The 115,343-nt window shown below is 64.6% G+C and carries 99 protein-coding genes and 1 tRNA gene (1 of these 100 running past the window's edge); 56 read left to right on the forward strand and 44 right to left on the reverse strand.

Features of this window, described 5'->3' with window-relative positions; all coding sequences use genetic code 11:
• Together FJU11_RS04790 and FJU11_RS04795 are read right to left on the reverse strand one after the other, a co-directional pair.
• Positions 1-418: FAD-binding oxidoreductase (locus tag FJU11_RS04790; protein WP_235890819.1), on the reverse strand; the 418-nt coding region annotated here is incomplete at its 3' end.
• A 287-nt stretch (positions 419-705) separates the two neighbouring features.
• Entirely contained in the window at positions 706-2,400 is a 1,695-nt protein-coding gene (locus FJU11_RS04795; RefSeq protein ID WP_141165895.1) for a glycine/sarcosine N-methyltransferase, read from the reverse strand.
• Between the two features lie 467 nt (positions 2,401-2,867).
• On the opposite strand from FJU11_RS04795, the gene FJU11_RS04800 reads away from it, so the two are divergent.
• The gene (locus FJU11_RS04800; protein WP_210242840.1) at positions 2,868-3,404 is read left to right on the forward strand and encodes an AraC family ligand binding domain-containing protein; all 537 of its coding nucleotides are present in this window, start codon (positions 2,868-2,870) and stop codon (positions 3,402-3,404) included.
• 37 nt (positions 3,405-3,441) lie between these two features.
• Here the strand turns inward: FJU11_RS04800 and FJU11_RS04805 are convergent, their stop codons facing one another.
• Positions 3,442-5,421, reverse strand: a complete 1,980-nt coding sequence (locus FJU11_RS04805; protein WP_141165896.1) for an LTA synthase family protein — start codon at positions 5,419-5,421, stop codon at positions 3,442-3,444.
• A 363-nt stretch (positions 5,422-5,784) separates the two neighbouring features.
• On the opposite strand from FJU11_RS04805, the gene FJU11_RS04810 reads away from it, so the two are divergent.
• Both FJU11_RS04810 and FJU11_RS04815 read left to right on the forward strand, forming a co-directional pair.
• Positions 5,785-6,582: a glycoside hydrolase family 25 protein gene (locus tag FJU11_RS04810; RefSeq protein WP_141165897.1), complete on the forward strand. Its 798-nt coding sequence runs from the start codon at positions 5,785-5,787 to the stop codon at positions 6,580-6,582.
• 71 nt (positions 6,583-6,653) lie between these two features.
• Complete coding sequence (locus FJU11_RS04815; protein ID WP_141165898.1) at positions 6,654-7,850, forward strand: lytic murein transglycosylase; 1,197 nt, start codon at positions 6,654-6,656, stop codon at positions 7,848-7,850.
• Between the two features lie 389 nt (positions 7,851-8,239).
• Here the strand turns inward: FJU11_RS04815 and FJU11_RS04820 are convergent, their stop codons facing one another.
• The gene (locus FJU11_RS04820; protein WP_181408047.1) at positions 8,240-8,755 is read right to left on the reverse strand and encodes a DUF3833 family protein; all 516 of its coding nucleotides are present in this window, start codon (positions 8,753-8,755) and stop codon (positions 8,240-8,242) included.
• A gap of 345 nt (positions 8,756-9,100) precedes the next feature.
• On the opposite strand from FJU11_RS04820, the gene FJU11_RS04825 reads away from it, so the two are divergent.
• The 9 genes from FJU11_RS04825 (at position 9,101) to FJU11_RS04865 (ending at position 18,883) form a co-directional block, all read left to right on the forward strand.
• Positions 9,101-9,979: a helix-turn-helix domain-containing protein gene (locus FJU11_RS04825; protein WP_141165900.1), complete on the forward strand. Its 879-nt coding sequence runs from the start codon at positions 9,101-9,103 to the stop codon at positions 9,977-9,979.
• Between the two features lie 246 nt (positions 9,980-10,225).
• Positions 10,226-11,323: an ABC transporter substrate-binding protein gene (locus FJU11_RS04830; protein ID WP_141165901.1), complete on the forward strand. Its 1,098-nt coding sequence runs from the start codon at positions 10,226-10,228 to the stop codon at positions 11,321-11,323.
• Positions 11,324-11,397: 74 nt separating this feature from the next.
• The gene (locus FJU11_RS04835; RefSeq protein ID WP_141165902.1) at positions 11,398-12,216 is read left to right on the forward strand and encodes an ATP-binding cassette domain-containing protein; all 819 of its coding nucleotides are present in this window, start codon (positions 11,398-11,400) and stop codon (positions 12,214-12,216) included.
• The gene (locus tag FJU11_RS04840; protein ID WP_141165903.1) at positions 12,213-13,472 is read left to right on the forward strand and encodes a sugar ABC transporter permease; all 1,260 of its coding nucleotides are present in this window, start codon (positions 12,213-12,215) and stop codon (positions 13,470-13,472) included. The genes FJU11_RS04835 and FJU11_RS04840 overlap by 4 nt, the downstream gene beginning before the upstream one ends.
• A 52-nt stretch (positions 13,473-13,524) precedes the next feature.
• Positions 13,525-14,253, forward strand: coding sequence for an SDR family oxidoreductase (locus FJU11_RS04845; protein WP_141165904.1), 729 nt, complete (start codon positions 13,525-13,527; stop codon positions 14,251-14,253).
• A 122-nt stretch (positions 14,254-14,375) separates the two neighbouring features.
• Positions 14,376-15,635, forward strand: coding sequence for a GGDEF domain-containing protein (locus tag FJU11_RS04850; protein ID WP_141165905.1), 1,260 nt, complete (start codon positions 14,376-14,378; stop codon positions 15,633-15,635).
• 342 nt (positions 15,636-15,977) lie between these two features.
• Positions 15,978-16,883, forward strand: coding sequence for an aldose 1-epimerase (locus FJU11_RS04855; RefSeq protein WP_141166027.1), 906 nt, complete (start codon positions 15,978-15,980; stop codon positions 16,881-16,883).
• Positions 16,880-18,094, forward strand: a complete 1,215-nt coding sequence (gene dgoD, locus FJU11_RS04860) for a galactonate dehydratase (RefSeq protein ID WP_141165906.1) — start codon at positions 16,880-16,882, stop codon at positions 18,092-18,094. Before FJU11_RS04855 ends, dgoD begins: the two co-directional genes overlap by 4 nt.
• Before the next feature lie 9 nt (positions 18,095-18,103).
• On the forward strand, positions 18,104-18,883 hold the full coding sequence (locus FJU11_RS04865; RefSeq protein WP_141165907.1) for an SDR family oxidoreductase: 780 nt from the start codon (positions 18,104-18,106) through the stop codon (positions 18,881-18,883).
• A gap of 39 nt (positions 18,884-18,922) precedes the next feature.
• Here the strand turns inward: FJU11_RS04865 and FJU11_RS04870 are convergent, their stop codons facing one another.
• The 3 genes from FJU11_RS04870 to FJU11_RS18440 form a co-directional block, all read right to left on the reverse strand.
• On the reverse strand, positions 18,923-19,942 hold the full coding sequence (locus FJU11_RS04870; RefSeq protein WP_141165908.1) for an ABC transporter permease: 1,020 nt from the start codon (positions 19,940-19,942) through the stop codon (positions 18,923-18,925).
• On the reverse strand, positions 19,939-21,462 hold the full coding sequence (locus FJU11_RS04875) for a sugar ABC transporter ATP-binding protein (RefSeq protein WP_210242841.1): 1,524 nt from the start codon (positions 21,460-21,462) through the stop codon (positions 19,939-19,941). The genes FJU11_RS04870 and FJU11_RS04875 overlap by 4 nt, the downstream gene beginning before the upstream one ends.
• Before the next feature lie 76 nt (positions 21,463-21,538).
• Positions 21,539-22,528, reverse strand: coding sequence for a substrate-binding domain-containing protein (locus FJU11_RS18440; protein ID WP_141165910.1), 990 nt, complete (start codon positions 22,526-22,528; stop codon positions 21,539-21,541).
• A 268-nt stretch (positions 22,529-22,796) separates the two neighbouring features.
• On the opposite strand from FJU11_RS18440, the gene FJU11_RS04885 reads away from it, so the two are divergent.
• Positions 22,797-23,543 (forward strand): FadR/GntR family transcriptional regulator, encoded by a 747-nt coding sequence (locus tag FJU11_RS04885; RefSeq protein ID WP_141165911.1) that lies wholly within the window; start codon positions 22,797-22,799, stop codon positions 23,541-23,543.
• 40 nt (positions 23,544-23,583) lie between these two features.
• Here FJU11_RS04885 and FJU11_RS04890 read toward each other — a convergent pair.
• Positions 23,584-23,660, reverse strand: a tRNA-Ile gene (locus FJU11_RS04890).
• A gap of 166 nt (positions 23,661-23,826) precedes the next feature.
• On the opposite strand from FJU11_RS04890, the gene FJU11_RS04895 reads away from it, so the two are divergent.
• Entirely contained in the window at positions 23,827-24,567 is a 741-nt protein-coding gene (locus FJU11_RS04895; protein ID WP_141165912.1) for an SIMPL domain-containing protein, read from the forward strand.
• A gap of 55 nt (positions 24,568-24,622) precedes the next feature.
• On the opposite strand, the gene FJU11_RS04900 is transcribed toward FJU11_RS04895, so the two are convergent.
• The 4 genes from FJU11_RS04900 to dnaG all read right to left on the reverse strand — a co-directional run bounded on the left by FJU11_RS04900 (position 24,623) and on the right by dnaG (position 30,945).
• Entirely contained in the window at positions 24,623-25,045 is a 423-nt protein-coding gene (locus FJU11_RS04900) for a secondary thiamine-phosphate synthase enzyme YjbQ (RefSeq protein ID WP_141165913.1), read from the reverse strand.
• A 304-nt stretch (positions 25,046-25,349) separates the two neighbouring features.
• Positions 25,350-27,392, reverse strand: a complete 2,043-nt coding sequence (gene rpoD / locus FJU11_RS04905; protein WP_141165914.1) for an RNA polymerase sigma factor RpoD — start codon at positions 27,390-27,392, stop codon at positions 25,350-25,352.
• A 453-nt stretch (positions 27,393-27,845) separates the two neighbouring features.
• The gene (locus FJU11_RS04910) at positions 27,846-28,865 is read right to left on the reverse strand and encodes a mechanosensitive ion channel family protein (protein WP_235890820.1); all 1,020 of its coding nucleotides are present in this window, start codon (positions 28,863-28,865) and stop codon (positions 27,846-27,848) included.
• Positions 28,866-28,974: 109 nt separating this feature from the next.
• Entirely contained in the window at positions 28,975-30,945 is a 1,971-nt protein-coding gene (dnaG, locus tag FJU11_RS04915) for a DNA primase (RefSeq protein ID WP_141165916.1), read from the reverse strand.
• A gap of 405 nt (positions 30,946-31,350) precedes the next feature.
• Between dnaG and FJU11_RS18890 the strand changes: the two genes are divergently transcribed.
• A complete protein-coding gene (locus FJU11_RS18890; protein WP_456320049.1) occupies positions 31,351-31,437 on the forward strand; it encodes a small membrane protein YohP in 87 nt (28 codons plus the stop codon).
• A gap of 46 nt (positions 31,438-31,483) precedes the next feature.
• Here FJU11_RS18890 and FJU11_RS04920 read toward each other — a convergent pair whose 3' ends face one another.
• Positions 31,484-31,933 carry a GatB/YqeY domain-containing protein gene (locus FJU11_RS04920; RefSeq protein WP_141166028.1) on the reverse strand — a complete coding sequence of 150 codons (450 nt, stop codon included), beginning with the start codon at positions 31,931-31,933 and terminating at the stop codon, positions 31,484-31,486.
• Positions 31,934-32,212: 279 nt separating this feature from the next.
• On the opposite strand from FJU11_RS04920, the gene carA reads away from it, so the two are divergent.
• Positions 32,213-33,454: a glutamine-hydrolyzing carbamoyl-phosphate synthase small subunit gene (carA, locus tag FJU11_RS04925; RefSeq protein WP_235890821.1), complete on the forward strand. Its 1,242-nt coding sequence runs from the start codon at positions 32,213-32,215 to the stop codon at positions 33,452-33,454.
• A 37-nt stretch (positions 33,455-33,491) separates the two neighbouring features.
• Here the strand turns inward: carA and FJU11_RS04930 are convergent, their stop codons facing one another.
• A complete protein-coding gene (locus FJU11_RS04930) occupies positions 33,492-34,877 on the reverse strand; it encodes an MATE family efflux transporter (protein ID WP_141165917.1) in 1,386 nt (461 codons plus the stop codon).
• Positions 34,878-35,215: 338 nt separating this feature from the next.
• Positions 35,216-35,608: a hypothetical protein gene (locus FJU11_RS04935; protein WP_141165918.1), complete on the reverse strand. Its 393-nt coding sequence runs from the start codon at positions 35,606-35,608 to the stop codon at positions 35,216-35,218.
• A 332-nt stretch (positions 35,609-35,940) separates the two neighbouring features.
• Here FJU11_RS04935 and carB point away from each other — a divergent pair, with 332 nt between their 5' ends.
• Complete coding sequence (gene carB / locus FJU11_RS04940) at positions 35,941-39,438, forward strand: carbamoyl-phosphate synthase large subunit (protein ID WP_141165919.1); 3,498 nt, start codon at positions 35,941-35,943, stop codon at positions 39,436-39,438.
• A gap of 230 nt (positions 39,439-39,668) precedes the next feature.
• Entirely contained in the window at positions 39,669-40,313 is a 645-nt protein-coding gene (locus FJU11_RS04945) for a hypothetical protein (protein ID WP_407946665.1), read from the forward strand.
• A 20-nt stretch (positions 40,314-40,333) separates the two neighbouring features.
• Here FJU11_RS04945 and FJU11_RS04950 read toward each other — a convergent pair whose 3' ends face one another.
• The 3 genes from FJU11_RS04950 to FJU11_RS04960 all read right to left on the reverse strand — a co-directional run bounded on the left by FJU11_RS04950 (position 40,334) and on the right by FJU11_RS04960 (position 43,059).
• Positions 40,334-41,548: a CynX/NimT family MFS transporter gene (locus FJU11_RS04950; RefSeq protein WP_235890823.1), complete on the reverse strand. Its 1,215-nt coding sequence runs from the start codon at positions 41,546-41,548 to the stop codon at positions 40,334-40,336.
• Between the two features lie 73 nt (positions 41,549-41,621).
• A complete protein-coding gene (locus FJU11_RS04955) occupies positions 41,622-42,323 on the reverse strand; it encodes a hypothetical protein (RefSeq protein WP_141165921.1) in 702 nt (233 codons plus the stop codon).
• A gap of 82 nt (positions 42,324-42,405) precedes the next feature.
• Positions 42,406-43,059, reverse strand: a complete 654-nt coding sequence (locus FJU11_RS04960; RefSeq protein WP_141165922.1) for a HupE/UreJ family protein — start codon at positions 43,057-43,059, stop codon at positions 42,406-42,408.
• 228 nt (positions 43,060-43,287) lie between these two features.
• Between FJU11_RS04960 and greA the strand changes: the two genes are divergently transcribed.
• Positions 43,288-43,764, forward strand: a complete 477-nt coding sequence (greA, locus tag FJU11_RS04965) for a transcription elongation factor GreA (RefSeq protein WP_141166031.1) — start codon at positions 43,288-43,290, stop codon at positions 43,762-43,764.
• Entirely contained in the window at positions 43,755-44,831 is a 1,077-nt protein-coding gene (locus tag FJU11_RS04970) for a glycosyltransferase family 4 protein (protein WP_141165923.1), read from the forward strand. Before greA ends, FJU11_RS04970 begins: the two co-directional genes overlap by 10 nt.
• On the opposite strand, the gene FJU11_RS04975 is transcribed toward FJU11_RS04970, so the two are convergent.
• Genes FJU11_RS04975 through FJU11_RS04985 form a run of 3 tightly spaced genes read right to left on the reverse strand, consistent with a single transcriptional unit; the run spans position 44,816 to position 47,391 of the window.
• Entirely contained in the window at positions 44,816-45,802 is a 987-nt protein-coding gene (locus FJU11_RS04975) for a Stealth CR1 domain-containing protein (RefSeq protein WP_181408048.1), read from the reverse strand. The genes FJU11_RS04970 and FJU11_RS04975 overlap by 16 nt on opposite strands.
• A gap of 19 nt (positions 45,803-45,821) precedes the next feature.
• The gene (locus tag FJU11_RS04980) at positions 45,822-46,877 is read right to left on the reverse strand and encodes a glycosyltransferase family 2 protein (RefSeq protein WP_141165925.1); all 1,056 of its coding nucleotides are present in this window, start codon (positions 46,875-46,877) and stop codon (positions 45,822-45,824) included.
• 40 nt (positions 46,878-46,917) lie between these two features.
• Positions 46,918-47,391, reverse strand: a complete 474-nt coding sequence (locus FJU11_RS04985; RefSeq protein WP_141165926.1) for an Lrp/AsnC family transcriptional regulator — start codon at positions 47,389-47,391, stop codon at positions 46,918-46,920.
• Positions 47,392-47,697: 306 nt separating this feature from the next.
• Here FJU11_RS04985 and trxB point away from each other — a divergent pair, with 306 nt between their 5' ends.
• From trxB to FJU11_RS05005, 4 genes are all read left to right on the forward strand, one after another.
• Positions 47,698-48,672 carry a thioredoxin-disulfide reductase gene (gene trxB, locus FJU11_RS04990; RefSeq protein ID WP_141165927.1) on the forward strand — a complete coding sequence of 325 codons (975 nt, stop codon included), beginning with the start codon at positions 47,698-47,700 and terminating at the stop codon, positions 48,670-48,672.
• A 64-nt stretch (positions 48,673-48,736) separates the two neighbouring features.
• Positions 48,737-49,636, forward strand: coding sequence for a LysR family transcriptional regulator (locus FJU11_RS04995; protein WP_141165928.1), 900 nt, complete (start codon positions 48,737-48,739; stop codon positions 49,634-49,636).
• A 331-nt stretch (positions 49,637-49,967) separates the two neighbouring features.
• The gene (locus tag FJU11_RS05000) at positions 49,968-51,083 is read left to right on the forward strand and encodes an esterase-like activity of phytase family protein (RefSeq protein WP_181408049.1); all 1,116 of its coding nucleotides are present in this window, start codon (positions 49,968-49,970) and stop codon (positions 51,081-51,083) included.
• Positions 51,084-51,221: 138 nt separating this feature from the next.
• Positions 51,222-52,736 carry an ATP-binding protein gene (locus FJU11_RS05005; RefSeq protein WP_141165930.1) on the forward strand — a complete coding sequence of 505 codons (1,515 nt, stop codon included), beginning with the start codon at positions 51,222-51,224 and terminating at the stop codon, positions 52,734-52,736.
• 3 nt (positions 52,737-52,739) lie between these two features.
• Here FJU11_RS05005 and FJU11_RS05010 read toward each other — a convergent pair whose 3' ends face one another.
• Complete coding sequence (locus FJU11_RS05010; protein ID WP_181408050.1) at positions 52,740-53,462, reverse strand: IclR family transcriptional regulator; 723 nt, start codon at positions 53,460-53,462, stop codon at positions 52,740-52,742.
• 67 nt (positions 53,463-53,529) lie between these two features.
• Here FJU11_RS05010 and FJU11_RS05015 point away from each other — a divergent pair, with 67 nt between their 5' ends.
• The 9 genes from FJU11_RS05015 (at position 53,530) to FJU11_RS05055 (ending at position 63,197) form a co-directional block, all read left to right on the forward strand.
• A complete protein-coding gene (locus tag FJU11_RS05015) occupies positions 53,530-53,871 on the forward strand; it encodes a carboxymuconolactone decarboxylase family protein (protein WP_141165932.1) in 342 nt (113 codons plus the stop codon).
• A 43-nt stretch (positions 53,872-53,914) separates the two neighbouring features.
• Positions 53,915-55,288, forward strand: a complete 1,374-nt coding sequence (purB, locus tag FJU11_RS05020) for an adenylosuccinate lyase (RefSeq protein WP_141165933.1) — start codon at positions 53,915-53,917, stop codon at positions 55,286-55,288.
• 85 nt (positions 55,289-55,373) lie between these two features.
• Positions 55,374-56,327 carry a tripartite tricarboxylate transporter substrate binding protein gene (locus FJU11_RS05025; protein ID WP_181408051.1) on the forward strand — a complete coding sequence of 318 codons (954 nt, stop codon included), beginning with the start codon at positions 55,374-55,376 and terminating at the stop codon, positions 56,325-56,327.
• A gap of 127 nt (positions 56,328-56,454) precedes the next feature.
• The gene (locus tag FJU11_RS05030; RefSeq protein ID WP_141165935.1) at positions 56,455-56,913 is read left to right on the forward strand and encodes a tripartite tricarboxylate transporter TctB family protein; all 459 of its coding nucleotides are present in this window, start codon (positions 56,455-56,457) and stop codon (positions 56,911-56,913) included.
• A gap of 13 nt (positions 56,914-56,926) precedes the next feature.
• Complete coding sequence (locus FJU11_RS05035) at positions 56,927-58,447, forward strand: tripartite tricarboxylate transporter permease (RefSeq protein WP_141165936.1); 1,521 nt, start codon at positions 56,927-56,929, stop codon at positions 58,445-58,447.
• The gene (gene sseA / locus FJU11_RS05040) at positions 58,444-59,298 is read left to right on the forward strand and encodes a 3-mercaptopyruvate sulfurtransferase (protein ID WP_141165937.1); all 855 of its coding nucleotides are present in this window, start codon (positions 58,444-58,446) and stop codon (positions 59,296-59,298) included. The genes FJU11_RS05035 and sseA overlap by 4 nt, the downstream gene beginning before the upstream one ends.
• Entirely contained in the window at positions 59,295-60,695 is a 1,401-nt protein-coding gene (locus FJU11_RS05045; protein ID WP_181408052.1) for an MmgE/PrpD family protein, read from the forward strand. The genes sseA and FJU11_RS05045 overlap by 4 nt, the downstream gene beginning before the upstream one ends.
• Positions 60,692-62,131, forward strand: coding sequence for an FAD-binding oxidoreductase (locus FJU11_RS05050; protein ID WP_141165939.1), 1,440 nt, complete (start codon positions 60,692-60,694; stop codon positions 62,129-62,131). The genes FJU11_RS05045 and FJU11_RS05050 overlap by 4 nt, the downstream gene beginning before the upstream one ends.
• Positions 62,132-62,318: 187 nt before the next feature.
• Complete coding sequence (locus FJU11_RS05055) at positions 62,319-63,197, forward strand: MBL fold metallo-hydrolase (RefSeq protein ID WP_141165940.1); 879 nt, start codon at positions 62,319-62,321, stop codon at positions 63,195-63,197.
• A gap of 57 nt (positions 63,198-63,254) precedes the next feature.
• On the opposite strand, the gene FJU11_RS05060 is transcribed toward FJU11_RS05055, so the two are convergent.
• Positions 63,255-64,457 (reverse strand): pyridoxal phosphate-dependent aminotransferase, encoded by a 1,203-nt coding sequence (locus FJU11_RS05060; protein ID WP_141165941.1) that lies wholly within the window; start codon positions 64,455-64,457, stop codon positions 63,255-63,257.
• 474 nt (positions 64,458-64,931) lie between these two features.
• Here FJU11_RS05060 and FJU11_RS05065 point away from each other — a divergent pair, with 474 nt between their 5' ends.
• Positions 64,932-65,147 carry a cold-shock protein gene (locus FJU11_RS05065; RefSeq protein ID WP_141165942.1) on the forward strand — a complete coding sequence of 72 codons (216 nt, stop codon included), beginning with the start codon at positions 64,932-64,934 and terminating at the stop codon, positions 65,145-65,147.
• A 315-nt stretch (positions 65,148-65,462) separates the two neighbouring features.
• The gene (locus tag FJU11_RS05070) at positions 65,463-65,870 is read left to right on the forward strand and encodes a BA14K family protein (protein ID WP_141165943.1); all 408 of its coding nucleotides are present in this window, start codon (positions 65,463-65,465) and stop codon (positions 65,868-65,870) included.
• Positions 65,871-65,999: 129 nt separating this feature from the next.
• Here the strand turns inward: FJU11_RS05070 and FJU11_RS05075 are convergent, their stop codons facing one another.
• Positions 66,000-66,647, reverse strand: a complete 648-nt coding sequence (locus FJU11_RS05075; RefSeq protein ID WP_141165944.1) for an MBL fold metallo-hydrolase — start codon at positions 66,645-66,647, stop codon at positions 66,000-66,002.
• Between the two features lie 138 nt (positions 66,648-66,785).
• Positions 66,786-67,676 (reverse strand): branched-chain amino acid aminotransferase, encoded by an 891-nt coding sequence (locus FJU11_RS05080; RefSeq protein WP_141165945.1) that lies wholly within the window; start codon positions 67,674-67,676, stop codon positions 66,786-66,788.
• Positions 67,677-67,917: 241 nt separating this feature from the next.
• Here FJU11_RS05080 and FJU11_RS05085 point away from each other — a divergent pair, with 241 nt between their 5' ends.
• The 4 genes from FJU11_RS05085 (at position 67,918) to FJU11_RS05100 (ending at position 70,964) form a co-directional block, all read left to right on the forward strand.
• Positions 67,918-68,394, forward strand: a complete 477-nt coding sequence (locus tag FJU11_RS05085) for a MarR family winged helix-turn-helix transcriptional regulator (RefSeq protein ID WP_141165946.1) — start codon at positions 67,918-67,920, stop codon at positions 68,392-68,394.
• A gap of 37 nt (positions 68,395-68,431) precedes the next feature.
• Positions 68,432-69,157: a response regulator gene (locus tag FJU11_RS05090; protein WP_141165947.1), complete on the forward strand. Its 726-nt coding sequence runs from the start codon at positions 68,432-68,434 to the stop codon at positions 69,155-69,157.
• Between the two features lie 67 nt (positions 69,158-69,224).
• Entirely contained in the window at positions 69,225-70,616 is a 1,392-nt protein-coding gene (locus tag FJU11_RS05095; RefSeq protein WP_141165948.1) for an ATP-binding protein, read from the forward strand.
• A gap of 96 nt (positions 70,617-70,712) precedes the next feature.
• On the forward strand, positions 70,713-70,964 hold the full coding sequence (locus FJU11_RS05100; RefSeq protein WP_141165949.1) for a DUF2188 domain-containing protein: 252 nt from the start codon (positions 70,713-70,715) through the stop codon (positions 70,962-70,964).
• Between the two features lie 16 nt (positions 70,965-70,980).
• Here FJU11_RS05100 and FJU11_RS05105 read toward each other — a convergent pair whose 3' ends face one another.
• The 4 genes from FJU11_RS05105 to FJU11_RS05120 form a co-directional block, all read right to left on the reverse strand.
• Complete coding sequence (locus tag FJU11_RS05105) at positions 70,981-71,322, reverse strand: tRNA-binding protein (protein ID WP_141165950.1); 342 nt, start codon at positions 71,320-71,322, stop codon at positions 70,981-70,983.
• Positions 71,323-71,345: 23 nt separating this feature from the next.
• The gene (proC, locus tag FJU11_RS05110; protein ID WP_141165951.1) at positions 71,346-72,164 is read right to left on the reverse strand and encodes a pyrroline-5-carboxylate reductase; all 819 of its coding nucleotides are present in this window, start codon (positions 72,162-72,164) and stop codon (positions 71,346-71,348) included.
• Positions 72,165-72,169: 5 nt separating this feature from the next.
• The gene (locus FJU11_RS05115; protein WP_141165952.1) at positions 72,170-72,670 is read right to left on the reverse strand and encodes a type III secretion system chaperone family protein; all 501 of its coding nucleotides are present in this window, start codon (positions 72,668-72,670) and stop codon (positions 72,170-72,172) included.
• 405 nt (positions 72,671-73,075) lie between these two features.
• Entirely contained in the window at positions 73,076-73,378 is a 303-nt protein-coding gene (locus tag FJU11_RS05120; RefSeq protein WP_141165953.1) for an accessory factor UbiK family protein, read from the reverse strand.
• A gap of 182 nt (positions 73,379-73,560) precedes the next feature.
• On the opposite strand from FJU11_RS05120, the gene lgt reads away from it, so the two are divergent.
• The 6 genes from lgt to FJU11_RS05150 all read left to right on the forward strand — a co-directional run bounded on the left by lgt (position 73,561) and on the right by FJU11_RS05150 (position 79,709).
• Positions 73,561-74,418: a prolipoprotein diacylglyceryl transferase gene (lgt, locus tag FJU11_RS05125; RefSeq protein WP_181408053.1), complete on the forward strand. Its 858-nt coding sequence runs from the start codon at positions 73,561-73,563 to the stop codon at positions 74,416-74,418.
• Between the two features lie 22 nt (positions 74,419-74,440).
• Positions 74,441-75,541, forward strand: a complete 1,101-nt coding sequence (locus FJU11_RS05130; protein ID WP_141165954.1) for a class I SAM-dependent methyltransferase — start codon at positions 74,441-74,443, stop codon at positions 75,539-75,541.
• A 76-nt stretch (positions 75,542-75,617) separates the two neighbouring features.
• Positions 75,618-76,415, forward strand: coding sequence for a peptidoglycan editing factor PgeF (gene pgeF, locus FJU11_RS05135; RefSeq protein ID WP_141165955.1), 798 nt, complete (start codon positions 75,618-75,620; stop codon positions 76,413-76,415).
• Positions 76,416-76,417: 2 nt separating this feature from the next.
• Positions 76,418-77,569: a M24 family metallopeptidase gene (locus FJU11_RS05140; RefSeq protein ID WP_141165956.1), complete on the forward strand. Its 1,152-nt coding sequence runs from the start codon at positions 76,418-76,420 to the stop codon at positions 77,567-77,569.
• A gap of 549 nt (positions 77,570-78,118) precedes the next feature.
• Positions 78,119-78,586, forward strand: a complete 468-nt coding sequence (locus FJU11_RS05145) for a hypothetical protein (RefSeq protein ID WP_141165957.1) — start codon at positions 78,119-78,121, stop codon at positions 78,584-78,586.
• A gap of 190 nt (positions 78,587-78,776) precedes the next feature.
• On the forward strand, positions 78,777-79,709 hold the full coding sequence (locus FJU11_RS05150) for a ribose-phosphate pyrophosphokinase (RefSeq protein WP_141165958.1): 933 nt from the start codon (positions 78,777-78,779) through the stop codon (positions 79,707-79,709).
• A 126-nt stretch (positions 79,710-79,835) separates the two neighbouring features.
• On the opposite strand, the gene FJU11_RS05155 is transcribed toward FJU11_RS05150, so the two are convergent.
• Complete coding sequence (locus FJU11_RS05155) at positions 79,836-82,205, reverse strand: mechanosensitive ion channel domain-containing protein (protein ID WP_181408054.1); 2,370 nt, start codon at positions 82,203-82,205, stop codon at positions 79,836-79,838.
• Between the two features lie 220 nt (positions 82,206-82,425).
• Between FJU11_RS05155 and FJU11_RS05160 the strand changes: the two genes are divergently transcribed.
• Together FJU11_RS05160 and FJU11_RS05165 are read left to right on the forward strand one after the other, a co-directional pair.
• On the forward strand, positions 82,426-83,688 hold the full coding sequence (locus FJU11_RS05160; protein ID WP_141165960.1) for an aminopeptidase: 1,263 nt from the start codon (positions 82,426-82,428) through the stop codon (positions 83,686-83,688).
• Between the two features lie 851 nt (positions 83,689-84,539).
• Positions 84,540-85,904, forward strand: coding sequence for a phospholipase D-like domain-containing protein (locus FJU11_RS05165; protein WP_141165961.1), 1,365 nt, complete (start codon positions 84,540-84,542; stop codon positions 85,902-85,904).
• A gap of 30 nt (positions 85,905-85,934) precedes the next feature.
• On the opposite strand, the gene FJU11_RS05170 is transcribed toward FJU11_RS05165, so the two are convergent.
• Positions 85,935-86,231 (reverse strand): hypothetical protein, encoded by a 297-nt coding sequence (locus FJU11_RS05170; protein ID WP_141165962.1) that lies wholly within the window; start codon positions 86,229-86,231, stop codon positions 85,935-85,937.
• Between the two features lie 199 nt (positions 86,232-86,430).
• Here FJU11_RS05170 and FJU11_RS05175 point away from each other — a divergent pair, with 199 nt between their 5' ends.
• The 4 genes from FJU11_RS05175 (at position 86,431) to metH (ending at position 95,552) form a co-directional block, all read left to right on the forward strand.
• Positions 86,431-87,000 (forward strand): TetR/AcrR family transcriptional regulator, encoded by a 570-nt coding sequence (locus FJU11_RS05175; protein ID WP_141165963.1) that lies wholly within the window; start codon positions 86,431-86,433, stop codon positions 86,998-87,000.
• A gap of 71 nt (positions 87,001-87,071) precedes the next feature.
• On the forward strand, positions 87,072-88,394 hold the full coding sequence (locus FJU11_RS05180; protein ID WP_141165964.1) for an efflux RND transporter periplasmic adaptor subunit: 1,323 nt from the start codon (positions 87,072-87,074) through the stop codon (positions 88,392-88,394).
• Between the two features lie 9 nt (positions 88,395-88,403).
• Complete coding sequence (locus FJU11_RS05185; protein ID WP_141165965.1) at positions 88,404-91,571, forward strand: efflux RND transporter permease subunit; 3,168 nt, start codon at positions 88,404-88,406, stop codon at positions 91,569-91,571.
• 201 nt (positions 91,572-91,772) lie between these two features.
• A complete protein-coding gene (metH, locus tag FJU11_RS05190) occupies positions 91,773-95,552 on the forward strand; it encodes a methionine synthase (protein ID WP_141165966.1) in 3,780 nt (1,259 codons plus the stop codon).
• 341 nt (positions 95,553-95,893) lie between these two features.
• Here metH and FJU11_RS05195 read toward each other — a convergent pair whose 3' ends face one another.
• Entirely contained in the window at positions 95,894-96,763 is an 870-nt protein-coding gene (locus FJU11_RS05195) for an aldo/keto reductase family oxidoreductase (RefSeq protein WP_141165967.1), read from the reverse strand.
• Positions 96,764-96,859: 96 nt separating this feature from the next.
• Here FJU11_RS05195 and FJU11_RS05200 point away from each other — a divergent pair, with 96 nt between their 5' ends.
• The gene (locus FJU11_RS05200) at positions 96,860-97,762 is read left to right on the forward strand and encodes a LysR family transcriptional regulator (protein ID WP_141165968.1); all 903 of its coding nucleotides are present in this window, start codon (positions 96,860-96,862) and stop codon (positions 97,760-97,762) included.
• Between the two features lie 16 nt (positions 97,763-97,778).
• Here FJU11_RS05200 and pcaF read toward each other — a convergent pair whose 3' ends face one another.
• A complete protein-coding gene (gene pcaF / locus FJU11_RS05205) occupies positions 97,779-98,981 on the reverse strand; it encodes a 3-oxoadipyl-CoA thiolase (protein ID WP_141165969.1) in 1,203 nt (400 codons plus the stop codon).
• Between the two features lie 98 nt (positions 98,982-99,079).
• The gene (gene pcaD / locus FJU11_RS05210; RefSeq protein WP_141165970.1) at positions 99,080-99,886 is read right to left on the reverse strand and encodes a 3-oxoadipate enol-lactonase; all 807 of its coding nucleotides are present in this window, start codon (positions 99,884-99,886) and stop codon (positions 99,080-99,082) included.
• A 265-nt stretch (positions 99,887-100,151) separates the two neighbouring features.
• On the opposite strand from pcaD, the gene FJU11_RS05215 reads away from it, so the two are divergent.
• Genes FJU11_RS05215 through FJU11_RS05230 form a run of 4 tightly spaced genes read left to right on the forward strand, consistent with a single transcriptional unit; the run spans position 100,152 to position 103,527 of the window.
• Complete coding sequence (locus tag FJU11_RS05215) at positions 100,152-101,120, forward strand: ABC transporter substrate-binding protein (protein ID WP_141165971.1); 969 nt, start codon at positions 100,152-100,154, stop codon at positions 101,118-101,120.
• A gap of 16 nt (positions 101,121-101,136) precedes the next feature.
• The gene (locus FJU11_RS05220; RefSeq protein WP_210242842.1) at positions 101,137-101,931 is read left to right on the forward strand and encodes an ABC transporter permease; all 795 of its coding nucleotides are present in this window, start codon (positions 101,137-101,139) and stop codon (positions 101,929-101,931) included.
• A complete protein-coding gene (locus FJU11_RS05225; RefSeq protein WP_141165973.1) occupies positions 101,928-102,704 on the forward strand; it encodes an ABC transporter permease in 777 nt (258 codons plus the stop codon). Before FJU11_RS05220 ends, FJU11_RS05225 begins: the two co-directional genes overlap by 4 nt.
• Positions 102,705-102,708: 4 nt before the next feature.
• The gene (locus FJU11_RS05230; RefSeq protein ID WP_141165974.1) at positions 102,709-103,527 is read left to right on the forward strand and encodes an ABC transporter ATP-binding protein; all 819 of its coding nucleotides are present in this window, start codon (positions 102,709-102,711) and stop codon (positions 103,525-103,527) included.
• A gap of 136 nt (positions 103,528-103,663) precedes the next feature.
• On the opposite strand, the gene puhE is transcribed toward FJU11_RS05230, so the two are convergent.
• The 10 genes in view from puhE to FJU11_RS05280 are tightly spaced (at most 20 nt apart) and all read right to left on the reverse strand, a layout consistent with a single transcriptional unit that may run on beyond the window.
• A complete protein-coding gene (gene puhE / locus FJU11_RS05235) occupies positions 103,664-105,547 on the reverse strand; it encodes a putative photosynthetic complex assembly protein PuhE (protein WP_141165975.1) in 1,884 nt (627 codons plus the stop codon).
• Positions 105,548-105,562: 15 nt separating this feature from the next.
• Positions 105,563-106,669 (reverse strand): magnesium-protoporphyrin IX monomethyl ester (oxidative) cyclase, encoded by a 1,107-nt coding sequence (gene acsF, locus FJU11_RS05240; protein WP_141165976.1) that lies wholly within the window; start codon positions 106,667-106,669, stop codon positions 105,563-105,565.
• Entirely contained in the window at positions 106,666-106,968 is a 303-nt protein-coding gene (locus tag FJU11_RS05245) for a hypothetical protein (RefSeq protein WP_141165977.1), read from the reverse strand. Before FJU11_RS05245 ends, acsF begins: the two co-directional genes overlap by 4 nt.
• A gap of 3 nt (positions 106,969-106,971) precedes the next feature.
• Positions 106,972-107,445 (reverse strand): photosynthetic complex assembly protein PuhC, encoded by a 474-nt coding sequence (gene puhC, locus FJU11_RS05250; protein WP_141165978.1) that lies wholly within the window; start codon positions 107,443-107,445, stop codon positions 106,972-106,974.
• 20 nt (positions 107,446-107,465) lie between these two features.
• Positions 107,466-108,119, reverse strand: a complete 654-nt coding sequence (gene puhB, locus FJU11_RS05255) for a photosynthetic complex putative assembly protein PuhB (RefSeq protein WP_141165979.1) — start codon at positions 108,117-108,119, stop codon at positions 107,466-107,468.
• Positions 108,116-108,898 (reverse strand): photosynthetic reaction center subunit H, encoded by a 783-nt coding sequence (puhA, locus tag FJU11_RS05260; protein WP_141165980.1) that lies wholly within the window; start codon positions 108,896-108,898, stop codon positions 108,116-108,118. Before puhA ends, puhB begins: the two co-directional genes overlap by 4 nt.
• 18 nt (positions 108,899-108,916) lie before the next feature.
• The gene (locus tag FJU11_RS05265; RefSeq protein ID WP_141165981.1) at positions 108,917-110,353 is read right to left on the reverse strand and encodes a BCD family MFS transporter; all 1,437 of its coding nucleotides are present in this window, start codon (positions 110,351-110,353) and stop codon (positions 108,917-108,919) included.
• Complete coding sequence (gene bchM, locus FJU11_RS05270; protein WP_141165982.1) at positions 110,350-111,063, reverse strand: magnesium protoporphyrin IX methyltransferase; 714 nt, start codon at positions 111,061-111,063, stop codon at positions 110,350-110,352. Before bchM ends, FJU11_RS05265 begins: the two co-directional genes overlap by 4 nt.
• 1 nt (position 111,064) lies before the next feature.
• Complete coding sequence (gene bchL / locus FJU11_RS05275; protein ID WP_141165983.1) at positions 111,065-111,967, reverse strand: ferredoxin:protochlorophyllide reductase (ATP-dependent) iron-sulfur ATP-binding protein; 903 nt, start codon at positions 111,965-111,967, stop codon at positions 111,065-111,067.
• Positions 111,964-115,343, reverse strand: the 3' portion of a protein-coding gene (locus FJU11_RS05280; protein ID WP_141165984.1) for a magnesium chelatase subunit H. 355 nt of this gene lie beyond the right edge of the window; only the last 3,380 of its 3,735 coding nucleotides appear in the window; the start codon falls outside the window, past its right edge — the gene reads right to left on this strand; it ends in the stop codon at positions 111,964-111,966. The genes bchL and FJU11_RS05280 overlap by 4 nt, the downstream gene beginning before the upstream one ends.

Consider the following 115,343-nt stretch of genomic DNA (forward strand, 5'->3'; position numbering starts at 1 on the left):
TGCCCGTCGAAAGCATGTAGAGCCGCCTGCCCGGCACAAGCGCGTCGAGCACGAGCGTGCCGGTCGGCTTCTTGCGCATGAGCACCGTATCACCGGCCTTCACCTTCTGCAGGTGTTCCGTCAACGGTCCGCCCGGCACCTTGATCGAGAAGAACTCGATCTCGTCGTCCCAGAAGGGGCTAGCGATCGAATAGGCGCGAAAGACCGGCTTTTCCGCGTTCGGCAGGCCGATCATCACGAACTCGCCCGACCGAAAGCGGAACTCGGCCGGCCGCGTCATGCGAAACTTGAACAGACGGTCGGTGTAGTGCTTCACCTCCGTCACGGTTTGCGCATAGACGTTCGCGGGGATCTTCGGCGCCGGCGTGTCGTGCTTCTCCGCAAAAGCGGTATCGCTCGAAGACGCTGCGTCGTCCATGACTGGTTCCTTCCTGCTTCGTGGCGCGGAGGCGGCGCCATTCCGTGCGGTCTGCCGGACGAACGGCGACCATCATCGTTTCGCAATTGCGAAAGCCGGATGCCTGTAGATCATGTCGAAGACCGGATTTGAAGGAAAAGCGTTCGCGGATCGGGCCGATGTTCGAGCATGCTTTTCTCAAGCGGATCGGTTTTACCGGCACCGCTGCGCGCGACGGGTTCGTCACGTCGAAAAGGACGCGCCACGAAGGCGCGCCCTATCGTTCGTACCGGCGTTTGAAGTGGAGCCTACTCCGGCTTGCGGAAGAGCTGGATACCCCAGTTGAGATGGCCGGCGTCGGCCGCCTTCACCCAGTTTTCCAGTCCGACGAGCATGGTGTCGACATACTCCTTCGACGAGCCGGCGGCGATCGTCTGGTCGTATGCGGCAAGCAGGTTCTCGCGCACCTGATTGTAGTGGGCGCGCAGGTGCCGAACCATTTCCTCCTGCTCGACCATCTCGAAACCGAGCTTTTCGGCAGCCTCGCGATAGAAGCGCATCGAGCCGAGGCTGGTCAGCGAAAGGCGGGCATAGACCGGCTCAAGAACGCCTTCGGGCACGTCGTCGGCCTGCATCGGATCGGTGAAGACGAAGTAACCGTCGGGCTTCAGAACCCGGAACACTTCCGCAAGCACGGTCTCGCGCTGGTCGGAATGAAGGATCGAATCGATGCTCCACACGGCCTCGAAGCTCTCGTTGGCTTCAGGGATGTCCTCGAAGACGCCGTGGACGACGTTGATGCGCTCTTCGAAACCCTTCTCGCGGTTGCGCCTGCGATTCACGTCGTTCTGCGTCTCGGAGATATTGAGGCAGGAGGCCTTGCAGCCGTACTTCTCGACGACGCGTCGCATTGCGCCGCCATAGCCTGCACCGATATCGAGCACCCGCATACCCCGTCCGAGATTGGGCAGCTTGCCGGCCATCCGGTCGACGGTCGCGTTGCCGGCGTCACGGATGTTCGTGGTGTTTTCGTAGATGCCGACGTGAAGGTCCGTGCCGCCCCAGATCTTGCTGTAGAACGTGTCGGCGTCGCCGCCGTCGTAATAGGCTTCGGTCGTGTCGCGAACGTCGTCGTCACCCGACGAATCCTTGTCGCCGCCCCAGCGCGTGGCACCGAGCGCCGACTTCTCAGCGACGTGGCAATAGAAGTCGACGTCGCTGTCGACATAGTTCGACTGGAAGTCGCCATAGGTCTTGATACGCTGGAAGCCCGCCTCCGAAATCAGCCGCCGCACGTAATCCTTGCGGATGGGACACATGTTGAGCGTATATTTTGAGCCGTCTGGAAAGGAATATTTGAAGCGCGACAGCGTCTCGTCGATGTATTCCGGCTCGGCGGTGACCTTGTCGCCGCAATAGTAGTATCTGTGCTTCGTCCTGAAGCCCTCGTCGAGCATCGTATCGTAGTTGCGCTGGTCGAGGATGAGCACGCCGTCGTGCTTCAGCGCGGCGTAGAATTCGGCAAGCGCACGGCGACGGTCGGCTTCCGTGTGCAGGTGCGTGAAGGAATTGCCGAGGCACACGATCGCGTCGTACTTGCCGTTGATGTCGCGATTGAGCCAGCGCCAATCGGCTTGCACCGTCTTGAGAATGAGACCCCGGGACTGGCCGTTGGCGAACGCCTTGGCGATCATCGCCGCCGATCCGTCGGTGGATGTGACGTCGAACCCGGCTTGGGTCAGGTTGACGGAATGGAATCCCGTTCCGCAGGCGACGTCGATGACGGACTGCTTGCCGCGCGAACGCAGGATGTCGATGAAGAACTGCCCCTCGCTCTCCGCGCGACCTTCCCAGTTGATCAGTTCGTCCCACTTTTCGACGAAGGACATCACGTATTCCTGGCGATACCGGTCCGTTTCGCGGTCGGAAAGCGGATCGTCGGTGTAGGCCTGCTTTTCCATCGTCAGTTCGGCGTTGGTGTCCCTGATCGCTGCTTCCGACATGCGGGTCCTTCCTTCGAAAAATCGATAAACATCGTCTCACCGGCAAAACCGGCGCGGCAAAGGGCCCGAACGGCCCTTCGCGTGCTTCATCGAAACACAATTTCGGCGAGCATCGCGCACGTTCCCACGACCGTTCCCGAAGGCGGTTCACACAAACGGCGATGCTGCGGCAATCATCGGGTGGGAAAGGATTGCTCTCGTTTATCGCCGGAGATGACGGCCTCGGCACCCGTGATCGGCAAGAGGATACTTTCCATTTGCGACATTTCAAGTGCTGATCGCGACATTGCCGCAATACCATGCCCGTCGGGGTTGCACGAGGTCGATATTACTGAGCGAAAACAGTTGCTCAGGCAGCAGCACCGAAATGGCGAACGTGTCGGTATCGGCTACGTCGAGCGCGCAATTCGGAACAAAGGCGGTGCATCGAGGCTTGCAGATGCGACGCGAACGATCACGAGAATCCGATGCCCGCGACATCTTCCGATCCCCCCGGAACCATCGTGACGATGGCCTTCAAGGCTTCCGGAGGAGTTCCCAACAACCCCGCCTACCCGGCCGTCGTTGCAAGGCGTGTGCTCGACGGGACGCCGACACCGAACGACGTCGAGACGCTTCTCGTGTCGAATGGCTGGCGCGGAACGTGGGTGTGGCGCGTCTTCGACTATCACCACTTTCATCCGGACGCCTTCGAGGTGCTTGCCATCGCTACCGGCGGCGCGACGCTGATGCTCGGCGGACCGCAGGGCAAGATCGTCGACGTGACGGCCGGCGACGTCTTGTTGCTGCCGCCCGGCGTCGGCCACAAACAATGCGCCCAGGATGCGGACTTTCGCATCGTCGGGGCCTATCCGCCGGGACAGGAAGCCTATTCGACCGTGCGCGGCGACGAAGGCTACGACGACGCGACGATCGAGCAGATCGCATGTGTGCCCGTTCCTGAAACCGATCCGGTCCGCGGCGGCGCCGGCGCAATGCTCGCCGCGCTGAAGGGCGGACGGTAGACCGCGCCGGAATGCGAACGGATAGTCGCGCCCTCGGCTAACCCGGCGAGTGCACGCTGTCGGCAGACGAGGTTCGATGATAGCGCGGATTGGCCATCGGAACGTCTTCCATGGCCGGGAAGAAGCGATCCTTGGCGTAGCCCTTGCCGAACATCACGTCGTACTGAAGCCTGCGATAGTCGTCGATGATCGGCTGGAAGCGCGGCTTTTCCACCCAGTCCTGGACGCCGGTCTTTCCGTCCGGCTTGAGCAGGAGCTGGCGTTCGACGACACGGTACTGATCGCGCACCTTGCCGAGGAATCCGGTGTAGAAAGGATGCGTCATGCCGGCCGTCTGCAGGATTTCGCGTGGCATCTGCGAGGGGCTGATCGTGCCCGTGGGAATGATGCCCTTCTTGTTCGACCATACGACGAGCGGCGTGCCGTGTTCCGCCAGCATCTTTTCGGGCGGCGCCTTTCGGGGCGCGACGTTCTGCTTGAGGAAGCCGGTCTCCACGTAGACCGGCCCCATCGGCGGCAGATGATCGCCGAAGAAGACGAGGATGGTTTCGCGATCGCGGTTCTTCGCCCAGTCGACGAGATGCGCGAAGGCGGTATCGGCGTCCTTGATGCCCTGCGCGTAGCTCGCAAGCGACTGGCGTGCGGACGCGCTGATCTTCGGCGCATTCACCTTGATCGTCTCGTCGGGATAGCGGTTCGCTTCGTAGGGGCCGTGCCCCTGCAGCGTCACGATGAAGAAGAAGAAGGGATCCTTCACGCCGTTCGCTTCCTTGATGATCTCGTCGGTCAGCGCGGCGTCCGAAGCGAGCGGTCCGCGCTTGGGAAGCTTCGGCAGGTTCGTCTCCGACTTGAACAGGTCGAAATCGAAGTCCTTGTAGACGTTGCCTCGGTTCCAGAACCACGCCTGGAAGGGGTGGATGGCGCGCGTCACGTAGCCCTGACCGTTGAAGAAGCGGGCGAGCGAAGGTGTCGGCCGGCGAATGAACTGCTGGTAGGGAATGCTGCCATAGGGCAGGAACGCGTTGGAAAAGCCCGTCAGCGCCTCGAATTCGATATCCGCGGTCATGCCGCCGAACTCGGGCGAGAACATGTAGCCGGACTGCATCTTGCGGATCGTCGGCATCGGATCGGGCGAAAGCTTCACGTTCGGCAGCTTGGTAGGATCCCAGAACGATTCGCTCATCACCATGACGACGTCCGGGCGCCTTTGGACCGAAACACCGGCCGAAGGCTGCATTTTTTCCATGGCCGCCCTGGTGTAGCCCGCCGGCGCGCTCACCCGCGACATCGGCACGTTGATCGCAAACGCCATGATGAACCCGTTATGGGCGTAGTTCGCCTTCTGGTCCCACATCTTCGGGATGATGTGCATGCGATCGCGCGCCGGCGAATAGGTCCCGTAGTCGGAGACCGAATAGAAGAAGAAAAGGGCCGGCAGCGCGATCACGAGGCGTGCGGCGCGTCCCCACCAGTTCTCGCGCGGAAAGGCGTGGCGCCAGCGCGTAAGCAGCAACACGACGATCGCGATGACGAGCACGACGGCGACCGCCGCGGCGATCGCAGCCATCGGCCGCGTGTCGACGATCAGCGGACCGATGTCGGCGACCTGGCGAACGAAGAGGAAGTCCGTCGGAAAGAGCGGATCGCTCAGATAGTGCAGCTTCTCCAAGCTCGCAAAGGGCAGGATGAGCAGCACGGGCCCGATCGTGCAGACGGCCTGGAACGAACGCCCGAAGATCGCATCGAGCGCGAGCAGGATGAAACCGACGAGAAGCACCGTCGCCCACGCGCCGGCGTTGGGGTCCTGCATGAAGGCGAAAGCGGACGACATCGACCCGCGGGAAAGGCTTTCCACGAGGAAGACATAGACGATGGCGACGGCGGCGACGCATACGAGATAGCCGATGAAATGACCGATCGCCCACCCGGCCCGCGCGCTTCCGCCTCGACTATTGCCAGGCGAGCGGTCGCCCGTCCCGTCGTCCGATGCGTTCGAAGTGCGGGAAAAGATACCCATGGAACAGACTCGCTATCGTCACTGCGTTACTGGCGGCGGTCATATAAGTGTCATGAAAGCGTCACCTGCAAATAAATATTTGTGTGTGCGTCGTCGCAATCGATCATCCGGTCGAAAGCGCTCCCCGTCGGGGGAGCCCCTATCGGCATGGTTAAGGGTTGGGAAACGTCTCGCGCATAGGCTGATCTGCGAGACCGGAGGCCGCGGTTCCAAGTTCTTGCGTCCTTCCGCATCGCAATCGGTACCGCGTCGGTGCGGATCGCGGCGTCCGGTCTTCGCGACATCACGTCATGATCCCGTCTTACGGTGCCCGCCGGTGCATGGTATTCAAGGGGTTGGGGAACCGGTCGGGTGGGATCAGCCATGGGGCTTACGAGGGCAGCCGTCATCGCCGCACTGGGCGTCTTCGTGACGTCGTGCACCGCGTCCAGCTACGATCTGATGAAGACGGGATCGATTTCGGCATCGGCCATGCAGACGCCGTTCGCCGATTCCGATCCGGTCGATTTCGGCAAGATCACGCCGGCTCACTATCCCATCCACGGCGTCGACGTTTCGCGCTGGCAAGGCGACGTCGACTGGGCGAAGGCGCATCGCCACGGCGTGTCCTTCGCCTTCGTCAAGGCGACGGAGGGTGGCGATCGCCTCGATCCACGTTTCGACGACTACTGGAAGGGTGCGCGCGCCGCCGGCATCGCCGTCGCGCCCTATCACTTCTACTATTTCTGTACGTCGCCCGAACAACAGGCGCGCTGGTTCATCCAGAACGTGCCCAAGCGTTCGCTCGGCATGCCGCCCGTCCTCGACATGGAATGGAACGCGCATTCTCCGACCTGCCATCGCCGGCCGGATCCGGCGACCGTGCGTGCCGACGTGAAACGCTTTTCAGCCGTCATCGCCTCCTATTACGGCGTCAAGCCGATCATCTACACGACGGTCGACTTCCACGAGACGAACCTCGACGGCTATTTCGCCGATCTACGTTTCTGGCTGCGTTCGGTCGCCGACCATCCGGACAACGTCTATCACGGGCGCGACTGGACGTTCTGGCAATATACCGGAACCGGCATCGTGCCGGGCATCAGGGGCAAAGCCGACCTGAACGTCTTCGACGGAGACGTCGACGCCTGGAAGACGTGGCTTTCTTCGGCCACAAATTAGCGAAACAACGCCACCCGCACCGATTCACCAGACCGCCCGCCCCGCCCCTTCGAAAGGAGATCACCGTTCCCATGCATCGCAAACTGGCCTTGCTGGCGCTCACGACCTCGCTCGTCGGCGCCCCGATCCTCGCCCATGCCCAACAGGCCGCGTGCGGAGGCAGCGTTTCGAGCTTCCGCAACGGCGTCGAGCGCGAGGCGGAGGCGGACGGCGTTCCGGCCAGCGCTGCGCGTCAGGCGCTTTCGCACGCCAATATCAGCCAGCACGTCCTTTCCATGGATCGCGGCCAGAGCGTCTTCAAGCAGACCTTTCTGCAGTTCTCGCAACGCGCCGTCAGCTCCTCCCGGCTGCAGCGCGGCAAGCAGAAGCTGCAACGCTATGCGAGCACCTTTCAAAAGGCGGAACGACGCTACGGCGTACCCGGCCCGGTCATCACCGCGTTCTGGGGGCTGGAAAGCGACTACGGCGCCGTCCAGGGCGACTTCAATACGCTCGACGCGCTCTTCACGATGGCGCATGACTGCCGACGGCCGGACCTCTTTCGTCCGCAGCTCATCGCCGCCGTCGAGATGGCGGCCAAGGGCGACCTCGATCCGACCTCGACCACGGGTGCCTGGGCCGGCGAGATCGGCCAGGTGCAGATGCTGCCGAAGGACATCATCGACTACGGTATCGACGGCAACGGCAACGGCCACGTCCGCCTGAAGACGGACGAGGAAGACGTCATCATGACGGCCGCCAACTACATCAACGCGCTCGGCTGGCGGCGCAACGAACCGTGGCTGCAGGAAGTCGAGATTCCGAACAACCTGCCGTGGCAGAAGACCGGCCTGCACAAGTCCGGCATGACCGTCGCCGACTGGCAGCGCCTCGGCGTGCATGCGCGCAGCGGTTCGCTTCCGGATCCGAGGCTCTCCGCGAACCTGATCATGCCGCAGGGCCGCCACGGGCCGACCTTCCTCGCCTACCCGAACTTCAACGTCTACCTCGAGTGGAACAAGTCGTTCATCTACACGACGACGGCGGCCTATTTCGCGACGCGGCTTGCCGGTGCGCCGCCCTACGATCACTCCAATCCGTCCGACGGTCTCTCCGACGCGCAGATGAAGCAGTTGCAGCAGATCCTCAAGCGCAAGGGCTACGACGTGGGCGAGGTCGACGGTATTCTCGGTGCCGGCACGCGTGATGCGGTACGCCAGGAAGAGCAGCGCCTCGGCCTGCCCGCCGACGGATGGCCGACCCGCGAACTGCTCGCGAAGCTGCAGTAGAGCCTTTCAGGTTTATACGGAAACGCTCTGCCGACCCTGTTTGCGTCAGAACCGAGACGGATGGCGACGAGCGTACTGGTGGTACGGTCAAGCCATCCGTCGAAGCGTCATGGCGTAAACAGGGCCGGCCCGAAGGGTTCGACCGTGCCGCTCTCCCGTTCGGCGGGCAAACGAGCCACTGGCTCGTTTGCTTCTCCGCCTCACTGTCGGCGATCTTGCCCGATGAACCACATCGCGCTGCGATCGCCTTCGCGTGGGAAACCGGCACGATCGAACAGAGCGTTTCCGTATAAACCTGAAAGGCTCTAGAGATCGCGCGTTCGAAAACGAGCCCGCCGGCATTTCGCGCGTTCGAAGCGATGCCGGCGGGCTTCCATTTTCGCCGTTATTCAGTTGCGCCGGGTGATCGTCTCGTCGAGCGACGCGAGCGGAAACGCGAACTTGCGCACGACCATGCGGTTCAGCGCGACCCTTCCCCCCGGTTGAAGATAGAGCCACTGTTCGGTGTCGAGCCCGTGTTTGGTGGTGAAGCGGATATGCAGGCGGTTGCCTTCGACGTCGAGGTGGACCGGCCCGCGCGCGCTGGTGAGCGTTCCGGTAAGACGACCGTCGTCCGTCTTTTGTATACGCCAGGTCCGCGTATGGACCGGCTCGTCTCGCTCCGTGATGTGCTGGACGAGGATGAGCGTGCCGTCCGGCTCGATATGCCCAGCGCTGACGACATGGGTATGCGTCGGGTCCGAGAAATCGACTTTCAGCGTGCCCTCGCCGACCGTCTTTCCATCGAAGAAGGCGAAAGGCGAAAAGACCGGCGCGGGCGCGGCCAAGCTTGTGTGCTGAGGTGTCGAAGCGCAGCCGGCGAGCGGTGCGGCCAGCAGGAGTGCGCAAAGCAGGAAGCGTTTCATCGATGGTCTCTCCGCGTTTGGCCGCACGAGTAATGGCCTTTGCCTGAAGACCGCGACGATGATCCAGTCGTAGCGGCGATGGCACTTTTCATAAAGGGTGCGCACGACATCGTGTCTGCACATGGCCGGCACGGCAGGGCCGATCATTGCGCATGCTTTGTCCGAAGCAGCACAAATGTATCAGTTCGATGTCGAGAACGATGTAGCTGGCTCTGCTCGATATGACTAATATCCAGTATAGACAGGCATTCGATTACGAACGGGAGGACGGTTGTCGCGTTTGCTTGAAGCCATGCGCAACCGATCTGTTCGTACTCATACAGTCTTGGCGCCCGGGAGGAGACAGTGGAGCCGGATCTCGAAGTCGTTCAGATACGTTCGGGTGAATCGTTTACCGCCTGGGCCCACGGCTATCCCTACCACACCGTGCGCTGGCACTTTCATCCCGAATACGAACTGCATCTCGTCACGGAGACGACGGGTCGTTACTTCATCGGTGATTTCATCGGCGAGTTCCAGCCCGGCAACCTCGTGCTCACGGGGCCGAACCTGCCGCACAACTGGGTGAGCATGGTGCCGGAAGGCACGAGCGTAAAACGCCGCTGCGTCGTGCTGCAGTTCACCGAGCGCTTCATCGACAGCACCATCCGCGTGCTGCCGGAGCTTGCGGCCTTCGAGATGTTGCTCGCGGAAAGCCGGCACGGCGTGCTCTTCACGCCCGAGACGGCGAAGAAGGTCCAGCCGATCTTCCTCGAACTTCTGGAAGCGCAGGGAACGCGCCGCATCATGCTGTTCATGACACTGGTCGACGTCCTGGCGCGCTCGTCGGGCCGGGAACTGCTGGCGAGTTCGAACTACCTGCCGGATCCCTCCGGCTTCATGTCGGCTGCGACCAACCGGGCGCTCGCCTATATCCGCGAAAACCTGACGGAGCCGTTTACCGAGGCCGATCTCGCCGAGATCGCCGGCATGAGCCGCAGCGCCTTCTCGCGCTCCTTCCGTCGGCATACCGGTTTCTCGCTCGTTCGCTACGTCAATCGCCTGCGCATCAATCTCGCCTGCCAGTTGCTGATGAACGGCGAGGACCGGCCGATCACCGAGATCTGCTACGCGGTCGGCTTCAACAATCTGTCGAACTTCAACCGGCAGTTCCTGGCGCAGAAGGGCATGCCGCCTTCGCGCTTCCGGGCACTGCACGGGGAGAACATCATGCTCGCCGCCTGAGGGAGGAAACCGGGCGGCCCTTTTCAAAGGAAAGGAGGAGGGAGGAGACCAGAAACCATCGCCGGAACGCGATCGACGTGCGCGGAACGACCCGCGTGCGAACGGAGAAGTCGTGCGCCCGACGAAAGCATCGGCGCGCTATCTCGACCGAACCGATGGCATGCCATCGAGCCTGCGCAACCGGCGAACGAACCAGCCCGGCCGCTCCAAGCGATGCCGGATCACGACCAAACAAGGGAGTAGCCAATGCCAAATGTTGCACGCACCACCACCATCGCGGCCGCATTCGCCGTCGCACTATCGAGCGGCACCGCCGCGCTCGCCCAGGATAGCGGAAAAGATTCCAAGATCGCGAACACCACCTTCGCCTTCCTGATGCCGGACGAAGCCTCCACCCGCTACGAGCAGCACGACCATCCGGGCTTCGTCGCCGAGATGAAGAAGCTCTGCGACAGCTGCACCGTGCTCTACCAGAACGCCGACGCCGACGCCTCGCGCCAGCAGCAGCAGTTCAACTCCGTCATCTCGCAAGGGGCGAAGGCGATCGTCATCGATCCGGTGGACTCCAGCGCCGCCGCCTCGCTCGTTCGCCAGGCGCAGTCGCAAGGGGTGAAGGTCATCGCTTACGACCGGCCGATCCCCGACGTCGCCGCGGACTACTACGTCTCCTTCGACAACACCGCGATCGGCAAGATGATCGCGAAGTCGCTCGTCGATCACCTGAAGGAAAAGGGTGTGAAGACCGACGACGGCGGCGTGCTCGAGATCAACGGCTCCCCAACCGACGCTGCGGCCGGCCTCATCAAGGACGGCATCCATCAGGGCCTGAAGACCGGCGACTACAAGACGCTGTCGGAATACGACACGCCGGACTGGGCGCCGCCGAAGGCGCAGCAATGGGCGAGCGGCCAGATCACGCGCTTCGGCGACAAGATCCACGGTCTCGTGGCGGCTAACGACGGGACGGCCGGCGGCGCGATCGCCGCGTTCAAGGCCGCCGGCGTCGATCCGATCCCGCCCGTCACCGGCAACGACGCGACGCTCGCCGGGCTGCAGCGCATCATCGCCGGCATCCAGTACAACACGATCTCCAAACCGAGCGAGATCGTGGCGGCGGCTGCGGCCGACGTCGCGGTGAAGCTCGTCCAGGGCGAGAAGCCGAAGGCCGATACGACGCTCTTCAAGACGCCGACGCAGCTCTTCACGCCGACGCTCGTCACCGCCGACAATCTGAAAGCGGAGATCGTCGACAAGGAGATCAACGGCAAGCCGATCATCTCCGCCGAAGAGCTCTGCAAGGGCTACGAGGACGGCTGCAAGAAACTCGGCATATCCGTCGAATAGCGACGATAAGGCCCGTCCGCCAGTGCGCGGGCGGGCCACCCTGTCGGTAACCCGAGCGAAGAAAGCGTTCACCGATGCCCGATGTTCTGCCCCATGCCAATCCGGCCGGCGAGCTCGTGCTTGCCCTGCGCGGTATCTCCAAGAATTTCGGCGCCGTCTCGGCGCTGACCCACATCGATCTCGACGTGCATGCCGGCGAGGTCGTCGCACTCGTCGGCGACAACGGTGCCGGAAAGTCGACGCTCGTCAAGGTCCTTGCCGGCGTGCACCAGCCGAGTTCCGGTACGATCGAGTTCGCCGGCAAGCCGGTGAAGCTCACCTCGCCGAGCACCGCGCTCGATCTCGGCATCGCCACCGTCTTTCAGGACCTGGCGCTGTGCGAAAACCTCGACGTCGTCGCCAACATCTTTCTCGGTCGCGAGAAGGATCCGATGCGCCTCGACGAGGTCGGCATGGAAATCCGCGCTTGGCAGCTTCTGAACGAACTCTCGGCGCGCATCCCGAGCGTGCGCGAGCCGGTCGCCTCGCTTTCGGGCGGCCAGCGCCAGACCGTCGCGATCGCGCGTTCTCTGCTTCTCGAACCCAAGGTCATCCTTCTCGACGAGCCGACGGCAGCACTCGGCGTCGCGCAGACGGCGGAAGTGCTCGATCTCATCGAGCGGGTGCGCGAACGCGGGCTCGGCGTCGTCATGATCAGCCACAACATGGAGGACGTGCGCGCCGTCGCCGACCGCATCGTCGTCCTCCGTCTCGGCCGCAACAACGGCGTCTTCACACCGGATTCGACCAACCAGGATCTCGTCAGCGCCATCACCGGTGCGAGCGACAATTCCGTTTCCCGCCGGGCCGGCCGCCGTGCCGCGTCGACACCGGCGCAGGAGAACCACCCATGAACGACAAGGCCGAAACCATGCCGGGCGGCAAGGCGCTGCTCGATCGACAGGACGAACGCGTCAAGCACGAGGAAGGCTTTGCCGGGTCGGTAAAGGCGTTCTGGTCGCAGGTGCGATCGGGCGATCTCGGATCGCTGCCGGTCGTCGTCGGGCTCGTTATCATCTGGACGGTGTTCCAGCTTCTGAACCCCGTCTTCCTGTCCAGCAACAACCTCGCGAACCTCCTCTTCGATTCCTCGACGATCGGCGTCATCTCGCTCGGGATCGTCTGCGTGCTGATGGTCGCGCAGATCGACCTTTCGGTCGGCTCCGTCAGCGGGCTCGCTTCGGCGATCACCGGTGTGCTGTGGGTCGAAAGCGGCTGGCCGGTGTGGCTGGCGATTCTTGCCGCGTTGGCCGTCGGCACGCTGATCGGCGCGCTCTACGCCCTGCTCTTCAATTCGCTCGGCATGCCGAGCTTCGTCTCGACGCTTGCCGGTCTCCTCGCCTTCCTCGGCGCGCAGCTCTACCTGCTCGGCTCGAACGGCTCGATCAACCTGCCCTACGATTCGCCGCTCGTCTCCTTCGGCCAGCTTCTCACCATGCCGGACTGGGTCTCCTACGGACTGGCGGCTCTTGCCGGCATCGGGCTTTTCGTCACCGGCTATCGTACGGCTGCAAGACGGCGGGAGGCCGGCCTTTCGGCGGAGTCGCTCGCAAGCCTTCTCGCCAAGGCGGTCGTCGTCATCGCCGCGGTCGAGTTCGTCGTCTTCTACCTCAACCAGAGCCGCGGCGTGCCATGGCTCTTCGGCCTCTTCATCGCGCTCGTGCTTGCGATGAACTACGCGTTGCAGCGCACGAAATGGGGCCGGTCGATGCGTGCCGTCGGCGGCAATCCGGAGGCTGCTCGCCGTGCCGGTATCCCCGTCAAGCGCATCTATCTCAGCGCTTTCATGCTGTGCTCGACGCTGGCAGCACTTGGCGGCATCCTCGGTGCGGCACGCCTCGCCTCGGCAAGCCAGCAGGCGGGCACCGGCGACGTGAACCTCAACGCCATCGCCGCCGCCGTCATCGGCGGAACGAGCCTCTTCGGCGGTCGCGGCAATGCGTATTCGGCACTTCTCGGCATCATCGTCATCGAATCGATCGCGAGCGGGCTCACGCTTTTGAACCTCTCGTCCTCGCTTCGCTACATGATCACCGGTGCGGTGCTGGCGATCGCGGTGATCGTCGATTCGCTTTCGCGACGCTCGCGCGTCTCCCACGGCCGGGCCTGACGTCCGGCCGGACATCGCTCGCTGAAAACGACAAACACGGAGAATGAAGACGATGAGCGTCAGTCTCGAAGGAAAGTGCGCGGCGATCACGGGCAGCGCCTCGGGCATCGGCCTCGAAACGGCAAGACTGCTTCTGCAGGCCGGAGCGAAGGTCGCGCTCGTGGACCGCAACGAGACGCGCCTGAACGAGCTCGTCGAAGAACTCGGCGACGGCGCGCATGCGGTCGTCACCGATCTGCTCGACCGCGAAAGCGTCGCCGGCATGATGCCGCAGATCCTCGAAAAGCTCGGCCGTCTCGACATCTTCCACGCCAATGCCGGCGCCTATAATGGCGGGGATCTCGCCGAGGGTGATCCCGACGAATGGGACCTCGTCCTGAACCTCAACGTCAACGCTGCCTTCCGCTCGGTCCATGCCGTGCTTCCACACATGATCGAGCGCGGCTCCGGCGACATCATGATGACGAGTTCGATCGCGGGTATCACGCCGGTCTTGTGGGAACCGATCTATACGGCCTCGAAACACGCCGTTCAGGCTTTCGTCCACACGGTTCGCCGGCAGATGATCCGCCACGGCATCCGCGTCGGCGCGGTGCTGCCCGGGCCCGTCGTCACCGCCCTGCTCGACGACTGGCCGAAGGCGAAGATGGAGGAAGCGCTCGCCGCCGGCAGCCTGATGCAGCCGATCGAGGTCGCCGAATGCGTGGCCTTCATGCTGACACGGCCGGCCGGTGTCACGGTGCGCGATCTGGTCGTGCTGCCGACGAGCGTCGATCTGTGATTCGACGAATTCCCGCGGAGCCGAATGGTTCAAACGATCGGCATCGCGGTAAAGTTGCAGCAACGAAATTCTGATAGGTCCGGCCGAACAGCGACATTGCGCGAGCGTGACGAGGCCGTCTCATGACCATCGACCGGCGACAGCATTTCTACGGCCTCGGCCGCTTGCGCGCTTTACGGCAAAACGCACGTCTGCATTTCGAGCCCGAACTCGAAAGCACGTTCCGGTCGGTGACGGCCGGACATCGACGATCGCAGCTGATCTTCATCAGCGCCTGTATCGCCATCTTCTGCCTTGCTGCGATCCCGCTCGATTTCCTCGAGCATTCCCGTCCCGCACTCGCCGCCTCGATCCGGATCGGGCTCCTGCTTCCCGTTCAGCTTATCGGCATCTTCGCCCTGCGGTTTTGGCGCTCGGACTGGAGCGAATGCCTGGCCATGCTCATACCGATCACCGCGGCCGTGCTGACCGTCGACGCGCTCGGCTATCTGACCGAGGTCGCGCGGCCCGATGTGGCGGAGCGCTACTATCTCGCCTCCGGCTCCATCGCCTTCACGTTCAATTTCGTCGCGCCGTTGCGCTTCAGGCATGCCGTTTTGACGACCCTTGCCGTCCTGCTCGTCTACGACGTGCATCTCTTCGCCGTCTCCTCGGTCGAGATGCAGCCGACGGCCATCTTCGTCACGGTCATTGCGCTCTTCTCGCTCATCACCCGCTGGCGGCTCGAACGGGCGGAGCGCAACGAGTTCCTCGGTCGCCGCGCGCAGGCAAAGCTCAATGGCGAGCTCGTGGACCTGACGGAACGCCTGACGGAGCTCGCGAGCACCGATCCGCTCACCGGTCTCGCCAATCGTCGGCGATTGCAGGACGTATTGCGCGAAAGCTGGGAAGAGGCCGAACGAAACGGCGAATGGGTCGGCGCGGCGATCGCAGACATCGACCACTTCAAGCGTTTCAACGATGCGGTCGGCCATTTCGACGGTGACGAATGCCTGAAGACCGTCGCCAGCCGGCTGGCCGCGGTCGCCTCGCGCGCCGGCGGAACGATCGCCCGTTTCGGCGGCGAGGAATTCGCCATTCTGGCTCCCGACGCCGACCCGGACGCGATCCTGCGGTTCGGAGAGGAACTGCGCCACGCGGTCGACCAATCGGCCATTCCGCATCCGGGCCTCGGCGAAAACCGTCACGTCACCGTCTCGGTCGGCGTCAGTAGCACCATCCCCATCCGCGACATCGACGCAGGCGACGTCCTCAGGGCCGCCGACGCGGCGCTTTACGAAGCCAAACAGCGCGGCCGCGACATGGTGGTCGGACGCGAAACCACCGCGAAGACCGGGACACCGCAAGAACGCCCGACCGGCAGGAAATCTTCGGCAATTTGATCTCCGACAGGTCGCCTTCGAAAACACCCATCAAACCCCTCGGACCGCGCATGTCCGCAATCCTTTACGACGTCGCCAATTGCTGGGTGATCGGACGACGCGAGGTCGACCATCACGTGTTGAACCGAAAAGTGAGATCAGCACCGAACGCTACCATTGATCGTACCAAAAATAAAATAAATCCGATCAATTGAGCGCAGCGGCATACTGCGGCATAAGAGGAATATCGTGGAGGAGATATCCCATGAACGTCTTCTCGGACCCGGCGCCGGGGACCATCGCATCCGCTGTCGGTGATGCGCCGAATGGCAGGATCGTCATCGAGCCCGAACTGGACGCATGATGGAAACGTGGTCGATCGGCAACGGCCATCTGGAGGCACGCGCGAGCGCTCGTGGGGGGTGTCTGGTCGACGCGTATTTCGACGGCGTGCCGATCCTGCGGCCCTACCAGGGTGACGAGAAGGCGGCTGCGGATCCTTTGAAGGCGGCGAGCTTTCCGTTCCTCCCGTTCGGTAATCGGGTGGAGGGCAACCGGTTTTCCTTCGAGGCGGAGGATCACATCCTTCGAGCCAATACCGAATGGGACCCGCTCTATCTGCACGGCGACGCGTGGCTTGCGGAATGGCGGCTGGTAGAGGCGGAAGACGAGCGCATCGTGCTCGCCATCGATCGCTCTTTCGACCTTGGCGATAGCGCGCACAGCCCCTACCGATTTTACGGACGACAGGAAATCTCGGTCGAAAACGGAAGTCTGGTTCTCGCACTCGAGGTCACGAACGCGGGCGATACTACCCTTCCCTTTGGCCTTGGGCACCACTGCTTCTTTCCGCTGACCCGGATGACGACGCTGAAAGCCAACGCCACCGACTACTGGACGGAAAAGGCGGGTTTCCTGCCGGCCGCACGTGAGCCGCTACCGATAGAGCTCGACTTCAGCGCAGCTCGCCGGATACCGCGTCGCTGGCTCAACAACGGCTTCGAGGGTTGGGAAGGCACGGCGGACATCGCCTGGCCGGAGCGCGGTCTCACCGTCAGCATCGAAGCGCAGCCGGTATTCAGTCGCTACTTCCTGTTTCATTCGGACCCGGCCTTCGAGCCCGGCTTTGCCGACGACTATTTCTGTTTCGAACCCATGACCCACAGTGCGAACGGCCACAACCTGGCGGATCTCGGCGGGCTTCGCCCACTGAAGCCGGGCGAAACGCAGCGTGCATCCCTCACCATAACGCCAACGGTGCTTCGATGAGCGAACCCGCCTTCCCGCTTCCAGCCCGACCGGAAACATTCCGGATCACCGGTCTGCGCACGGTCGTCATCAACGCGGATCTGCGCAACTGGGTCTTCGTGCGCGTGGAGACAGACCAGCCCGGCCTCTACGGCTGGGGCGAGGCGACGCTCGAATGGAAGACGCGCGGCGTGGTCGGCACGATCGAGGATCTGGAGCCGATCCTGATCGGGCGCGATCCGCGCGACATCGAGGGCACGCTCCGTGCCCTGCGCAAGCACGGTTTCTGGCGTCTCGGCGCGATCGGGGAAAGCGCGATCAGCGGCATCGAACTGGCTCTGTGGGACATTTTCGGCAAGTCGGTCGGCCTGCCCGTGTGGCGCCTGCTCGGCGGGCGGGTCCGCGACCGGGTCGGCATCTATACGCACCTCGGCCTCGGTCATTCGGACAGCGTCTACGGCAGCATGGACCCCGAGAGCGTCGCCGACATGGCGAGCGAAATCGTCGAGAAGGGTTACAAGGCGCTGAAGGTGCTGGCCGTACCCTATACCCACATGAGCGTGACCGGCCGAGGGCTGGACCAGGCCGAGCAGGCAATGGGGGCGATCCGCGAACGGGTCGGCAACGACGTCGAGATCATGGTGGATTTCCACGGACGATGCGGCTCGATCGCCGCGGCCCTTGCCTATATCGACGTCCTTCGTCCCTTCCGTCCGCTCTTCATCGAGGAGCCGCTTCAGCCCGACGACGAGGAAGGGTTGATCGCGCTTTCCAGGCAATCCTCCGTCCCGCTCGCCACCGGCGAACGGCTGATCGGCAAGAGCCAGTTCGACCGCATCTTCGCGAGCCGGGCCATTGCCGTCGCCCAGCCTGACATCTGCCATACGGGCGGTCTACTCGAAACGAAGGCCATCGCCGCCATGGCCGCCAATGCGGGCATCGCCATGGCGCCGCATAATCCCCTCGGGCCGATCGCCGGCGCCGCCGCGCTGCACTTTGCCGTCTCGACACCGAACTTTCTTACGCAGGAGGAAATGGTCGGCGCGGTTGCGTGGTTCGGCGAAGTCGTCGACGGCCCGGTCTGCTTCGACGCCGGCTTCTGGCAGGTCCCGGATGCGCCGGGCCTCGGCGTCGAGGTCGACGAGACGGTCGCCGCCCGGCACCCCTACAAGCCCGAACCCTTCATCACGACGGAAGCCGCGATGGAGGACGGGACGATCGTCGACTGGTAGGGATTCGACATGACCGGACGACTGAGCGGAAAATCGATCCTGATCACAGGCGCGGCGCAGGGGATCGGCCTGGCGATGGCCCGCGCCTTCCTCGCCGAGGATGCAGCCGTCGCCCTCCTCGATTCCGACGCGGAAGAACTGCAGCACGCGCTTTCCTCGCTCGGCGGCCCTTCCGGGCGCATCTTCGCGAAGGTTGCGGACATCACGCGACCGACCGATTTCACGGATGCGATCGCCGAGGCGGAAGAGACGATCCCGCCGCTCAACGCGCTCGTGAACAATGCCGGTATCAACGTCTTCCGCGACCCGCTGGAGACGACCGACGACGACTGGCAACTCTGCCTCGACGTCGATCTGAAGGGCGCGTGGAACGGGATCCGCGCGATCCTGCCGCGGCTGATCGAACGTGGTGGCGGCGTCGTGCTCAACATCGCATCGACCCACGCCTTCACCATCATTCCGGGAAGTTTCCCCTACCCCGTCGCCAAGCACGGTCTCATCGGCCTGACGAAAGCGCTCGGCATCGAATACGCGCCGCGCGACATACGCGTGAACGCACTCGCGCCCGGCTACGTCGCCACCGAAAAGGTGATCGCCTACTGGAATTCATTTCCCGATCCGGAGGCAGCCAAGGCACGCACGCTCGCCCTGCACCCCGGTGGCCGGATCGCAACGCCCGAAGAGATCGCGCTCGCCGCGCTCTTCCTCGTCTCCGACGAGTGCCCCTTCATCAACGCGACCTGCCTGACAGCGGACGGCGGCTTGAGCATCCTGCACCATCCGGCCTGAAAGCCGGATGAAGCAAACGGAAAGCCAGTCCGCCACTATCTATGTCGGCAGCCCGACCCCGCCTCCGCCGGCGCGCTTCTGCTGGATGACGACGGCGATCACCAGCAAGGCACCCTGCGCGATATCCTGATAGAACGAATTGACGTTGAGAATGATCAGCCCGTTCTGAAGGACGCCGAGAAGGATGACGGCGAGAACGGTGCCGACGATGGTGCCGCGTCCGCCCTGGAGCGAACATCCGCCGAGGGCCGCCGCCGTGATGGACTGCAGTTCGAGCCCCTGACTGCCGGAGGTCGGCTGGCCGGAGCCCGTTCGTGCCGTCAGCAGAATGCCGGCCAGCGCCGCGACGACGCCGACGAGGACGTAGACGCCGAGCACGTAGCGATTGAGCGCGATACCGGCGAGACGAGCCGCCACCGCATTGCCGCCGACGGCATAGATGTTTCGCCCGATATCCGTGTAATGCAGCATGAGCTGGATCGCGACGGCGACGAGAATGAGGATCCAGATCAGCACCGGGATGCCGAAAACGTTGCCCCTTGCGAGAAAGACGAACACGGCATCCGTGCCCGTGTACCCTTGCGCGCGGCCGTTGGAGATGACGTTGGCGAGCCCGCGATAGGCGGCGAAGGTCGCAAGCGTCGCGATGACGGCGTTGACCCGGCCGTAGATGATGACGATGCCGTTGAAGAGCCCTGCGGCCGCACCGACGACGAGCGCGCCGACGATGCCGGCCGTCGCACTGCCGGTCGCCATGAAGATCATCGCCGAGGTGACCGAGGTCAGCCCCGCCTGCGACCCGACCGAAATATCGAGGCCGCCGATCAACATGACGACGGTCTGCACCACGGCGAGGATGCCGACGATCGCCACCGTCGTGCCGATCGTGGCGAGGTTGGAGGTATAGAAGAAGTTGCTGTTCTGGCTGCCGATGAAGGCAACCAGCAAGATCAGCGCGATCACGAGGCTTATGTTCTGCACGCCGATGGCGTTCAGAACGCGCCGTGCCCTTCCTTCTTTCGGCCGGGCATCGGCGCTTTCGTTCGTTTGCGTCGTCATGCGGCCTCTTCCTCCAGGATCGACAGGCCGAGGATATTCTCTTCGCTCGCCTCGTCGCGGCCGAGTTCGCCCGAAACGCGCCCGCGTTGCATGACGACGATGCGATCCGCGAGGCCGAGAACCTCCGGCAGTTCCGACGATATGACCAGCACCGCGGCACCTTCGGCGGCAAGCTGATCGATGATCGCGTAGATATCGGCCTTCGCGCCGACATCGACGCCGCGCGTCGGCTCGTCGAGAATGAGCAGCTTCGACCGGCGCGCGAGCCAACGGGCGAGCACGACCTTCTGCTGGTTGCCTCCCGAAAGCTTGGAGACCTCGTTGTCGAGGTTCGGCGTGCGCACGCTCAATCGGCGGGCATGGCGTGCGGCCACCTCGCGTTCCTGGCGCCTTCGAATGACGTGCCATCGGCTGAGCTGGCCGACGATGGCGAGCGAGATGTTGTCCTTGACCGACCGTTTCATGAGAAGCGCCTGCGTCTTGCGCTCCTCCGGCGCTAGGCATAGCCCGGCGCGGATCGCATCGCGCGGCGATGTCGGCTTCATTTCCTCACCGTCGACCAGAATGGTGCCGCCGGTGACCGGCAGATCGCCGATGATGGCGCGCGCGAGTTCGGTCCGGCCCGCCCCCACCAGGCCGGCAAGCACCACGACCTCGCCGGCATGGACGTCGAAGCTGACGTCGTGCACGTCGGCGCTCGTCAGATTGCGCAGGCTCAGGATCGGGCGGCCGGGTTCGTGCGAGGTATGGTGGAAGAGCGTACTGAGATCTCGACCGACCATCATGCGTACCAGTTCGCTATCGTCGGTCTCATCCGCCGGACGCTCACCGACGACGCGCCCATCGCGCAGGACGAGAACGCGTGTCGCAACGCGGAAGATTTCCTTCATCCGGTGCGAAACGTAGATGACGGCGATGCCGTCTTCGCAAAGCCGGCCGATGAGATGGAACAACGCCTCCGCCTCGTGATCGGAGAGCGAGGATGTCGGTTCGTCGAAGGCGATCACGCGCGGCTTGCCGACCAGCGCCCGCAGGATCTCGACGATTTGGCGCTGGGCGGGTGAAAGGTCTCGCCCGTAGGCGCGCGGATCGAGGAGGCCGGAAAAGCCCGCTCGCTCGATATCCGAGCGAGCCATTTCGAAGAGCCGTGCCCGGTCGACGAGGCGACCGTTGCGGGGCAACGCGCCCACATAGACGTTCTCCGCTACGCTCAGATTGCCCATGATCTCGGGCTCCTGCGCGACGACGCGGATGCCGTTCCTTCGCGCGTCCACCGGCGAAGCGAAAGACACTTCGTTACCGTCGAGCACGATCCGGCCGCTATCGGCGGCGTGCGCCGCGCTCATGATCTTGAGAAGCGTCGACTTGCCGGCGCCGTTTTCGCCCATGAGGGCAAGCACCTCGCCTGCTCTCGCCCTCAGCGTTACGGCATCGAGTGCCTGAACACCCGAAAAGCCCTTGCTGACGTTGTCGAGAACGAGGACCGCTTCGTCCGTGTCTTGCAATTGCGAGGCTGCCACGAACCCACCCTGCGACGGCGCGATCGCGGGGGATCGCGCCGTATTCGCCCTGTTGAAAGAAGACCGGGTACGCCGCCTAGCTGCAGCTGCCCATGACCGACTTCCAGTTTTCCGGCGTGACGATCGTGGTTTTGGCAACCGTCTTCTTCGGCAAGGGCTTGTCGTCACGTACGGCGTTGACGAGCGTGCGCACGGCGGCGCTGCCGACATCGCGACCGCTGATGTAGAGCGCAGCCTTGTTGCCGGTCTTCTGTCCGGCGTTCCAGTCCTTGCAGACGAGATAGCCGCCGAGTCCGACGCCGATGATCCCGTCGGCGGGAATGCCGGCATTGCTGAGCGCCGTCACGGCGCCGGTTTCGCTTTCGTCGTTGCAGCCCCAGACGACCCAGTGCTTGATGTTCGGGTGGGCGGTCACGACCGCGCCAGTCCGGTTCTGCGCATCGACGGTGGAATTGTCCGTGCCGATGTCGACGACCTTCGGCATGTCGCCGGAGATCGCTTCCTTGAAACCGGCCAGCGCACCTTCCTCACGGTTCTGGCAAGCCGAAAGACCAGGCTTGTAGGCGGCCGCGATCAGCGTTTCATCGGCCTTCCAGCCAGCCTTGGCGTAAAGCTTCCCGGCGGCGAGCCCGACCTTGTGGCCCATGTCGTTCCCGTCGAAGCCGACGAACGGAATCTCCTGGCCGTCGCCACTCTTCAGGGCATCGTCGGAGGCGAGCAGCGGAATGCCGGCTTGCTTGGCCATGTCGACGACCTGCGGTCCGATCTGCTGGTCCGGCGCAACCATGGCGATGCCGTCGACCTTCTGGCCGATCATCACGTTCATCGCGCTGATGGCGGCGTTCGAATCGGTACCGACGTCGACGATGTTCACCTTCACGTTGCCAAGCTTCTTCGCCTCTTCCTTGGCGCCCGCGGCCTCGTCGACGAAGTACTGCTGGTCGCCCTGCTTCTGGATGTAGGCGATCGTCACGGGCTTGTCGGCCGCGTGTGCACCGCCGACGGCGAGCGTCAGGCAAACGCCCGCACCCAAGGCGAAACGATAAAAGGACCGGTAAGACGGCATCGAGAACTCCTCCCTACTCGCTGCGTATGACGAAAATCATTATCATGATTTTTGCGCCGAACAAGTCGGCCTTTTTAATCATAAGATATGATCTATGCTATCGTCGCATCGATGGGTTCTCATTTCGCGTCCGGCCGATCGGCGCGTAGCGGCAAGCGCCGGACGCGATATTTATCGACACCACATACATGCGTTATATGCCTTTCATGAAGATCGTTTCGCGTAACGATCATCCGAAGACGGCTCTACGGCCGATGCTGGAGAAGCGATGCCGGACGAACTGGAAAATGGTTTGGCTCACGGCGGCGATCGGCCCGATACGAAGAACCTGCATCGCGATGTCGTCGATATCATCGCAAGGCGCGTTCTGACCGGCGAGTATCGCGAGAACGAAACGATCCCCGGCCTCGAGAATCTTGCCGAACAGCTCGGCACGAGCCGGACGACGGTGCGCGAAGCCGTGCGTGTCCTCTCGGCAAAGGGCTTCGTCGACTCGCGCCGCAGGGCGGGAACGCGGGTCAATCCGCGCTCTCAATGGAACCTCCTGGATCGCGACGTCCTCGCATGGCTGCTCGACGAGAACATCGCCCACGACATCAGCGAGGATCTGCTCGTCCTTCGCCGCATCATCGAACCGTCGGCGGCGATGCTTGCCGCGCAGAACGCCTCGGCCCGCCAGCTCGCCGAGATCGAGGACGCTTTCCATCGCATGCGCGCGAGCCTTCCGGACGACATCGACGGTTGCTGCCAGGCGGACGTCGATTTCCATATGGCGCTGCTTGCGGCCAGCGGAAACGCGTTTCTCGAACAGCTCGCCCACACCATCCGCTCGGCCCTGCTCGTCACCTTCGAACTGACGACGCGCCTTGCCCAGTCGCATTCGGAAACCCTGTGGCTTCACGAAGCTCTGGTCGAGAACGTGCGAAAGCGCGACGCGACCGCCGCCGGCGCGACGATGACCGATCTTCTTGCCAAGGCGGAGAGAGATCTGGGTTCCGGTGCTCCCGAAGCCTAAGTGCCGGCGTGAATCGCAATTCAAGGTAAACGGCGGGAATTGGTGGGCCCGGAGGGACTCGAACCCCCAACCAAGCGGTTATGAGCCGCCGGCTCTGACCAGTTGAGCTACAGGCCCACCTTGACGGGCCGGCGGGGCGATGGAACCATGCCGGCTCCGGCAGCGCCCGCTCTAGCGGAATTGAACGAAGCTCACAAGGCGCGGCGAGAAGCTGCCGCAAAGAGCCCACATTCGCCACGCATGGGAGGCGCGGGCAATGTCGAAACCAGGAGAACTTTCAGCCATGTTCATGCCGCGTACGCTCTCGGCTGCGTTCATCGTCGCCGCCGGGTTGACGGCTCTTGCCCCCTTGCCCGCGAGCGCGCAGAGCGAAAGCAGCGTCGCCAACGAGCCGGGTACCATCACCGTGACCGGCGAAGGCACCGCGAAGAAGGCGCCGGACATGGCGGTGATCACCCTGACCGTTCTGCGCCAGGGCGAGACGGCCCGCGCAGCGCTCGACGCCAACAATTCGGCCATGGGCAGCGTTCTTTCTGCGATGGAATCGGACGGCATCGCCGAGAAGGATCTTCAGACCTCCGGCTTTTCCATCAAGCCGCGCTACGCGACCGCCAAGAACAAGGACAGCAATTCCGAAAGCACGCAGATCGTCGGCTATCAGGTGACCAATACGCTGAGCGTGCGCATTCACGATCTCTCCAAGGTCGGCGACATCCTCGATCAGTCCGTCTCGCTCGGCGTCAACCAGGGCGGCAATATCCGCTTCACGAACGAGGATCCCTCCGCGCCGATGAGCGAGGCGCGCAAGAGCGCGATGAACGACGCCATCAGCAAGGCCAAGGCGCTGACGCAGGCCGCCAACGTCGAACTCGGACCGATCAAGCTGATCACCGAGGAGACGAACAGCATGCCGCCCGCCCCCATGGCGATGATGCGGGCAAAGCAGTCCGGCCCCGTGCCGATCCAATCCGGCGAGAACGAATTCCAGGTCACCGTGAACGTGACGTGGGAGATCAAGCAGTAAGGTCTCGTCGGCGTTTCCGGTCCGGATGTTCCGAAAACGCTCCATCGTGAAGCGTTCAGCTCACATGCAGGACGATTTCGCGCCGATGGGGGCGCGTGCGGTGCTCGAAGAGATAGATACCCTGCCATCGTCCGAGCAGTGGACGTGCGTTTGCGACGGGGACGGACAGGGAAACCTGCGTCAGCGCCGACTTGATATGGGCAGGCATATCGTCCGGGCCTTCCAGACGGTGGACCAGATAGCCCATCGACGCGTCGTCGGCAGGCGGAACGAGCCGGGCGAAGAACGCTTCCAGATCCGTGCGAACATCGGGATCGGCGTTTTCCTGGATAATGAGCGATGCGGAGGTATGACGGACGAACACCGTCAGCAGTCCCTCCTCCGTGCCACTGTCGCGCACGAAGCGTTCCGCCTCGGCGGTGAACTCGTAGAGCCCTTGGCCGCGCGTCTCGATGGTGATGCTCGTCGTTCGGCCCATGTCGCCTGCACTCCCAATTGCGTCCGCCAAGCCGCCCGTGTTCGATCGATGACTTTTCGCGGTTGCGCTAGCGCACGCCTGCAGGCCACGATGCAGTCGAAGCCCGCCGGGCGAAAATCACCGCCATAGGGAGAAATCGTCTTCTCGTTCGGCCTGACTGCACCGAATACGGTGCCCTTCACGACCTGCAATCCATCTTCAGCGATCGTTCGTCGGCGATGCATCCGTCGTCGGTAGCAGGCTTCCGAATGGCCAACGAAGGAGGAGCATACGCGATGCCCCTCCTTCGAAAGAAGGACGGCGACTAGCCGTCGAGGAAGGAGCGCAGCTTGCGCGAGCGGCTCGGATGCTTGAGCTTGCGCAGCGCCTTCGCCTCGATCTGGCGAATGCGCTCGCGGGTCACCGAGAACTGCTGGCCGACTTCCTCGAGCGTGTGGTCGGTGTTCATGCCGATGCCGAAGCGCATGCGCAACACGCGCTCTTCACGCGGCGTGAGCGAAGCGAGCACACGCGTCGTCGTCTCGCGCAGGTTCGCCTGGATCGCCGCGTCGATGGGAAGCGTCGCGTTCTTGTCCTCGATGAAGTCGCCGAGATGCGAGTCCTCTTCGTCGCCGACCGGCGTTTCGAGCGAGACCGGCTCCTTGGCGATCTTGAGGACCTTGCGCACCTTTTCGAGCGGCATCTGCAGCTTTTCGGCCAGTTCCTCCGGCGTCGGCTCGCGGCCGATCTCGTGCAGCATCTGGCGCGAGGTCCGAACGATCTTGTTGATCGTTTCGATCATGTGCACCGGAATACGGATCGTGCGTGCCTGGTCGGCGATCGAGCGGGTGATCGCCTGCCGGATCCACCACGTCGCGTAGGTGGAGAATTTGTAGCCGCGGCGGTACTCGAACTTGTCGACCGCCTTCATGAGGCCGATGTTGCCTTCCTGAATCAGATCCAGGAACTGCAGGCCGCGGTTCGTGTACTTCTTGGCGATAGAGATCACGAGGCGAAGGTTCGCCTCTACCATCTCCTTCTTCGCGACACGCGCCTCACGCTCGCCCTTTTGAACCATATGGACGATGCGGCGGAACTCCGAGACCGAGATGCCGGTCTCCGTCGCGAGGCTCTGGATCTCGCCGCGCAGGTCACGAATGCGGCCGTTTTCCTCGCGCGCGAACTCCTTCCAGCCCTTGCCGGAAAGATTGCCGATCGACTTCATCCAGTTCGGGTCGAGTTCGTTGCCCTGATACTGTTCGAGGAATGCAACGCGGCTGACGCCATGCGATTCGGCCAGGCGCAACAGCCGGCCCTCGTTCTGCACGAGCCGCTTGTTGATGTCGTAGAGCTGCTCGACGAGCGAATCGATGCGGTTCTGGTTCAGCGCCAGCGACTTCACCGCCTTGATCAGCTGGTCCTTCAGTTCCTTGTAGCGACGCTCCTGCGCAGGCGAGAGCGTGCCGCTCGCCGCCAGTCGCGCCTCGACCTGCTGGTCCTGAAGCTTCCTCAGCTTGCGGTAGGTCTCGGCGATCGTATCGAACGTCTCCATCACCTGCGGGCGGAGCTCGGCCTCCATCGCCGCAAGCGAAAGGTTCGATTCGTCGTCGTCCTCGTCGTCTTCCTCGCCTTCGGCGGACACGCCCTCGCCGCCGACATCGGTGACGTCGTCGCGGGACCTTCGCTCCTGGCGAGCCTGCTCCTTTTCCTCGGCAGCCTTGCGGTCGGCCTCGATCTTCTCGGGGCTCTGGAACTGGGGCGCCGCCTTGGCCTCGGGACCGGAATAGGTCGTCTCGAGATCGATGATCTCGCGAAGCAGCGTCGCGCCTTCGTTCAGTTCGTCGCGCCAGATGATGATCGCCTGGAAGGTGAGCGGCGATTCGCACAGGCCGGCGATCATCGTTTCGCGCCCGGCCTCGATGCGCTTGGCGATCGCGATCTCGCCCTCGCGGGACAAAAGCTCGACCGAGCCCATCTCGCGCAGATACATGCGGACGGGATCGTCGGTGCGGTCCGTCGGCTCTTTCTTCTTGGTCGTCGTCAGCGCGGAAGAGCCGGTCGCGGCGACCTCGGTCGACTCGCTCTCTGTCCCTTCGTTGTTGGAATTGGCGGCCTCTTCGGCCTCGTCCTCCTCGACGACGTTGATGCCCATGTCGGAAAGCATCGACATGGTATCCTCGATCTGTTCGGAGGTGACCTCCTCGGAAGGCAGCACGGCGTTGAGCTCGTCCATGGTGACGTAGCCACGCTTCTTGGCCGCCTTGATCATCTTCTTGACGGCGTCATCCGAAAGGTCGAGAAGCGCGTTGTCGCTTGCGCCCTCGCGTTCGGTTTCCGCCTCGTCGTTTTCCTTGACCTTGGTAGCCATAAGCCCGTTCAATCCTTGAAGCGTTCCAGTCTGCAGCCTCGATGCACGGCCCATCGAGCGGTAATGTGCACATTCTCCACGCGTTCATCGTAACAGCGTGTCATGAGCGGTGGACGAGTTCGAATCCCGTTTGATCAAACGTTCCGCGACCGATCCGACCTTCGAACGGTCGATCGGTCCATGCCGACGGGCCCAAGCCGCCCGATGCTGCTCTAGCGCAGAGAACCTTTGTGATTGCCGTAAACCTCTCGCTCGTCAAGCGCCGGACGGCGAAACCGTTCCCGCTCGCGTTCGAAGTTCCTGCGTTGCAAATGCGCCAGTCGTCAGCCTTTTCAAGGGCGCCCGTCCCGCACGACGCCTTCACGAAACCATTCCGATGTAAGCATTCGCCACGAAAGCGCAAGCGATAGCGGACACTTCCGTCGATTTCATACCATGATTCTCCAACCGGGTTCACGCGAAGCGATCCTGAGGCTGCTCGCGGTGCGTGTCGTCGCGCGTTCGCGCCGGTGTGCGACCCGCGGCAGCCGGCCAACCTTCGCGCTGCACGCCACGTTTGCCGTCCGCTTCCTCGGTCTGGTCGTGGAAGAGCAGAACCTGCGTGTCGAACGGCATGTCGATGCGGGCGGCATCGAGCGCCTTCTTGACGCTTTCGAGCACGCGCGCCTGGGCATGCACGACGTCGGTGCGCGTGGAATTCGTCCACCACCGTGCCCGCACCACGACCGCCGACGCCGCCAGGTCGACGACGAGAACCTCCGGCGCCGGATCGCTCTCCACCTCGCCAATTTCTGCGATCGCGGCGAGGATGACGGCGCGTGCCTCCTCGATCGAATCGCCGTAGCCGATGCCGATGTCGTATTGCGACCGGCGGATTTCATGGGCGGTATTGACCGTCACCGCGTTCGAATAGACGTCGGCGTTCGGGATGATGACCCGTCTGCGATCGTAGGTCGTGATGATCGTCGCGCGGGTCTCGATCCAGTCGACCGTGCCCTCATAGCCGTTGATGACGATCTGGTCGCCGACCTGGAACGGCTGGCGGATGAGAAGCAGCAGGCCGGCGAGCCAGTTCTGCAATATGTCCTTGAAGGCGAAGCCGAACGCGACGGACCCAATGCCGAGCCCTGCGACAAGGTCGCCCGGACGCAACGAAGGAATGACGATCGTCAGTGCGACCAGCAGGCCGAAGAGGATGACGATCCACTTCAGGAACGAGCCGAGCACCTCGCCGAGATTGATCCGTTGGCGCCGGCGCGCCCACGCATCGAAGATCCGGCCGATCGCCCAGCCGGCCGCTATGAAGAGCACAAAGATCACGATGGCGACGACGATATTGGGCAGGAGGCGCTGGAATCCGACGATCCAGTGTTCGACCTTCGTCCAGACGAAGGCGGGATCGAGATCCATCGCCTGACCCATCGTCTGCGGTGCGCCATGCCCTGCAGCGGCGTCCAACTGACGCTGTGCCACCCTTCCAACCTCCAGCGGATGCCATCTGTAGATTACCGACGCGACATAACGGCCAAACCGGCGAAAGGTTGCCGTCATTCTGGTCCGAGGACGACCCGAAGTCGAAACGCTAACGGCCGGAAAGCGTGCCGAAACCGTCGATGATCGCTTCCTGGTGTTCGAGCCGCTGCACCTCGATCTGCACTTCCTGCAAGGCGCGCATGAGGCGCGGCACGCCACCGTCGTCGCCCTCCTCCGTCGCTTGTGCGATGTCGCGTTCGAGTTCCGCCTTCTGGGTGCGCAGCGCGCGCGTGCGCTTGTGAAGGGCAAGGGCCTGCTGGAAGCCGCCGCGCGCGTCCTCGAAGGCGGCCGTCTCGGTCGCCGTCCACAGACGAGCGTTTCGAACCTGCCGGTCGATCGTGGCGATCAGTTCCGAGAAGCCTTCGAGCGCGAGCCTTTCGACGACGACCGCGCGCTCGAGCGCCGCCTCGCCACCGGCAAGGCCGAGAAGGCCGGGCCACATGCGCGAAAGGTCCCGATCGTCGAATTCGAGCGCGACGATCTCGTCGAACTCCTCTTCGAGCAGGATCGGATGGTTGACGACGGTAAGCGCCAGCACGCTTTCTCGAAGCGGCGGCAGATGCACGTGTCCACGCACGATGCCCGAGCGGGTCAGCCGTTCCGATACCGACCATCGCCGCCCGGCCAGTCCGCCGCGCTCCGCACCGTCGCGCCCGCCCCGGCGATACCCGCCGCGTTCGCCGCGCGCGGATGACCGGCCACGCTCACCGCGCGAGCCGTCGCCGGAGGTCGCGAAGAAGGCGTTCAGCCGCTCACGCATCTCCTGCGCGTAGTGTCGGCGCACGCTCTCGTCGCCGATCGTGGCCGTGACCTGGCGCATGCGCGCCTCGAGGGCGGCCCGGCGTTCGGGCGTGTCGAAGACGCCGGAGCCCGCCTCGCGCGCCCACAGCATGCCTGCGAGCGGGCGGGCGGAGGCCAGGACCCTGTCGAAGGGTTCCCGACCGCCCTCGCGCACCAGATCGTCCGGATCGCGCCCTTCCGGCAGCAGCGCGAAGCGCACCGACCTTCCGGGCTTGAGGGCCGGCAACGCGAGATCGACCGCACGGTTCGCCGCGCGCATGCCGGCCGTATCGCCGTCGAAGCAAAGGGTCGGCTGCGCGACCATGCGCCAGAGCATTTCGAGCTGTCGCTCGGTCAGCGCCGTTCCAAGCGGTGCGACGGCGTTCTCGACACCGGCCTGATGAAGCGCGATCACGTCCATGTAGCCTTCGACGGCGACGATCGTCTCGGCTCCGCCGGCACCCTGGATCGACTTTCGCGCACGGGCGAGATTGTAGAGGACGGCACCCTTGTGGAATAACTCGGTCTCGTTGGAGTTCAGGTATTTAGCCGGCGCATCGTCGTCGAGCGCACGGCCGCCGAAGGCGATCACGCGACCGCGCGAATCCTCGATCGGAAACATCACGCGGTTGCGAAAGCGGTCGTAGGAAACGGCGATATCCGGCCCGTGGACGACCAGCCCGCAGGCTTCGATCTGGTCCTGCCGGATACCCTTGCCCGCGAGATATTCCTTCAGTGCATTGCGGCTTTCCGGCGCGAAGCCCAGCCGGAACGTCGCGATCGTTCTGCCCGAGAGCCCGCGCGAGCGCAGATAGGCACGTGCCCGGGCGCCGCCGGCCGCCTGCAGCCTTTCCTCGAAGAAGGCCGCGGCCATCTCCATGACATCGACGAGCGAGCGGGTCTCGGCTTCGCGGCGCGCTTCCTCACGGCTTTGTACCGGCATTTCCACGCCAGCGAGCCCGGCGAGCTGTTCCACGGCTTGCGGAAAGGGAACGCTATCGAGTTCGCTCAGGAACTTGAAATGATCGCCCGACACGCCGCAGCCGAAGCAATAGTACCGCCCCTTGCGATCCTCGCAGTGAAAGCTCGGCGTGTTCTCGCCGTGGAAGGGACAGCACGCCCAATAGTCGCCGCGCGCGGCGTTCGTTTTGCGCCGATCCCACGTGACGCGCTGGCCGATCACATCGGAAATCGGCACGCGTTCCCGGATGTCGTCGAGGAAGGACGGAGAAAAGCGCATGAGCCAGGGACCGCCGGCAGCTTGAAGGAATGCGTGCAGACAAAGACCTTTCCGCACGCAAGGTCAATCCGAGGTGCGGGCGAAATGTTCGTCGGCGGCATCTACCGGACGGGGTCCGACCGATGCGACTTTCCGGCTTGGCCTTGAAACGACGAACGGAATGCCCATTTGAAGGCTTGTGCGGCGCATCCCGTAAGGTCGATGCGCCCTTGGCCTTCGACGCTTCTGCCCGACCACGGATGTACTGGCGCGGCTCAAGCGAGGCCATGATCTCGTACGAGACGAAGCCGTTGGGTTTTCAAGGCCCGACGGCTTTTTCGTATGCAGTATTCACGCGTTCGGGGAACCCGAAGCGCGCCGATGAATTGAGCATGGCACTTCGCGCCGCTTCAGGAGAAAGCCAGCATGCTCAAATTCATCGGTATCGTCATCCTCGTCATCTTCCTCATCGGCCTCGCCGTCGTCCTCGGCCTCTTCAAGCTCATCTTCTAGGACGTGAAGGCCGAAGGCACCGGGGCAACGGCCGGACGGGTGCCGATCAGCGCAGCAGGCCCTTCACGACGCCGGAAGCCTTGGTGAAATCCATGCGGCCCGGATAGCGCTGCTTCAGCGTATTCATGCACTTGCCCATGTCGCGCAGCCCTTGCGCGTTCGTCTCCTCGACGACGGAGCGGCAGAGTTCCTGCACCTCCTCCTCGGGCATCTGTTCGGGCATGAACTGCCGGATGACCGCGATTTCCTCGCGTTCCTGCTCGGCGAGTTCCAGTCGCGCGGCCTCTTCGTAGGCAGCGACCGATTCCTCGCGCTGGCGGATCATCTTGACCAGGATCAGCATGATCTCGTCGTCGCCGACCGGCTCCTTGCCGGACGCGCGATTGGCGAGATCGCGGTCCTTCACCGCCGCCTGGATGAGACGGATCGTCGTCAGACGCCGCGCATCCTTGGCCCTCATCGCTTCCTTGAGCGATTCTGCGAACTTCTCGCGCAATCCCATCATCGTCTCCCGGCTGGGCCCCGCGATCCTACTGTGGCCGAGCCTGCCTTTGCAATCGTAATGCCGGTTCCGTCAAGCGCCGGATCGGTTCGCCCGCGCTCGTACGCCTGCCACGCGGTCGATCGATTGACCCGCACGGGAGCGTTCAATATAGCTGGAACCGTTCCTGTCCGATCTTGAAATCCGTACGGCGGCCAATTTGGCGGCGGCACGGTTTCGCCAGCAAGATGGCGTCCGTTCGGCCATGCTTCAAGAGGAAAGCGCACGCGCATTATGGGTGAAACGATGACGCACGCCGATACCCCGTCCCCCGAAAATCACGACACCGGTTGGTCGATCGAGAAGCCGACGGCCCTTCTTGTGCTTGCGGACGGTACCGTCGTCGAAGGCAAGGGAGTGGGCGCGAGCGGCAGCGTGGCCGCCGAAGTCGTCTTCAACACCGCGCTCACCGGCTATCAGGAAATCCTGACCGACCCTTCCTATTTCGCCCAGATCGTCACCTTCACCTTTCCGCATATCGGCAATATTGGGACGAACGAGGAAGACATCGAGGATCTTTCTCCGGACGCCCGCTTCACCGCAGTCGGCGCCGTCTTCAAGGCGGACATCACCGAACCGTCGAACTATCGCTCGGTCGGGCATCTCGATGCCTGGCTCAAGGCGCGCGGCATCATCGGCCTTTCGGGCATCGACACGCGTGCGCTGACCGCGCGCATTCGCGAAACGGGCTCGCCCAACGCGGTCATCGCGCACGAGCCGTCCGGCAATTTCGACATCGAAGCGCTGAAAGCCGAGGCGAAAGGATGGCACGGGCTCGAAAAGCTCGATCTTGCGCGCTCCGTCACGGCGAAGGGTTCGTCCGCATGGAGCGAGACGCCCTGGCTGTGGGATGCCGGATACGGCACCGGCGAGGACGGCAGCGGCGCGCACATCGTGGCGATCGACTATGGCGTGAAACGCAACATCCTTCGCCTTCTTTCCGGCCTCGGCTGCCGGGTGACGGTCGTCCCGGCTTCGAGCAGCGCGCAGGACATTCTGGCGCTCGAGCCGGACGGCATCTTCCTCTCCAACGGCCCCGGCGATCCGGCCGCGACCGCGGAATATGCCGGTCCGATGCTGCGCACGCTCGTCGACAGCGGCATTCCGATGTTCGGCATCTGCCTCGGCCACCAGCTTCTCGCGCTGGCGCTCGGCGGGCGCACGGTGAAGATGCATCAGGGCCATCACGGCGCGAACCATCCCGTGAAGGATCATACGACCGGAAAGGTCGAGATCGTTTCGATGAATCACGGCTTCGCCGTCGATGCGACATCGCTGCCCGACGGCGTGGAAGAAACCCACGTCTCGCTCTTCGACGGCTCGAACTGCGGCTTGCAAGTCGTCGGAAAACCGGTCTTTTCCGTCCAGCACCATCCGGAAGCCTCGCCCGGCCCGCAGGACAGCCATTACCTGTTCCGCCGCTTCTTCAACCTGATCCGGCAGGCAAGCGGCGAGCCGACCCTCGCCGAGCGCTGAAGCCAGCCTGTCCGCGGAAGGTTGGCGCTAACCCCGATCACACGAGACCGAGCGCCTCGCGGTGCTGGAAACGCCACGTCGCGAGGATGGCGGCGGTCACCAGACCGCCGGCCAGACCCAGCCAGACACCGACGCCGCCGTAATCGAGCTTGAAGGCGAGGATGTAGGCCATCGGCATGCCGACGATCCAGTAGCTGAAAAGCGCCAGCATCATCGGTACGCGCGTGTCGCGCAGGCCGCGCAGCAGACCAGCCCCCAATACCTGCATGCAATCGGCAAGCTGGAAGCAGGCCGCGACGGCAAGGAACGGCACCGCGGCCGCGAGCACCCGCCCGGACAACGGATCGTTCTCATCGAGGAACAGGCCGATCAGCCATTTCGGCACGAGCCAGAAGAGTGCCGCACCCGCAAGCGAGACGACGACGCCGAGCGCGACGACGGCACCGGCCGCCCGCGCCAGCGCCTGTCGGTCTCCGCTGCCGTGCGCTTGGCCAACGCGCACCGTCGCGGCCTGCGAAAGGCCAAGCGGAACCATGAAGGCGATCGCGGTGATCTGCAGCACGATCCCGTGGGCGGCGAGCGCAACGGTGCCGAGCCAGCCCATCATCAGCGACGACATCGTGAAGAGGCCGACTTCGGCGATGATCGTCGTTGCGACCGGGAAGCCGAGGCGCAGCACTTCGGCGAAGACCGGCCAGTCGGCCCGCCACATGCGCGTGAAGAGCGCATAGGCCCGGTAGGCGCGCGCCTTTCCGGCGACGAGTGCGAGCAGGACGAAGATGATGGTGTTGGTTCCCAGCGAGCCGACCGCCGCCCCCCGGATGCCGAGCGCCGGCGCGCCGAGCTCGCCGAAGATGAAGGCGTAGCCGACGACGAGGTTGGCAAGCGTTCCGCCGATCATCGCCCACAGAATGATCTGTGCGCGGCCGATCGCCGTGAAGAACGCACGCAACGCCATGACCCCGAGGCCCGGAAACAGTGCCCATTCCGCAATCCGCATGTAGTCGCCCGAAAGGGCTGCAATCTGCGGCTTCTGGCCGGCCAGAAGAAGGAGCGCCTCGGTAAAGTGCAGCGGCACCACCATGACGGCACTGTAGATGAAGACCACCCACAGGCCCATGCGTACGGAACGGCGCACCAAAGTCGCGTCCCCTCGCCCATGCGCATGTGCCGCGACCGGCATGACGGCGTTCGTGAAGCCGGCACCGAAGATATAGACGATGAAGAAGACCTGCGTCGCGAGCACGCCGGCGGCGAGGTCGCTCGCGCTCAACCGGCCGAGGAGCAGGAGATCGGTCGTGTTGATCGCCATCTGTGCGAGTTGCGCACCGGCGAGCGGAATGCCGAGCGTGACCGTGGCGACGAGATGCGAATGCCAGCTCTGGTCCGGGCGGACCTGCGGCTGTGTCTCGAACTCGACCATGATCGCCGTCCCTTCGACCACCGACGGATGCCGGCTGCCCGCGGAAAATTCGTCCGCGAGCTAGCCGGAAGGAGCACCAGCGAACCGCCGGAACGAAACGGGCTTATGAAGTGGGTCTCGGTGCAAGGCAAGAGATCGGGCACGCCACGAACGTATCGCGGTGGTGCGATGCTTGGATGCCGGCCAGATACGACAAAGCCGGCGAGCATGTCGTGCGCCGGCTGAAACTCGAATATCGGTAGTTGAAGAGAGATCGACCGGGTGCGCCATGCGGAGCGAACCCGGTCGATGCATTCATCCGGTACGACGAAGTAAAGCCGCGCCTGCCGAAGCCGGTCTCACTTCGTGTAGAGCGTGATCGTGCCCGTTGCGGCATCCAGCTTGGCGGCGGCGATGCTCGAAACATCGACGTTCATGCCCTGGAGCTTCTGGCTCAGATCCTGGTTCTTCATGATCGCTGCCTGAAGCGACTGCTGCTCCTGCTCGGTCGTATTGAGCGGCGGCGTCGAGCTCGAGCCGGTCGTATGGTCGGTGTTTGCCATATCGGCCGTGGACGCGATCTGGACGTCGGCAGCCTTCGCCGTCTCGAGCTTGGTGGAGACGTCAGCCATCGACATCGTGCTGGCATCGCTGCTCGTCATGGCGTTGTCGTTGGTCTGGGCGAACGCCGGATAGGACGCGATGGTCGAGCCCATGAGGACGGCGGCGAGCAGTGCGGTGGTGCGTTTCATCGTGGTTACCTTTTGATCTTTTATCGGAACTTGCGTTCCTTCGCGTCCAGACAACCCATCCGACCGTCCAGTGTTCCCGCGGCCGCCCAAAATTTTTCCGCATGATGACGAACTTGAAAAATTAAATCCTTTACACGGGTTTGTGATTCGCCGGGATGCGTTAACCACGAGGTCCGGCTAGCAGATATTTCCGTGCGTCGCCGCCTTTCGTGCGGGGTTCCGTTCGGGCGCGGGTTTGCCTATAAGGCGCTTCTAGCCCGTAGCCCTAACTCTTTGCCGCCGGTCGACGCCTCGCGTACCGACAGCAGAGCAGCCTGCCCGATGGATGAGCCATGCCCAAACGTACCGATATCCAGTCGATCCTCGTCATCGGAGCCGGACCGATCATCATCGGCCAGGCTTGCGAGTTCGATTATTCCGGTACGCAGGCGATCAAGGCGCTGAAGGCCGAAGGCTTTCGCATCGTGCTGGTCAATTCCAATCCGGCGACCATCATGACGGATCCGGAACTGGCCGACGCGACCTATATCGAGCCGGTCACGCCCGAAGTCGTCGCCAAGATCATCGCCAAGGAGCGACCCGACGCGCTGCTTCCCACGATGGGCGGACAGACTGCGCTCAACACCGCCCTCTCGCTGCGCCGCATGGGCGTGCTCGAACGCTACGGCGTCGAGATGATCGGCGCCAACGCCGAGGCGATCGACAAGGCGGAGGACCGCGCCCTCTTCCGCGAGGCGATGGCCAAGATCGGGCTCGAGACGCCGGCCTCCATTCTCGTCAACGCGACGGAGATCAAGAATGCCGACCGTTCCGCGCACGAGGAAAAGCGCGCCGACCTCAAGGGTCGCTTTTCCGGCGACGAACTGAACGACGCGCTCGATACGCTCGAAACCGAATGGAACCTCGGCGAGGTCACGCGCAAGCAGCGCTACATGAGCCACGCCATGGGACGTGCGGCGACGGCGCTCGACGAGGTTGGCTTGCCGGCGATCGTCCGCCCCTCCTTCACGCTCGGCGGCACCGGCGGCGGCATCGCCTACAATCGCTCGCAGTTCTTCGAGATCGTCGAGCGAGGCCTCGACGCTTCCCCCACCACCGAAGTGCTGATCGAGGAATCCGTGCTCGGCTGGAAGGAGTACGAGATGGAGGTCGTCCGCGATCACGCGGACAACTGCATCATCATCTGCTCCATCGAGAACGTCGACCCGATGGGCGTTCATACGGGCGATTCGATCACCGTCGCCCCTGCCCTGACGCTGACGGACAAGGAATACCAGCTGATGCGCAGCGCCTCGATCGCGGTGCTGCGCGAGATCGGCGTGGAGACCGGCGGCTCGAACGTGCAGTTCGCCGTGAACCCGGATACCGGCCGCCTCGTCGTCATCGAGATGAACCCGCGCGTGTCGCGCTCCTCCGCGCTCGCATCCAAGGCGACGGGCTTTCCGATCGCCAAGATCGCGGCCAAGCTCGCCGTCGGCTACACGCTGGACGAGCTGGAAAACGACATTACCGGTGGCGCGACGCCGGCCGCCTTCGAGCCGTCGATCGACTACGTCGTCACCAAGATCCCGCGCTTCGCCTTTGAGAAGTTCCCCGGCTCCGAGCGCACGCTGACGACCTCGATGAAGTCCGTCGGCGAGGTCATGGCGATCGGCCGCACCTTCGCCGAAAGCCTGCAGAAGGCGCTGCGCGGGTTGGAGACGAACCTCACTGGCCTCGACGAGATCGAGGTGCCGGGCCTTTCCGGCGATCCGTCCGATGACCACAACGCGCTGCGCGCAGCGATCGGTACGCCGACGCCGGACCGCCTGCGCATGGTAGCACAGGCGATGCGCCTCGGCATGAGTGCTGCGGAAGTTCACGAAGGCTGCCACATTGACCCGTGGTTTCTGGCGCAGATCGAGGCGATCCTCGCTATGGAAGCGCGCGTTAAAGCGCACGGTCTGCCGAAGGACGCGCAGAACCTGCGCATGCTGAAAGGCATGGGCTTTTCCGACAGCCGGCTCGCCTACCTCGCCGACATGCGCGAGCGCGACGTCGCGAAGCTGCGCACCGAACTCGACGTGCATCCCGTCTACAAGCGCATCGACACCTGCGCCGCCGAGTTCGCTTCGCCGACGGCCTACATGTACTCCACCTACGAGGTGCCGTTCGCCGGAGCCACGCGCTCCGAGGCCGACGTTTCGGACCGCAAGAAGGTCGTCATCCTCGGTGGCGGGCCGAACCGCATCGGCCAGGGCATCGAGTTCGACTATTGCTGCTGCCACGCCTGCTTCGCGCTGAACGATGCGGGCTACGAATCGATCATGATCAATTGCAACCCGGAAACGGTGTCGACCGACTACGACACCTCCGACCGGCTTTACTTCGATCCGCTGACGGCCGAGGACGTGCTCGAAATCCTGCGCGTCGAGAAGGAAAAGGGCACGCTTCACGGCGTTATCGTGCAGTTCGGCGGCCAGACGCCGCTGAAGCTCGCCGAGGCGCTTGAAGCCGCCGGCATTCCGATCCTCGGTACGGCACCGGACATGATCGACCTCGCCGAGGACCGCGACCGTTTCCAGCGGCTGCTGACGAAGCTCGACCTTCGCCAGCCGAAGAACGGCATCGCCTATTCCGTCGAGCAGGCCCGGCTCGTCGCCGGCGAGCTCGGCTTCCCGCTCGTGGTGCGGCCCTCCTACGTGCTCGGCGGACGGGCGATGCAGATCATCCACGACGAGACGGCGCTTTCCAACTACCTGCTCGGCACCGTGCCGGAACTCGTGCCCGAGGAGATCAAGGCGCGCTATCCGAACGACAAGACGGGCCAGATCAACACGCTGCTTGGCAAGAACCCGCTGCTTTTCGACGGCTATCTTGCGAACGCCATCGAGGTCGACGTCGACTGCATCTGCGACGGCACGGACGTCCACGTCGCCGGCATCATGGAGCACATCGAGGAAGCCGGCATCCATTCCGGCGATTCGGCATGCTCCCTGCCCGTTCATACGCTCAGCCACGAGACCTGCCAGGAACTCGAACGCCAGGCCGTTGCGCTCTCGCGCGGGCTTTCCGTCGGCGGGTTGATGAACGTGCAGTTCGCCATCAAGGACGGCACGATCTACGTGCTGGAAGTCAATCCACGTGCTTCGCGAACCGTCCCCTTCGTTGCCAAGGCGATCGGCGCACCGATCGCCAAGATCGCCGCGCGCGTGATGGCAGGCGAGACACTGGATCCGGTCATGAAGGCCTACGGCCACCGGCCGGATCCGAAGGCCCTCGGCCATATCGCGGTGAAGGAAGCCGTCTTCCCCTTCGCCCGCTTCCTCGGCGTCGACACGCTGCTCGGTCCGGAGATGCGCTCGACCGGCGAGGTGATGGGCATCGACACGGACTACGCGCTCGCCTTCGCCAAGGCTCAGCTCGGCGCCGGCGTCGACCTGCCGCGGGCCGGCTCGGTCTTCGTGTCCGTGCGCGACAGCGACAAGGAGCGCGTTCTGCCGGCCGTGCGCCGGCTCGTGGAGCAAGGCTTTTCGGTGATGGCGACCGCCGGCACCGCACGCTACCTGACCGATCAAGGCGTCGAGACCCAGAAGATCAACAAGGTGCTCGAAGGCCATCCGCACGTCGAGGACGCAATCCGCAACCGCCAGGTCCAGCTGATCTTCAACACGACGGACGGCGCCAAGGCGATCTCCGACTCCAAGTCGCTCCGCCGCGCGGCGCTAATCCAAAAGGTGCCCTACTACACGACGATGGCCGGCGCGCTCGCCGCCTCCGAAGCGATCGAGGCGCTGAAGGGCGGCAACCTGGAGGTCCGGCCGCTGCAGGGGTATTTCGAGCTGCAGTAACGGCAAATTCTACCTGCTGGCCCTTCTACTCTGGGGGCAGCGAGGCAGCCGCTTCACGAAATCGGGATAGGATCTCTTCGGGATAAGGCGAACGGCAAAGCGCCGAGAACGTTGAGCGATCGTTCCAAACGGGAGCCGCAGCGCGCGATCGGCGCGTGGCCGATCCCGCAATTCCCGGAGATTACCCAATGATATCGACACGACGGCTTTCCATACTCACCGCTGGCGCCATGATTGCAGCCGGCATGGCATCCGGCGCAAACGCTGCCGGCATGAGCAGCGATACCGGTATGAGTGCGAACGGCAACGCTTCGCAGAGTTCGAGCAAGCCGGCGCTCGCCAAGCAGACGCATATCCGCGGCACGATCACCGATTACTCCGACAACACGCTGAAGGTCGAGACGAAAGACGGGCAGACGGTGAAGGTCGGCGTCGACGACAAGACGAAGGTCGCCGGATTGAAGAAGGCCGAAGCTTCGGACATCGGCAAAGGCGATTTCGTCGGTATCGCCTCGATCCCCGGCAAGGGCGGCGGCAGCGACGCCGTCGAGGTGCTGATCTTTCCAGCCGCGATGAAGGGTGCCGGCGAAGGCAGCTATTCCTGGGACCTCACCGACGATTCGAGCATGACGAACGCGACCGTCGCCAATGCGGTGAAGAACGTCGACGGCCGCAAGGTGACGCTCACCTACAATGGCGGGCAGGAAAAGACGATCTCCATTCCGAAGGATACGCCGATCGTCACCATCGCCAAGGCCACCCGTGACGATCTGAAGAAAGGCAACAAGGTCTTCGTCAGCGCCAGCGGCATGAACGGTAACGACACCGCGTCGATGATCATGGTCGGCAACAACGGCGTCGCTCCGCCCATGTGAGCCGTGCGGTTTCCGGGCGATCAGCCCGGGATCGCCCGCGCGCCGACGTGCAGGTTCCGCCCCGCGCCGAGGCCGAAGGCGAGAAGCGCCGTACCGATGCAGGCAAAGAGGATACCGGCGGCCGTAAAGCCGCCGGTGAGATCGCGGATGATGCCGATCGCGAGCGGAGCCAGGGACGCCAGCAGGTAGCCCACGCACTGCGCCATGCCCGACAGATGAGCGGCGACGTGACTGTCCGGCGACCGGCGCACGATCATCGTGAGCGCGATGGCGATGAGGCCGCCCTGCCCCGCCCCTTGCAGGATCGCCAATATCCATCCGAGCGACAGCGGCAGGAAGACGAAGCCGACGAGCCCGAGCGTCGCGAAGAGGGCCAGTGCCGTGTTGACCGGTCGTTCGTCCCGGCAGCGCGCGGCGACCAGTGGCGTAGCAATGCACGAGACGACCTGCACGAGGATGGAAAAGGAGACGAGCGCGCCGGCATCCCCGGCGGCCATGCCACGCGTTCGCAGGATCGTCGCCAGCCAGCCGAACACCGAATAGGCGAGCGAGGCCTGCAGGCCCATGAAGAGCGTGACCTGCCAGGCAAGCGGATCCCGCCACAGCCCTTCGACGGAACGCGTCGCCCGCCGCGCGCGACTGGAGTTGCCGAATACCTGAGGTAGCCAGACGAGCGCCGCGATCACGGCCGGCAGGGCCCATATCGCGAGTGCCCCCTTCCATGAGCCGGAAAAGGCGCGTTGCAACGGTACGGTAACGCCTGCCGCGACCGCGGCACCGAGGGTCAGTGCCATCGTATAGAGGCCCATCATCAGCGATGCGTGGTCGGAGAAGTCGCGCTTGACGAGGCCGGGCATCAGCACGTTGCCAACGGCGATGCAGGCGCCGGCAATCGCAGTACCGAGAAAGAGCGGCACTGTGCCGAGCCCGCGCATCGCGACGCCGACGACAAGCAGGAGCAGCAGGACGAAAAGCGTGCGTTCGGCGCCGAAGCGGCCCGCAAGCCGTGGTGCGAGCAACGCGAAAAGGCCGAGGCACACGACCGGCGCGGTCGTCAGCACGCCGGCGGCGAAAGCCGAAATCCCGGTACCTTCGATGATGTCGGGCAGAAGCACCGAAGCGCTCGAAAAGACCGGACGAAGGTTGAAAGCGACGAGCACGAAGCTCGCGGCGAGGAACAGGCGCGCCGCGCGTGTGGTACCGGCCCTGTCGCCTGTCGACGGTTCGCGTGTCATTTGAGCCATCCTCTCGCCGGGGTCGCATGCGCACGGTTCGGCAGCGTCAATCGTCGTTGGCGAGGTCGCGCGCTCATCCCGTCGGCGGTGTGATGGGGATCTTGGCGAAGGCGAAGATCAGGAGTTCGATCGCCACGAGCCAGCTTCCCAGAATGCGCCCGGCGATCGTCAGCCAGGGTCGTTTGAAGTGGCGCAGCAAAAATGCCGGTGCCGCAAGGATCCATGCGCAGGCAGCGAGCGCGCCGATCCCGAACGTGTCGAGATCGTTGAAATAGTCCTGCAGCCCGATGAAGAGCGTGTAGTCGGCGCCGAGCAACACGGCGAGGACGAGTGCCGCCGGGAAGCGCACACGCTGCGGCAGCCACAGGGCGACGCCAGTGAGCCCGACGGCGATCGGCGTGACGAGATAGACCTGCGTATCGAGATCGTGCGGCAGGAAGAACGCCTGCCAGACCTCGACGAAGCGAAACAGGCAGACGACGAGCGTGCCGCAGAACACGGTGACGACGATCGCGAAGCGCCGCATGCTGGCGAGGCCGGCGCACAACACCCCGAGGCCGAGCGTGGCGAGCGCGACGTCGTAGACCGTGAACGGCAGAAGAAAGCCGAGTTCGCCGAAGGAATAGGTGTGGCGCAACGCCTGCGAGAGAAGGACCAGAAGCGGAGCGCAAAGGAAGAGCAGAATGGCCGGGGTCAGCGTATGCACGTCATCGGCGAGGATCCGCTCGGCGAAGACGGACCTGCGTTTCGCAGCGGAACGCCGGGAGGTCGGCATCGCGGCGGCGCCGACGCGACGCTGCGCCGCGTTGCCGGTCGGCGATTTTCTTCGGCGTTTCGAGCGGCTTACGGGCATGAGTTCAGGCCACCGCGTTGACGAGATAGTAAAGCCCGGCAAGCACGATAAGTCCGCCGAGTGCGCGGGATACCCTGCCTTCGTAGAGCCGGCCGAAGAGAAGCCCGACGGCGATGCCGACGACGTGGATCATGCCCGTGGCGACGACGAACCCCACCGCGTAGGCGGCGGGATCGGCAGCCATCGGCAATTCCGCGCCATGGGCATAACCATGGAACACGGCGAAGAAGGCGACGATGAGGAGCGCCAGCCATTCGGGGGCCTTCCATTCGGCGAGGATCGCCGCGCCGAGCACGATGATCGAACAGGCGATGCCGAGTTCGATGCCGGGCATGGCCACGCCGGCGATGCCGAGCACACCGCCCACGCACATGATGAGAGGAAAGGTTACCGGCAGCATCCAGACCTGTCGTCCGCCCATCTGCGCGCCCCACAGGCCGACGGCGAACATGGCGAGCAGATGGTCCGGGCCCGAAAGCGGATGTTCGAAGCCGCTCGCGAAACCGCCCATGGGACCGGTGACGATATGCGCGGAAGCCGGATCGGACGTGAGGAACCAGGCGACGACGCCCGTTGCAATAGAGATCGCGCAGCGCGGCAGGACTGCTCGCGGTGGCGCCGGAACCCTCTCGTCGTCGTCGCGAATCGTACCCGTCATAGCGCCGAGGCATAGCGTTTGGCGGCATGGCGGGCAATCTCGGGACGTGCACGAGAGATAATGGTCGGTTTGCTCACGAAAAGCCGATCCGCCCTTACAAAAAGCGCGTGGATGCCTTACATTCTTTGGCCGACGACGGACGGTGCCGGCGCGAAACCGCCGGCGGCCGTTTTCTTTTTGTCTTCGCCCGGCAGCACGCCGGGGCGCGAGGACCGCAAAGGGGATGACATGGTAGACAAGGTGCCCATGACCAAAGGCGGCTTCGCCAAGTTGCAGGAAGAGCTGCGCTGGCGCCAGCAGGAAGAACGCCCTCGTATTATCGATGCGATCGCCGAGGCACGCTCCCACGGCGATCTTTCGGAGAACGCGGAGTATCACGCCGCCAAAGAAGCCCAAAGCCACAACGAAGGGCGTATTTCCGAGGTGGAAGACTACATCGCCCGCGCCGAGGTGATCGACGTCAGCAAGATGTCCGGCGACACGATCAAGTTCGGCGCCACGGTAAAGCTCGTCGACGAGGATACCGAGGAAGAAAAGACCTACCAGATCGTCGGCGACCAGGAGGCCGACGTGAAGCAGGGCCGTATCTCCATCTCCTCGCCGATTTCCCGCGCCATGATCGGAAAGACGGTCGGCGATTCGATCGAGGTCGTCGCGCCGGGCGGGTCCAAGGCCTACGAGATCCTCGACGTCAACTGGAGCTGAGCGGGGCCGTGCCGGCGAAGGTAAACCTCGCCGACATCGACATCGTCGCTCCGCACTTCAAGCGACGGCTTTCGGGCGTGACGTCGACCGTCGTCCAGCTCGTGCCGTGCCAGCGCCGGCTCGGCACGCGCATCGCGGTCGTCGGTCCCGGCCTGCCCTCGTCGCTGCCGCATCTCGGCATCCGCCAGCTCGCCGGTCTCTGGCGCCGGCCGAACGGAAAGCGCTTTCGCGTCTGGCACGCCCGGCGCAACGTCGAGATGGCGGCGGGCATCGTGCTTCGCGACGTGCTGCGCATGCCGATCCGTCTGCTCTTCACGTCGGCCGCGCAGCGCCATCACAAGGCGACGACACGCTGGATGATCGCCCGCATGGATGCCGTCGTCGCGACGAGCGCGCGCTCGGGCGGTTTCCTTCGGGTCGAGCACAGCGTCATTCGCCACGGCATCGATACCGAGGCTTTCCACCCCGGCGAACCGTTCTCGACGGAAAAGCCCTATCGCATCGGCTGTTCCGGCCGCATCCGTCCGCAGAAGGGAACCGACCTCTTCGTCGACACGATGATCGCGCTGCTCCCGGACCATCCCGATTGGCAGGCCGAGATCACCGGTCGCGCGACACCGGAACACCGCGCCTTCGCGGCCGATCTGAAGGAGCGCATCCGCGCCGCGGGCCTTGCCGAGCGCATTCGCTTTCTCGGTGAGATCGACGACATCAAACCCTGGTATCGCGCGCTGACACTCTTCGTCGCGCCATCCCGCAACGAAGGCTTCGGCCTGACGCCACTCGAGGCGATGGCTTCCGGCACGGCCGTCGTCACCTCGAACGCCGGCGCCTACGACGAACTCGTCGACCCCGGCAAGACCGGCACGGTCGCTCCCGCCGGTGACGGCGAAGCCCTTCGCGAAGCCATCCGTCCTTATCTCGACGACCCGGCCGTGGCGCATCGATATGGATCCGCCGGCGCACGACGCGCACGCGCGCATTTCCGGCTCGAGCAGGAAGCGCAGGCGCTGGCGGCGATCTACGAACGGCTGCAGCACCAGCCGTCCGGTCACCGAGTGTCTTGAAGAAGAAACGAGATGATCGACGCCGGCAGCGTTGCGGCGAATTTTGCGCTCAGTGCTTCATGGATTTCGCGACGCATGGTCGATGAAAAACGGTCGAGGCTCTGAACGCAGCCGAAGGGCACACTCGGCTCTCCGATCGCCGCGAGAAAAGCGTCGATGCCCCTGCGCATGCCCGGGCGCAGATAAGCGAGCGGAGGCGGCGGCTCGACGACGGTACCGCCTGCGATCACCTCGAGATTGTTGGAAAGCGCGACCGAGTTGTACTGCGCGGCATCGCGAAACCGGTAGCGCACCTGTTCGCTCAAAACCTGCGGATGTTCTGCATGAAACCGCTCGAGCCGGCGTCGATCGAGGGGATGGGGATGATGCTCGGCAAAGAGATACGCTTCGGAAAGGCCGAGCAATTCGGCCGCCCTTTCCTGCGAGCGACGGTGGCCGGGCCGCTTGTCGGGCCGAGCCAGCATGGCACGAAGCCGCGCCCGGGGCTGCTTCGACCGTAGCTTCGACATCGTTCCGTAAAGAACCGGCCGGCTGCTGCGGAAAAAGGCTTGCGGGCTCGACGGTGCGTTCAGGAACATGTCGTCATTGGCGTAGACGAACTGGTCGGAGAGACCGGGTATGCGCCATACGGCCGATTCGATCGGCCGCGGATTGAAGGTCGGTCGAAGTGCGTCCAGCCCGTCGAAGATCGTGTGATGCGAAACGAGACGGATGAAGTCCGGCGCACAGAGACCTGCCTCCTGGAAGGCATCGAGATACGCCGGCTTCTGCGCGTCGGTCACCAGATGAATACGGCGTACGAACGGGGCGTAGGCGAGGATCGAGGCAATGGCGTAGTAGATTTCGCCGTCGTCGTGGAAGCGCGTCTCTTCCACGGCACTCGAATGGGCCTCGCGACTCCACCGCCGACGTTCGGCCGCATGCGCGGGATCGGCACCATCGACCCATGGAATGACGAAATCGATATCCACGATTATCGGCTCGGTCGGTTCATGCGTTGGAGGAACGCCCCGTCGGCAGCGGTATCATGAACCCGCGCGCGAGAAGGTCGTCAACGCCACCATAGGCGATCGATCCCTCGTAGTCGAAATGCGTTACCGTTTCCGTATCGAGGCGATCGAGCACGGCTCGGTACACCGCAGCGCCATCGAAATGCTGCCCGTCGTGGACGGCGCGTTGCGTGCGCTCGCGCAGATCGGAGAAAATCTTGAAGTGCAGGAGCGCGGCCATCACCGGCGGAAAATTGTAGAGTGCCGGTCTCGGACGATGGATGGTTCGCGCCAGCGAGCAGTATCGGTCCCAGCGCATGAGCGGGTATTTCATAAGCTGGCTCCGCGCACCGAGCTTTCGCAGCCGAACGCCGCCATGCACGCTGATTGCGTTCGCAGCGACGATCGCCTCGTATCCGCCACCGTCGAAATGGGTCGCGACCTCCCACGGCATGCGTCCGTCCCTGCCGGTGAAGGCCGCCGCCGCCAGGTCGCCTTTCGGGTAAAGGTCGAGCATGGGCGCGGGTACACGGTTGACACCGCCCCGTTCGAGCCGTCGGACATAGGCGGCGATCGGCTCGCGCCCGATCGTTTCGTAGACGAAGAACTCGTCGGAATCGACGATCAGGTACCACCGGTCGAGGCCGTAGCGCGCAAGCAGCCGTTCGCGCCAGATCTTGCCGCGCGCCGCATCCGCATATCGCACGTTGCTTTCGAAGAGATCGACGTCCGGCTCGACGAGCAGACAGTCCCGCGTGCCGTCATCGGAAGCATCGTCGACGCAGATGAAGCGCGTGACGCCCATGGCGCGATAATGAGCGAAGAACGCCGGCATGAACCGCATGTCGTTGTGGGTGAGCACGACGAGGGGAAAATCCTCGCGCGAAAGCGGCTTCGGCGCGCGTTCGCCGGCCGGTCGCAACTCGACGTCCTCCGTCCGGTCGGCAAGGTCGCGCTTGGGGAAGAAGGACTTGCCCCAGAAGAACGCGCGTTCCGAATGCGAGCGCTGCCATACGTCGGCCGTGCGGCCGCTGATCGGATAGGCGAACGTCCTCATCGTGCCTCCCTGCCCCGTTGCATGCCCATGTCCGGGCGAACTACCCGAACTCCACCAGCCCGGCGTCCTTGACCTGCCGGATGGTGAGCATGGTCCGCACGGTCTCGACGTTCTCGCTCGCCGTCAGTTCCTCGATGACGAAATCCTGGAACTGGGTGAGGTTTTCGGCGACGCACTGGAGGAGGAAGTCAGTTTCGCCGGAAACCATCCATGCTTCGCGCACCAGTGGCCAGGCATCGGTGCGTCGGGCGAAGGCCTTCAGGTTCGCATCCGATTGGTGTTCCAGCCCGACGAGGCAAAAGGCCACGAGGTCGTAGCCGAGAACCGGCGCGTTCAGCATCGCCCGATAGCCTTCGATGACCCCCGCGTCCTCAAGCTTGCGCACGCGGCGCAGGCAGGGCGGCGCGGAAATGCCGACGCGTTCGGAAAGCTCGACATTGGTCATGCGCCCTTCGCTCTGAAGCTCGCGCAGGATCTTCATGTCGATGGCGTCGATCTCGATACGGCGTGCCATGGATTGCCCTGGTTCGTGTCCGCTGCGCGCGAAATCTGGTCGAAGCTCGTGGCAAGAGCAAGGAAATTGCGTTCGCGAGACAGAAAATGCCGGTGTTTTCCGGTTCGCTTTTTCCCGTTCGCTTGTGGTCAAGCAACACCGTCGTCTTGAAAGCTTCGCCGCGCCGTCCCATAGAATGGCACTGGCCGCGCTTTGGCACGCGCCGGCCGGTCATGCGGTCGTGGTTCGGATGGATTTCTCTCCTGCTCGTGTGAGCTCCGCTACGCCACGTCCGTCGTTTGAAATGCGCAAGGATCGAATTCAACCATGACGACGCGTCACGCTCCCGTCCTCATCGTCGGTTCCGGCCCGGCCGGCTACACCGCTGCCGTCTACGCCGCGCGCGGCATGCTCGAACCGATCCTCATCACCGGCCTCGAACAGGGCGGCCAGTTGATGATCACAACGGACGTCGAAAACTATCCGGGCTACGCCGATCCGGTCCAGGGCCCGTGGATGATGGAACAGATGCGCCAGCAGGCGGTCAATGTCGGCACCGAGATCGTCAGCGATATCGTGACGGACATCAATCTAGACGCGACGCCGATCCGTCTCACGACCGATTCCGGCGCCGTCTACACCTGCGATTCGCTCATTCTTTCGACCGGTGCCAAGGCGAAATGGCTGGGGCTCGAAAGCGAGCGGACCTTCATGGGCTTCGGCGTGTCGGCCTGCGCCACCTGCGACGGCTTCTTCTACAAGAACAAGGATGTCTTCGTCGTCGGAGGCGGCAACACTGCGGTCGAGGAAGCGCTCTACCTGTCCAATATCGCCGCCTCGGTAACGCTCGTCCATCGCCGCGACCATCTGCGCGCCGAGCGCGTCCTGCAGGAGCGCCTGTTCGATCGGCCGAACGTGAAGTTCGTCTGGAACAGCGTTGTCGAGGAGATCACCGGCGATCCGGGCAAGGCGCCCCTGCCCCCTTCGGTGACCGGAATCCGGCTGAAGAGCACGGTGGACGGCACGGTCACGGAACACGCGACCCATGGCGTCTTCGTCGCCATCGGCCACGCGCCGTCGGTCGACCTCGTCAAGGACAAGGTGAAGATGAAGGAAAGCGGCTATGTCTGGACGGCGCCCGATTCGACGGCGACCGACCGGCCAGGCGTCTTCGCGGCCGGCGACGTGACCGACGACGTCTACCGTCAGGCCGTTACCGCCGCGGGAATGGGTTGCATGGCCGCCCTCGAAGCGGAAAAATTCCTCATGGCGCGCAGACATCTGGCCGAAGCCGCGGAATAGGCGGCCGGCCCTTCCCGAATGACAAGCGGCCCACCGGGGAACGGGCCGAGGATCGAGGACACGCATGCCGCCTCTGGACTGGGACAAGCTGCGCATTTTCCACGCGGCAGCCGAAGCAGGCTCCTTCACGCACGCCGCGGAGATGCTGCACCTTTCGCAATCGGCGATCAGCCGGCAGGTCAGCGCGCTGGAAATGGAGGTCGGCGTCAAGCTCTTCCACCGCCACGCGCGCGGGCTGATCCTGACCGAACAGGGCGAACTCCTCTACCGCACCGCGCACGAGGTCCTGCTCAAGCTCGAATCGGTGAAGATGCAGCTTACCGAAACGACCGAGCGGCCGAGCGGCAAGCTCCGGGTGACGACGACGGTCGGCCTCGGCCAGGGCTGGCTTACCGGCAAGATCCAGGAGTTCATGCAGCTCTATCCCGACCTGCAGGTGCAGCTCGTCCTCGACAACGAGGAACTCGACGTGAACATGCGCCATGCCGACTGCGCGGTGCGCCTTCGCCAGCCGCAGCAGCCGGACCTCATCCAGCGCAAGCTCTTCACCATGCATCTGCACGTCTACGCCGCGCCCTCCTACATCAACCGGTACGGCGAACCGCAGTCGGTCGACGAGCTCGACAACCACCGCATCATCACCTTCGGCGAATCGGCGCCCAGCTATCTGCAGTATCTGAACTGGCTGGAGATCGCCGGCCGTTCGCCGGACAATCCGCGCTCGCCGCACCTGCAGATCAATTCGCTGACCTCGATCCGCCGCGCGACGATTCTCGGCATGGGCATCGCCGCCCTGCCCGACTACATGGCGAGCAACGATGCCGGGCTGATCCAGCTTCCGATCGAGGGCGATCTGCCGACCTTCGAAACCTATTTCTGCTATCCCGCGGAAATGAAGAACGCCGCCAAGCTGCACGTTTTCCGGGATTTCCTCATTTCGAAGGCCAGAAGCTGGGACTATTGACCCCGGCATGCGCGGATCGCATGGCAGACATGCCCACCTCTGCCTTGAAAAGTGCCTAATTGGGGAGCATATCGCACACAGCTGATGCACTTTGACGGTCTTACCTCCCAGTACCGTCGCAGCAGCTGTTCCCCTCTGGAGGTTTTTAGCCTTCACACCTTAAAGGGCCCGAGAGCATTCTCGTGGCCCTTTTTTTTGGGCTGTTCATCCGGCTCGCATGCGGCAATCCTGTAAAGGTGTCGTCCGGTCGTCGTACGGTTATGCTGCTACCGGCTTCCCAGCCGATCGTTGCGAATCGTCCGAGCGCGGCCAATCCATGGAGGATCGTCTCATGTTCGCCCGCCGTCCGAATGCCTTTCCCGCCGCTGCCATATGTGCCGTTCTCTGCGGGGCGGCCTTCGTATGCGCGCCGCACGCGGCGCGCTCGGCGGATAAGGAGCAGAGGGCCGAGTTTCTTGGCGCCATCGTCCTTCCGGACGCGGCCGAAGACGCCGATACCCGCATCGGCGGACTATCGGGCATAACCTACGACGCCACCGAGGGTGATTGGCTCTTCGTTTCCGACGACAAGAACGAGTACGGCCCGCCTCGGCTCTATCGTGCACGCGTACTGATGGATCACGGCCACCTGGCCGGCGTGCGCTTTACCGATGTGCTTGAGCTCGAGAGCGCAGACAACGGCTGGATCTCCGACATGGAGGCCGTGGCGAGCGAGGGCGGCACCCTGCTCGTGACGACGGAGGGCAACTGGCCCGAACACGAACAGAATCGCGTTCTCGCCATCTCGCCCAAAGGCGCGGTCGGCAAGAGCCTTCCGCTTCCCGAAAGCCTGAAGATCGATTTCGACGCCAGGACCGGCCCGCGCGACAACAAGGGGCTCGAAGCGATGGCGCTCGGTGACGGTTCGCGCACGCTGTGGCTCGGCCTCGAAGCGCCGCGCACGCAGGACGGCGCGCTACCGACGCCCGACCACGGCGCCATGACCCGCATCCTGAAGCTCGATCGCGCGACGGGCAAGGAAGAGGCGAGCTACGCCTACCCGCTGGAACCGCTCGCCAAAGCGCCCGCGCAAGGCAAGGTCGCCGACGGTCCGGGGCTCGACGAGATCGCAGCCGTCGACGCGACGCATCTCCTGACGATGGAGCGCTCCTGGGTCGAGGGCGACACGAACTACGTGCAGGTCTACATGGTCGACACGGCGCGGGCGAGCGACGTCTCCGGGCAGACTTTACTCGATGACGATGCGATCGAGCCCGTCGAAAAGCATCTCCTCGTCGACCTGAACGCGCTTTCGATCCCGATGGACAATTACGAGGGTCTGGCGCTCGGACCGAAGCTTGCCGACGGCCGGCGGCTGATGCTCATCTGCAGCGACAACAATTTCAACAAGCACCAGAAGACGATCGTCGCCGCCTTTGCCGTCGATGTCGACACGACGCAGCAGTAAGGCCATCGCGGCTTAGAAGTTGTGGGTTTCGAGCCGAAGGCGGTCACCTCGGCGGCGAGTCGTGATAGATACCCCGTTCGACCTTTCGGGAAGGTCGCTCGCCGTCATCGTCGTAACAGCGTCAGGGCAGACGTCGCCATGCAGGTCGACATCGAGATGGGAAGCGCTGCGGGCGGATCGCCCGCCACCCTCGATCTCGAAGAGCTTCTCGCCACGCGCCTGCTCGTGCAGGGCAATTCCGGCTCGGGCAAATCGCATCTCCTGCGCCGCCTTCTCGAACAGAGCGCGCCGTGGGTGCAGCAATGCGTCATCGATCCGGAAGGCGACTTCGTCACGCTTGCCGATCGGTTCGGCCACGTCGTCGTCGATGCGAGCCGTTCCGAAACCGAGCTTGCAGGGATCGCCGCGCGCGTGCGCAAACATCGCGTCTCCGCCGTCCTCAACCTCGAAGGGCTCGAAGCGAACGTCCAGATGCGTGCGGCGGCAGCCTTCCTGAACGGGCTCTTCGAAGCCGACCGCGCCGTCTGGTATCCGATGCTGGTCGTCGTCGACGAGGCGCAGATGTTCGCGCCGACGGCCGGTGGCGAGGTCGCCGAGGAGGCGCGCCGGATCTCGCTTTCGGCAATGACGAACCTGATGTGCCGCGGCCGCAAGCGCGGTCTTGCTGGCGTCATCGCCACGCAGCGTCTCGCCAAGCTCGCCAAGAACGTCGCCGCCGAAGCCTCGAACTTCCTGATGGGACGCACCTTTCTCGATATCGACATGGCGCGCGCGGCGGATCTCCTTGGCATGGATCGCCGGCAGGCGGAAAAGTTCCGCGACCTCGCGCGCGGCACGTTCGTCGCGCTCGGCCCGGCGCTCGCCCGCCGGCCGCTGACGATCACGATCGGTACGGTGGAAACGCAGGCACGTTCAACAAGCCCGGTGCTCATGCCGCTTCCCGAAGCGCCGGCCGACGCGAGCGACCTCATCTTCGCTCCGGGCGCGGCCGAAGCGGCGCCGCCCCAACCCCAACGGGTCGCGGCCCCGGTCCGGCCGACGCAGGACATTCTCGGCGAACTCGCCCGTGCGCGACCGGCCGGCGTCAACGCAATCGAGCCGTCTTGCGCAGAAGCGATCGATCCCGGCGAGCGCGAAGCTGCGCTCGATGGTGTCATCGCCGAGATGGTGGACGATCCGGACATCGCCTTCCGGCCGGACGCGATGCTCTATCAGGACTTCCTCGTGCGCTGCCGCATCGCCCGCGTGCCCGGCTCGCCGCCGGCCATGCAGACCTTTCGCCGCCGCATGGCCGTCGCGCGTGCCGGCGTCGATGCAGAAACGGCCGAGGGCGACACATGGCAGACCGTGCTTTCGCTCTCCACCCGGCTGCCGGAAGAAATGCAGAGCGTGTTCCTGACGCTCGCCCGTTCGGCGCTAGCAGGCCTTGCCTGTCCCGGCGACGCGACGCTCGCGCGCATCTACGGCACGCATTCGCAACGCCGTGCCCGCCGTCTTCTCACCCATCTCGAAGAGCACGGCGTCATCGTCTTGCGCACGGACCTGACCGGAAGGCGCATTGCCGCCCTGCCCGATATCGGTTGCGAGACCGCACCCGGAGACCCGAACGCGCACGACGTTCTGCCCGAAGGCCACGACGCGGCGGCGGAGTAAGCCTTACGCGGTCGTGAAGCTTGCGGCCGCGACCTCTTCCCCGATCATCGCCTTGAAGCCCAACAGCATTTCGTCATCGAGATCGACGGCCATGCCGGTGATCGTCACGGCGCCGAGAAAGCTGCGATCGGATTCGAAGAGCGGTACGGCGATCGACGCGAAGTGCCGGTTGCGCTCGCCGCGCGAGATGTAGTGCCCGGCCTGCCTGATCGCCGCGCGGGCATCGTCGTCCTCGGGTTCGGTATAGGCGAGAAGCAGTTGGGCGGCCGCACCGCCTTCGGAAAGCTTGACCGTGCCGCCGACCTCGATGAAGTAGCGGAAATCCTGGAAGGCGTGGTCGCGTACCAGGCACACGCGGTCGTCGCGCGAGCGCACGAAGAACGAGGCGGTCTGGTTGGCGCGTCCGCTGATCGCCGAGATCGGCGCCTCGAGCCGCGCGATGAAGTTCGATGTCGCCTTGAAAATCGATGCAAGGCGCAGATTGACCGGTCCCGGAGAATACGCGCCCTCGGGCGTGCGCTCCAGATATCCCCACTTAGCCAGCGTGCGCAAAGCGCGCAGCGTCGTCGCCTTGTCGAGGCCGGAAAGCTGCGCGAGGTCGCGCAGCTGAAGCCGCGGACGCTCCATCGAAAAGAGCGACATCAGGAAAAGCCCGCGTTCGAGCACACCGCTCGGAGGGGCATGACGGTCCCCAGCGGACGGTTTTTTCCCGGTCGAGATTGACATCGTGCCCATAACTCGTTTTATTCAATGACAGACATTTTATTAGATGAAACGGAAGAGGAGGTCAATCATGGCGAACAAGTATTACGACGCCGTCGATGCCGAATACCGCAAGCAGATGGCGACGCTGGCCCCGAAGGATTTCCAGGCCTGGATGACGCTGAACGCCATTCCCGGTCAGGACAACGGCCAGATCCCGCCGCGCACCCGCGAACTGATCGCCATCGCCGTCGCCCACGCGACCGGATGCCCCTACTGCATCGAATCGCACGTGAACAACGCGAAGAAGCTCGGCGTCACCAAGGCCGAAGTCGCGGAATCGGTCATGATCTCGGCTGCCATGAAGGCCGGCTCGGCGGCGGCACAGGGCGGCCTGGCGATGAAGTTCTTCGGCGACGACGACAACGCCTGAGACACCCGCTGCGCAGCATTTCAAAGGTAGTGAGGAGGCTTTCTTGAGCGTTTCCGTTTTCGACATGCAGACGATGCAGCACCTGTGGAGCACGCCGGAGCTGCGCGAGATCTTCTCGGAGACGAACCGTCTCCAGAAATGGCTCGATGTCGAGGCTGCCCTCGCCAGCGCGCAGGCCGAACTCGGCATCATTCCGAAGGATGCCGCCGACGAGATCATCTCGGCCTGCGACATTTCGAAGGTCGATATTCCGGCGGTCGCCGAAGAGGTACGCCGCATCAAGCATACGCTGGTGCCGCTGCTGACGCAGGTGCGCAAGCCCCTGTCGCAGAAGGCCTCGGAGAGCCTGCACTACGGCGCGACGACGCAGGATGTGGTCGACACCGGCCTGTTGCTGCAGCTTCACGAGGCCCATGCCGTCTTCAAGCGCGATATGGCGATCGTCGGACGCGAACTCCTGCGCCTTGCCGAAGAGCATCGCGACACCGTCATGGTCGGTCGCACGCACGGCGTACAGGCGCTGCCGATCACCTTCGGCCACAAATGCGCGATCTGGCTCGACGAGCTGTCGCGTCATGCCGAACGGCTCGAACAGGTCGAACCGCGCACCTTCGTCGTCATGCTCGTCGGCGCGGTCGGAAGCCAGGCGAGCTACGGCGAGCAGGCCCCGGAGATCGAGCGGCTGGTGGCCAAAAAGCTCGACCTTGCAGCCTCCGACATCAGCTGGGCCCCCTCGCGCGATCGCATCGGCGAATATCTCCTTGTTCTGGCGATGATCGCCGGCACGCTCGGCAAGATCGGCAACGAGCTCTTCAACCTGCAGCGCAACGAGTTCGCAGAAGTCGAGGAAGGCTTCACGGAAGGCAAGCTCGGCTCGTCGACCATGCCGCACAAGCGCAACCCGACTTCGGCGGAAAACGTGGCGATGCTTTCGCGCTCGGTGCGCTACTCCGCCTCGATGATGATGGAAGCGCTCGTCCAGGAGCACGAACGCGACGGCATCGCCTGGAAATCCGAATGGAAGGCCGTGCCCGAGACGGCACTCGTCGCCGGCGCGATCCTCTTCCAGGCCGGTGCGCTGCTCAAGGGCCTGCGCGTGAATGCCGAAGCGATGATGCGCAACGTCAACATGATGCAGGGCTATCTGCTTTCCGAGCGCGTGATGCTGGAACTCGGCGAGCGCGTGGGCAAGAACACAGCGCACGAATGGCTTTACGAGGCCTCGATGAAAGGCATCGAGACCGGCGAACCCTTCGGCGCGGCACTGCGCGCGCACGAACACATCGCCGACGCGTTCACGGACGAGGAGATCGCCGAGCTCACTCGGCCGGAGAAATATCTGGGCACGATCGGCCGAAGCATCGACCGTGTGATCGAGCGTGAACGCAATGCCCCTTGGCTTCGTATGGGCGCATGAGGCATGAAGCGGGCTGCTTTCGCGCAACCCGCTTTACGAGGCCGAACCCTTGAAGACCGATACACTATCCGGGAGGAACCTGATGATGAAGAAACTCGCTATCGTGCTCGCAGCGACCGCTGCGGCGACGACGTCCGCCTGGGCGTTTCCCGACAGGCCGATCCAACTAATCGTACCGTTCAGCCCCGGCGGCGGCTCCGACGTTGCGGCACGTGTCTTCCAGACCTGCCTGAAGGACCATTTCGACGGCCAGGTACTCGTGAAGAACGTGACAGGCGCACGCGGCAAGATCGCCGAGGTCGAGGTGCGTGACGCCCGGCCGACCGGCTACGAGCTGCTCTGGGCCCATCAGGGCATGGACATGGGCAAGGCGACCGGCCGTTCCGACTATAACTACACCGCCTTCGAGCCCGTCGCTTCCACGGTGGCGATGAACTACGGCATCTTCGCCGGCGCCAATTCGGGCATCGACAGCGTCGCGACGCTGAAGAAGGACGTGAAGGCGAACCCGGGCAAGTATTCCGTCGGCATGGCGCTGAACGGGTTCTCGCACTTCGCCGCCCTCGACTTCATGGATCAGGCGGGCATTCCCGTCGACGACATTCGCGTCATTCCCATGTCGGGCGACAAGAACCGCATCGTCTCGGCGATCCAGGGCAACCTGACGCTCGTGCCGACGGCCGTCGGTGCGGCCAAGCCCTACGTGAAATCGGACGACCTCGATGCCGTGGCCATCCAGGCGAGCGAACGCGACCCGAGCCTTCCCGACGCCAAGACGGCCCAGGAACAGGGATCGGACAGCAACTTCGCCATGTACTTCACGACCTTCGCTCCGAAGGGCACGCCGAAGGACGTGATCGACACGCTCGCCAAGGCCTGGGTCGCAGCCGCGAAGGATCCGGCCTGCCAGGCGAAGCTGCAGCAACAGGCGATGCGCGCCGTGCCGGCCTCCGGCGAAGAGCTGAAGAAGGAACTGGCGCAGCGCTACCAGCGCATCGAGGATCTTGCCGACAAGTTCAATCTGCACACGCAGAAATAGAACAGGGCAACCGAACTGTCTTCCTCCACGAAGCCGGATATCCGGCTTCGTGGCATCGGCAAGCGGCGGGCGACGGGCATCCTGACGGAAACCCCATCCCTCCTCTCGTCGCGAGGGATCCTCAGTCATGAAAACGAACGACCTTCTTTTTTCCGCTTTCTACATCGTCGTCCTGCTCATTGCCGGTACGCAGCTCTCCAAGCTTTCCGACACGAACAGCGCAATGGTCTCTTCCAAGCTGTTCCCCACGCTCGTCATCGGCGCGGGGCTGGCGGTGGGCGTCATCGAAACCCTGCGCACGCTGATCGCGAAGACACCCGATGGTGCGCCGAGCTTTTCGATGGTCTGGAGCAAGGCCTTTGCAGCCCGGCGGATGATGCTTCTCGGCGTCTTCGTCGTCTACCTCTTCACGATCACGCTCGTCGGCTTCCTCGTCGCGACAAGCGTCTTCTGCTTCGTGGCGATCATCCTGCTCACACCGAAACCGCGGCCATCGACCTTTCTTGGTGCCGCGATCGTGACCGCCGGGACCATCGGCGTCATTTACGAGCTGCTCGTCGTCTATCTTCAAGCTTTCCTTCCCTGAGAGAGGCAAGCCAATGTATGATCTCGTTCTTCAGGGTGCGGCGAGCGTCTTCCAGCCATGGCCGTTGATCGCCATCATGGTGGGCGTCGCGGGCGGTCTCGTCATCGGGTCGATCCCGGGCCTGACCTCCACCATGGCGATCGCGCTCCTGGTTCCCATTACCTACGCGATGGACATCAAGATCGCGCTGCCGCTCTTGATGGGCGTGTATTGCGGGGCCATCTCCGGCGGTCTCGTCGGCGCGATCCTTCTCAACATTCCCGGCACGCCCGCTTCGGCCAGCACCTGTCTCGACGGGTTTCCCATGGCCGCGAAAGGCCAGGCGACACGCGCGTTGGGGCTTGCGGTCTATTCGTCGATGATCGGCGGTACGATCTCCGGTCTGGCGCTGATGACGATCGCGCCTCTGCTGGCGAAGGTCGCCCTTTCCTTCGGCCCATGGGAATATTTCTCGCTCGTCGTCTTCACCTTCTCCTGCATCTCGGCGATGTCGGTGAAGGGCCGCGCGGTCAAGGCGTTCATGGCAGCCTTCATCGGTCTCGCGCTGGCGCTCGTCGGCCTCGACGAGGCGTCCGGCCAGGTCCGCATGACCTTCGGCTTCACGTCGCTGGAGGCCGGGTTCAACGAATTGCCGGCCCTGATCGGCCTCTACGCCATCCCGCAGCTGCTTGCCGATTGCGACGACATCGGCAAGGCGGGCACGCTGCTGAAGATCGACTATAATTTGCGCACCTTCATGGGCACCTTCTCCGAGGTGATGACGCGCAAGCGCGACCTTCTTCGCTCCTCTTTCATCGGCATCGTCATCGGCATCCTTCCCGGCGTCGGCCCCGGCCTTTCCAACATCGTCGCCTACAGTCAGGCCAAGCGCGCTTCGAAGCATCCGGAGAAGTACGGAACCGGAGAACTTCCCGAAAGCGTCATGTCTCCGGAGGCCGCCAACAACGCGAGCATGGGCGGCGCGCTGATCCCCATGCTGACGCTCGGCATTCCGGGTGACGCCTCGACGCTGATGATGCTGGGCGCCTTCATGCTTCACGGCATCGACCCGGGCCCGCTGCTCTTCCGCGACAACGGCACGATCGTGTGGATCGCCTTCATCTCGTTCTTCGTCGCGTTCGCCTTCTGCACGGTGATCTATCACTTCTTCATTCCGCTCACGGTGAAGGCGATCTCCGTGCCGCGCTACTACGTCATCCCGATCCTTCTCATCCTGTGCGTCGTCGGCTGCTACGCGCTCAACAACCGCATGTTCGACGTCTACTGCTTCCTCGGCTTCGGCCTGCTCGGCTATCTGCTGGAGATCGCACGGGTGCCGGTCCTGCCGGTCATCCTCGGTCTGATCCTCGGGCCGATGGCGGAGAAGCAGCTCCGACTGGCGCTCGCCTTCGGGCAGGATTCGCTGACGCCCTTCTTCACCCGGCCGATCTCCGGCACCATCCTCGCGGTCGCGATCCTGTCGCTGATCGTTCCGCCCCTTCTCGCGCGCTACCGCTCCTACCGGCGGCGCTCCCTGAACGAGGAAATCGCATGAGCACCTCTCCCCTGATCGATCCTTCGACACTCGCGAACGAACTCGACGACCCGAAGCTCGTCGTCCTCGATGCGAGCTGGTACATGCCGGCCCACGAGCGCGATCCGGAAGCCGAGTTCGAGGCCGGGCACATCGCCGGCGCTCGCCGCTTCGACTTCGACGGCGACGTGCGCGACCCCGACAGTTCCCTGCCGCACATGATGCCTTCGGCCGAACGCTTCCAGGAGCGCGTCCAGGCGCTCGGCATCGACCGCGACAGCCGCATCGTCGTCTATGACGGCATGGGCATCTTCGCCGCACCGCGCGCCTGGTGGATGTTCAAGGCTATGGGCCACGACGACGTGCGCGTGCTCGATGGCGGCCTGCCGGCCTGGAAGGCTGCGGGACAGCCGGTCGAAGACGGATCGCAGGCAACGCTGGAACGCGGCGACTTCGTCGCGCGTCCCGATCCGGCGCGCATCCGCGACGCCGAGCAGGTTCTGCAATCGCTCGACCGTGCCGAGACGGTCGTGGACGCACGCGCCGCCCCGCGCTTTACCGGCAAGCAGGCCGAGCCGCGGGCTGGCCTTCGTTCCGGTCACATGCCCGGGGCACGCAACCTGCCCTTCGACCGGATCCTCAAGGACGGGCATTACCGTTCGCCTGAGGAAATCCGGAAGGCCTACGAGGAAGCCGGCGTCGACGGCAAAAAGCCGATCGTCACGACATGCGGCTCGGGCGTCACCGCAGCCGTGCTCGCACTTGGCGCGGAGAGCGCCGGTCTCGGGCCGGTCGCCGTCTACGACGGGTCGTGGTCGGAATGGGGGCAGGAAACGCGCCCCGAACTGCCGGTCGTCAAGGGCGAGGCATGAACGACGAACCGGAACTGGGGCCGCTTGCGCGCACCTGCTCGGCGTTCGTCTACGATGCGCGGGACGACCGTCTGCGCGCGCGGCTGTGGACGACGGTCCTCGACTGGACCTCCGCACTCTTTGCCGGCACCGGCCACGGACTTTACGACGCCTATACGGCCGCCCTGCTTTCCAGCGAGGAACGCGGGCCGTGCAGCGTAGCCGGCATGGCGGGCCACCATCCGGTTTCCGCCGCGGCCCAGGCGAACGCCGCGATCAGCCATTTCTGGGAGGTCGACGACGCCCACCGCGATTCGACCTCGCATCCGGGCATCACCGTTCTGCCGGCCGTCATGGCGCTCGCCGAGGCACGCAACCTCGACGCGCAGACATGCGCGGCCGCGATCGTCGCGGGTATCGAGACGGTCATCCGCGTCGGCAGCCATTTCGGAGCCGCGCACTACGGCGTGTCGCACACGACCGCGACGGCCGGCAGCCTGGGTGCAGCCGCAGCAGCCGCCCGGGCGATCGGCCTCGACGAACACGGCACACTTTCCGCACTAGGCCATGCCGGCACGCAGGCCGCCGGGCTATGGGCCTTTCTCGACGAAGGCGCGACCGACGCCAAGGCTTTCCACGCGTCGACGGCCGTGCGCAACGGGATTGCCGCCGCGCGCATGGCCGAAGCGGAGATTACCGGCGCGCACCGTGTACTCGAGGCTCCGCGTGGCATGCGTCGCGCATGGCATCTCGAAGCCTGCGACCCTGCATGGCTCCTACCGGGCAAGGATCCGCTCATCCATACGTTGACGGTCAAGGGGTGGCCCGTCTGCGGCCAGATCCATTCCGCGCTCGACTGTGCGGCGGCCCTCGCCGAAGCGCATCCCGATCTCGCCGCAAGCGACGCGCCGGTGACGGTCGAGCTGCCGGCAAGCGCTTTGGCGATCGCCGGCATCGCCGATCCGCACAGTGTTGCCGAAGCGAAGTTCTCGACGGCGTTCTGCATCGCCGCGACGCTCTGCGGCAAGCCACCGAGCTTCGCAGGCCTCACGCCGGCTCTCGTTGCCGACGAGACCGTGCGCGCCCGCATGGCGACGGTCGATGTCACGGAGGAGCCGGCTTTCACGGCCCGGTTCCCCGCCGAACGTCCGGCGCGCGTGACGATCGCCGGCGAGGATGGCGCGGTTCGCGACGAACGCCATTTCCGCCGCGGCGACCCGGAAGCACCGTGGGATCGCGAGGCGATGGTCGAACGCACGAGCGCCGTCCTCGGCCTCACGTCCCGAACCGTCGATGCCGGCGCGCTGGTTGCCTGGTGCGACGCGCTGAGCGGTGCCGGATCCGATTGGCACGCCGGCGCCCTTTACGGAATGCTTTCGCCCGAACGGCGAACCGCGGAAGAAGCGATGGCCCTATGACGAGCGAACACGAGAACGAAGCCCGCCGCACCGATCTGCCCGAAGGGTTCGTCGATGCCCTTCGCGAGGCGCTGACGGATGGCAGCGTCATCACCGACGTGGACGATCTCGAACCGTATCTGCGAGAAGAACGCGGCCTCTTTGCCGGAAAGGCGCAGGTCGTCGTCACGCCTGCCACGACCGAAGAACTTGCGAGCGCGGTCGCCATCTGCGCGGAGGCCGGCGTCGGAATGGTGCCGCAGGGCGGCAATACCGGTCTCGTCGGCGGATCGGTGTCGAACGCCGGCGAAATCGTCGTATCGATGAAGCGCATGAACGCCATCCGCGAGGTCGATGCGGTGAACTTCACCGCGACCGTCGAGGCCGGCGCCGTGCTCGCCGATATCCAGAAGGCGGCGGCCGATGCCGGGTGCCTGTTCCCGCTTTCGCTCGGCGCGGAAGGAAGCTGCACGATCGGCGGCAACATCGCGAGCAATGCCGGCGGCATCGGCGTGCTTCGCTACGGCAACACGCGCCAGCTCACGCTCGGCCTCGAAGTGGTGCTGCCGGACGGGCGCGTATGGGACGGCATGCGGCCGCTCTGGAAGGATAATTCTGGCTATTCGCTGAAGGACGTCTTCATCGGCAGCGAAGGCTCGCTCGGTTTCGTGACGGCCGCCGTCGTGAAGCTCTTTCCCGAACCGAAGGAGATGCAGACCGCCTTTTGCGCCCTTCCCTCGCCCGCCGCCGCGCTTTCCCTGCTTTCGCTCGCGCGCAAGCGCAGCGGCGATCAGGTCGCGGCCTTCGAACTCCTGTCGGACTTCGCCTGCGGGATCGTCTGCGAGCACGCCGGCGGCGTCTTCCCGCTCGGGGAACGCCGGCCGTGGTACGCGCTCATCGAGCTTTCGTCCTCGCGCGAGAACTCCGATCTGCGGGAGGTCTTCGAAGGCATTCTCGCCGAAGCGTTCGAGGAAGGCCTCGTGGAGGATGCCGTACTGGCGGAATCGCTCGACCAGCGCGAGCGCCTCTGGGTGCTCCGCGAACGCACCCCGGAGGCACAGAAGAAGGCCGGCGGATCGATCAAGCACGATATCTCGGTGCCGGTCGGCTCCGTGCCGGCCTTCATCGAAAAGGCGAGCGCGGCCGTCGAGGACTATATGCCGGGCATCAACGTCTGCGCGTTCGGCCATGTCGGCGACGGCAACATCCACTTCAACATGACGCAGCCCGAAGGCATGGAAAAGGCGGCGTTCCTCGGACACTGGGAACGCGTCAACGATATCGTCCATCCCATCGCGCGCGACTTCAAGGGATCGATCTCCGCCGAACACGGGATCGGCCTTTTGAAGGTGAAGGAGATCAAGGATTACCGAAGCGCGGTCGAAGAGGATCTGAACGCACGCATCAAGCGCGCGATCGATCCGCAGAACCTGATGAACCCGGAAAAGTTCATCTAGAGCATTTCCAGCCAAAGCGGGATCGCTTTGGCGTTGGATAATGCGACAAAACAAAAAGCTGGAGCATTTCTTGTGAACCAGAGTTCACCGAAAATGCTCCAGCCGACCGGCGGCTTCCGCGATCCCGAACGCTGCGGCGCGAACTCGCGCCCGGCGGCCATTTCTCGTCAACGTCCGGAGTCTCGCCATGAGCGATGCGACCCCTCTCGTCACCGCGTTTCACGACCCCGATACCTTCTCCAACCAGTACGTCATCGCCTGCCCGGCGACGAAGCGCTGCGCCATCATCGATCCCGTTCTCGACTTCGACGCGAAGGCCGGCGCGACCGCGACGACGCAGGCCGATTCGCTGCTTGCCCATGTCGAGAAGGAAGGGCTGACGATCGAGTGGATCCTCGACACCCATCCGCATGCGGACCACATCTCCGCGGCCGCCTACCTGAAGGAAAGGACCGGAGCGCCGATGGCGATCGGCGAGAAGGTCGTCGAGGTGCAGGAACTCTGGAAGGCGATCTACAACCGGCCGGACTTTCCCGCCGACGGATCGCAATGGGACCGGCTCTTTGCCGAAGGCGACACGTTCACGATCGGCGATCTCGACGCGAAGGTCCTGTTCTCGCCCGGCCACACCCTTGCTTCGATCACCTACGTCATCGGTGATGCCGCCTTCGTCCACGATACGCTCTTCATGCCGGACGGTGGCACGGCGCGGGCGGACTTTCCCGGCGCAAGTGCAAGCCGCCTCTGGAACTCGATCCAGGACATCATGGCGCTACCGGACGCGACGCGCATCTTTACCGGACACGACTACCAGCCGAACGGTCGCGAGCCGAGATGGGAGTCGACCGTGGGCGAACAGCGCGCCACGAACATCCATCTGACGAAAGCCGAAGACGAGGCCGCCTTCGTGGCGCTGCGTGAGGCGCGCGATCGGACTCTGCCGATGCCGAGGCTTATCCTGCATGCCCTGCAGGTGAACATGAACGGCGGCCGGCTGCCCGAGCCCGAGGATAACGGAATGCGCTACCTCAAATTTCCGCTCGATGCGCTTTCGCGTTCCTCATGACGAAAAAAGCCGCCCTCTTTCCCGAGAGCGGCCCCTGCGAATGATGGCGCGGCAGTCTTAGTCGACCTTGCCGCAGAACCGCTGGAGGCGGCTACAGGCTTCCTCGAGCAGATCGTCCGACGTCGCGTAGGAAATCCGGAAGTTCGGTCCGAGACCGAAAGCCGATCCGTGGACGACGGCGACCCCTTCTTCCTGAAGCAGTTCCGTCACGACGTCCTCGTCCGTCTCCATGACGTTGCCGGATGGCGCCTTCTTGCCGATAAGCCCCTCGCACGAGGGATACACGTAGAAGGCGCCTTCCGGCGTCGGGCAGGTGATGCCCTTGGCCTGGTTCAGCATTGAGACCACGAGGTTGCGGCGGTTCTCGAAGACCTTGCGGCTTTCCTCGACGAAATCCTGCGGACCGTTCAGCGCCTCGACCGAAGCCCACTGGGCGATCGTGCAGGCACCGGAGGTCTGCTGACCCTGGATGGTATCCATCGCCTTGATCAGCTTCTGCGGCCCGGCGGCATAGCCGATGCGCCAGCCGGTCATGGCGTAGGCCTTGGAAACGCCGTTCATCGTCAGCGTGCGTTCGATGAGCGAGGGCTCGATCTGCGCCGGCGTCGAGAAGACGAAATCGCCGTAGGTCAGGTGCTCGTAGATGTCGTCCGTCAGGCACCAGACGTGCTCGTTTCGAACGAGAACATCGGTAATCGCCTTCATCTCCTCGGCCGTATAGGCCGCGCCGGAAGGGTTGGAGGGCGAGTTGAAGATGACCCACTTGGTCTTCGGCGTGATCGCCTTTTCGAAGGCGTCCGCGGAAAGCTTGAAGTTGTCCTCGAGCTTCGTCTCGACGAAGACCGGCGTGCCGCCGCAGATCGACACCATCTCGGGATAGCTGACCCAGTACGGCGCGGGAATAACGACCTCGTCGCCGGGGTTCAGCGTCGCCATCAGCGCGTTGAACAGGATCTGCTTGCCGCCGGTGCCGACGATCGTCTGCGCGGGGGTATATTCCAGGCCGTTCTCGCGCTTGAACTTGCCGACGATCGCCTCGCGCAGTTCGGGGATGCCGGAGACGGGGCTGTACTTCGTCTCGCCGCGCTCGATCGCCGCGATCGCCGCCTTCTTGACGTTGTCCGGCGTGTCGAAATCCGGTTCGCCCGCGCCGAGGCCGATGACGTCCCGCCCCTCACCTTTCAGTTCCCGCGCCTTCTGGGCCACGGCGATGGTAGCCGATGGTTTCACACGGGAAAGCGCGTCGGAAAGGAAGGCCATGATTGTCGTGCTCCGCTATGCTCGAAGGCTCCGCCCGACGGGCGGATTGCCGGTTCGTCGCGGGCGGTTTTATGTCGGATGCGTGCGCGCACGCAAGCCTTGGCCCGGCGCAAGTACGGCGAAGTCCCGCGCGAATGCGGAAATCTTCGCGAACGCCGTGAAAGGCCGCTTTTTCGGGTTCTCGTGAAAGTTTTACTTGCCAAGGGCGACTAAAGGCCGCAGTCTTTTCGCGTTCGGGCAGTGTGCGAACATGGGAAGACCGCAAAAGGTGCGAGCCGGAAATCGAGATGACCTTCCGGACGGGCGGCACACAGAACGGCGGCCGAATGCGCTGCGAATGCAGCCGGACAGATGCCGCGATAATCAGGACCCTTCCAAGACATTCGACAGATGCCTGCTTCGATCCCGCCATGGGGCGGGGGCAGACCGGATGGCCGCTAGAAGGAGCGGCCGGCAAGCAAAGGACCTGATGGAATGGCCGAGACTGGCACGGTTAAATTCTTCAACAACGAGAAGGGGTTTGGTTTCATCAAACCCGACAACGGCGGATCGGACATATTCGTCCATATTTCCGCCGTTCAGGCTTCGGGGCTTCCCGGCTTGGAAGAAAACCAGAAAGTGAGCTTCGAGACCGAGCCCGACCGGCGCGGCAAGGGACCGAAGGCGGTCAACCTCTCGATCGCTCCCTGAACGGTTCGAAGACGGCGACGGATGGAGCCGGCCGTTCGAGCCGGCTCCATCCGCCGTTCCGCAGTCACAGCATGTAGAAGCTCGGGCGGCCGGACCGATACGCGGGCCCGACCTTTACCGAACGTGCCGACCGGTCCGCCGGATACCGGGACTTGCCACCCGGCACGAACGGCAAAGCGGATGATCCGGCGGTCGATCCTCCGGCAAGAAATAGCATTCAGCCTGCGTTCAGCATGCACACGCTATTTCTCGAGTATTGAGGAAGCGCCGTTGCTTTCCCAACCGGCAAAGTCGCCATGCGCTAGGAGGCGCATCATGAAAAACCTGGTCAAAGCATTCGTTCTGTCTGCGGCCGTCGCTGCGACCGCTCTGGTTCCGCTTTCGAGCGCGCAGGCGCGCGATTGGCACCACCACCGGTATTACTATCATCACCATAATGACGGTCTTGCCCTCGGTGCGCTCGGCCTTGCCACCGGCGCCATCATCGGCGGCGCCATCGCCAGCGATCGCCCGCGCACCTATTACGAGGTCGACCCTCCGGTCCGCTACTATCGCGAGCGCCCGGTGGAGGTCTATCGTCCGGCACCCGTCTATACGAGTTCCATCCAGCCCTGGACGAACGCCTGGTACAACTACTGCGAAAACCGCTACCGTAGCTTCGACGCACGTTCGGGTACGTTCCGTGGTTACGATGGTCAGAATCACTTCTGCGTAGCGAACTGATGAGCGCATGCCGCTTGACGTCAGGTCATTCGTTTTAAAAAAGGCCGGCGAAATGCCGGCCCTTTTTCGATCCCCATCGATGAAGCGGTATGGGTTGCCCCCGGCCGCGACCCCAAGTGTATGCCGGTGCTAGAGACCCTTTAGGAAAGGGTTGGAGCGGCGTTCCTCGCCGATCGTGCTTCCGGGACCGTGGCCGCAGATGAAGCCGAAATCGTCTCCGAGCGGCAGGACCTTGTCCCGGATCGACGCGAGAAGCGTCTCGTGGTCGCCGCCCGGCAGATCGGTGCGGCCGATCGAACCGTTGAAGAGGACGTCGCCCAGATGCGCGAAGTTCTGCGCCCGATCCACGAAGACGACATGACCAGGCGCATGGCCCGGACAGTGAAGCACGTCGAAGGTGTGATCGCCGATCGAAAGGGTATCGCCTTCTTCGAGCCAGCGATCCGGCACGACGTTCCGGAACGTCCCTTCGAGGCCGAACATGCGCGCCTGTTCCTCGAGCCCCTCGAGAAGCTGCCGGTCGGCCTCGTGCGGCCCGACGATCTCGACATCGAGTGCGGCCTTCAGGTCGACGGCACCTCCGGCATGGTCGATATGGCCATGGGTAAGCCAGATCGCCTCGATCGTCAGGCCGTTCTCGGCAAGCGTCTGCGTGATGATTTCGACATCGCCGCCGGGATCGACGACGACCCCGCGCTTCGTCTCGGGAACGAAGAGGACGGCGCAATTCTGCTGGAAGGGCGTGACCGGGATGATGCCGGCCTGGAGCTTGGTCATGGTTCCTCCGAAGCGAACCGGACGGCGCTGGCGAACGTGCCCGTCCCTGCCGCGCGTCTACCGCGCCGCTCCCGCGCGATCAAGCAAACGGGCGCCAGTCCCGGCGCCCGCCGTTCGATCATTGCGCCTGACGACCGGCTATTCCGCCGCTGCACGCTCGGGCTGCACCGTGCTCATGTAGTCGTTCATGAGCTGCGAGGTGATCTCGCCGACGTTGAAGCGGTACGGGCCGATCTCGGAAACGGGCGTCACCTCGGCGGCCGTACCGGTAAGGAAGCACTGCTCGAAGCCATCCATCTCTTCCGGCATGATGACGCGTTCGATCACCTCGATGCCGCGGCGCCTGGCGAGCGCGATGACGGTGCGTCGAGTGATGCCGTCGAGGAAGCAGTCCGGGGTCGGCGTATGCAACGCGCCGTCCTTGACGAAGAACACGTTGGCGCCGGTGGCTTCGGCCACCTGCCCGCGCCAGTCGAGCATCAGCGCGTCGGCATAGCCCTTGTCCTCGGCGGCGTGCTTGGAAAGCGTGCAGATCATGTAGAGGCCGGAAGCCTTCGACTTGGAAGGCGCCGTCTTCGGATCCGGCCGGCGATATTCGGCCAGGTCGAGACGAATGCCCTTCAGCCGTTCTTCCGGCTTGAAGTAGCTCGGCCAGTCCCAGATCGCGATCGCGCAGTTGATGCTGTTGTTCTGGGCCGAGACGCCCATCATCTCGCTGCCGCGCCAGGCGATCGGTCGGACATAGGCGTCCGTCAGTCCCTGCCGGGAGAGGAGCGTATTGCACGCCTCCTCGATCGTCTCGGGCGAATAGGGAATGGTGAAGCCCAGAATCTTCGCCGAATCGTGCAGGCGCCGGGTATGCTCGTCGAGCTTGAAGATGCGCCCGCCATAGGCGCGCTCGCCCTCGAACACCGCGCTCGCATAGTGCAGACCATGCGTGAGTACGTGCACCTTCGCATCCTTCGCCGCGACGAATTCGCCGTTGAACCAGATTTCGCCATCGAGTTGATCGAAAGGAACGGATGCCATTTGCTTTTTCCTCCGGCGCGGCGAGCGCCTTGCTGGTGCATTATGAAGCAGTGTCCGGTCGACTTGAAAGAAGGGTCGGCGTGCGGGCTGTCTGCGGTGAAGAGCGGGGCAAAAACGGGGCCGGACCGATCGAAGACCGAAGGGTCGCGGCGCAGGCTCGTGCCCGCCGACAGTCGGGATCTAGCAATCCCGACAAAATATGTCAATATCACTGACGTATTTGAAAGGAACGATCGTTCGAATGGAATCGAAGGCAACAAAACATCGCGAACCGGAGATCGTGGTCGAGCCCATGGTCGGCGACGTTCCGATCGACTTCGAACTCATCGAGTTGTTCTTCTTCGCCTATCGCGACTTTACCGGCGATGCCGACGCGATGCTTGCCGAACTCGATTTCGGGCGGGCTCACCACCGGGTCGTCCACTTCGTCAACCGCCAGCCAGGCATGACCGTCGCGGATCTCCTGGACACCTTGAAGATCACCAAGCAGAGCCTTGCGCGCGTGCTGAGACAATTGATCGAGCGCGGCTACGTTCATCAGGTGGCGGGGCCCGTCGACCGCCGGCAGCGCCAGCTCTATCCCACGCGCCGGGGGCGCGATCTCGCCGTGGCGCTTGCCGACGTCCAGTCCCGGCGCATTGCGGCCGCCATGGGCTGCGAGGCAGAAGACCGCGCTCGCATCGAACGGTTCCTTCGTGCCATGATCGATCCGCAATGAGCGAGCCATACAGCCGGACGAGGATGAGGCTTATCCGATGAACGCGCCAGAAACGAAGATCGAAACCCGGACCGCGGCCCATTACGATAATGCCGCGCATCTTCTCGTCGTCGACGACGACACGCGCATCCGCGAGCTCCTGAACCGCTACCTGAAGGAACAGGGCTTTCGGGTCACGGTCGCCTCGGAAGCGGCCGAAGCGCGGCGCAAGCTCGCCGGGCTCGACTTCGACCTGCTGATCATCGACGTGATGATGCCGGGCGAAAGCGGCCTTGCGCTCACCAAAGGGCTGCGTGAAATCAAGGACGTACCGATCCTCATCCTCACCGCGCTTGCCGAGGCGGAAGCGCGCGTGGAGGGTCTGGAAGCCGGCGCGGACGACTATCTGCCGAAGCCCTTCAACCCGCGCGAACTGATGCTGCGCATCAACAACATCCTGCGCCGCGGCGGCCCGCCGGCCGAGCCGAAGGTGGAGCAGATCGTCTTCGGTCCCTACACCTTCGCGATCGCCAAGCGCGAACTGAAACGCGGGACCGAGACGGTGCGGCTGACGGACCGCGAGCGCGAGATCATGGTGATGTTCGCCGAACGCGCCGGCGACACGATCCCCCGGCACGAACTCGTATCCGGCGATACCGAAGTCGGCGAGCGCACGATCGACGTGCAGATCAACCGCTTGAGGCGCAAGATCGAGGCGGATCCGGCAAACCCGATCTGGCTGCAGACGGTACGCGGCATCGGCTACCGGCTGAGCGTGGAGTAACGAGCGCGAAACCGACCCCGGCGGGAATGCCGAAAGGGCGCGGAACGCGGGCGAAGGCGAAGACCCGATGGTCACATTCGAAGGCATGCGCCGCCAGAACGAACGCGAACGACCCGCCGCGCGGGGCCTGCGCCAGTTCGGCCCGTGGCTGAGGCGGCGGTTGCCGACGGGTCTCTACGCCCGTTCGCTCCTCATCATCATCATTCCGATGGTGCTCCTGCAGTCGGTGGTCGCCTTCGTCTTCATGGAGCGGCATTGGCAAACGGTCACGCATCGCCTGTCGACCGCCGTCGTGCGCGACATCGCCGGCATCATCGACGTGATGGAAAGCTACCCGCAGGGCGCCAATTACGACGCGATCACGCGCATCGCCCGCGATCGGCTCGATCTCAACGTTTCCGTCGACCCGCCCGCCGAATTGCCGCCGCCGCGGCCCAAACCCTTCTTTTCGATCCTCGACCAGGCGCTGAGCGAGGAGATCGCCAAGCAGATCGACCTGCCCTTCTGGATCGACACGGTCGGCAATTCCAATCTCGTCGAGATCCGCATCCAGCTGCCGAGCAAGCGTATCCTGCGCGTCTTCGCCAAGCGCAGCCAGGCCTACGCCTCGAACACGCACATCTTCCTCATGTGGATGGTCGGCACGTCGCTTGTGCTGCTCGGCATCGCGATCCTGTTCCTGCGCGGCCAGATCCGACCAATCCTCGCGCTCGCGCGTGCGGCGGAAAGCTTCGGCAAGGGCCAGCCGACGCCAGAGGACTTTCGCCCGCGCGGCGCCGACGAGATCCGCAGGGCCGGCATGGCCTTCATCAAGATGCGCGAGCGTATCGAAAAATCGATCGACCAGCGCACCGCCATGCTTTCCGGCGTCAGCCACGATCTGCGCACCGTGCTCACCCGTTTCCGCCTGCAGCTCGCCATGTCGGGCGATTCCCCGGAGATCGAGCAGCTCACCCACGACGTCGACGAGATGCAGTCGATGCTCGAAGGGTATCTTTCCTTCGCGCGCAACGCGGCGGAGGAGGACGTCGGATCGCTCGACCTCGCCCGGCTTCTCAACAAGATCGAATGCGATGCCAAGGTGCACGACAAGATCCTGTCGACGAGCCTCGAGGGATCGCCGACGATCATGGTGCGCCCGAAGTCGTTCACCCGGCTCGTGACGAACCTTTCGTCGAACGCGATGCGCTACGCCGACATGGTGGAAATCCGCGCCCAACACGACGAACGCGCGCTCACCATCGTCATCGACGACGACGGCCCCGGCATTCCGCCGGACGCGCGCGAGGACGTCTTCAAGCCGTTCTATCGCCTCGATCAGGCCCGCAATCTCGACCAGAGCGGCACCGGTCTCGGCCTTTCGATCGCACGCGACATCGCACGCGGCCATGGCGGCGACGTTTCGCTTTCCGACAGCCCGCATGGCGGCCTGCGCGCGACGATCCGCGTTCCAGCGTGACGAACCCCGCGTTCCGGCTTCGGCTTTCGCCGCGGCCGATGCAGGAACTGCTAACCGCGCGGTTCGTTTCCCCATTGAATTCTTGGGAGAACGCGCATGGCACGCATCACCTATCATATCGTCGAGCACGACGAGGGATGGGCCTACCGGCTGGACGACGTCTATTCGGAACCCTACCCCACACACGACATGGCGCTGCAGGCTGCCATGCAAGCGGCAGCCGAGCACGAGGAAGCCGATACCGGCGAAACGACCATCCGCTATCAGGATGCCGAAGGCGTGTGGCGGGAGGAAAGTGCGAACGGCACGGACCGTCCGGAGGCCGACGTCGCCGACGACGCCCGGTAGCCGCCACTTCGCAGCGCTATTGCAGGCGTTCGCCGTTCGGGACCGGCTGGTCGCAGTTCGCAAGCACGATCGCGCCATCGCCATCGGCGAACCCGAGCGTGAGGACCTGCGACATGAACGGGCCGATCTGGCGCGGGGGAAAATTGACGACGGCAATCACCTGCCTGCCGATCAACGCCTCGGGCTCGTAGTGGCGCGTGATCTGAGCGGAGGAGCGCTTCGTCCCGATCGTCTCGCCGAAATCGATCGTCAGCTTGATCGCCGGCTTGCGCGCTTCGGGAAACGGGGCCGCATCGACGACGGTGCCGACACGGATGTCCACCTTCTCGAAATCGGAAAACTCGATCGTATCACTCATGCCCGTTCCCTGGCTTGGCTACTCTACTGGCCGAGTTCGTGCGCACGCTTGCGGGCAGCTTCGACGGTGCGCTCGACGAGCGGTTGCAAGCCGTCCTCGTCCATGAGAACGGAGAGTGCCGCCGCCGTCGTGCCGTTCGGCGAAGTCACGTTGGCGCGAAGTGTGGCCGCTTCCTCCTCGGAGCGATGCAGCATCTCGCCGGCGCCGGAAACGGTCGCCCGGGCAAGCCGCATGGCGAGGTCGTCCGGCAATCCGCTCTTGCGACCCGCCTCGGCCATGCACTCGACCAGATAATAGACATAGGCAGGGCCGCTGCCGGAGACGCCGGTAACCGCGTCGATCAACGCTTCGTCGTCGACCCACTCCACCGGTCCGCAAACGCTGAGAAGCGCGCTCACCCAGTCGCGTTGCTCGGCGGAAACGTCGGCGTTGGCGACGGCCGCCGAGATGCCCCGGCCGACCATCGCCGGCGTATTCGGCATGACGCGAACGACCGCTCCGCCGCCGAGATAGCCCTCGATCGCCGAAAGCGGCGTTCCAGCCGCGATCGAAACGGCCACAGTTTCCCGGCCGACAAGCCCTTTCAGCGACGGCACGACGTCCGCCATCATCTGTGGTTTGACCGCCAGCATGAGGACGCGCGCGACGAGATCCGACGGCGGCTCGGCTTCATGACGCACGCCGCGTTCGGCAAGCAGCCGCACCATCGCCTCGCTCGGCTTCGGATCGACCACGACGACGTCGCGTGGCGAAAGGCCGGCATCGAGCCATCCTTTCAGCAATGCACCGCCCATGTTGCCCGCACCGACGAGAACGACCGGTGCGGCCGCCGAAAGATCCATTGAGCTCAGGCCTCTCCGACCGTTTCGAAAAGCACTGCTTCAAGAGCGCTCTTCGGATCCATGCCCGACCATACCACGAACTGGAACGCCTGGAAGTAGGCCTCGCAGGCATCCAGGCCGCCGTTCAGCATCGCCTCGACCTGCCGGTTGGTCGGCTCGGCGCCACCGGCAAGCAGCAGCGACTGGCGGAAGATCACGACGTTCTCGTGCTCCCAAAGGTCGAAATGACCCATCAGCACCTGGCCATTGATCTGCGAGAGCAGATGCACGACCGCATCGATGCGGCTCTTCGGCACCATGATGTCGAAGGCGCAGGCAAGATGCAGCGCCTCGAACTCCTCCATCCACGAGAAGGACACGTGGTAGTCGCTCCAGCGTCCCTCCACCGTCATGGCGATCTCGTCCTCGCCCGAGCGCTCGAACGACCAGTCATTGTTCGCGGCGACGAACTCGATCATGTCGACCGGGTTCGCCTGGCGCTCCACTTCGATTTCCATAGGGCTCATGCCACACCTGTCTCGTCCCGACCCGCCATCTTCGGGGCCGCTCGCCATGCGGTCGAGCCGCCCCAGCCGGGAATCACCTCGTTGATGTTCGGCGTCGGGCGGAAGCGTGCCGGGGGCAGCTTGCGCGGAACTGGAGACTGCCCGTTCCGAATCATCGTGTGAAATCAGTGTATAAAAGGCACGCGGGCGCGCCAGCCCCCGGCCCGCAATTCCCACGTTTTTCCATGCGGGACGGGCCGGTTCGGCTTGTCGAGGTGATTCAGGGCTGCGCGCTAAAGGACTCGGCAGACAGCCTTTTTTTATACCGGAGAGCGCGGGAAAACATGGTTAAAAAAAGCCGGGAAAGGCCCCGCCCTTCCCGGCTTCATATGGTTCCGGCGACCCCGAGCGGGTCGTTCGGGCGCGTTACGCGTTCGTCGAACCGTGTTCGTCCTCGTTCGCCGCCGCGCCCGGCGTCGATCCCCCGAGCTTGGTTTCCAGCGATTCGATGCGGGCGAGCAGGAGATCGTTTTCTTCGCGCGCACGGATCGCCATGTCGCGGACCGCCTCGAACTCTTCGCGCTGGACGAGATCCATCGAATTGAGCACGCGTTCCGCCTGGCTGCGAAAGGCCGTCTCGACTTCCTTGCGCGCACCCTGCGCCACGCCGGCGGCATCGGTCATCAGGCGGGCAAAATCGTCGAGAACGCGGTTCGATCCGGAAGTCATGGGCAATCTCCTAAGCAAGCTCACGGCACAATTGCGCCTTCTTCGGCCGTCAGGTAAGGCTCGCACCGCCGGTATTCAAGAAGCCGGCCGGCCGATGCGCCCGACCATGGCGCTCGAAGCCGTCCGGCCGATTCGCCGGTTTTCAGCCATCGACGCCGTATTCGCAAGGGAAAGACGGTTCCGTGGAATACATCCTCGCCCACGCCGCGCTCCTGCCCTACCCGCAGATCGATCCCATCATCTTCTCGCTCGGTCCGCTCGCGGTCCATTGGTATGGCGTGGCCTACGTCGCCAGCATCCTGCTCGGCTGGCTCTACGCACGCTCGCTGCTCGCGAATGACGCGCTTTGGCCCGCGAACCGACCGCCGATGACACGCGCGCAGATCGACGACTTCATCTTCTGGGCCGCGATCGGCATCGTGCTCGGCGGGCGTATCGGATACATTCTCTTCTACGATCTGGCGCCGGTGCTCGCCCATCCGTTGCGCGCGGTCGAGATCTGGAACGGCGGCATGTCGTTCCATGGCGGGCTGATCGGCGTCACGCTCGCCATCGCGATCTTCGCACGCACGCGCAGCATCAATGTCTGGCAGCTTTGCGACGTCATCGCGCCGTGCGTGCCGATCGGCCTCTTCTTCGGGCGCCTCGCAAACTTCGTCAACGACGAGCTTTGGGGACGCATCACCGATGTGCCGTGGGCGATGATCTTTCCGACCGGCGGCCCCTATCCCCGCCACCCGAGCCAGCTTTACGAAGCCGGCCTCGAAGGCATCGTGCTCTTCCTCGTGCTGCGGTTTCTTACGCACCGGATCGGCACGCTGAAGCGCCCGCGGCTGACGGCGGGCGCCTTCGTCGCGGGCTATGCGCTGTGCCGGATCTTCGTCGAATTCTTCCGCGAACCCGATCCGCAGCTCGGCTATCTTGCAGGCGGATGGCTGACCATGGGCATGGTCCTCTCGCTGCCGATGCTTGCCGTCGGCATCTGGGCGATGGCATGGACACCGGCACGGCCTGCAGCCGGCGAACGCCTGCGTTCCTGAGCGGAGAGCCTCCGCGATAGCCATGGCGACACCGCTCCTCGACCGCATCAAGGCACAGATCTCCGCCTCCGGCCCGATCGGCGTCGCGGACTACTTCGCCATGTGCCTTTCCGACCCGCAGGCCGGCTACTACACGACGCGCGAACCGTTCGGCCGCGACGGCGACTTCGTCACCGCGCCGGAGGTCAGCCAGCTCTTCGGCGAGATCGTCGGCATCTTTCTCGTCGGCGCGTGGCAGGCGGCGGGCGAGCCGTCGCCGGTTCGTCTGGTCGAGCTCGGTCCCGGCCGCGGCACGATGACGGCGGATATTCTTCGCGTCGTCGAAAAGCTCGCCCCCGCCTTGGCCACGTGCCTCGAAGTCCATCTCGTCGAGACGAGCAGCCGGCTCGCCCGGCAGCAGCGCAATACTCTCGCCGGCCGGCACGAACGCGTCAGCTGGCATACGCGCATCGATCAGGTGCCTGCGGGCTTCATGCTTCTCGTCGCCAACGAGTTCTTCGATGCCATTCCGATCCGCCAGTTCGTGCGCACCGAGAGCGGCTATCGCGAACGGTGCGTCGGCGTCGATGCCGAGGGGAACCTCGTCTTCGCGGCTGGTGCGGCGCGCCTGCCGGACACTGAGCTTCCTGCCAGTGCAACTTCGTTGCCGCCTGGCACGGTCGTCGAAACGTCGCCGGCACGCGCGGCCATCATGGAGGAGATCGCCGCCCGGCTCGCCTCGGACGGCGGCGTCGCGCTCGCCATCGACTACGGCCATCTTTCGCCGAAGGCCGGCGACACGTTGCAGGCGTTGCGTGCGCAACGGCCGGATCCGCCACTGGCGCATCCCGGAGAAGCGGACCTGACGAGCCATGTCGACTTCGACGCGCTCGCCCGCACGGCCAGCGCTGCACGCGCCCATGTCCTCGGCACGGCGACCCAGGGCGACTTCCTCGTCCGGCTCGGCCTTCTCGAACGTGCCGGAAGTCTCGGGCACGGCAAGGACGATGCGACGCAGGAAGCGATCCGCACGGCCGTCGAGCGACTTGCCGCTCCCGGCGAAGGCAATATGGGCGAACTCTTCAAGGTGCTCGCGATCGGTGGAACTCCGCTCCAGCTCGCACCCTTTCGCACCGCAGATTGACAACCCCCCGCCCCGCAGCCACGATCGAGCGTCCTGCGCCGCGGCGGCTGTCGGCGCGTACGAGGAACTGAAAACCATGCCCGACACGACCGGCCTTCGACCGATCGAATCGGAAATGCTGACCGCTGCGACGAAGGAAACGGCGGTTCGCCACGGTTTCTTCACGCGCGAAGGCGGCGTTTCCTCCGGCTTCTACGCCGGGCTCAACGTCGGCATGGGGTCGGATGACGACGCAGGCGACGTCGAGGAAAATCGCCGGCGCGTGGGCGCATGGTTCGGTGTCGGTGCAGACCGCCTCGTAACCTCTTTCCAGGTGCATTCGCCGCATGCCGTCGTCGCGCGGGAGCCGTTCAAGGGCGAAAAACCCCGTGCCGACGCCGTTGTCACCGATACGCCCGGCCTCGTCGTCGGCATCGTCACCGCCGATTGCGCGCCGATCCTCTTTACCGATGCGGAGGCCGGTATCGTCGCTGCGGCCCATGCCGGCTGGCGCGGTGCGCTGGGCGGCATCGTCGAGGCGACCGTGGAAGCGATGGAAGGTCTCGGAGCGGATCGAGAACGCATTGCCGGCTGCATTGGTCCGGCGATCGGCCCCGATGCCTACGAGGTCGGTTCGGACTTTCGCGAGCGTTTCGCGGATGCCGACCCGGAATTCGAAGCCTTCTTTTCGCCCGCACGCGACGAAGCGCATGCGATGTTCGATCTTCCGGGCTTCCTCGCACACCGTCTGGCGGAAGCCGGCGTCCGCGCGGACACCGTCGATCGCTGCACCTACGCCGACGAAGCACGCTTTTATTCCTACCGGCGCATGACCCATCGCGGCGAGCCGGATTATGGCCGACAGATCTCTGCCATCGGCATCATGGAGGACTAGCCATGCCCCAGTATTTCGAGACCGCGGAATACGAGGCTCGCCTACAGCTTCTCATGGAAGCGATGCATCAGGAGAAGCTCGATGCCATGCTGCTGTTCGCGCAGGAGAGCATGTACTGGCTGAGCGGGTTCGACACGACGGGCTTCTGCTTCTTCCAGTGCCTGATCGTGAAGGCGGACGGCGACCTCGCGCTCTTCGTACGTCCGGCCGACCTGCGTCAGGCCCGCCAGACCTCGAACGTCGAGCGCGTCGTCGTGTGGACGGATCGCACGAACGCCGACCCGACGGGCGAACTGAAGACGCTGCTCGACGACATGGACCTGCTCGGCAAGCGGATCGGCGTGGAATACGACACGCACGGCATGACCGGCGCCAACTGCCGCATGCTCGATTTGCGCCTGCAGACCTTCGCGAACCCGGTCGACGCCTCGCCGCTCGTCAGCCGGCTGCGCCTCGTGAAAAGCGATGCGGAGATCGCGGCCATCCGCCGGGCCGCCGAACTCGGCGACGACGCACTCGACGCCGCGCTGCCGCTCGTGAAAGCGGGGGCCGACGAGGCCGATATCCTTGCCGCCATGCAGGCGACGGTGCTCGCCGGCGGCGGCGACGTGCCGGCCACGCCCTTCGTCATCGGTTCGGGCCGCAAGGCGCTTCTGTGCCACTACGCGGCCGGCCGCCGCACGCTCGAGGAAAACGACCAGCTCACGCTCGAATGGGCCGGCGTCGAGGCACACTACCATTCGGTGGCGATGCGAACCGTGCTGCTCGGCGAACCGAGCGAGCGGCATCTGGCCCTCGATGCGGCCGCACGCGAGACGCTCGAGGAGATCGAGGCGGTACTTCGGCCCGGCAACACGTTCGGCGACGTCTTCGCCGCCTATGCCGAGGTGATGGCGGCGCACGACCTGACACGCCACCGTCTGAACACCTGCGGATACTCAGTCGGCGCACGCTTCGCACCGACCTGGATCGAGCGGCAGATGTTTTTTGCCGAAAATGCCGAACCGATTCAGAAAAACATGACTCTTTTCGTGCATGGAATGATTCTGGACTCAGATAGCGGCACGGCCATGACGCTCGGCCGGACCTATCTGACGACGGACGAGGCGCCCGAGCCGTTGACGCGTTTCGGGCTCGACCTCGTAACCTGCTAGGGTCGTCTCGTTTCTTCCGAAGGATCGCGGCGTCCCCGGCGATCGGCAGCGTTTCGAGCGCGGCGTGCCCACGGCGCACCGTTCCCGAAGCGTCCGGAGAAACGGGATCGCGCGACCATGCATGCAGCGCCGTCATACTCCGCCCGACACCGGGTCCGTCCACATACGCCACGGCGGCTCGTCGTCGGTGGTCGCACGGCCCTTGTCGTTCTGGCCGTCTCGCTCGCCGGGTGTTCGGGCGAAGGAAGCCCGCTCGTTCCACCGAGCCCCATTCCGGGCGTCGGCGCCGGCACCTCTTTCGCCGCGCAACCGGCACGGGCGTCCTTCCCCGCCTCCGCGCCAGCAGCCAACCGACGGGCAAGCGGCCCGCAATTCCGGCCACAGCCGGAGCCGGACCCATCGGCCGTCGAACGAAGCAATCTGCCGCCGCCCGAAAACGCCGAACCGCGAGCGCCGGCACCTCGGCAGACCGCTCCACGGACCATTACGCCAAAGCACGTGCTCCGTCTGCCGGACGATGCGAGCCCACCTGCCCATCGGAAGACCGCGGTGGCGCCTAAGAAGGCCCATACGTTCCCTGCCGCTCATTCCGAGCCGGCGAGCGAGGACGTCTCGGCTTCCCGATCCCCGACACAGACGGCGCCCGCTGATCAGGGTTCGGTGCGCTTCACGCCGGTCATCGGTGCGCCGGAGGACGCGATACGCCCGCTTTCGAGCGAGCTGGAGGCGGCTGCGAAGCGCCGGGGTCTGGCGATCCGCAACCATGCCGGCGAACCCGTCGACAGCATCCTGCGCGGTTACTTCGATGCCAGCGAAGACGGCGGCACGACGCGCATCGAATATGTCTGGGACGTGCTCGACGAGAACGGAAACCGGCTGCACCGCATCCAGGGCGACGAGGTGGTGCCGGACGAAAGCGGCAGCGCATGGGGGGCCGGGCATGCGGAAGCGATGAGGACGATCGCACGCAAGACCATCGCCGATTATCTTGCGTGGCGCCAGCACGGCAGCGGCTGAATGCCGCAATGCGAATGCAAGGCGCTCGGGTCGATTCGCGCCTTGCCGCAAGGTTATCCGGGTCGGCCGGTTCGCCGTAAGCCATCGACACTGGCGAAAGCTTTCACCCAACGATCGAACAGGGTGCTTCCGTACCGGTCGGAAACCCTCTAAAAGCGCGGCCATCGGCGGCAGGAACAGGCAGGACGACATGAAGGTTTTCTCGGGAAACGCCAACCGAGCGCTCGCGGAGTCCGTTTGCGAGTATCTTGGCCTGCCGCTCGGCAAGGCGTCGGCGCGTCGCTTCGCCGACCAGGAGATCTTCTTCGAAATCCGCGAGAACGTGCGTGGCGAGGACGTCTTCATCATCCAGCCGACCGCTTACCCGGCGAACGATCACCTGATGGAACTGCTCATCATGATCGATGCCTTCCGCCGCTCTTCCGCAAGGCGGATCACGGCGGTCCTGCCCTATTTCGGCTACGCGCGGCAGGACCGGAAGGCCGGCCCCCGCACGCCGATCTCGGCCAAGCTCGTGGCCAACCTCATCACCGAAGCGGGCGCGGACCGGATCTTGACGCTCGACCTGCATGCCGGACAGATCCAGGGCTTCTTCGATATCCCGACGGACAATCTCTACGCCGTGCCGATCCTCGCGCGTGACGCGAAAGAGCATCACAACACCGACAAGCTGATGGTCGTCTCGCCAGATACCGGTGGCGTGGTGCGCGCGCGTTCGCTCGCCAAGCGGCTCGATGCGCCGCTCGCCATCGTCGACAAGCGCCGCGATCGGCCGGGCGAGTCCGAGGTGATGAACGTCATCGGCGACGTCAGCGGGCATGAATGCCTGCTCATCGACGACATCGTGGATTCCGGGGGTACGCTGTGCAACGCGGCCGACGCGCTGCTCGGCAACGGCGCCAATTCCGTCACCGCCTACATCACCCACGGCGTGCTTTCGGGCGGCGCCGTCGCGCGGGTCACGTCCTCCAAGCTGACCGAACTCGTCATCACGGATTCGATCCTGCCGACACCCGCCGTCCAGGGTGCGCACAACATTCGCGTGCTGAGCACGGCGGGCCTGATCGGCGAAGCGATCAACCGCACCGCTTCCGAGCGCTCCGTTTCCTCGCTCTTCGACTGATCGCCTCGCCGGCCTCCGTATCAAGCGGCCCGAAGGGTTCTCGACCGTGCCGCTCGCCCACTTTGCCACGTGGGGAACCGGGACGATGGTACAGAGCGCATCCGTACAAACCCGAAGGGTTCCGGCCTATCGGCCTGCGTCGTCGCCCGGCGCCGTCCCGTCCGAATGGTCGACGCTGTCGTCCGCCTCCGCATTGTCCGGCGGATCGCTCGCGATCGGCGGTGCGGAGGTGTTCTTCGACTTTTCCTCCATGTCGGGACGCGCATCGCCGCCGATCTCGGGCGCCTCGTCCTCGGCGACCCGGATGTGGGCGACCGGCGCTTCGCCGCGCTTGCCTTCGCCGAAATAAAGCGTCTGGTGCGGGAACGGGATTTCGATGTTGCGCTCGTCGAAGACCGTCTTGATGTAGCCGTTATACGCGCGACCGATGCCCCACTGGCTGCCGGCAAGGGTCTTGATGCGCGAGCGCACGATGACGGCGCTGTCCGCGAAGGTCGTCACGCCGAACCATTCCATGTCGCCGATGATGAGCGAGGAGTATTCCGCGTTGCCGCGCAGCCGCTCGAACGCTTCGAAGAGCGCGGCGCGCACGTCGTCGATGTCCTCGCGGTAGGCGACGCCGATGTTGTTCACGTAATACGAAAAGCCCTTCATGAAGTTCGACACGGTGGTGACGGAAGAGAAGGGAATGATGTGATAGGTGCCGTCGAGATCGCGGATGGAAAGCGAGCGGATGGTGAGCCGCTCGGCCGTTCCGGTGACGGCGTCGGCCGTGACCACGTCGCCGACATTGATCGCGTTTTCGAGCTGGATGAAGACGCCGGTGATGATGTCCTGAACGAGTTTCTGCGCGCCGAAACCGATCGCGAGGCCGAGCACGCCGGCCGATGCGAGCAGCGGTGCGATGTCAATGCCGACCTGCGAGAGCGCGATCATCAGCGTGATGATGATGAGCGCGATCGTCGCCGCATTGCGCAGGAGCGTCAGCAGCGTCTGCTCGCGCTGGGTCGGCACCGTGCCGAAATTCGGGTTCAGCCGAAAATCGACCCACGACATGAAGGCGAGCCAGATGCCGAACGCGATCAGCAGGATGACGAGGACCGAGACGACGGCGCCGGTCGCGCGCGCCCCGAACGACGAATGCAGCCAATCGCCGTAGTTCAGCGCGCCGACCGCATCGAGTGCGACGCCGAGGATCACCAGAAAGACGAGGATGCGAACGATGCTAAGGAAACGCGGCACGAAGGCGTTGAGCCGGTTTTCAAGCGCGGGAAGACGATCGGTTACGGTCTCGGGAAGCTTCACGCCGCGCTTGCGCGCCCTTGCGATCCAGCCGGTAATGGCGAGACCGATGATGATCGCCGCAAGGACCTTGCCCGTCGCCGCAAGCACCGGCAGCAGATCGGCCGCCGGTTGCGTGACGATGACGAAGAAGAGAAAGGCGAAGTAGAGGAGTGCCAGCAGGTACCAGTACTGCGCGAGAAAGACGGCGAAGCGCGAATGGTTCGAGTGGCCGGCCGTCTGGCTCAGGAGCCAGCCCTTGACGGCGTGGCGGCCGCGTACCGTCATGACGACGGCGATCGCAAGAGCGATCAGCGACAGGATGACGGAAATCGCCTGTCCCGCCGCGAAAGACACGCTGGCGTTGACGATCGGCGCGACGAAGAGCTGGCCGTAGCCGAGAATAAAGGCGATCCAGGTGAGACGGTTGTTCAGCCGCTTGGCGGCCGGATCGGAAATGCGAACGAGGCGGAGGTTCGCCGTCGACGGCGAGAGCACGAAGCGCAGCAGGACCCGGAAGAGTTCGACCAGCACGAAGGCGTTCAGATAGAGCGACTGGCGGATGCCGACGACACCGAAATCCCCGAAGGCGAGCGCCGTGATGGCGTAACCGGCAGCCCAGGCGAGCAGCACGACGACGACGTCGATGACGAGCGAGAGCGCGACCAGGAAGATCATCCGCCCGACGGACGTATTGGAAGCTTGTCCGCCGAGCCTGCGATAGATGCGTTTTGCGATCACCCGGAGGATCAGGAAGATGGCATAGGTGGTAAGGATCGCGAGACCGACGTCGCGCACCGCGCGCATCAGGATGCTCATGTCGCCCGGTCCGAACGCCGTCAGCCGCTGCGGAAGCGCTGCCGCCTGCCGGCCGAGCCTCGTCAGCGACAGTACCGCGCGATGGGCGATCGCCTGCGTGAATTCGGCCACCCGCCGACCCGCCGACGAAACGTCCTGTTCCTCGACGGCTTCGCGCGCCTGATCGGCCTTCTTGCCGGTCGTGGTGGACGCCTGGTCGGATGCGTTCGCCTTTTCGAGCGCATCGATGAGCTTCTTGCGGGTGGCGTCGTTCTTGATGGCGTCGATCAGCGCCTGGATCTGGCCGTCCTGACCGGACGCCGTACCGGCGCCAGATTGCGCGGCAGTGCCGCTGCCGGCGGCCTGTTGCGCGCCGGCAGGCGAGATCGCCGCAACGCAAAGCGCGCTCGCGAACACGAAAACAAGGACTGCCGGAAACCGCCGAAGCTGCCGGAACCAACTGGAAGAAATCACGAAGCGACTCATTGTTCGGACGAAACGGAAGACCTCGAGCGGCGCTCTTCCTAACGCCTCGATAAACGATGTCAAATCCGACCTGCGCAAAAGCGAACGCCATTGACTCCGCCCGGCTGACGGCGACATTCCGAAGCGACGATCAATTCAGCGGACCCGGATCATGAACGACACGAGCGCATCCCTTTCTCACGACGACCTCCTGGACCGTCTCGCAGATGTCGCGGTCGCGACCGGCGTGAACGTGCAGGAAGGCCAGGACCTGCTGGTCTCGGCGGACGTGACGATGGTTCCACTTGCCCGGCGCATCGTCGAACGGGCCTATGCGCGCGGCGCCGGCCTCGTGACCCTTTCCTACGACGACGAGGCGGCGACCCTCGCCCGCTTCCGCTACGGTGGCGATCAAGCCTTCGACCACGATCGGCCATGGCTCCACGAGGCGACCGCGCGGGCGATGGCCGACGGCAAGATCGCCCGGCTGAAGATCATCGGCGGCGATCCGAACCTTCTCGACGGCCAGGACCATGAAAAGGTCGCCAAGGCCGAACGCCTCGCCGCCGCGGCCGGCAAGCCGGTGATCGAGAAGATCACGCGCTTCGAGACCAACTGGTCGATCGTCGCCTATGCGAGCGAAGCCTGGGCGAAGACCGTGTTTCCAAATGACGAGAATGCCCTTGCCCGGCTGTGGCAGGCGATCTTCGCGGCAAGCCGGGTCGATGCGTCCGTCGCCGACCCGACAGAGGCATGGCGCAAGCACAACGCCGCCCTTTCCGCCCGTCGCAAGCTTCTGGACGACAAGCAGTACGATGCCCTGCACTTTCGTGGGCCCGGTACCGATCTCAAGGTCGGGCTTGCCGAAGGCCATTCGTGGGGCGGCGGTGCCGGCAAGACGATCCAGGGCGTGAGCTGCAACCCGAACATTCCGACCGAGGAGGTCTTCACGACGCCGCACGCCACACGGGTCGACGGCACGGTGGCGAGCACGAAGCCGCTCGCGCATCAGGGAACGCTGATCCGCGACATCGCGGTTCGCTTCGAAGGGGGGCGCATCGTCGAGGCGAGCGCATCGACCGGCGAAGCGGCACTTCTCAAGCTCCTGGATGTCGACGACGGCGCACGGCGGCTCGGCGAAGTGGCGCTCGTGCCGCACTCCTCGCCGATCTCGGCGAGCGGCATCCTTTTCTACAACACCCTCTTCGACGAGAACGCCGCCTGCCATATCGCGCTCGGCCAATCCTACGCCAAGTGCATGAAGGGCGGCGGCACCGCGAGCGCGGAGGAACTCGGTGCCCGCGGCGCGAACGCGAGCATGATCCATGTCGACTGGATGATCGGCTCCGGCGAGATCGATATCGACGGCATCACCGAAGCCGGCGAGGCCGAGCCGCTGATGCGCGGCGGCGAATGGCCCGGCGAGGCGCGCTGACGGACGCTTCGCCGGGCTGTGCGACGGCCTTCTTCGTTTTGGCCGAAGGCACCGATGGTGTTTACCTTTTGTTAACCATGATCGCCTAGAAGTTCCGTTCGGCAAGGGCGCATTCTCAAGTCTGCATGAGAATTCGCGAACCGCTGAAACCTTGTCGAAGTGCGACTATCGCGCCACATGGACGATATCCTCGTCGCCCATGTGCATTTTTACGTGCGGATCTGGAACAACCGTTTGCGATCGGAGTTGGCACCCTCAGGCATGAAGGGACGGCCAAATGAACGATGTAAGCAGAGCGGAGCATCGGAGTGCGCGATCGGCAGCGATCACGAATCTTCGTTGTCCCGAGGTTCGTGAGATCCTCGACGGATACGCCATGTTCGATATCGACGACAATTTGCCGGATCCGTTCCGCGAGCGCCTCGACCGGCTGGACGCCGTAGAACGGCGGTCTGCGCAGGCGCGCCAGTAGCACGGACATCGATGGCATGAAGGCCTGACGGCTCAACCTCGATCGTCGGCAATGTCGTAAGCTCACCCGGCCTGCGTATCGCCGGGAGCCATCGGCCAGCATCACGCCGTCTTCTTCGCGCTAACGATCCATCGTCTCTTCCCAAACACTTCCGCTGATCCGCCCTGCGCTCTTCCGGCTTGCCGGCTTGGCGCAGGAATGGCAGGAACCGGGCGTGCTATCGCGCGTTGCATCGGGCGCCATATAGCGCGGTGCACCGGGCGCCATACTGCGCGCTACACCGGGTGCCAAATTGCGCGCGGCAAAGGTTTGTGGCGACCACGGAGACGGACACGACCATCATGCACTGGCTGCCCCCTGGCGACGGAACGTTCGACGCATGATCTGGCTCGGCGAACATTTCCTGGTCATCGTCGGCGTCGCGTTGACCTTGCTTGCCGCCATCTTCGTCCTGCAGCAGCGGCGCACGCCGCAATCGACGGCAGCCTGGCTGCTCGCCATCGTCCTCCTTCCCTACGTCGCGATCCCCCTCTTCCTCGCGCTGGGCTTTCGCAAGCAGGGATCGCGCTTTCCGCGCGTCCGCTTCGAACGTGCGCAACGCGGCGAGCGCGGCGAAGGCGGCGTCCGCGCGAACTTCAGGAGCTACGGCCTTCCGGCCGCCACACCCGGCAACGCCTTCACCCTGCTCGGCGACGGCACCGGGGCCTATGTGGCGATGATGCGGCTCGTCGAGGAAGCGCGCGATAGCCTCGACGTGACCTTCTATCTCATCGCCGACGATGCGGTCGGCCGCGCCTTCGTCGAGGCGCTGGAACGGCGCGCGCGCGCCGGCGTGTCCGTGCGGCTCATCATCGACCGGCTCGGCAATCTCTGGCCGCCGACGAAGGCGCTTCGCCGCCTGCGAGCAGCCGGCGGCGAGTTGCGCTACTTCTCGCCGATCGTGCACGCGCCGGACCGCGGCCACCTCAATCTGCGCAACCATCGCAAGATGGTCATCGCCGACGGTACCCGTGTCTTCGCCGGCGGCATGAACGTGGCGGATGAATACATGGGTCCGGAACAAAACCCGAAACGCTGGGTGGACCTTTCCTTCTGCCTCGAGGGGCCGACGGTGCAGGTCTTCGCCGATCTCCATGCCTCGGACTGGGAGAGCGCCGGCGCCGAAAACGCTTGTAAGCCGCGCCAGGCCGTTGCCTGCGCAAGCGTCGGGGAAACCTGCACGCAGCTCGTACCCTCCGGTCCCGACATGGACGGCGACGCACTGCACGACGTTCTGGTCAATGCCATCCACAATGCGCAGGAGCGCGTCTGGGTGGTGACGCCTTATTTCCTCCCGACGGAACTCCTCGGCCACGCGCTCGCGGTCGCGGGGCGGCGCGGCGTCGACGTGCGCATCGTCGTGCCGGAGCACTCAAACCACCGCGTCGCCGATTTCGCACGTGGCGCGTATCTGCGCGAGATGACCGCCAGCGGTTGCCGCGTGCTCGTCTACCCGGAACGCATGGTCCACGCGAAGTCCACGCTTATCGACGACGTCGCCTATGTCGGATCGCCGAACTTCGACGTCCGCAGCATGCTCCTGAACTTCGAATGCGCCCTCTTCCTCTATGACCATCAAAGCGTGGAAGCCGTCCGGTCCTGGTTCGAAGCGCTGCATTCGCGATGCATCGAGTTCACGCCCCGCGACGGGTTCTGGCGCCGCCTGACCGAAGACGTGTTCCGTCTCGGCACGCCGGTGCTGTGAGCTGTGCGGCGTGCGACTTCGGCGTGCGATCTAGAGACTGAAATAGACGATGATACCGACGGCGACAATCGCCACGACGCTGATCGCGATCGACGGGTCGAAACGCAGGCTGAAACGTGGACCGGGATTGTCGTTGGCCGCTCGCGCCATGTCTACAGCGGCCGCGCGTTCGCTCGTGCGATAGCGCCACAGCGACTCGAACCCGCTGACGCGGACGCCAAGACGCGCGAGCGCGCGTTGGCGCCGAACCAGTTCTGCATAACCGCGGAACTGTGCGCGAAACCCCAGATTGGGATCTGGAAACTGACGGGCTTTATCGTCTGACACCGGATTACCGCATCGTCGGATCAGTTACCGACAAGATAGCGCGTCTGGCCCCGCATTCAACGTTCGTATCAACGATTCACCGGCTGTTGCCGGAAAGCCGCAACCATGAACACCTTCGCGTGATGGCGTTGACTTGCTGCGACGCACAAAATAAATAACCGATCGGTTTGAAATCATATCGTGGGGTTACGGCACGGTCATGGGCCGCAAAAAGACCATCGATCGCGATCAGATTATCGCCGCCGCGCTCGACGTGATCCGGCGCGACGGCACGGACAGCATGTCGATCGACGCCGTCGCGTCCGCGGCGGGCATCAGCAAGGCGAGCGTGCTCTACGAGTTCAAGACGAAGCAGGCGTTGATTCACGCCGTCGTCGAGAACGAGGTCGCGCGCCATGAAAGCCGTCTCGGCGAGTTGCGCCAAAGAATGGGGTGCGCCGGCAGCACCGAAATGCGCGCCATGCTCGCGGCCGCCGACGAGATGCCGTCCCGCGAGGACCGCGCGGTGATGCTCGGCCTGTGCTCGGCGATGGTGAAGGACGAAACGCTTCGCGGGATGATCCGCGAGCACTATCGCAAGCGCCTCGACGAAGTGAACGAGACCGCGCACCATGCACGCGGCGCTCGCCTCGCCTTCCTCGCGCTCGAGGGGCTGATGTCGATGGAGCGCCTCGAATTGAGCGTGCTCGGCGAGGACTGCCGCGCGGAAGTGATGAAAGACATCGCATGGCTCGTGGACCAGGAACCACGCGCCGAACACGCCTCCTGACACGAACGGTACGGCGCGACGCGCCGCCATCGCTCCCTGAATTCCCATCCGGGCCGCCCTGGAGATCATAGATGTTGCGCAATTTGTCCCGCTTCGGCGCCATCCTCGCATTCCTGTCGTTGCCGCTGATCGCCGGCTGCAACGACGAGGGCAAGGCCCAGTCCGCCAGCGGCGGGCCGGGTGGCGGCCAGCAGCGCCCGCCCGCCCCCGTCAGCTTCGTCACGACGAAGCGGCAGGACCTTCCGATCATCAACAACCTGCCCGGGCGCATCGCCGCCACGCGCACGGCGGAAGTGCGCCCGCGCGTTTCCGGCATCATCGTCAAGCGCGTCTTCACGCAGGGCAGCGAAGTGAAGAAGGGCGACCTTCTCTACAAGATCGATCCGCAGCCCTTCCAGGTCCAGGTCGCGAGCGCCCAGGCGACGCTCGAAAAGGCGCAAGCGGCGGAAAAGCAGGCCGAGCAGACGGCCGAGCGCCAGAAGCGCTTGCGCCAGAACAAGGTCTCCAGCGAGCAGACCTACGAGGACGCCACGGCGACGCTTGCCAAGGCGAAGGCCGACGTCGCCTCTGCCAAGGCGTCGCTGCAGTCCGCACAGCTCGACCTGCAGTATTCCGACGTCAAGGCGCCGATCGACGGGCGCATCGGCCGCGCACAGATCACCGAGGGCGCGCTGGTGTCGGCCAACAGCACGGAAAACCTCGCCACGATCCAGCAGCTCGATCCGGTCTATGCCGACTTCACGCAGTCGGCGAACGAGCTCATGCAGCTTCGCCGCACGATGGGCGCCGGAAAGGGCAACGGCAAGGAACCGGACGAATACGATGCGCCGAACACGAAGGTCTCGCTGCGTCTCGACGACGGTAGCAGCTACGGGCCGAAGGGCAAGCTCCTGTTCTCCGAGGCATCGGTCGATTCCGACACCGGACAGATAACGCTGCGCGCGGAATTCCCGAATCCGGACGGCGACCTGCTGCCGGGCATGTATGTGCGCGTGCTCATCCAGCAGGGCATCGAACGCAATGCGATCGCCGTGCCGCAGCAGGCCGTCCAGCGTGATGCCGGCGGCAATGCGAGCGTGCTCCTCGTCGGCAAGGACAACAAGGTCGAAGCGCAGCCGGTCACCGTCGGCCGGGTCGTCGGCGGCGACAAATGGGTGATCCAGAAGGGCCTGACGGAAGGGGCGAAGGTCATCACCGAAGGGTTCCAGAAGATCGGGCCCGGAGCGCCGGTCAATCCTCAGCCGTGGAAATCGGACAACAGCTCGACGAACGGCGGTGGCGGCAGCGACGAGACCAAGACCTCCGATGGCAGCAAGAAGGATCAAGGCGACGAGAAGGAAGCCGCGCTCACTTCCGGCGCAAAGGCCGGCGCTTCCGGCGACACGCGGAAATAGGGTCGAACGATGCCGAGTTTCTTCATCGACCGGCCCATCTTCGCATGGGTCGTGGCACTCTTCATCATGCTGGGCGGCGGGATCGCGATCCCCTTCATGCCGATCGCGCAGTATCCGAACGTCGCGCCGCCGCAGGTGCAGATCCAGACGACCTACACCGGCGCGTCCGCCGAGGAAATGTACCAGAGCGTCACGCAGCCGATCGAGGAGGAGCTGAACGGCATTCCGGGCCTGCTCTATTTCGAGTCGACCTCCGACTCTTCCGGGCAGATCCAGATCACGGCGACCTTCCAGCCCGGCACCTCAATCGACCAGGCTTCCGTCGACGTGCAGAACCGCATTCGCCGCGTGGAACCGCGCCTGCCGCAGACCGTGGTCGACCAGGGCCTGCAGGTCGAGCGCGCGGGCTCGAGCTTCCTGATGGTGATCGCCGTCACCTCGACCGACGGCAAGCGGGACGCCGTCGCGCTCGGCGATTACCTGAACCGGAACGTCATCGGCGAATTGCGCCGCGTGGACGGTGTCGGCAAGGCGCAGCTCTTCGCCGCGAACCGGGCAATGCGCATCTGGCTCGATCCGGACAAGATGCGCAGCCTCGATCTTTCTCCGACCGAGGTGATGTCGGCGATCCGCGCGCAGAACGCGCAGGTGACGGCCGGTCGGCTCGGCGCGCAGCCGCTGAGCGACGATCAGGAGATCACCGCGACCGTTCTCGTTCAGGGGCAGCTCACGACGCCCGAGCAGTTCGGTTCGATCGTTCTGCGCGCCGATTCCAGCGGAGCGATCGTGCGTCTTCGCGACGTCGCGCGCGTTGCCGTCGGCGCAGAGACCTACAACTTCTCCAGCCGCCTGAACGGCAAGCCGAGTGCCGCGCTCGCCATCCAGCTGGCCCCCGACGCGAACGCGCTCGCCACGGCGACGGCCGTCAAGGACAAGATGAAGAGCTTGTCCCAGTATTTCCCCGACGGCGTATCCTACTCGATCCCCTACGACACGACGCCCTTCATCCAGGTGTCGATCGAGAAGGTGCTGCACACCCTCGTCGAGGCGGTCGGGCTCGTCTTCCTGGTGATGCTGCTCTTCCTGCAGAACATCCGCTACACGATCATTCCGACGATCGTCGTGCCCGTCGCGCTGCTCGGCACCGTCGCGGTCATGCTGGTCGCAGGCTTTTCGATCAACGTCCTGACGATGTTCGCGATGGTGCTCGCCATCGGCATCCTCGTCGACGACGCGATCGTCGTCGTGGAGAACGTCGAACGCGTGATGGAAGAGGAACGCTGCTCGCCGCGCGAAGCCACGCACAAGGCGATGAAGCAGATCACCGGCGCCATCATCGGCATCACGCTGGTGCTTTCGGCCGTGTTCGTGCCGATGGCCTTCTTCCCCGGCTCGGTCGGCGTCATCTATCAGCAGTTCGCGCTGACGATGGTCGTCTCCATCCTGTTTTCGGCCTTCCTGGCGCTGTCGCTGACGCCCGCGCTCTGCGCGACGTTCCTGAAGCCGATCAAGGAAGACCGCGACAAGCACAAGGGCTATTTCGGCTGGTTCAATCGCGGCTTCGATTCGATGTCGCGCGGTTACTCCTACGGCGTGCGCGGGCTGGTCCGCCGTGCCGGCCGGCTGATGATCCTCTACCTGCTGCTTCTAGGTGGCCTGGCCTGGGGCTACATCCAGCTTCCCTCCGCCTTCCTGCCGCAAGAGGACCAGGGTTTCCTCATCGCCAGCGTCCAGCTTCCGCCCGACGCCAGCGCCAATCGCACGCAGCAGGTGCTGAAGCAGGTCGAGGACACCTTCCGGCAGGACAAGGCCGTCGACAACATCGTCGCCATCCTCGGCTTCTCGTTCTCCGGCACCGGCCAGAACGCGGCGCTGGCCTTCGTGACGCTCAAGGACTGGTCCGAGCGCGGGCCGGACGAGAGCGCGTCGGCCATCTCGGGCCGGATCAACGGAAGGCTCGCCGGCATCAAGGACGCGATCGTCTTCGCGCTCTCCCCGCCGCCGATCCAGGGGCTCGGCAATACCGGCGGCTTCGCCTTCCGCCTGCAGGACCGCAACGGCCAGGGCCAGGACGCACTGGAACAGGCCAAGCAGCAGCTGATGGCAGCCGCAAACAACAATCCGGCCGTGGTGGGCCTGCGCGAGGAGGGTCTGCCCCGCGCGCCTCAGGCCAAGCTCGTCGTCGACCGCGATCAGGCCGATACGTTCGGCGTGTCGTTCTCCGACATCAACTCGGTCATCTCGACCAATCTCGGCTCCGCCTATGCCAACGATTTCCCCAACCAGGGGCGCATGCAGCGCGTCATGGTGCAGGCCGACACGAAGGAGCGCATGCAGCCTTCCGACCTCCTGAACCTCACGGTGAAGAACCGGAACGGCGGAATGGTGCCGCTGTCGGCCTTCTCCCATATCGAGTGGGAAAAAGGCCCGGCACAGGTCGTCGGCTACAACGGCTATCCCGCCGTCAGGCTTTCCGGTCAGGCTGGGCCCGGTTATTCTTCCGGCCAGGCCATCGACGCGATGGAGAAGATGGCGAAGAACCTGCCGGCTGGCTTCGGCTACGAATGGACGGGCCAGTCGCAGCAGGAGATCCAGTCCGGGTCGCAGGCGCCCTTCCTCGTGGCGCTCAGCGTCATCTTCGTGTTCCTGCTGCTCGCCGCACTTTACGAAAGCTGGTCGATCCCGCTTGCCGTCCTGCTCGTGGTCCCGCTCGGCGTCATCGGTTCGGTCGCGGCGGTCTATCTGCGCGGCATGCCGAACGACATCTACTTCAAGGTTGGCCTCATCACCATCATCGGCCTGGCGGCGAAGAACGCGATCCTCATCATCGAGTTCGCGAAGGATCTGCGCGCCGAAGGCATGCCGCTGATCGACGCGACGGTCGAAGCCGCGCATCTGCGTTTCCGGCCGATCCTGATGACCTCGCTCGCCTTCACCCTCGGCGTCCTGCCGCTCGCCTTCGCCACGGGTGCAAGCGCGGGCAGCCAGAACGCGATCGGCACCGGCGTGATGGGCGGCATGATCTCGGCGACGGTGCTCGCGATCTTCTTCGTGCCCATCTTCTTCGTCTTCGTCATGCGCCTGCTCGGACGCGGCAAGAACCGGGCGAAGAAGGGCGAACTGGAACGCTCGAAGGAAGAGCGCCAGCGCCTCGCCGAAGAAGGCGGTACCGCGTAAGGATTGTAGGCTGCGCATTCGATCGCGCGGCCTGCTCTTTGCTCGAACTCTCGTTCTTGAGGACGGATCGGCGCGACGAGCCCGAATTCCGGAGCCCGCCCGGCACCATGTTCGGACGGCCCCTGACCCGTGCAGTATATTGACATAAATATATCTTTATGTGACTGATCGCGTGATTTGAATTGCAAAGACGGAGACAGCATGTCTGATCTCGACGCCCTTTTCGGCCCGCTCGGCGACGAGCGCGACGATGCCGCCACGCGTGAGGCGCTCTATAAGGCTGCCCGCGAGCGCATCCTGATCCTCGACGGCGCGACCGGCACGGAAATCCAGAACCTGAAGTTCACCGAGGACCAGTTCCGCGGCGAGAAATTTGACGGCTGCGCCTGTCACCAGCAGGGCAACAACGACCTCCTGACGCTCTCCCAGCCGAAGGCGATCGAGGACATCCACTACGCCTACGCCATCGCCGGCGCCGATATCCTCGAGACCAATACCTTTTCTTCCACGCGCATCGCGCAGGCGGACTACGCCATGGAGGAGATGATCTACGAGCTGAACCGCGACGGCGTTCGCGTCGCGCGGCGCGCCGCCGTGCGTGCCGAGCAGAAGGACGGCAAGCGCCGCTTCGTCGCCGGCGTTCTCGGACCGACCAACCGCACCGCCTCCATCTCGCCGGACGTCAACAATCCGGGCTATCGCGCCGTCACCTTCGACGATCTGCGCGAGGCCTATGGCGAGGCGCTGCGGGGGCTCGTCGACGGCGGCGCCGACCTCGTCATGGTCGAGACGATCTTCGACACGCTGAACGCCAAGGCCGCGATCTTCGCCGCGCGCGAGGTCTTCACGGAAAAGGGTGTCGACCTGCCGATCATGATCTCCGGCACGATCACCGACCTTTCCGGCCGCACGCTCTCCGGCCAGACGCCGACGGCCTTCTGGTATTCCGTGCGTCACGCCCAGCCCTTCACGATCGGGCTCAACTGCGCGCTCGGCGCCAACGCCATGCGCGGCCACCTTGCCGAGCTTTCGGGCGTCGCCGACACCTATATCTGCGCCTATCCGAATGCTGGCCTGCCGAACGAGTTCGGCGAATACGACGAAGACCCTGACACGATGGCGGCCCAGATCGAGACCTTCGCCAAGGAAGGCCTCGTCAACATCGTCGGCGGCTGCTGCGGCTCGACGCCCGAGCACATCGCGGCGATCGCCAAGGCGGTCTCGAAGTACGAACCGCGCGAGATCCCCGAGAAGGAGCCGCTGATGCGGCTTTCGGGGCTCGAACCCTTCACGCTGACGGACGACATTCCCTTCGTGAACGTCGGCGAGCGCACCAACGTCACGGGGTCGGCGCGCTTCCGCAAGATGATCAAGGCGGAGGACTACAACGCCGCCCTCGACGTCGCCCGCGATCAGGTGGAAGGCGGCGCGCAGGTCATCGACGTCAACATGGACGAAGGCCTGCTCGATTCCGCGCAGGCGATGACGGACTTTTTGAACCTCATCGCCGCCGAGCCGGACATCGCCCGCGTGCCGGTGATGGTCGACTCTTCCAAATGGGAGGTGATCGAGGAAGGCCTGAAGTGCATTCAGGGCAAGCCGATCGTGAACTCGATCTCGCTCAAGGAAGGCGAGGAAGAGTTCGTGAAGAAGGCGCGTCTTTGCCGCGACTATGGTGCGGCGATCATCGTCATGGCCTTCGACGAGGACGGCCAGGCCGACACCGAGGCGCGCAAGGTCGCCATCTGCACGCGCGCCTACGAGATCCTGACGAAAACCGTCGGCGTGCCGGCCGAGGACATCGTCTTCGATCCGAACATCTTCGCCGTCGCGACCGGCATCGAGGAACACAACAATTACGGCGTCGACTTCATCGAGGCGACGCGCCGCATCACGACCGATCTGCCGCACGCCCACATCTCCGGTGGTGTGTCGAACCTCTCCTTCTCGTTCCGCGGCAACGACAAGGTCCGCGAGGCGATGCACGCGGTCTTCCTCTACCACGCCATCCAGGCGGGCATGGACATGGGCATCGTCAACGCCGGCCAGCTCGCCGTCTACGACCGGATCGAGGACGAGCTGCGCGAGGCCTGCGAGGACGTGGTGCTGAACCGCCGCGACGACGCGACCGAACGCATGCTCGACATTGCCGAACGCTTCAAGGGCGAAGGCGGTGGTGCCGCGCGTGAGAAGGATCTTTCCTGGCGCGAACTCACGGTCGAAAAGCGGCTCGAGCACGCGCTCGTCAACGGCATTACCGAATATGTCGACGTCGACACGGAAGAAGCGCGGCAGAACACCGAGCGCCCGCTCCATGTCATCGAAGGCCCGCTGATGGACGGCATGAACGTCGTCGGCGACCTCTTCGGCTCCGGCAAGATGTTCCTGCCGCAGGTGGTGAAGTCCGCCCGCGTGATGAAGCAGGCCGTCGCCATCCTCCTTCCCTACATGGAGGAGGAGAAGAAGCTTCAGGAGGAAAAGACCGGCAAGAGGAAGAACAACGGCAAGGTTCTTCTCGCGACGGTGAAGGGCGACGTCCACGACATCGGCAAGAACATCGTCGGCGTCGTGCTCGCCTGCAACAATTACGAGATCGTCGATCTCGGCGTCATGGTGCCGACGGAAAAGATCCTGCAGACCGCCAAGGACGAGGACGTCGACATCATCGGCCTTTCCGGCCTCATCACCCCCTCGCTCGACGAGATGGTGAGCGTGGCGAGCGAGATGGAAAAGCAGGGCTTCGACCTGCCGCTCCTCATCGGCGGGGCGACGACGAGCCGTGTCCATACGGCGGTGAAGATCGACCCGAGCTACAATCGCGGCCAGACGGTGCACGTCGTCGACGCCTCGCGCGCCGTCGGCGTCGTCTCGAACCTGCTTTCGGAAACGGCGAAGGACGACTACGTCGCGAAGATCAAGGCGGAGTATCAGGACGTCGCCGACAAGCACGCCAAGTCCGACCGCAACAAGAAGCGTCTCTCGCTCGCCGACGCGCGCAAGAACGCCGAGAGCCTAGACTGGGCCGCTTACAACCCGGTCGAACCGTCCTTCCTCGGCACGAAGGTGTACGACAACTGGGATCTCGAGGAGCTGTCGCGCTACATCGACTGGACGCCCTTCTTCCAGACCTGGGAGATGAAGGGTCGTTACCCGAAGATCCTCGAGGACGAGGAACAGGGCGAAGCCGCGCGTGCCCTCTTCGACGATGCGCAGGCGATGCTGAAGCAGATCATCGAGGAGAAGTGGTTCACGCCGAAGGCGGTCGTCGGTTTCTGGCCGGCGAACGCCGTCGGCGACGACATTCGGCTTTATGCAGACGCCGGGCGCTCGAAGGAGGAAGCAACCTTCCACACCCTTCGCCAGCAGCTTTCCAAGCGTTCCGGCCGGCCGAACGTCGCCATGAGCGACTTCGTCGCCCCGAAGGACACCGGCAAGCCGGACCATGTCGGCGGCTTCGTCGTCACCGCCGGGCCGGAGGAAGCGCAGATCGCCAAGACCTTCGAGGAGAAGAACGACGACTATTCGGCGATCCTCGTCAAGGCGCTCGCCGACCGCATCGCCGAGGCCTTCGCCGAGCGCATGCACGAGAAGGTGCGCACCGAACTCTGGGCTTACGCCGAAGAGACCTACACCCCGGAAGAGCTGATCGCCGAGCCTTACGGCGGCATCCGCCCTGCCCCCGGCTATCCGTCACAGCCCGACCACACGGAAAAGACCACCCTCTTCCGCCTGCTTAATGCCGAAAAGGCAACCGGCGTGGAACTGACAGAAAGCTACGCCATGTGGCCCGGCTCCTCCGTCTCCGGCCTCTATATCGGCCACCCGGACAGCTATTATTTCGGCGTCGCCAAGATCGAGCGCGACCAGGTGGAGGAATACGCCGAGCGCAAGGGCATGCCGATCGCCGAAGTCGAAAAGTGGCTCGCCCCGATCCTGAACTACGTGCCGGCGAACGTTCCGGAAGCCGAGGCGGCGGAGTGAATTCGATCGATTCGTGACCGTACCGCAGCGGGATCGCTTCACCGACCGCGCTGCGGCAATCTGCGAAGGGGTCAGATCCTCGGGTCGAGCCCGAGGATGACGCCGTCGTAGGGTTGTAGCGCTACCGGAAACCGGCCGGACCGCTATAACGGCGGTAGGCGAGATCCCACCAGCCTCTCAGCCGTCGTGGTCGGGCTTGACCCGACCATCCAACCCCGTCGCGGCGATCCGGGAGCCGGCTGGACTCGAAGCCTGTGCCGCATTACGCATAAGCGTAATGAGCGGACCGGCCGAAGCGTCGCCCTTCCGGCGATACCACATGGCCTTGCTCCGACACAGCCTCAAACGGCGGCGATCCGGTCGAGTTCGGCCTTTTCTTCCGCTGGCAGATCAATCTCCACTGCAGCCAAATTCTGCTCGAGATGCGCCACGGACGACGTACCCGGAATAAGCAGGATGTTCGGCGAGCGCTGCAGGAGCCATGCGAGCGCGACCTGCATCTCGCTCGCGCCGAGCCGTTCGGCGACATGGCTCAGCGTCTCGGACTGCAGCGGCGAGAACCCGCCGAGCGGGAAGAACGGGACGTAGGCGATACCGTCCTGCGCCAGATCGTCGATCAGCGCGTCGTCGTCGCGATGCGCGAGGTTGTACTGGTTCTGCACGCAGACGATCTCCGCCGTCTTTCGCGCTTCGGCCACCTGCTTCGCCGTCGCGTTGCTGAGGCCGATATGGTGGACGAGGCCTTCGCGCTGGAGGTCGACCAGATGGCCGAGCGCTTCGGAAAAGTCGCCTTCGGCCGGGCCGTGCGTGTCGAACATCAGGCGCAAATTCACGATGTCCATTGCTTCGAGGCCGAGATGTTCGAGGTTGTCGTGGACGGCCCGCGTCAGCTCGTCCTTCGAAAACGCAGGGTTCCAGGAGCCATCCGAACCGCGCGTCGCACCGATCTTCGTGACGATCGTCAGGTCGTCCGGATAGGGATGCAGCGCCTCCCGGATGATCTCGTTGGTGACATACGGCCCGTAGAAATCGCTGGTGTCGATATGGTCGACGCCGGCCTCGACGGCGCGGCGCAGGACCGCAATCGCCGCATCGCGATCCTTCGGTGGTCCGAAAACGCCGGGGCCGGCGAGCTGCATCGCACCGTAGCCCATGCGCTTCACGGTGCGGCTGCCGAGGGTGAAGGTTCCGGCTCTGCTCGGATTGGTCATGGTCAAACTCCTGTTGCGTTCGCTTCGGAATATGGACGTCGATGCGGTGTGCGATAAGTACGCCCAATCCGCACAGGCCGTTCGGCAGGAAGCACAATGACCGACCTTACCGATCTCACGGAATTCGTCTCCGTCGTCCGCGCCGCCGGCTTTCGCGACGCGGCGCGCACCGGCGGGCGGAGCGCGTCGAGCCTCAGCGAAGCGGTCCGCCGTCTGGAAGCACGTCTCGGCGTTCGCCTCCTGAACCGCACGACTCGCTCGGTCGTTCCGACCGAAGCCGGCCAGCGCCTGATCGATCGGCTCGGCCCCGCGCTCGTCGAGGTCGACGCGGCGCTCGACGTCGTGAACGGCTTCCGCGACCGGCCGGCGGGCACCCTCAAGCTGAACGTCCCGGTCGTCGCCGCCCGCCTCGTCCTGCCGCGGGTCGTGCCGGCCTTCCTTGCCGCCTACCCGGAGATCCGGCTGGAAGTCGTCGCCGAAGACAGCTTCGTCGACGTGCTCGCAGCCGGCTGCGACGCCGGCATCCGCTACGACGAGCGGCTGGAACAGGACATGATCGCCCTTCCGATCGGCCCGCGCGAACAACGCTACGCGACGGTCGCCTCGCCCGCCTATCTCGACCGGCACGGCCGGCCGGCCCATCCGCGCGACCTGCTCGATCACGCAGCCATCCTCGGCCGTTTCGCGAGCGGCGCGACGACGAGCCCGTGGGAGTTCGAGAAGGACGGCAAGACCGTGAAGATCAAGCCGAGGAGCGCGCTTACCGTCAGCGTCGGCGGCGCGACGGACCTCGCCGTCGAGGCGGCCGTCGCCGGCGTCGGGATCATGCAGCTCTTCGAGGACTGGCTGCGGCCCTATCTCGATGACGGACGGCTGGAACCGGTGCTTCAGGAGTGGTGGCAGCCCTTCTCCGGCCCGTTCCTCTACTATCCGGGCCGGCGCCACCTGCCTGCCCCGCTCCGTGCCTTCGTGGACTTCACACGCGACTTTCGCTGGTAGCGAGCGCGGATCGGCTTCAAACGCGTTCGAGCGCCACGGCGATGCCCTGCCCGACGCCGATGCACATCGTCGCCAGCGCGTAGCGCCCGCCGGTCTCGGCCAGTTCGAGCGCGGCCGTGCCCGTAATGCGCGCGCCGGACATGCCGAGGGGATGGCCGAGCGCGATCGCGCCGCCATTGCGGTTCACCCGCTCGTCGTCCGTGGCGATGCCGAGTTCGCGCAGCACGGCGATCGATTGGCTGGCGAACGCCTCGTTCAGCTCGATTACGGAAAGGTCGTCTTCCTTCATGTCGAGCCGTGTGAGAAGCTTCTGCGAGGCCGGTACCGGCCCCATGCCCATGATGCGCGGCGGCACGCCGGCGCTCGCGCCGCCCATGATGCGGGCGATCGGCGTCAGACCGTGCTTTTTTGCGGCCTCTTCGGATGCGACGATCAGCGCTGCCGCACCGTCGTTGACGCCCGAGGCGTTGCCGGCCGTCACGGTGCCGTTCTCGCGGAAGGGCGTCCTGAGCTTGGCGAGCTGCTCCATCGACGTCTCGCGCGGGTGCTCGTCGGTTTCGACGACGACCGGATCGCCCTTGCGCTGCGGGATCGTCACCGCCGTGATCTCGCGGCCGAGCCGGCCGCTCTTCTGCGCGGCTGCCGCCCGCTTCTGCGAGCCGAACGCAAAGGCGTCCTGATCCTCGCGTGAAACGCTGTAATCCTCGGCGACGTTCTCGCCCGTCTCCGGCATGGACTCGATGCCGTACCACTTCTTCATCAGCGGATTGACGAAGCGCCAGCCGATGGTCGTGTCGTAGATTTCCGCGTTGCGCGAGAAGGCCGTCTCCGCCTTCGGCATCACGAAGGGCGCGCGCGACATGCTCTCCGAGCCGCCGGCGATCATCAGGTCCGCTTCGCCGAGCCGGATCGCGCGCGCCGCCGCAACGACCGCATCCATGCTCGATCCGCAGAGCCGGTTGATCGTGTTGCCGGGCACCGTTTCCGGCAGGCCCGCAAGCAGAAGCGCCATCCGGCCGATGTTGCGGTTATCCTCGCCGGCCTGGGTGGCGTTGCCCCATGTCACGTCGTCGACGGCGGCCCAGTCCACGGATGCGTTGCGCTCCGTCAGCACCTTGATCGGGACCGCAGCCAGATCGTCGGCCCGCACGGACGCGAGTGCGCCGGCGAAACGGCCGATCGGGGTGCGGATGTAGTCGCAGATGAAGGCTTCGGCCATCGTCTATCCTTTGATGCGGCGCCTCGATACGCCAGGTTCGTTCCGAAAGGTCCGTGCGCAGCGGCAGGCCGCACATAACCATGTTCCGCTCGCAAGGCTCAACCTTCGGCCTTACGACCGAGGTCGAACTCCTTCATGAATGCCTTGATGACGGCAGCCAGCATATCCGGCTGCTCGACGCAGGGTATGTGGCCGGCGCCCTCGATGACCTCGTAGCGCGCATTCGGGATGAGTTTCGCCATTTCGAGTACGGTGTCCGGCGGGGTCGATCCATCCTGATCGCCGACGATGCAGATCGTCGGAACGTCGATCTCGGCGCTTGAACGGGTGAAGTCCGCGTCCCGGACGGCGGCGCAGGTTCCGGCATACCCCTCGACCGGTTGGCGCAGGAGCATGTTGCGATAGCCGATGAATTCCGGCTTCTCGCGAAAAGCCGGCGTGAACCAGCCGGCGAGCACGCCGTCCGCCACCGGTTCGATCCCTTCGGCCTCGACCTTGGCGATGCGCGTGTTCCAGCCGTCTTCCGTGCCGATCTTGTGCGCCGTATCGCAAAGCACGAGAGCCCGGACGAGATCCGGCCGGCTGGCGACGAGCCCCTGCGCGATCAGCCCGCCGACGGAAAGTCCGCAGACGATCGCCTGCTTCTGGTTCAGATGGTCGAGGAGGCCGGCGAGATCCGCCACGTGGTCCTCGATCGAATACGGTGCCTCGCCGATATCCGAAAGGCCGTGGCCGCGCTTGTCATAGGTAAGGATCGTGCATTCGCCGACGAAGCGAACGATGACGTCGCGCCAGATGCGGAAATCGGTTCCGAGCGAATTCGAAAACACGAGCAGAGGCGCGCCTTCGCTCGCTCCGATGACCTGATAGTGCAGCGTGACGCCGTTCACGGTCGCAAATTGCATGAACTCGATCTCCAGTCTCGGTTACCCGTTGCCGATCGGTGTTGTGGCACGGAACGACGTGCGTTTCGACCTGGAAGATGCGCGTCGACCTTCCGGGTTCTGCGGTTTTCCGCATGGGCCAGCATGAAGGATCCGGGACAGAGGGAATGCAGTGGCTTTCACTTTGCGATAGACGGAACACGAGCAGATCGCGACGGATTCGCTTTGGTGCGAACGCAGCAAGCTGCGTCGTCGAAGAACAGGTAGGATCGGAGGAAGGCATTCCATGAAGTCGTCATTGGCCATGAAGTCGGCACTGACCATGAAATCGGCACTGGGCCTGATTGCGCTGGCGCTCGCAGCCGCGTTCGCCACGGGATCGAGCGCTCGGGCGGCCGACAAGGTCACCGTCGGCGTCATCCCGATCGTCGACGTCGCCCCGATCTATCTCGGCAAGGAAAAGGGTTTCTTCGAAAAGCAGGGGATCGACCTCACGCTGCAGCTCGCACAGGGCGGGGCCGCGATCGTGCCGAGCGTCGTCAGCGGGCAGTACCAGTTCGGCTTTTCGAACATGACGTCGCTGATCGTCGCGCAGTCGCGCGGGCTCGACTTCAAGGTCGTCGCGGCGGGGGATTCCTCGACCGGCAAGGCCGGCAAGGATTTCAGCGCCATCGTCGTGCCGAAGGACAGCACGATTTCCGGCGCCGGCGATCTCGCGGGCAAGACGGTCGCCGTGAACAACCTCAAGAATATCGGCGATACGACCGTGAAGGCGGCCATGCGCAAGGCCGGCGGAGACCCTTCCGGCGTGAAGTTCGTGGAACTCGCCTTTCCCGACATGCCGGCGGCCGTCGCCAACGGTCGCGTCGATGCCGCCTGGGTCGTCGAACCGTTCCTGACCATCACGCGCGATCAGGGGGCGAAGGTCGTTTCATGGAACCTAGTAGATACGGCGGATCGCCTGATGACCGCCGCCTACTTCACGACCGCCCGCTACGCGAAGAGCCATCCCGACATCGTCAAGCGCTTTACTGCGGCGATGAACCAGTCCCTGGACTACGCGCAGAACCACCGCGAGGAAGCACGCCGCGAACTCCTTTCCTACACGCGGATCCCGAAGGACGTCGTCGACCGGATCACGCTCCCCGACTGGACGACGAAGATCAATCGCAAGTCCACGCAGACCCTGGCGGACCTCGCGGTGAAGGACGGGCTCGTGAAGAAACGGCCCGATCTCGGTTCGCTTCTTCCCTGACCCCATGCGCGGCGCAATGTTCGTGCAGGCATACGGCGATGCGGCACGAGGTCTGATCGGCCTCGCGGTGTTCGCAGCCGTCCTCGAACTATTGCCGCGTATCGGCGTCGTGTCGCACGTCTACTTTCCGCCGATCAGCGCGATCGTCGTCGCACTCGTGCACGAAGCGGGCCGCGCTGCGTTCTGGGTATCGCTGTTTCTCACGCTTCGAAGCTGGGCGGTCGGCCTTGCCATCGCGGTGATCGCCGGCACCGGGGTCGGTCTGTTTATCGGCAGCTTTGAAACGCTGCGGCGCCTGACCGCCTCGACCATCGAGTTGCTCAGACCGATCCCCTCTGTCGCGCTCATTCCGCTGGTGGTGCTTCTTTACGGCAGCACGATCCGCTCGACGCTGGTACTCGTCGTCTATGCTTCGGTGTGGCAGGTTCTCATCCAGGTCCTATATGGTGTGCAGGATGTCGACCCGGTTGCACGACAGACCGCCGTTTCCTTCCGGTTCGGCCGATGGGGCCAACTGCGCCATGTCGTGTGGCCAACGACCCTGCCCTACCTGATGACCGGCATTCGCCTCGCCGCCGCCGTCGCGCTCATCCTCACCATTACGAGCGAACTCATCATCGGTGCGCCCGGCCTCGGCAAGCAGATCGCGCTTGCGCAAAGTGGTGGCGCGGTGGCGACGATGTACGCCTACGTCCTCGTGACGGGACTGATCGGCGTCGCCGTCAACCTCGTCGCACGCGTGCTCGAGCGTCGCGTGATGCATTGGCATCCCTCCGTGCGCCCATCCATGCATCGGGCGCGAACGCCATGAGGGTGCTCTCCCGGTTTCTCTATGCCGTCGCGCTTCCTTGTTTGCTGGCGCTCGGCTGGTGGTTCGCCAGCCGCGGGAGCCAGAACTTTTTCTTTCCGCCACTATCCGGCATTCTCTCCGCCTTTGCCGATGTATGGTTTTCCGCCAAGATCGTTGAGGACGTGCTGCCGAGTGTTCTTCGCCTTGCTTCGGGATATCTGATCGCGGCCGGCATGGGGCTTGCGCTCGGTGTTCCGATCGGGCTTTCCACGCGGCTCAGGGCCTATGTAGAGCCAGTGCTCGAATTCCTGCGTGCAATCCCGCCACCGGTGCTCGTGCCCATCCTCATCCTCTTTGCGGGGATCGGCACGACGATGAAGCTCATGGTCATCGTCTCCGGTTGCCTCTGGCCGGTTCTCCTGAACACAATCGAGGGCGTGCGCGGCCTCGACGAAACGCTCGGTGCCACCACGCGCGCCTATCGCTTCACGCGGCGCGGAAGGCTCGTGCACTTCATCCTGCCGGGAGCGGCTCCGCTGATCTTTGCGGGGCTGCGTCAGTCGCTTTCGATCGGCATCATTCTCATGGTCATCAGCGAGATGTTCGCCGCCTCGAACGGCATCGGTTTCACCATCGTGCAGTTCCAGCGTTCCTTCGCCATCCCCGAAATGTGGAGCGGCATCATCCTGCTCGGTCTCGTCGGCTTTATCTTCGCGTCCGTTCTCGGCTTCGTGGAACGGCGTGTGCTGCACTGGTATTTCGGACTGCGCGCCGCCGAGAGAAACGATACCTGATCCGATGATAGAAGATCGCAACGCGGCCACGGCGCAAGGCCGACCGACGCTTCTCGACGTCGACGCGGTAAAGATGGTCTATTCGAGCGCGCACCGTACCGTCGAGGCCCTGGGCGGCGTGCGCTTTACCGTCGGCGACGGCGAGTTCGTGTGCATCGTCGGCCCTTCGGGTGCGGGCAAGACGACGCTGCTCAAATGCATCTCGGGCCTTTTGAGGCCGACCGGCGGCACGGTCCGCCTCGAAGGGACGGAAGTGAAGGCGCCTCCGCAAGCCATGGCGCTGGTCTTTCAGGACTATGCGCGCAGTCTCTTTCCCTGGATGACCGTCGAAGCCAATGTCGAGCTGCCGTTAAAACAGGCCGGCATGGCGCGCAGGCAGCGCCGCGACCTGATCTCTTCGGCCCTTGCGGATGTCGGGCTTACCGATGTCGGCTCGGCCTATCCATGGCAGCTTTCCGGCGGCATGCAGCAACGTGTCGCGATCGCCCGCGCCATCGCCTATCGTCCGCGCATTCTGGTAATGGACGAGCCCTTCGCCGCCGTCGATGCGCAGACGCGCGCCGACCTGGAGGACCTCGTGCGCGACCTCTGGCACAAGCTCGGCGTCACGGTCCTTTTCGTCACGCACGACATCGACGAGGCGATCTATCTCGGAGAGCGGGTGCTTGCGCTGTCCGCATCGCCGACCGTCGTGATGGACGACATCGCGATCGATCTGCCGGACGCCCGCGACCAGATCGGAACACGGTCACTTTCCCGCTTCGGCGAACTGCGAAAGGAACTTTACGGACAGATCCAGCGTGCGCGGCATACGAGCGGCTAGAACGATCCATCCGCTACGAAACAGCCCCGACGGACGCGGAGCCAGGACTTTCTGTCTCCGCTACCGCGACCAATTCGGCGCAATGCAACGCCCTCCCAAGGCGTTCGCCCTCCGTCTCGTACTCGCGACGCCGGGGTTATCCGGCGAACGCGGGACGGCCGGCGGCATCGTCCGCCCGTCTGGCACGCTCTTCGGACGCTCCCGAAAGCGTTTCGAACGCCGTTTCCAGGGCGGGCTTGTCGAGGTCGCTGCCGATCGCCATCACGCGCGGCGTTTCGGCCGGCTTTGCGGCAAACGCGGTCACCGAGATGTGCCCACCGGCAATATCGAAGCGCAGCCAACCCGTTTGCGCCGGAACGAGACCCTTCATGCGCTCGATGGTGCCGAACGTCCCGCCCTTCGCGTCTTCCAGAAGCCGGCGCAGCTCGGTCGGATCGATCGTGCCGTTGGTCCGCATCGCCCACGACTGGAGACCCAGCTCGTCCTCGTGCTGGTGATGCGCTTCGGGCCCATCCGCCGCCCCATGCTCGTGATGATGGTCGTGGGCATGCGCGTGACCGTGACGGTGCGTCGATGTCTCGGCATGCGCCGGTGCGTGCCCGGCATGATGTGCGGAAGAAGCATGCGGATCTTCCGCCTTCTCCTGCGGCTGCCAGACCTCGGCAATGGCGATGTCGGAGAACGCCCCTTCCGAGAGCATGCCATAGCGCGCGGCGATCGTGCGCGCGTCCGGATTGAGCGAGGCCAGCGTGTCGCGCACCAGATCGAGTTCCACCTTGGAAACGAGATCGGTCTTGTTGAGAATGAAGACCGGCGTGAGTGCCGCCTGCATCGTGAAGTACTCCGGCATGCGCGCATAGTCGCGCATGAAGGCGCCGGCATCGATGACGGTCAGGAGGCGCAGGCTTCGAACGAGCGGTTCGAGGTCCTTCTGATGGATGACGCGCAGAAGCGAGGCGACGTCGGCGACGCCGCTCGGCTCGATCAGCACGCGGTCGGGCTTCATCTTCGCCACGACTTCCTTGAGCTGTGCGGAGAGATCGCTGCGCAGCGAGCAGCAGATGCAGCCGTTCGGCAGTTCCACCACGTCCGCGCCGCTGTCGCCGAGCACGGTGGCATCGACGCCAAGTTCACCGAAATCGTTGACGAGCACGACGGTCTTCTGTGCCGGATCGGCGTCGGCCAGCATGCGCTTCAGCGTCGTCGTCTTGCCGGCACCGAGGAAGCCGACGACGATGTCCGCCTCGAAGGGCTTGCGTTCGCCGCGCGACTTCAGCGCCGGCTCCCAGATGCGGCCCGCCGGCATCGGCAGAACGAGCATCCAGTGCTCGAGAATGGCGAGTGCCATCAGCACCGTCAGGAAGGTATAGCCGGCCTGCTCGTAGGCGCTTGCATCCGACGAGAACGCCGCGACGGCGAGAAGCACCGTGATGACCGTCGAGATGGTGACGGAGAACGGGAAGAGCAGGTTCATCGAGCGCTTCGTGAGGAAGCTCTTAAGGAACGTCAGGTGCTCCGGCAGGAACTCCTCGTTCAGGTTGCGCACGCCGAAGAAGACGTTGAGCTTGGCGCTCTGGTGCATCCACCACAAGACCATGAAGGTCCAAAGCCCGATATGGTTTGCCCCATGCCACGTCAGCCAGAAGACGGCCGCGGCCGCGGCGATGATCGCGAGCTCGTGGTAGAGCGACGTCTGGACCGCGTGGCCGAAATGGCGCCATCCGCGGCAGGTTTCCGGACACGGCTCGTTCCGCGGGCCGGTGACGTAGCCCATGTAGAAGCTCATCTCCTGCCAGCCCCAGGCGAGAAGACCCCAGGTGAAGGCAAGATAGACGCCGGTGATCGAGGTGTCGTGCGCGGAGCTATGAAGCCCCCACAGCGAGATCGCGAAGACGATCGTCGCGCCGATCATCGACCATTTGAAGGTCGAACGCGGCAGGCCGTCGAGATAGATGATGACGACGGTGGACGCCCACCAGACGACGAGCGCATAGAGCGCGGGCAGGAGATAGGTGCTCATCGGGCGAAGCCTCGCTTACCAGGCCGGCTGCAGCCGGCTCTCCTTGGGTATCTCGTTGCGACCGGCGGGAAGCACGTAGAGACGGGCGAAGGTCGCAGCCGCCATCGCCCTGCCCTTCAGCTTCGTCGCCATGCCGGCGAACCCGCCCTTCTCTTCCCCGGCACGGATCGTCGCGTTCGCGACGCACAGCCGGTCGAGGCCGCGGCGGAAGCGCGGATCGTCGAGCGGCAGGGTCAGCGGGAAAACCTGGCGCGAGATCTCGGTCGTGATCCGAAAGACGGTGTGATCGTACTCCGTCGGATCGATCCCGAGCGCCTTATGGAAATACGGCCGGTCGTGGTCGCGCACATACATCGTCGCGAAGACGGCGAGCAGGAAGAAGCGCACCCAAAGCTTGTTGCGACCCTTGAGCACGCGGTCGTCGGCACGCATCAGCAGCGAGAACGCCTCGCCATGGCGGAACTCGTCGTTACACCAAAGCTCGAACCATTTGAAGATCGGGTGGAAGCGCCGCTCGGGATGCTTCTCCAAATGGCGATAGATCGTGATGTAGCGCGCGTAGCCGATCTTTTCGGAAAGATAGGTCGCGTAGAAGATGAACTTCGGCTGGAAAAAGGTGTATTTCTTCGTCTTCGTCAGGAAGCCGAGATTGACGCCGATGCCGAAATCCTTGAGCGCGTCGTTGATGAAGCCGGAATGGCGCGCCTCGTCGCGGCTCATATAGGTGAAGAGCTCGCAGATATCGGGGTTCGTGCCGCGCCGCTTCATCTCCTTGTAGAGCACGCAGCCGGAAAATTCCGCCGTCAGCGAGGAGACGAGAAAATCGACGAACTCCTTGCGCAGGCCGGGCTCCAGATCGTCGAGATCACCGACGTCCCACGCGTCGCCGCGCTTGAAGTGGCCCCGGTTCGGGTCTTCCTTCAACTCGGCGATCAGCTTGTCCCACTCGCCGCGCACGGGCGAGACATCGATCGCGTCGAGCTTGTCGAAATCGGTCGTGTAGAAGCGCGGCGAAAGCAGCGTGTTTTCCTGCGCCATGCTGGTCGTATCGGCGCCGGTGACCTGCGCGTTGGCGTCGGTCTCGCTCACCGCTTCAGCGCGCGGGTCGGGATGGACGTTCATCGTGCTGCTCCTTCCGAGAAGCTGAACTCGCACAGTTCCATGAATTCGAAATCGCCGGTAAGCCGCGTCCACAGCCGCTCGATCGCGCCGGCCCGCTGGATGGAAGCATTGCGCCGGAACGTCGCGCACTCGCCATAGGGCACCTCGATCGGCGCGCCGTCGACCGTGACCTCGTCACCGGGATGAATGGTGATGCCACCGTCGAGGCGAAGATGCGCATGCAGGCTGTCGAAGGTGTTCTCCACCTCGACCGTGCACGGCACCTCAATGCGTTCGCCCTTCAGGAGACCGAGACCCATTCGCTATCCTTTCCCGCCGGCCAGAAAGCCGGCAAACGCCCGGGCGTTGGCCGAGCCGAACGCGCGGAGATCGAGCCGATCGCCCGTCGCGGTGTCGACGAGCCAGACGATGCCGTCCGTCGAACGCTCGACCCGGTACGGGGCATCGGCTGGCGCACCCTTCTTCATCCGGTTGCGCTCGAGCCCGCGCAGCGCTTCGCGCACGAAGGAACTGCCGCGCGGCGACACTTTGGCAACGACTGCGCCGCTTCCCGCGTCCATCACCGTAACCCCCTCGCCATTGTAGGAAAAGGTCACCGTGTGCGCCTTTTCGATGACGGGCGGATCCATCCGCGCCATGCCGATGCCGGTATACCGCGTGAAAGCGATCGAGACGATGGTGACGACGATCAGGGCCGCGGCGGAAAGAAGCAGCCACGGTGGCAGCGGACGTTCGGGGTCCGGCCCCACGATGAAGGCCGTCTTCATGTCGCGCATGGCTCGCTTCCCTTCCAACCTCAGGCCGCCTCGGCGGTATCGCGACGGGCCGGCTCACCGAGCCATGCCGTACCGCGCGCGTCGGACGACGATGGACCCTCGCGGGCTTCGATGGCAACCTGCTTCAACGCCTCGGCAGCCTCCGCCGCATCGGGGAGATTGCGAAGGGCCGGATTGGCCCGCAGGAAGCGCCACGGACGCACGTTCGGCCAGAGCTTCCAATAGGCGAGCACCCGGTTCGCCGGCATCTCCAGCGTCACGTCGCCCGTCGAGCCGCGCTTGGCGAACCGGGCGCCTTCGATCTCTTCCACCGGCAGATTGACCATCGCCGGCAGCGCAATGCCGTAGCGCATAACCACGCGTCTCGTGGTGATCGTGTATTCCGTCGTCCGCACCATGAGGATGGCGATGACGACGAGCAGCGCGATGCCCGCGACCGCCGGCAGGAGCACGTTCGCCGCGTTGACGAACGCGACGCCGAGCGTACCCGTATCGTTCAACCCGGCGGCGAACCGCCAGATGCAGAAGATCGCGAACCAGGCGAGAACGAGACGCACATGCAGGATGTTGCGCAGGACGGCGGTCCGCTTCGGCCGGCCCTGCCAAACGATGCGTTCGCCCGGCGGAAGGTCGGTCTGATCGAGATGATCGGGAAAGCTCGCGAAATCGTTCATATCATGCTCTCTATCGGGTTCTTCGCGAAGAACCGGCCACCGGCATAATAGGCGTTGATCCGATCTTCCTCACGCATGGTGATCTGATCGAGGCCGGCGAGCGAAGGTACGTTGGCGAACTGCTCGCGCGTCAGGGTCTCGAGCACGACGGTCTTTTCGCTGTCGCGCACCGTGGCCGCGGCGATCGGTGCGAGAACGAGGCGGCCGCCGAGCACTTCCTCCTGGCGGACCTCGAAGTAGCGCACGAAGAATTCGTGCTTGTTGATCCACACATCGGTGACTTCGCCGACATGATGCCCGTCGCTCGTATAGACGGGAAGACCGAGCGGATGCGTCTCGGTTTCCTCGACGCGGTATTGCGGCGCCTTGCGCATCATCGGCTGCAGCTTCGGGTCGCCCGCCCAGGTCAGGTCCGGCGTATCCTCGCGCAGCGCGTAGGCGGCGGGCCCGATTCCGTCGACGAGCGGGTCGCCGGTCGGCACCAGCGGCGCACCGGGGAAGTTGTGCGCCGGTACGGCGTTCAGTTCGCGCCGGTCGCGCTCCCGGGGTGCGTAATAGACCATGCCGCTGCGCACCAGGAAGCGCTTCGGCTTGGGGATCGGCGGAAACCCGACGACCTTGACGCGACCGCCGGTGCGATCGCTGCGTTCGGATTCGAGCGGATAGCCTTCGCGCTTGTCCTCGCCATGCAGGTAGTAGACGAGCCCAAGGAAGAATAGGAAGAACAGGATCAGGAGCAAAAGAGGCAGATCGAGCTGCTGTGTGAAGGCGCCAACCATGGTGCGATGTTCCCTTGCTTAGCTCGGCATGTCGGCGAGGCCGAAGCCACCGGACGCGTTTTTCGCTGTGGTCTTGCGGAAGGTGACGAGCGGACCGAGCGCGATGAGCGCGGCGAAGATCAGCCCGAGTTCGATGAGATAGACGACGCCGTAGCCGACCGAGACATCCGTCAGCGCGGGGCCGAGATCGCCATGGCTGGCGAGCCGGGCGACCCCGTCGTGCATGGCGCCGCCGAGCGCGATGGAAATGCCCGAAGCGCTTGCCTGCACCGTTCCCCATACCCCGAGCGCGAAACCGCTCGTGCGGGAGTTCGACATTTCCATGACCGCATGCAGCATCGAAACGACGAAGAGCCCCGTTCCGAAGCCGACCCCGGCCGCGCCGAGTTCGAACAGCAGGACGGAATGGAAGAGCCCGGCAAAGATCACGGCGCAGAACGCCGGCAGCCCGGCGAAGAGGCCGAGCGCTGCGACCGCATAAGGGTCGGTATGCTTTTCGAGCAGGCGGGCGGCGATGAGGAAGCCGACCAGCGTGCCGCCTGCGGAAATCGCCGTCAGCACGGTGGTGCCGCTGACGCTCATGCCGAGCACCTCTCCGCCATAGGGTTCGAGGAGCACGTCCTGCATGCCGAAAGCCGCCGTGCCGAGGGCGATCGTCACGAAGAGGCGAAGCGGACGGCTGCCGGTATCGAGCTCGCGCCAGGAATCGCGAAGGCGCATCTTCGCTTTCGGCTGCTCGCTGGAGCGAGGGCGCCGCGGCTCCTGCTGCCAGAGGCTGACGAAGGTGAGCCCGATCGTTACCAGAGCCGCCCGGCTCAGCACCGCGATCAGGCGATAGGGCGAGAAGTCGCGCAGCATGTATCCGATAACGAGCGAGCTTACGACCATGCCGAGAAGGAAGACGGCGTAGAGCACGGCGATGACGCGCGGCTTCGATTTCTCCGGCGCGATGTCGAGCGCGAGCGCCAGACCCGCCGTCTGCACCGTATGCATGCCGGCACCCGCAAGGATGAAGGAGAGACCCGCGGCGAGAACGCCCGGCAGCAACGCTTCCGGGCGGCCGCTCGACAGCACGAACAGCGCGTAGGGCATGATCGCAAGGCCGCCGAACTGCAGAAGCGAGCCGAACCAGAGATAGGGCGTGCGCCGCCAGCCGATCGCCGAGCGATGGTTGTCGGAGCGAAAGCCGATGAGTGCGCGCAGCGGCGCGAAGATGACCGGCAGCGCGATCAGAACGGCGACGAGCGTCGCCGGCAGGCCGAGCTCGACGACCATGACGCGGTTCAGCGTGCTGTTCAAAAGCACCAGCATGATCGCGACGGAAACCTGGAAGAGCGACAGGCGCAGCAGGCGCTTTGCCGGAAGCTCCGCGCTGACGGCGTCGGCAAACGGCATCCAGCGCGTGCCGATGCGCTCGAACAGAAGCCGTTTGTCGGGAGCCTTCTTCGCCGTCATCGCCGCACGAGCTCCACCGCGTTCGACTTGTAGAAGCCCGTCGACACCTTCGCCGTCCGGCCGACCGTGAACTCCATCAGGACGCGGTCGCCGCCCATCGCCTTGCGCAGGCGCCGTTCGGCGACCGGCACGATCGACGGCGCGCGATCGCCGCGCGGAAACGCACGGCCGACGACATGCATCGCGGCGAGTGCCGGCGTCTGCGGCGCATGGGTGAACACGACACTGCGGCGCGCGCGTGCCGCAAGGCCCGAAAGCACCTCGATGGCGTCCGTCAGCTCGTAGTGGATGACGGAATCCATCGCCACGACATGGTCGAATTCACCGAGCGCCGGATCGAGCATGTCACCGGCGGCGAAGGTGATGCGATCGCCGAAGCCGTCGGCCTCCGAGCGTTCGCGGGCGAGATCGACGAGCGTCGGCGAGAGATCGATCGCGGTAACGTTCGCCCCGCGCCTGGCCGCTTCGAACGCAAAGGCGCCGGTGCCGCAGCCGGCATCGAGGATGCGCCGGCCAGCGAGGTCCTCCGGCAGCATCGCAAGCATCGCCGCCCGCATCCGGTCGCGCCCTGCCCTGACCGTCGCACGGATGCGACTGACCGGCGCGTCCGACGTCAGCTTACGCCACGCGTCGGCGGCGGTGCGATCGAAATAGGTCTCGATCTCGCCGCGGCGCGTGCGGTAGGTCGGCGTTTCGGCGAGCGCGTTCATCTCATTCGAAGCCCAGGAAATCGAAGATGTCGCGGTCCTTCATGGACACGCCGGCCTGCGGCTCGACACCGGCATAAAGCTCCGCGGCAAGGCGCATATATTCGTTCTGCACGGCTTCGAGTTCCGGCGACGGCTCCATCTCGAACAGCGTCGACTTCTTCAGCCGCGACTTGCGGATGACGTCGAGATCCGGGAAATGCGCGATGCGCTCGAGGCCGGTCGCGGCATTGAAGCGATCGATCTCGTCCGTCGAGGCGGACCGGTTGGCGATGACGCCGCCGAGGCGCACGTCGTAGTTCTTCGACTTCGCCTGGATCGCGGAGACGATGCGGTTCATCGCAAAGATGGAATCGAAGTCGTTCGCCGTTACCACGAGCGCACGTTCGGCATGCTGCAGGGGCGCGGCGAACCCGCCGCAGACCACGTCGCCGAGCACGTCGAAGATGACGACGTCGGTGTCTTCGAGCAGGTGATGCTCCTTCAGGAGCTTCACCGTCTGGCCGACGACGTAGCCGCCGCAGCCGGTTCCGGCCGGCGGGCCGCCGGCTTCCACGCACATGACGCCGTTATAGCCCTCGAAGACGAAGTCCTCCGGCTGCAGTTCCTCGGAATGAAAATCGACCTGTTCCAACGCGTCGATGACGGTCGGCTGCAGCCGCTTCGTCAGCGTGAAGGTCGAATCGTGCTTCGGGTCGCAGCCGATCTGGAGAACGCGCTTGCCGAGCTTGGAAAAGGCAACGGACAGGTTCGACGAGGTCGTCGACTTGCCGATACCGCCTTTGCCGTAGATTGCGAAGACCTTAGCCGAATCGATGGTCATCGCCGGATTCATCTTGACCTGGACGCTGCCTTCGCCGTCTTCGCGACGGCGTACGGGTGTGACGGTCGAGTGGACGACGGTCATGCTGCCACCTCCATGGAAATTCCTTCGAGACGATCTTCCAGATCGTCATGGGCGTCACGCAGCGCTTCGAGCTCTTCCGGCCCTGGCTGCCAATAGTCGCGTTCCTGGGCTTCGACGAGGCGGTTCGCCATGCGTGCCGAAGCGGTCGGGTTCAACCGTGCCAGCCGCTCGCGCATTTCGGGATCGAGCAGGAAGGTTTCGGCCACGCGCCGATAGATCCACGGCTCCACGGCGCCGGTCGTCGCCGACCAGCCGAGCGTGTTCGTCACGTGACCCTCGATCTGGCGGACGCCCTCGTAGCCATGGGCGAGCATGCCCTCGATCCATTTCGGGTTCAGCATGCGGGTGCGGCTTTCGAGGGAAACCTGTTCTGAAAGGGTACGCACGCCGGCGGTGCCGCGCGTCTGGTCGCCGATATAGACCGGTACCGCCTCACCGCCGCGCGCTTCGCGGGCCGCCCGGCTGATGCCGCCGAGCGTGTCGAAATAATGGTCGATCGTGGTGACCCCGAGTTCGACGGATTCGAGGTTCTGGTAGGTCAGCGCGACGTCCGCGAGGGCCGCCTTGAGCACGGCGCTGCGTTCGGCGCAGGCGCCGTTGCGGTCGTAGGCGAAGCACTTGCGCTTGAGGTAGGTCTCGGCGAGTTCGCCCTCGCTGCCCCACGCGCCGGAATCGACCAGCATGTTGACGTTGGAACCGTAGGCACCTTCGGCGTTGGAAAAGACGCGCAGCGCTGCCGTTTCGAAGTCGCAGCCTTCAGTAGCGGCATAGGCGAGCGCGTGCTTGCGTACGAAATTCTGCGCTTCCGGCTCGTCGACGCTCGCCGCCATGAAGGCCGCTTCGGCGAGAAGTCGGGTCTGAAGCGGCAGCAGGTCGCGGAAGATGCCCGACACGGTGACGAGCACGTCGATGCGCGGCCGGCCGAGATCTGCGAGCGGGATCAATTCCGCACCGGCAAGCCGGCCGAAGCCGTCGCAGCGCGGGCGTGCGCCCATCAGCGCCATCGCCTGCGCGAGCGGACCGCCTTCGTTCTTGAGGTTGTCGGTGCCCCAGAGCACCATCGCGACCGTTTCCGGCAGGCTTTCGCCGGCGGCACAGTGGCGCGCGATCAGCCGTTCGGCCTGCGCCCTGCCCTCGCCGACGGCGAATGCGCTCGGAATGGCGAAGGGATCGAAGCCATGTATATTGCGGCCGGCAGGCACGGTTTCCGGCGCGCGCATCACGTCGCCGCCCTTGACCGGCGGCGTGAAGCCGCCTTCGAGTGCGTGCATGAGGCCGGCGATCTCGTGATCGACACCGAGGTCGCGATCAAGCGTGATCAGCCGTGTCGCGAGCTCATGCAGAGCCGCGTCGTCTGCGGCCTCGCCGAAGCGCTCGACGATCGCTTCGGCCGTCTGACCGTCGATCACGGCTTGCGCGAACGCGGATGCGGTCTCGCCGTCGAGCGTCAAACCGGCGATCGCTTCCAGCAGTTCGAGCTTTTCCTCCGTGCCGGCCGTCTCGCCGAGCACGTGCAGGCCATGGGGAACGAGCGTCTGCTCGATCTCGTCGAGCTTCACGCGCAGATCGTCGATCGCGTTTGTCGGCTCGTTCCATGCCGGTTCGCTTGAGGCGAGATCCAGTTCGGCGGCCTGCGCCTGGATCGTCTCGACGAGCGCCGCACGCTCGGACCGGTTTTCCGGCACGAGCTGGCGCCAGCGTGCGATCGAGCCGCGAAGGTCCCCCAATCCGCGATAGAGCCCCGCCTTCGCGAGCGCCGGCGCGCGGTAGCTGACCGTCGTCGCTGCCGAGCGGCGCTTGGCGACGGTCGCCTCGGAGGGGTTGTTGCCGGCGTAGAGGTAAAGGTTCGGCAGGTCGCCGATCAGCCGGTCCGGCCAGCACGTCGCACCGAGGCCGACCTGCTTGCCCGGCATGAATTCGAGCGCACCGTGCGTGCCGAAATGGAGGACGGCATCCGCGCCGAAATCCTGGCGCAGATAGCGGTAGAAGGCCGAAAAGGCGTGCGTCGGAGCGAAGTTCTTCTCGAAGAGAAGCCGCATCGGATCGCCTTCGTAGCCGAAGGCGGGCTGAAGGCCGACGAAGACATTGCCGAAGCGCGCGCCCATGACGAAGATCGAGCGACCGTCTGTGAGCTGCCGGCCGGGCGCCGGACCCCATGCCGCCTCGATCTCGGCCAGATGCGGCTCGCTGCGCACATGCGCGTCGACGTCGATCCGCGCATGAACGTTCGCCGGCGTGCCGTGGCGCTCGCGATTGCCGTCGACGAGGCGTTGGCGCAGATCGTCCTCGTCCGCCGGCAGATCGACCGAATAGCCTTCGGCCTTCAACGCCTTCAGCGTGCGCATGAGCGATGGGAAGACGGCGAGGTTCGCCGCCGTGCCGACCGCGCCGGCGTTCGGCGGGAAGTTGAAGAGCGTGATAGCGAGGTGCCGTTCGGCGGCCGGGGTCTTCCGCAGCGCGATCAGTTTTTCGACGCGTCCGGCAAGCGTCTCGGCCCGTTCGTCGTCGCAGACCATGCGCCGGCTGCCGTCGGCCGCCGGCGTGCCGGAGCGTCCGCCGAAGACGATCGGCCCGGTCGCGCCGTCGATCTCGGGGATCGCGACCATCATCGTCGCTTCGACCGGCGACAGGCCGGCATCGCTCTCGCGCCATTCCTCCACCGTTTCGAACTCGAGCGCCTGAGCGGAGAGATACGGCACGTCGAGTTCTTCGAGCAGCGCTTCGGCCGCGTGCGCGTCGTTATAGGCCGGACCGCCGACGAGCGAGAAGCCGGTGAGCGAGACCAGCGCGTCGATCGTCCGCTCGCCGTCTTCGAAGAAGAACTGCCGAGCAGCAGGCCGCGCATCGAGCCCGCTTGCGAAGGCCGGTACGACTTCGAGACCACGCGCTTCGAGCGCGGCGATCACCCCGTCATAGTGCCCCGTATCGCCGGCAAGCACGTAGGAGCGCATGACGAGGAGGCCGACGCGCCCCTTCACTTTGCCGGACGGCTTCGGCAGGCGGGAGCGGTCGGTGCCGATCCGCCCGCGCATGCGTGGATGATAAAGGCCGGTATCGGGATATTCGGTCGGCTCGGCCGCCTCGATGGTGCCACGAAGATGCGCGCGCGGGCCGCTCGCGTAGCGCCGCACAAGGAAGCGCACGAGATTGGCGATGTTTTCTTCCGAACTCGCTAGGAGATACTGCATGGCGAGGAAATAGGCGCGCACGTCCTGCGCCGTGCCCGGCACGTAGCGCAGGATCTTCGGCAGCCGGCGCAGCATCGCCATCTGCTTGGCGCCCGAACTCGCCTTGTGGCCCGTGCCGCCCTTGCCGCGCGAGCCGCGCAGGCGCTTGAGCAACTGGATCACGCCGCCGCCGGAACCATCCATCGAAA

Origin of the sequence: Pararhizobium mangrovi, from assembly GCF_006516965.1 — a bacterium.
GTDB lineage: Bacteria > Pseudomonadota > Alphaproteobacteria > Rhizobiales > Rhizobiaceae > Pararhizobium_B > Pararhizobium_B mangrovi.

What these genes read in the sequence shown, in the direction of transcription:
- FJU11_RS04795 (WP_141165895.1), bottom strand. Translation starts at nt 2,400, where the DNA reads ATGTCGGAAGCAGCGATCAGGGACACCAACGCCGAACTGACGATGGAA.
- FJU11_RS04800 (WP_210242840.1), top strand. Translation starts at nt 2,868, where the DNA reads ATGCCCGCGACATCTTCCGATCCCCCCGGAACCATCGTGACGATGGCC.
- FJU11_RS04805 (WP_141165896.1), bottom strand. Translation starts at nt 5,421, where the DNA reads ATGGGTATCTTTTCCCGCACTTCGAACGCATCGGACGACGGGACGGGC.
- FJU11_RS04810 (WP_141165897.1), top strand. Translation starts at nt 5,785, where the DNA reads ATGGGGCTTACGAGGGCAGCCGTCATCGCCGCACTGGGCGTCTTCGTG.
- FJU11_RS04815 (WP_141165898.1), top strand. Translation starts at nt 6,654, where the DNA reads ATGCATCGCAAACTGGCCTTGCTGGCGCTCACGACCTCGCTCGTCGGC.
- FJU11_RS04820 (WP_181408047.1), bottom strand. Translation starts at nt 8,755, where the DNA reads ATGAAACGCTTCCTGCTTTGCGCACTCCTGCTGGCCGCACCGCTCGCC.
- FJU11_RS04830 (WP_141165901.1), top strand. Translation starts at nt 10,226, where the DNA reads ATGCCAAATGTTGCACGCACCACCACCATCGCGGCCGCATTCGCCGTC.
- FJU11_RS04835 (WP_141165902.1), top strand. Translation starts at nt 11,398, where the DNA reads ATGCCCGATGTTCTGCCCCATGCCAATCCGGCCGGCGAGCTCGTGCTT.
- FJU11_RS04840 (WP_141165903.1), top strand. Translation starts at nt 12,213, where the DNA reads ATGAACGACAAGGCCGAAACCATGCCGGGCGGCAAGGCGCTGCTCGAT.
- FJU11_RS04845 (WP_141165904.1), top strand. Translation starts at nt 13,525, where the DNA reads ATGAGCGTCAGTCTCGAAGGAAAGTGCGCGGCGATCACGGGCAGCGCC.
- FJU11_RS04850 (WP_141165905.1), top strand. Translation starts at nt 14,376, where the DNA reads ATGACCATCGACCGGCGACAGCATTTCTACGGCCTCGGCCGCTTGCGC.
- FJU11_RS04855 (WP_141166027.1), top strand. Translation starts at nt 15,978, where the DNA reads ATGGAAACGTGGTCGATCGGCAACGGCCATCTGGAGGCACGCGCGAGC.
- dgoD (WP_141165906.1), top strand. Translation starts at nt 16,880, where the DNA reads ATGAGCGAACCCGCCTTCCCGCTTCCAGCCCGACCGGAAACATTCCGG.
- FJU11_RS04865 (WP_141165907.1), top strand. Translation starts at nt 18,104, where the DNA reads ATGACCGGACGACTGAGCGGAAAATCGATCCTGATCACAGGCGCGGCG.
- FJU11_RS04870 (WP_141165908.1), bottom strand. Translation starts at nt 19,942, where the DNA reads ATGACGACGCAAACGAACGAAAGCGCCGATGCCCGGCCGAAAGAAGGA.
- FJU11_RS18440 (WP_141165910.1), bottom strand. Translation starts at nt 22,528, where the DNA reads ATGCCGTCTTACCGGTCCTTTTATCGTTTCGCCTTGGGTGCGGGCGTT.
- FJU11_RS04885 (WP_141165911.1), top strand. Translation starts at nt 22,797, where the DNA reads ATGCCGGACGAACTGGAAAATGGTTTGGCTCACGGCGGCGATCGGCCC.
- FJU11_RS04895 (WP_141165912.1), top strand. Translation starts at nt 23,827, where the DNA reads ATGTTCATGCCGCGTACGCTCTCGGCTGCGTTCATCGTCGCCGCCGGG.
- FJU11_RS04900 (WP_141165913.1), bottom strand. Translation starts at nt 25,045, where the DNA reads ATGGGCCGAACGACGAGCATCACCATCGAGACGCGCGGCCAAGGGCTC.
- rpoD (WP_141165914.1), bottom strand. Translation starts at nt 27,392, where the DNA reads ATGGCTACCAAGGTCAAGGAAAACGACGAGGCGGAAACCGAACGCGAG.
- dnaG (WP_141165916.1), bottom strand. Translation starts at nt 30,945, where the DNA reads ATGCGCTTTTCTCCGTCCTTCCTCGACGACATCCGGGAACGCGTGCCG.
- FJU11_RS18890 (WP_456320049.1), top strand. Translation starts at nt 31,351, where the DNA reads ATGCTCAAATTCATCGGTATCGTCATCCTCGTCATCTTCCTCATCGGC.
- carA (WP_235890821.1), top strand. Translation starts at nt 32,213, where the DNA reads ATGGGTGAAACGATGACGCACGCCGATACCCCGTCCCCCGAAAATCAC.
- FJU11_RS04930 (WP_141165917.1), bottom strand. Translation starts at nt 34,877, where the DNA reads ATGGTCGAGTTCGAGACACAGCCGCAGGTCCGCCCGGACCAGAGCTGG.
- FJU11_RS04935 (WP_141165918.1), bottom strand. Translation starts at nt 35,608, where the DNA reads ATGAAACGCACCACCGCACTGCTCGCCGCCGTCCTCATGGGCTCGACC.
- carB (WP_141165919.1), top strand. Translation starts at nt 35,941, where the DNA reads ATGCCCAAACGTACCGATATCCAGTCGATCCTCGTCATCGGAGCCGGA.
- FJU11_RS04945 (WP_407946665.1), top strand. Translation starts at nt 39,669, where the DNA reads ATGATTGCAGCCGGCATGGCATCCGGCGCAAACGCTGCCGGCATGAGC.
- FJU11_RS04950 (WP_235890823.1), bottom strand. Translation starts at nt 41,548, where the DNA reads ATGACACGCGAACCGTCGACAGGCGACAGGGCCGGTACCACACGCGCG.
- FJU11_RS04955 (WP_141165921.1), bottom strand. Translation starts at nt 42,323, where the DNA reads ATGCCGACCTCCCGGCGTTCCGCTGCGAAACGCAGGTCCGTCTTCGCC.
- FJU11_RS04960 (WP_141165922.1), bottom strand. Translation starts at nt 43,059, where the DNA reads ATGACGGGTACGATTCGCGACGACGACGAGAGGGTTCCGGCGCCACCG.
- greA (WP_141166031.1), top strand. Translation starts at nt 43,288, where the DNA reads ATGGTAGACAAGGTGCCCATGACCAAAGGCGGCTTCGCCAAGTTGCAG.
- FJU11_RS04980 (WP_141165925.1), bottom strand. Translation starts at nt 46,877, where the DNA reads ATGAGGACGTTCGCCTATCCGATCAGCGGCCGCACGGCCGACGTATGG.
- FJU11_RS04985 (WP_141165926.1), bottom strand. Translation starts at nt 47,391, where the DNA reads ATGGCACGCCGTATCGAGATCGACGCCATCGACATGAAGATCCTGCGC.
- trxB (WP_141165927.1), top strand. Translation starts at nt 47,698, where the DNA reads ATGACGACGCGTCACGCTCCCGTCCTCATCGTCGGTTCCGGCCCGGCC.
- FJU11_RS04995 (WP_141165928.1), top strand. Translation starts at nt 48,737, where the DNA reads ATGCCGCCTCTGGACTGGGACAAGCTGCGCATTTTCCACGCGGCAGCC.
- FJU11_RS05000 (WP_181408049.1), top strand. Translation starts at nt 49,968, where the DNA reads ATGTTCGCCCGCCGTCCGAATGCCTTTCCCGCCGCTGCCATATGTGCC.
- FJU11_RS05005 (WP_141165930.1), top strand. Translation starts at nt 51,222, where the DNA reads ATGCAGGTCGACATCGAGATGGGAAGCGCTGCGGGCGGATCGCCCGCC.
- FJU11_RS05010 (WP_181408050.1), bottom strand. Translation starts at nt 53,462, where the DNA reads ATGTCAATCTCGACCGGGAAAAAACCGTCCGCTGGGGACCGTCATGCC.
- FJU11_RS05015 (WP_141165932.1), top strand. Translation starts at nt 53,530, where the DNA reads ATGGCGAACAAGTATTACGACGCCGTCGATGCCGAATACCGCAAGCAG.
- FJU11_RS05025 (WP_181408051.1), top strand. Translation starts at nt 55,374, where the DNA reads ATGAAGAAACTCGCTATCGTGCTCGCAGCGACCGCTGCGGCGACGACG.
- FJU11_RS05030 (WP_141165935.1), top strand. Translation starts at nt 56,455, where the DNA reads ATGAAAACGAACGACCTTCTTTTTTCCGCTTTCTACATCGTCGTCCTG.
- FJU11_RS05035 (WP_141165936.1), top strand. Translation starts at nt 56,927, where the DNA reads ATGTATGATCTCGTTCTTCAGGGTGCGGCGAGCGTCTTCCAGCCATGG.
- sseA (WP_141165937.1), top strand. Translation starts at nt 58,444, where the DNA reads ATGAGCACCTCTCCCCTGATCGATCCTTCGACACTCGCGAACGAACTC.
- FJU11_RS05045 (WP_181408052.1), top strand. Translation starts at nt 59,295, where the DNA reads ATGAACGACGAACCGGAACTGGGGCCGCTTGCGCGCACCTGCTCGGCG.
- FJU11_RS05050 (WP_141165939.1), top strand. Translation starts at nt 60,692, where the DNA reads ATGACGAGCGAACACGAGAACGAAGCCCGCCGCACCGATCTGCCCGAA.
- FJU11_RS05055 (WP_141165940.1), top strand. Translation starts at nt 62,319, where the DNA reads ATGAGCGATGCGACCCCTCTCGTCACCGCGTTTCACGACCCCGATACC.
- FJU11_RS05060 (WP_141165941.1), bottom strand. Translation starts at nt 64,457, where the DNA reads ATGGCCTTCCTTTCCGACGCGCTTTCCCGTGTGAAACCATCGGCTACC.
- FJU11_RS05065 (WP_141165942.1), top strand. Translation starts at nt 64,932, where the DNA reads ATGGCCGAGACTGGCACGGTTAAATTCTTCAACAACGAGAAGGGGTTT.
- FJU11_RS05070 (WP_141165943.1), top strand. Translation starts at nt 65,463, where the DNA reads ATGAAAAACCTGGTCAAAGCATTCGTTCTGTCTGCGGCCGTCGCTGCG.
- FJU11_RS05075 (WP_141165944.1), bottom strand. Translation starts at nt 66,647, where the DNA reads ATGACCAAGCTCCAGGCCGGCATCATCCCGGTCACGCCCTTCCAGCAG.
- FJU11_RS05080 (WP_141165945.1), bottom strand. Translation starts at nt 67,676, where the DNA reads ATGGCATCCGTTCCTTTCGATCAACTCGATGGCGAAATCTGGTTCAAC.
- FJU11_RS05085 (WP_141165946.1), top strand. Translation starts at nt 67,918, where the DNA reads ATGGAATCGAAGGCAACAAAACATCGCGAACCGGAGATCGTGGTCGAG.
- FJU11_RS05090 (WP_141165947.1), top strand. Translation starts at nt 68,432, where the DNA reads ATGAACGCGCCAGAAACGAAGATCGAAACCCGGACCGCGGCCCATTAC.
- FJU11_RS05095 (WP_141165948.1), top strand. Translation starts at nt 69,225, where the DNA reads ATGGTCACATTCGAAGGCATGCGCCGCCAGAACGAACGCGAACGACCC.
- FJU11_RS05100 (WP_141165949.1), top strand. Translation starts at nt 70,713, where the DNA reads ATGGCACGCATCACCTATCATATCGTCGAGCACGACGAGGGATGGGCC.
- FJU11_RS05105 (WP_141165950.1), bottom strand. Translation starts at nt 71,322, where the DNA reads ATGAGTGATACGATCGAGTTTTCCGATTTCGAGAAGGTGGACATCCGT.
- proC (WP_141165951.1), bottom strand. Translation starts at nt 72,164, where the DNA reads ATGGATCTTTCGGCGGCCGCACCGGTCGTTCTCGTCGGTGCGGGCAAC.
- FJU11_RS05115 (WP_141165952.1), bottom strand. Translation starts at nt 72,670, where the DNA reads ATGAGCCCTATGGAAATCGAAGTGGAGCGCCAGGCGAACCCGGTCGAC.
- FJU11_RS05120 (WP_141165953.1), bottom strand. Translation starts at nt 73,378, where the DNA reads ATGACTTCCGGATCGAACCGCGTTCTCGACGATTTTGCCCGCCTGATG.
- FJU11_RS05130 (WP_141165954.1), top strand. Translation starts at nt 74,441, where the DNA reads ATGGCGACACCGCTCCTCGACCGCATCAAGGCACAGATCTCCGCCTCC.
- pgeF (WP_141165955.1), top strand. Translation starts at nt 75,618, where the DNA reads ATGCCCGACACGACCGGCCTTCGACCGATCGAATCGGAAATGCTGACC.
- FJU11_RS05140 (WP_141165956.1), top strand. Translation starts at nt 76,418, where the DNA reads ATGCCCCAGTATTTCGAGACCGCGGAATACGAGGCTCGCCTACAGCTT.
- FJU11_RS05150 (WP_141165958.1), top strand. Translation starts at nt 78,777, where the DNA reads ATGAAGGTTTTCTCGGGAAACGCCAACCGAGCGCTCGCGGAGTCCGTT.
- FJU11_RS05160 (WP_141165960.1), top strand. Translation starts at nt 82,426, where the DNA reads ATGAACGACACGAGCGCATCCCTTTCTCACGACGACCTCCTGGACCGT.
- FJU11_RS05165 (WP_141165961.1), top strand. Translation starts at nt 84,540, where the DNA reads ATGATCTGGCTCGGCGAACATTTCCTGGTCATCGTCGGCGTCGCGTTG.
- FJU11_RS05175 (WP_141165963.1), top strand. Translation starts at nt 86,431, where the DNA reads ATGGGCCGCAAAAAGACCATCGATCGCGATCAGATTATCGCCGCCGCG.
- FJU11_RS05180 (WP_141165964.1), top strand. Translation starts at nt 87,072, where the DNA reads ATGTTGCGCAATTTGTCCCGCTTCGGCGCCATCCTCGCATTCCTGTCG.
- FJU11_RS05185 (WP_141165965.1), top strand. Translation starts at nt 88,404, where the DNA reads ATGCCGAGTTTCTTCATCGACCGGCCCATCTTCGCATGGGTCGTGGCA.
- metH (WP_141165966.1), top strand. Translation starts at nt 91,773, where the DNA reads ATGTCTGATCTCGACGCCCTTTTCGGCCCGCTCGGCGACGAGCGCGAC.
- FJU11_RS05195 (WP_141165967.1), bottom strand. Translation starts at nt 96,763, where the DNA reads ATGACCAATCCGAGCAGAGCCGGAACCTTCACCCTCGGCAGCCGCACC.
- FJU11_RS05200 (WP_141165968.1), top strand. Translation starts at nt 96,860, where the DNA reads ATGACCGACCTTACCGATCTCACGGAATTCGTCTCCGTCGTCCGCGCC.
- pcaF (WP_141165969.1), bottom strand. Translation starts at nt 98,981, where the DNA reads ATGGCCGAAGCCTTCATCTGCGACTACATCCGCACCCCGATCGGCCGT.
- pcaD (WP_141165970.1), bottom strand. Translation starts at nt 99,886, where the DNA reads ATGCAATTTGCGACCGTGAACGGCGTCACGCTGCACTATCAGGTCATC.
- FJU11_RS05215 (WP_141165971.1), top strand. Translation starts at nt 100,152, where the DNA reads ATGAAGTCGTCATTGGCCATGAAGTCGGCACTGACCATGAAATCGGCA.
- FJU11_RS05220 (WP_210242842.1), top strand. Translation starts at nt 101,137, where the DNA reads ATGTTCGTGCAGGCATACGGCGATGCGGCACGAGGTCTGATCGGCCTC.
- FJU11_RS05225 (WP_141165973.1), top strand. Translation starts at nt 101,928, where the DNA reads ATGAGGGTGCTCTCCCGGTTTCTCTATGCCGTCGCGCTTCCTTGTTTG.
- FJU11_RS05230 (WP_141165974.1), top strand. Translation starts at nt 102,709, where the DNA reads ATGATAGAAGATCGCAACGCGGCCACGGCGCAAGGCCGACCGACGCTT.
- puhE (WP_141165975.1), bottom strand. Translation starts at nt 105,547, where the DNA reads ATGAGCACCTATCTCCTGCCCGCGCTCTATGCGCTCGTCGTCTGGTGG.
- acsF (WP_141165976.1), bottom strand. Translation starts at nt 106,669, where the DNA reads ATGAACGTCCATCCCGACCCGCGCGCTGAAGCGGTGAGCGAGACCGAC.
- FJU11_RS05245 (WP_141165977.1), bottom strand. Translation starts at nt 106,968, where the DNA reads ATGGGTCTCGGTCTCCTGAAGGGCGAACGCATTGAGGTGCCGTGCACG.
- puhC (WP_141165978.1), bottom strand. Translation starts at nt 107,445, where the DNA reads ATGCGCGACATGAAGACGGCCTTCATCGTGGGGCCGGACCCCGAACGT.
- puhB (WP_141165979.1), bottom strand. Translation starts at nt 108,119, where the DNA reads ATGAACGATTTCGCGAGCTTTCCCGATCATCTCGATCAGACCGACCTT.
- puhA (WP_141165980.1), bottom strand. Translation starts at nt 108,898, where the DNA reads ATGGTTGGCGCCTTCACACAGCAGCTCGATCTGCCTCTTTTGCTCCTG.
- FJU11_RS05265 (WP_141165981.1), bottom strand. Translation starts at nt 110,353, where the DNA reads ATGACGGCGAAGAAGGCTCCCGACAAACGGCTTCTGTTCGAGCGCATC.
- bchM (WP_141165982.1), bottom strand. Translation starts at nt 111,063, where the DNA reads ATGAACGCGCTCGCCGAAACGCCGACCTACCGCACGCGCCGCGGCGAG.
- bchL (WP_141165983.1), bottom strand. Translation starts at nt 111,967, where the DNA reads ATGACCGTCGTCCACTCGACCGTCACACCCGTACGCCGTCGCGAAGAC.